The sequence below is a fragment of the Paenibacillus sp. NPDC058367 genome (assembly GCF_042723305.1).
Taxonomy (GTDB): domain Bacteria; phylum Bacillota; class Bacilli; order Paenibacillales; family Paenibacillaceae; genus Paenibacillus_AQ.
The window spans coordinates 1,131,078-1,246,420 of record NZ_JBHXIZ010000001.1; the positions used below are offsets into that span (position 1 = coordinate 1,131,078).

General features: G+C 44.8%; 79 protein-coding genes and 2 tRNA genes (1 of these 81 only partly in view). 16 read left to right on the top strand and 65 right to left on the bottom strand.

All coding sequences use genetic code 11. The features are described from left to right. The 9 genes from ACFWMP_RS05160 to ACFWMP_RS05200 form a co-directional block, all read right to left on the bottom strand. Window positions 1–3,981, bottom strand: a 3,981-nt coding sequence (locus ACFWMP_RS05160; RefSeq protein ID WP_379422344.1) for a cadherin-like beta sandwich domain-containing protein, incomplete at its 3' end; no start/stop codon positions are given. 244 nt (window positions 3,982–4,225) lie between these two features. Continuing rightward, window positions 4,226–6,706: a winged helix-turn-helix domain-containing protein gene (locus tag ACFWMP_RS05165; protein WP_379422346.1), complete on the bottom strand. Its 2,481-nt coding sequence runs from the start codon at window positions 6,704–6,706 to the stop codon at window positions 4,226–4,228. Between the two features lie 287 nt (window positions 6,707–6,993). Continuing rightward, window positions 6,994–8,232: an RICIN domain-containing protein gene (locus tag ACFWMP_RS05170; protein ID WP_379422348.1), complete on the bottom strand. Its 1,239-nt coding sequence runs from the start codon at window positions 8,230–8,232 to the stop codon at window positions 6,994–6,996. Window positions 8,233–8,496: 264 nt separating this feature from the next. Beyond that, window positions 8,497–9,306 carry an acyltransferase domain-containing protein gene (locus ACFWMP_RS05175; protein ID WP_379422350.1) on the bottom strand — a complete coding sequence of 270 codons (810 nt, stop codon included), beginning with the start codon at window positions 9,304–9,306 and terminating at the stop codon, window positions 8,497–8,499. Between the two features lie 123 nt (window positions 9,307–9,429). After that, window positions 9,430–10,077 carry a hypothetical protein gene (locus ACFWMP_RS05180; protein WP_042186601.1) on the bottom strand — a complete coding sequence of 216 codons (648 nt, stop codon included), beginning with the start codon at window positions 10,075–10,077 and terminating at the stop codon, window positions 9,430–9,432. Window positions 10,078–10,211: 134 nt separating this feature from the next. Then, window positions 10,212–10,733: a flavodoxin family protein gene (locus ACFWMP_RS05185; protein ID WP_340968533.1), complete on the bottom strand. Its 522-nt coding sequence runs from the start codon at window positions 10,731–10,733 to the stop codon at window positions 10,212–10,214. Window positions 10,734–10,753: 20 nt separating this feature from the next. After that, a complete protein-coding gene (locus ACFWMP_RS05190) occupies window positions 10,754–11,212 on the bottom strand; it encodes an FMN-binding protein (RefSeq protein ID WP_340968531.1) in 459 nt (152 codons plus the stop codon). An 82-nt stretch (window positions 11,213–11,294) separates the two neighbouring features. Further along, window positions 11,295–11,876, bottom strand: coding sequence for a TetR/AcrR family transcriptional regulator (locus ACFWMP_RS05195; RefSeq protein ID WP_340968529.1), 582 nt, complete (start codon window positions 11,874–11,876; stop codon window positions 11,295–11,297). A gap of 181 nt (window positions 11,877–12,057) precedes the next feature. Beyond that, on the bottom strand, window positions 12,058–14,148 hold the full coding sequence (locus tag ACFWMP_RS05200; RefSeq protein WP_379422354.1) for an alpha/beta hydrolase fold domain-containing protein: 2,091 nt from the start codon (window positions 14,146–14,148) through the stop codon (window positions 12,058–12,060). A gap of 204 nt (window positions 14,149–14,352) precedes the next feature. Between ACFWMP_RS05200 and ACFWMP_RS05205 the strand changes: the two genes are divergently transcribed. Beyond that, on the top strand, window positions 14,353–14,718 hold the full coding sequence (locus ACFWMP_RS05205) for a VOC family protein (RefSeq protein WP_052404224.1): 366 nt from the start codon (window positions 14,353–14,355) through the stop codon (window positions 14,716–14,718). Window positions 14,719–14,833: 115 nt separating this feature from the next. Here ACFWMP_RS05205 and ACFWMP_RS05210 read toward each other — a convergent pair whose 3' ends face one another. From ACFWMP_RS05210 to ACFWMP_RS05270, 13 genes are all read right to left on the bottom strand, one after another. After that, window positions 14,834–18,955, bottom strand: a complete 4,122-nt coding sequence (locus tag ACFWMP_RS05210) for a beta-N-acetylglucosaminidase domain-containing protein (RefSeq protein WP_379422356.1) — start codon at window positions 18,953–18,955, stop codon at window positions 14,834–14,836. A 20-nt stretch (window positions 18,956–18,975) separates the two neighbouring features. Continuing rightward, on the bottom strand, window positions 18,976–19,842 hold the full coding sequence (locus ACFWMP_RS05215; protein WP_339246646.1) for a carbohydrate ABC transporter permease: 867 nt from the start codon (window positions 19,840–19,842) through the stop codon (window positions 18,976–18,978). Between the two features lie 13 nt (window positions 19,843–19,855). Continuing rightward, the gene (locus ACFWMP_RS05220) at window positions 19,856–20,752 is read right to left on the bottom strand and encodes a carbohydrate ABC transporter permease (RefSeq protein WP_042186594.1); all 897 of its coding nucleotides are present in this window, start codon (window positions 20,750–20,752) and stop codon (window positions 19,856–19,858) included. Between the two features lie 86 nt (window positions 20,753–20,838). Then, on the bottom strand, window positions 20,839–22,212 hold the full coding sequence (locus ACFWMP_RS05225) for an extracellular solute-binding protein (protein ID WP_379422359.1): 1,374 nt from the start codon (window positions 22,210–22,212) through the stop codon (window positions 20,839–20,841). A 211-nt stretch (window positions 22,213–22,423) separates the two neighbouring features. Then, a complete protein-coding gene (locus tag ACFWMP_RS05230) occupies window positions 22,424–26,335 on the bottom strand; it encodes a glycosyl hydrolase family 95 catalytic domain-containing protein (RefSeq protein WP_379422361.1) in 3,912 nt (1,303 codons plus the stop codon). Between the two features lie 54 nt (window positions 26,336–26,389). Beyond that, window positions 26,390–27,109, bottom strand: a complete 720-nt coding sequence (locus ACFWMP_RS05235) for a cohesin domain-containing protein (RefSeq protein WP_379422363.1) — start codon at window positions 27,107–27,109, stop codon at window positions 26,390–26,392. A gap of 49 nt (window positions 27,110–27,158) precedes the next feature. After that, window positions 27,159–32,039 (bottom strand): discoidin domain-containing protein, encoded by a 4,881-nt coding sequence (locus ACFWMP_RS05240; RefSeq protein WP_379422365.1) that lies wholly within the window; start codon window positions 32,037–32,039, stop codon window positions 27,159–27,161. Window positions 32,040–32,135: 96 nt separating this feature from the next. Next, window positions 32,136–36,101, bottom strand: coding sequence for a family 20 glycosylhydrolase (locus tag ACFWMP_RS05245; protein ID WP_379422367.1), 3,966 nt, complete (start codon window positions 36,099–36,101; stop codon window positions 32,136–32,138). 94 nt (window positions 36,102–36,195) lie between these two features. Beyond that, complete coding sequence (locus ACFWMP_RS05250) at window positions 36,196–41,352, bottom strand: endo-alpha-N-acetylgalactosaminidase family protein (protein ID WP_340968508.1); 5,157 nt, start codon at window positions 41,350–41,352, stop codon at window positions 36,196–36,198. A gap of 143 nt (window positions 41,353–41,495) precedes the next feature. Continuing rightward, window positions 41,496–42,509: an S-layer homology domain-containing protein gene (locus ACFWMP_RS05255; protein ID WP_340968507.1), complete on the bottom strand. Its 1,014-nt coding sequence runs from the start codon at window positions 42,507–42,509 to the stop codon at window positions 41,496–41,498. A 99-nt stretch (window positions 42,510–42,608) separates the two neighbouring features. Further along, window positions 42,609–44,240, bottom strand: a complete 1,632-nt coding sequence (locus tag ACFWMP_RS05260; RefSeq protein WP_340968506.1) for a response regulator transcription factor — start codon at window positions 44,238–44,240, stop codon at window positions 42,609–42,611. A 27-nt stretch (window positions 44,241–44,267) separates the two neighbouring features. Then, a complete protein-coding gene (locus tag ACFWMP_RS05265) occupies window positions 44,268–45,563 on the bottom strand; it encodes an ABC transporter substrate-binding protein (RefSeq protein ID WP_340968505.1) in 1,296 nt (431 codons plus the stop codon). A gap of 118 nt (window positions 45,564–45,681) precedes the next feature. Then, window positions 45,682–47,481 carry a cache domain-containing sensor histidine kinase gene (locus ACFWMP_RS05270; protein ID WP_340968503.1) on the bottom strand — a complete coding sequence of 600 codons (1,800 nt, stop codon included), beginning with the start codon at window positions 47,479–47,481 and terminating at the stop codon, window positions 45,682–45,684. 399 nt (window positions 47,482–47,880) lie between these two features. On the opposite strand from ACFWMP_RS05270, the gene ACFWMP_RS05275 reads away from it, so the two are divergent. Together ACFWMP_RS05275 and ACFWMP_RS05280 are read left to right on the top strand one after the other, a co-directional pair. Then, entirely contained in the window at window positions 47,881–48,462 is a 582-nt protein-coding gene (locus ACFWMP_RS05275; RefSeq protein ID WP_042186580.1) for a TetR/AcrR family transcriptional regulator, read from the top strand. A gap of 24 nt (window positions 48,463–48,486) precedes the next feature. Next, window positions 48,487–49,689: an MFS transporter gene (locus tag ACFWMP_RS05280; RefSeq protein WP_379422371.1), complete on the top strand. Its 1,203-nt coding sequence runs from the start codon at window positions 48,487–48,489 to the stop codon at window positions 49,687–49,689. A gap of 144 nt (window positions 49,690–49,833) precedes the next feature. Here the strand turns inward: ACFWMP_RS05280 and ACFWMP_RS05285 are convergent, their stop codons facing one another. The 3 genes from ACFWMP_RS05285 to ACFWMP_RS05295 are packed head-to-tail and all read right to left on the bottom strand — an operon-like array spanning window position 49,834 to window position 53,239. Then, on the bottom strand, window positions 49,834–50,664 hold the full coding sequence (locus ACFWMP_RS05285; RefSeq protein ID WP_379422373.1) for a sugar ABC transporter permease: 831 nt from the start codon (window positions 50,662–50,664) through the stop codon (window positions 49,834–49,836). After that, complete coding sequence (locus ACFWMP_RS05290; protein WP_379422375.1) at window positions 50,665–51,987, bottom strand: carbohydrate ABC transporter permease; 1,323 nt, start codon at window positions 51,985–51,987, stop codon at window positions 50,665–50,667. 28 nt (window positions 51,988–52,015) lie between these two features. Continuing rightward, a complete protein-coding gene (locus ACFWMP_RS05295) occupies window positions 52,016–53,239 on the bottom strand; it encodes an extracellular solute-binding protein (protein ID WP_379422377.1) in 1,224 nt (407 codons plus the stop codon). A gap of 161 nt (window positions 53,240–53,400) precedes the next feature. Here ACFWMP_RS05295 and ACFWMP_RS05300 point away from each other — a divergent pair, with 161 nt between their 5' ends. Both ACFWMP_RS05300 and ACFWMP_RS05305 read left to right on the top strand, forming a co-directional pair. Continuing rightward, a complete protein-coding gene (locus ACFWMP_RS05300; RefSeq protein WP_379422379.1) occupies window positions 53,401–54,288 on the top strand; it encodes an AraC family transcriptional regulator in 888 nt (295 codons plus the stop codon). Window positions 54,289–54,379: 91 nt separating this feature from the next. Then, window positions 54,380–56,374: a glycoside hydrolase family 31 protein gene (locus ACFWMP_RS05305; RefSeq protein WP_379422381.1), complete on the top strand. Its 1,995-nt coding sequence runs from the start codon at window positions 54,380–54,382 to the stop codon at window positions 56,372–56,374. A gap of 155 nt (window positions 56,375–56,529) precedes the next feature. On the opposite strand, the gene ACFWMP_RS05310 is transcribed toward ACFWMP_RS05305, so the two are convergent. The 3 genes from ACFWMP_RS05310 to ACFWMP_RS05320 are packed head-to-tail and all read right to left on the bottom strand — an operon-like array spanning window position 56,530 to window position 59,571. Then, a complete protein-coding gene (locus ACFWMP_RS05310; RefSeq protein WP_379422383.1) occupies window positions 56,530–57,534 on the bottom strand; it encodes a FecCD family ABC transporter permease in 1,005 nt (334 codons plus the stop codon). Continuing rightward, on the bottom strand, window positions 57,521–58,537 hold the full coding sequence (locus ACFWMP_RS05315; RefSeq protein ID WP_379422385.1) for a FecCD family ABC transporter permease: 1,017 nt from the start codon (window positions 58,535–58,537) through the stop codon (window positions 57,521–57,523). Before ACFWMP_RS05315 ends, ACFWMP_RS05310 begins: the two co-directional genes overlap by 14 nt. A gap of 38 nt (window positions 58,538–58,575) precedes the next feature. Further along, window positions 58,576–59,571 carry an ABC transporter substrate-binding protein gene (locus tag ACFWMP_RS05320; protein ID WP_379422387.1) on the bottom strand — a complete coding sequence of 332 codons (996 nt, stop codon included), beginning with the start codon at window positions 59,569–59,571 and terminating at the stop codon, window positions 58,576–58,578. A gap of 156 nt (window positions 59,572–59,727) precedes the next feature. On the opposite strand from ACFWMP_RS05320, the gene ACFWMP_RS05325 reads away from it, so the two are divergent. Continuing rightward, window positions 59,728–60,354: a TetR/AcrR family transcriptional regulator gene (locus tag ACFWMP_RS05325; protein ID WP_379422389.1), complete on the top strand. Its 627-nt coding sequence runs from the start codon at window positions 59,728–59,730 to the stop codon at window positions 60,352–60,354. A gap of 79 nt (window positions 60,355–60,433) precedes the next feature. Here ACFWMP_RS05325 and ACFWMP_RS05330 read toward each other — a convergent pair whose 3' ends face one another. From ACFWMP_RS05330 to ACFWMP_RS05355, 6 genes are all read right to left on the bottom strand, one after another. Then, window positions 60,434–62,344, bottom strand: coding sequence for a beta-N-acetylhexosaminidase (locus ACFWMP_RS05330; protein WP_379422391.1), 1,911 nt, complete (start codon window positions 62,342–62,344; stop codon window positions 60,434–60,436). A gap of 62 nt (window positions 62,345–62,406) precedes the next feature. Further along, window positions 62,407–63,267, bottom strand: coding sequence for a carbohydrate ABC transporter permease (locus tag ACFWMP_RS05335; protein ID WP_042193549.1), 861 nt, complete (start codon window positions 63,265–63,267; stop codon window positions 62,407–62,409). Between the two features lie 56 nt (window positions 63,268–63,323). Then, on the bottom strand, window positions 63,324–64,196 hold the full coding sequence (locus tag ACFWMP_RS05340; protein WP_042186574.1) for a carbohydrate ABC transporter permease: 873 nt from the start codon (window positions 64,194–64,196) through the stop codon (window positions 63,324–63,326). A gap of 32 nt (window positions 64,197–64,228) precedes the next feature. Further along, window positions 64,229–65,560, bottom strand: coding sequence for an extracellular solute-binding protein (locus ACFWMP_RS05345; RefSeq protein ID WP_076283303.1), 1,332 nt, complete (start codon window positions 65,558–65,560; stop codon window positions 64,229–64,231). A 105-nt stretch (window positions 65,561–65,665) separates the two neighbouring features. Then, window positions 65,666–67,210 (bottom strand): response regulator transcription factor, encoded by a 1,545-nt coding sequence (locus ACFWMP_RS05350; RefSeq protein WP_379422394.1) that lies wholly within the window; start codon window positions 67,208–67,210, stop codon window positions 65,666–65,668. A gap of 36 nt (window positions 67,211–67,246) precedes the next feature. Then, complete coding sequence (locus tag ACFWMP_RS05355; RefSeq protein WP_379422396.1) at window positions 67,247–69,028, bottom strand: sensor histidine kinase; 1,782 nt, start codon at window positions 69,026–69,028, stop codon at window positions 67,247–67,249. 636 nt (window positions 69,029–69,664) lie between these two features. Between ACFWMP_RS05355 and ACFWMP_RS05360 the strand changes: the two genes are divergently transcribed. After that, complete coding sequence (locus ACFWMP_RS05360; RefSeq protein WP_379422398.1) at window positions 69,665–69,862, top strand: hypothetical protein; 198 nt, start codon at window positions 69,665–69,667, stop codon at window positions 69,860–69,862. On the opposite strand, the gene ACFWMP_RS05365 is transcribed toward ACFWMP_RS05360, so the two are convergent. Next, window positions 69,836–73,969, bottom strand: coding sequence for a DUF4855 domain-containing protein (locus ACFWMP_RS05365; protein WP_379422400.1), 4,134 nt, complete (start codon window positions 73,967–73,969; stop codon window positions 69,836–69,838). The genes ACFWMP_RS05360 and ACFWMP_RS05365 overlap by 27 nt on opposite strands. 29 nt (window positions 73,970–73,998) lie before the next feature. Next, entirely contained in the window at window positions 73,999–78,303 is a 4,305-nt protein-coding gene (locus ACFWMP_RS05370) for an S-layer homology domain-containing protein (RefSeq protein ID WP_379422402.1), read from the bottom strand. 436 nt (window positions 78,304–78,739) lie between these two features. Between ACFWMP_RS05370 and ACFWMP_RS05375 the strand changes: the two genes are divergently transcribed. Continuing rightward, window positions 78,740–79,570: a hypothetical protein gene (locus tag ACFWMP_RS05375; protein WP_379422404.1), complete on the top strand. Its 831-nt coding sequence runs from the start codon at window positions 78,740–78,742 to the stop codon at window positions 79,568–79,570. 183 nt (window positions 79,571–79,753) lie between these two features. Then, window positions 79,754–79,975: a hypothetical protein gene (locus ACFWMP_RS05380; RefSeq protein ID WP_231573411.1), complete on the top strand. Its 222-nt coding sequence runs from the start codon at window positions 79,754–79,756 to the stop codon at window positions 79,973–79,975. 517 nt (window positions 79,976–80,492) lie between these two features. Here the strand turns inward: ACFWMP_RS05380 and ACFWMP_RS05385 are convergent. From ACFWMP_RS05385 to nrdR, 3 genes are all read right to left on the bottom strand, one after another. After that, a tRNA-Lys gene (locus tag ACFWMP_RS05385) sits at window positions 80,493–80,565 on the bottom strand. Window positions 80,566–80,575: 10 nt separating this feature from the next. Next, window positions 80,576–80,651 (bottom strand) — tRNA-Ala (locus ACFWMP_RS05390). 159 nt (window positions 80,652–80,810) lie between these two features. After that, window positions 80,811–81,287, bottom strand: coding sequence for a transcriptional regulator NrdR (gene nrdR / locus ACFWMP_RS05395; protein ID WP_042126015.1), 477 nt, complete (start codon window positions 81,285–81,287; stop codon window positions 80,811–80,813). Between the two features lie 164 nt (window positions 81,288–81,451). On the opposite strand from nrdR, the gene ACFWMP_RS05400 reads away from it, so the two are divergent. After that, window positions 81,452–81,670 carry an alpha/beta-type small acid-soluble spore protein gene (locus ACFWMP_RS05400; RefSeq protein WP_042126012.1) on the top strand — a complete coding sequence of 73 codons (219 nt, stop codon included), beginning with the start codon at window positions 81,452–81,454 and terminating at the stop codon, window positions 81,668–81,670. Window positions 81,671–81,749: 79 nt separating this feature from the next. Here the strand turns inward: ACFWMP_RS05400 and ACFWMP_RS05405 are convergent, their stop codons facing one another. The 11 genes from ACFWMP_RS05405 to ACFWMP_RS05455 all read right to left on the bottom strand — a co-directional run bounded on the left by ACFWMP_RS05405 (window position 81,750) and on the right by ACFWMP_RS05455 (window position 94,371). Next, the gene (locus ACFWMP_RS05405; protein ID WP_076283312.1) at window positions 81,750–82,313 is read right to left on the bottom strand and encodes a lytic transglycosylase domain-containing protein; all 564 of its coding nucleotides are present in this window, start codon (window positions 82,311–82,313) and stop codon (window positions 81,750–81,752) included. Beyond that, window positions 82,310–82,906 (bottom strand): dephospho-CoA kinase, encoded by a 597-nt coding sequence (gene coaE / locus ACFWMP_RS05410; RefSeq protein WP_379422407.1) that lies wholly within the window; start codon window positions 82,904–82,906, stop codon window positions 82,310–82,312. Before coaE ends, ACFWMP_RS05405 begins: the two co-directional genes overlap by 4 nt. 9 nt (window positions 82,907–82,915) lie before the next feature. After that, entirely contained in the window at window positions 82,916–83,662 is a 747-nt protein-coding gene (locus ACFWMP_RS05415) for an MntP/YtaF family protein (protein ID WP_076283314.1), read from the bottom strand. A gap of 127 nt (window positions 83,663–83,789) precedes the next feature. Continuing rightward, window positions 83,790–84,626, bottom strand: coding sequence for a DNA-formamidopyrimidine glycosylase (gene mutM / locus ACFWMP_RS05420; RefSeq protein ID WP_042186551.1), 837 nt, complete (start codon window positions 84,624–84,626; stop codon window positions 83,790–83,792). 52 nt (window positions 84,627–84,678) lie between these two features. Beyond that, the gene (gene polA / locus ACFWMP_RS05425) at window positions 84,679–87,348 is read right to left on the bottom strand and encodes a DNA polymerase I (protein WP_339269981.1); all 2,670 of its coding nucleotides are present in this window, start codon (window positions 87,346–87,348) and stop codon (window positions 84,679–84,681) included. A gap of 375 nt (window positions 87,349–87,723) precedes the next feature. Then, window positions 87,724–88,383, bottom strand: a complete 660-nt coding sequence (phoU, locus tag ACFWMP_RS05430) for a phosphate signaling complex protein PhoU (RefSeq protein ID WP_042186547.1) — start codon at window positions 88,381–88,383, stop codon at window positions 87,724–87,726. Window positions 88,384–88,456: 73 nt separating this feature from the next. Beyond that, window positions 88,457–89,212, bottom strand: a complete 756-nt coding sequence (gene pstB / locus ACFWMP_RS05435; RefSeq protein WP_042186541.1) for a phosphate ABC transporter ATP-binding protein PstB — start codon at window positions 89,210–89,212, stop codon at window positions 88,457–88,459. A 199-nt stretch (window positions 89,213–89,411) separates the two neighbouring features. Then, entirely contained in the window at window positions 89,412–90,140 is a 729-nt protein-coding gene (locus ACFWMP_RS05440; RefSeq protein WP_042125998.1) for a response regulator transcription factor, read from the bottom strand. A 109-nt stretch (window positions 90,141–90,249) separates the two neighbouring features. After that, complete coding sequence (pnpS, locus tag ACFWMP_RS05445; protein WP_379422411.1) at window positions 90,250–92,046, bottom strand: two-component system histidine kinase PnpS; 1,797 nt, start codon at window positions 92,044–92,046, stop codon at window positions 90,250–90,252. A 180-nt stretch (window positions 92,047–92,226) separates the two neighbouring features. Further along, window positions 92,227–92,613 carry a VOC family protein gene (locus ACFWMP_RS05450; protein WP_042186537.1) on the bottom strand — a complete coding sequence of 129 codons (387 nt, stop codon included), beginning with the start codon at window positions 92,611–92,613 and terminating at the stop codon, window positions 92,227–92,229. Window positions 92,614–92,808: 195 nt separating this feature from the next. Then, window positions 92,809–94,371 carry a fumarate hydratase gene (locus ACFWMP_RS05455; RefSeq protein ID WP_042193545.1) on the bottom strand — a complete coding sequence of 521 codons (1,563 nt, stop codon included), beginning with the start codon at window positions 94,369–94,371 and terminating at the stop codon, window positions 92,809–92,811. 102 nt (window positions 94,372–94,473) lie between these two features. On the opposite strand from ACFWMP_RS05455, the gene yfbR reads away from it, so the two are divergent. After that, window positions 94,474–95,079, top strand: coding sequence for a 5'-deoxynucleotidase (gene yfbR / locus ACFWMP_RS05460; protein ID WP_143764010.1), 606 nt, complete (start codon window positions 94,474–94,476; stop codon window positions 95,077–95,079). An 88-nt stretch (window positions 95,080–95,167) separates the two neighbouring features. Here yfbR and ACFWMP_RS05465 read toward each other — a convergent pair whose 3' ends face one another. The 5 genes from ACFWMP_RS05465 to ACFWMP_RS05485 all read right to left on the bottom strand — a co-directional run bounded on the left by ACFWMP_RS05465 (window position 95,168) and on the right by ACFWMP_RS05485 (window position 100,517). Beyond that, window positions 95,168–96,037 (bottom strand): SDR family oxidoreductase, encoded by an 870-nt coding sequence (locus ACFWMP_RS05465; RefSeq protein WP_042186532.1) that lies wholly within the window; start codon window positions 96,035–96,037, stop codon window positions 95,168–95,170. Window positions 96,038–96,251: 214 nt separating this feature from the next. Beyond that, window positions 96,252–96,680 carry a hypothetical protein gene (locus ACFWMP_RS05470; protein ID WP_042125989.1) on the bottom strand — a complete coding sequence of 143 codons (429 nt, stop codon included), beginning with the start codon at window positions 96,678–96,680 and terminating at the stop codon, window positions 96,252–96,254. A 173-nt stretch (window positions 96,681–96,853) separates the two neighbouring features. After that, complete coding sequence (gene mdh, locus ACFWMP_RS05475) at window positions 96,854–97,795, bottom strand: malate dehydrogenase (protein WP_042186530.1); 942 nt, start codon at window positions 97,793–97,795, stop codon at window positions 96,854–96,856. Between the two features lie 62 nt (window positions 97,796–97,857). Continuing rightward, a complete protein-coding gene (gene icd / locus ACFWMP_RS05480; protein ID WP_042125986.1) occupies window positions 97,858–99,153 on the bottom strand; it encodes an NADP-dependent isocitrate dehydrogenase in 1,296 nt (431 codons plus the stop codon). 251 nt (window positions 99,154–99,404) lie between these two features. Continuing rightward, window positions 99,405–100,517, bottom strand: a complete 1,113-nt coding sequence (locus tag ACFWMP_RS05485) for a citrate/2-methylcitrate synthase (protein WP_042186527.1) — start codon at window positions 100,515–100,517, stop codon at window positions 99,405–99,407. Window positions 100,518–100,912: 395 nt separating this feature from the next. Between ACFWMP_RS05485 and ytvI the strand changes: the two genes are divergently transcribed. Then, the gene (gene ytvI / locus ACFWMP_RS05490; protein WP_042186525.1) at window positions 100,913–102,028 is read left to right on the top strand and encodes a sporulation integral membrane protein YtvI; all 1,116 of its coding nucleotides are present in this window, start codon (window positions 100,913–100,915) and stop codon (window positions 102,026–102,028) included. A 90-nt stretch (window positions 102,029–102,118) separates the two neighbouring features. Here the strand turns inward: ytvI and ACFWMP_RS05495 are convergent, their stop codons facing one another. Genes ACFWMP_RS05495 through ACFWMP_RS05505 form a run of 3 tightly spaced genes read right to left on the bottom strand, consistent with a single transcriptional unit; the run spans window position 102,119 to window position 104,260 of the window. Continuing rightward, window positions 102,119–102,517 (bottom strand): FxsA family protein, encoded by a 399-nt coding sequence (locus tag ACFWMP_RS05495; RefSeq protein ID WP_042186523.1) that lies wholly within the window; start codon window positions 102,515–102,517, stop codon window positions 102,119–102,121. Then, window positions 102,514–103,041, bottom strand: a complete 528-nt coding sequence (locus ACFWMP_RS05500; RefSeq protein ID WP_042186522.1) for an acyl-CoA thioesterase — start codon at window positions 103,039–103,041, stop codon at window positions 102,514–102,516. The genes ACFWMP_RS05495 and ACFWMP_RS05500 overlap by 4 nt, the downstream gene beginning before the upstream one ends. A 37-nt stretch (window positions 103,042–103,078) precedes the next feature. After that, a complete protein-coding gene (locus tag ACFWMP_RS05505) occupies window positions 103,079–104,260 on the bottom strand; it encodes an MFS transporter (protein ID WP_042186520.1) in 1,182 nt (393 codons plus the stop codon). 109 nt (window positions 104,261–104,369) lie between these two features. Here ACFWMP_RS05505 and ACFWMP_RS05510 point away from each other — a divergent pair, with 109 nt between their 5' ends. Then, window positions 104,370–105,065, top strand: coding sequence for a G1 family glutamic endopeptidase (locus tag ACFWMP_RS05510; RefSeq protein ID WP_231573410.1), 696 nt, complete (start codon window positions 104,370–104,372; stop codon window positions 105,063–105,065). 172 nt (window positions 105,066–105,237) lie between these two features. Here the strand turns inward: ACFWMP_RS05510 and pyk are convergent, their stop codons facing one another. From pyk to ACFWMP_RS05540, 6 genes are all read right to left on the bottom strand, one after another. Further along, window positions 105,238–106,656, bottom strand: a complete 1,419-nt coding sequence (gene pyk / locus ACFWMP_RS05515; protein ID WP_042186514.1) for a pyruvate kinase — start codon at window positions 106,654–106,656, stop codon at window positions 105,238–105,240. 332 nt (window positions 106,657–106,988) lie between these two features. Then, window positions 106,989–107,990: an acetyl-CoA carboxylase carboxyltransferase subunit alpha gene (locus tag ACFWMP_RS05520; RefSeq protein ID WP_042186511.1), complete on the bottom strand. Its 1,002-nt coding sequence runs from the start codon at window positions 107,988–107,990 to the stop codon at window positions 106,989–106,991. A gap of 1 nt (window position 107,991) precedes the next feature. Beyond that, a complete protein-coding gene (gene accD / locus ACFWMP_RS05525; RefSeq protein WP_042186509.1) occupies window positions 107,992–108,885 on the bottom strand; it encodes an acetyl-CoA carboxylase, carboxyltransferase subunit beta in 894 nt (297 codons plus the stop codon). Window positions 108,886–108,957: 72 nt separating this feature from the next. After that, window positions 108,958–109,146: a hypothetical protein gene (locus ACFWMP_RS05530; RefSeq protein WP_042125966.1), complete on the bottom strand. Its 189-nt coding sequence runs from the start codon at window positions 109,144–109,146 to the stop codon at window positions 108,958–108,960. A gap of 146 nt (window positions 109,147–109,292) precedes the next feature. After that, window positions 109,293–109,793 carry a phosphatidylglycerophosphatase A family protein gene (locus tag ACFWMP_RS05535; protein WP_042186505.1) on the bottom strand — a complete coding sequence of 167 codons (501 nt, stop codon included), beginning with the start codon at window positions 109,791–109,793 and terminating at the stop codon, window positions 109,293–109,295. A gap of 74 nt (window positions 109,794–109,867) precedes the next feature. Then, window positions 109,868–113,506 (bottom strand): DNA polymerase III subunit alpha, encoded by a 3,639-nt coding sequence (locus ACFWMP_RS05540; protein WP_379423518.1) that lies wholly within the window; start codon window positions 113,504–113,506, stop codon window positions 109,868–109,870. Window positions 113,507–113,831: 325 nt separating this feature from the next. Between ACFWMP_RS05540 and ACFWMP_RS05545 the strand changes: the two genes are divergently transcribed. The 3 genes from ACFWMP_RS05545 to ACFWMP_RS05555 all read left to right on the top strand — a co-directional run bounded on the left by ACFWMP_RS05545 (window position 113,832) and on the right by ACFWMP_RS05555 (window position 115,069). After that, on the top strand, window positions 113,832–114,155 hold the full coding sequence (locus ACFWMP_RS05545; RefSeq protein WP_042186502.1) for a YtrH family sporulation protein: 324 nt from the start codon (window positions 113,832–113,834) through the stop codon (window positions 114,153–114,155). 5 nt (window positions 114,156–114,160) lie between these two features. Then, complete coding sequence (locus ACFWMP_RS05550) at window positions 114,161–114,661, top strand: sporulation membrane protein YtrI (RefSeq protein ID WP_042186499.1); 501 nt, start codon at window positions 114,161–114,163, stop codon at window positions 114,659–114,661. A gap of 87 nt (window positions 114,662–114,748) precedes the next feature. Continuing rightward, window positions 114,749–115,069 (top strand): YtpI family protein, encoded by a 321-nt coding sequence (locus ACFWMP_RS05555; protein WP_234541033.1) that lies wholly within the window; start codon window positions 114,749–114,751, stop codon window positions 115,067–115,069. A gap of 95 nt (window positions 115,070–115,164) precedes the next feature. On the opposite strand, the gene ACFWMP_RS05560 is transcribed toward ACFWMP_RS05555, so the two are convergent. Next, window positions 115,165–115,343, bottom strand: the end of a protein-coding gene (locus ACFWMP_RS05560) for a DRTGG domain-containing protein (protein WP_076300903.1). It continues 1,156 nt past the right edge of the window; only the last 179 of its 1,335 coding nucleotides appear in the window; its start codon lies beyond the right edge, outside the window; the stop codon is at window positions 115,165–115,167.

Consider the following 115,343-nt stretch of genomic DNA (forward strand, 5'->3'; position numbering starts at 1 on the left):
GGCTGTGTAAGCCAGTGCACCACTTGTAAAGGTTGGACTCAGTGTTACTCCGCTTAAGGATAAGTCGCTTAATGTGGCATCCGAACTTGCCGCTCGGGTTACTTCAACGGTGTATTCCTTCTTCGTGATCCCATCTTCCGCTGTTACGGTTACCGTAATTATGTTTTTTCCAACGGACAGAGATTTCGAACCAAGATCATCTGCTGAGATCGTAGCAGTTTCATCATTCGTAGCTGCTGCCACGATGGTGCTCTTCACATCATTAGCTACATTGGCTGTGTAAGCCAGTGCACCACTTGTAAAGGTTGGACTCAGTGTTACTCCGCTTAAGGATAAGTCGCTTAATGTGGCATCCGAACTTGCCGCTCCGGTTACCGTCACGGTATAGTCCTTCTTTGTTCCATCTTCTGCAGTGACGTGAACGGTGAGTATATTCGCTCCTACCGATAACGTCTTCGTGCCTAGATCACCTGCTGAGATCGTAGCAGTTTCATCATTCGTAGCTGCTGCCACGATGGTGCTCTTCACATCATTCGTTACACTGGATACGTAAGTGAAAGTATCCTCATCAAAGGTTGGACTCAGTGTCACTCCACTTAAGGACAAGTCGCTTAACGTGGCATTTGAACTTGCCGCTCGGGTTACCGTCACGGTATAGTCCTTCTTTGTTCCATCTTCTGCAGTGACGTGAACGGTGAATATATTCGCTCCTACCGATAACGTCTTCGAGCCTAGATCACCTGCTGAAACCGTTGCGGTTCCGTCATTCTTAGTTGCTCCAACGGTCGTGCTTGTCACATCATTCGCTACATTAGCTGTGTACGTTAATGTTCCACTAGCAAATGCTGGACTTAGTGTTATTCCGCTTAACGTAAAGGCACGGAGTGTGGCATCTGAACTCTTCGCTCTTGTTACCGTAACGCTATAATCTTTCTTTGTAATACCATCCTCTGCGGTGACGTGGACAGTGAATGTATTCGCTCCTACCGATAGCAGCTTCAAACCTAGATCTGCTACGGGAACCATAGCAGCCCCACTATTCGTGCTTGCTCCAATAGTTGTACTAGTCACATTGTTTGCTACATTAGCAGTGTACGACAAAGTGCCGCTAGCAAACACAGGACTGAGTGTCACTCCACTTAACGTCAGCGCACTCAAAGAGGCGTCTGAACTTGTCGCACGAGTTATCGTCACGGTATATTCCTTCTTCGTGACACCATCCTCAGCTGTAACATGAACAATAAAGGTATTTACTCCAACGGACAGCGACTTCGAACCTAAATCTATCACTAGGATCACAGAATCCTTATTCCCTTTGGTTGCTGTGATTGTCGTATTCGTTACGCTATTAGCAACAGCTGCTGTATACGTCAATGTATCCTTAGAAAATGTAGGGCTGAGCGTCACATCGGTAAAGGTCAGTCCGCTTAGGGTCGCGTCTGCACTTTTTGGGTTTATTACATCTGATTCAACGGTCAGCTCTTGTACTTCAGACGCAGGTAGTTTAGCTGTTTCCGCTATACGAACTGAGATCGTATCGTTTTCATTAACAATGAGGTTATCAACACTCGTACCGGAAATCCCTTTATACGGGTTCTCATTGATCTTATATTCCATCTTTTCCGAAACATCACTTAGCTTTGTCGTGCCACCAATCGTTCCTGGCGCCAATAATCCAGTTGGCGCTCCTGCTGATTTGATATGCGCTAAACCAACTTTTAATTTTTGGTCGAAGGACGCTGGTTCTGAGGAAGTTGCCGCAAGACGAACAAAAATCGTATCGCCCGCATAGACAGAAATATTATCCTCACTTGTATCGGTAATTTCCTCATACAAGCCCGAATTGACTCTATATTCCATAGCTCCACTTACATTGATTAGCTTCGTAGTTCCCGCGGTGGTTCCCACCGTTAAGCTGCCTAAAGTGGGTCCGGCCTTAATATCTGCTACACCTACTGTCAATGTTTTGGTGCTTGTTATATCTCCTGCTACTCGGACTTTAATTTGATCTCCCGCATCTACAACAATGTTATCTGCATCAATGTCTGTTATTGGAATATAATTGCTATCGTTAAGCGAATATTCCATCCCGTTAGATACATTATTAATCTTTGTTGTCCAGCCTTTAGTCCCTGGAGATAAATCCGTAAATGCCCACAATCTAGGATACTGATCCGGGGTGATATACCATGTGGAATCGAAGTTCCAACCGCTGAAATTAGCCTTAGTATGCATCTCTGCAGTTGTTCTTCGTTCACCTTTTCCTGTATCCTCTTGCTGTGCTGTATCTTTGTCATAGAAGCTATTCGCTAATGGTCCATACATGAAATAGCTACCAATCAAACCACCAACCTCACCAGTCCCAGGACCAGGCTTCACAGTTCCAGTCGCGTAGCTGTTGCTAATGTTTGTATAGAGAGAATAACCAATCAAGCCGCCAACGCCGTTTATTCCATAAATACCAGTCCCGGTTACCGATCCTGACGCATAGCTATTACTTACCACTCCAAAGTAAGCACTCCCCACCAAGCCGCCTACATAATAACCTCCATTCAATGCTCCATTCGCATAACTATTAGTGATGGATCCATTTTCGCTATATCCTACCACTCCTCCAACATATCCACTACCTTTTAGAGATAACCCAGTAACATAACTATTGTTAATGGTTCCACTACTAACTCCAGTAATAGCACCAACAAAAGTACTACCACCTGTGATGTTGATGTTTTCCAATCTCATATTTGTAACTGTACTTCCAAAATCTATATACCCGAATAGTCCCACATAATAATTGTAATTATTATGAATACTCAGGTTCGTAATTTTATATCCGTTGCCGTCTATATTTGCTTTAAATCTTTCACTACTATCACCGATCGGCGTCCAGCTTGTATAACTTCCTAGATCGATGTCTGCTATAAGTTTGAAATAAGTACCACTTTCCATATGGTTTCTAACTTCACTCAGTTGATCGGCAGTCTGAATCAGATAGGGCTCACTTTCTGTACCTGACCCATTACCCGTATACTTTTTGATCATCTGTTGACTTACAACCACATCTGGATAACCAAGCGCTGCCACTCTAATGTCATGACTGCCTTTTGTCATCAGTACACCGGCTTTTATCGTGAGCATACCGGCATCAACAGCGTATTGTGTCTCTTTACTTAATACTGCCTCTCCATCTGACACCGCCGTGATCGCTTCACGCCACAGAGAATCGTCAGGAAAAGTAATCGTTATATCTTTATCGGTGTAGTTATTATCCGTATCCCCTGTTAGAACAGGCGGAGTAAATTGAATATTTGTAATCTCAATGGGCTGACTATATGCGTTATCTGAGATATCAACAAATGCTCCCGCATCGATTTTCAGTGCATTTGAATCCCCTAATAAAGTGTCTTTAAAATGAATTTCTAGCGTACTACTTGTATCTGTATAGGTTACGTTTGTAACGGTGTCCTCTACGTCAAGAGGTGCATAAGCGCCGCCGCTTGTTTTCTTCACTGTAATCTTTTCTCGCAAATCCTCTATTGTGCCTGCCTGTCTAGCATACACATTAAATGTAACCGTTAACGTCTTGTTCTGCTCACTAACGACTTTAGTCAATTCGCCGCTATCAAGCTGAAGGTCACGATAATAACATGCCTTTCTTACTCCGCCTTGAGGGTCTCCCATTACGTCATTTGAACATATCGTACTATCGGTAACAATTTTCGAATAATAGTTATAATTCCCCCCAGTAGCCCAATAACGGACTTCTTTCCTCCCTGGAACTATGCAAGTATTATCCTCTCCTTCGTCGGCACAATAGGTCCATCCGGGGCTTCCATCAGGTCCTGTATTCCCATCTTGCGCAGAAACAACGCCTGTAAATATAAAGGAGAACGATGAAAATATCATCAATCCTACTAATAAACGAATCGTAAATCCTTTCAGCCATCTTTCAGTAGAACCAAATATTTTTCTTATTAACATAGCTATATTTACTCTCCTCCAATGTACCTAACAAACAGGTAAAAATAATTCCAAAGTGCGATAAAACTGCCAACCTTTACAGCCATTTTTCGTTTTTCTACACCTTCTTTTCATAAAATTTCTTGTTGCAAAATATCTTTGTATGTCGAATACTCAGCAATTACCTAACTATAAGACTAACTTTTCCAAAAAAAAACTCCCCAAAAGGGGAGGATAGTCTTACTTATAGGGGGCTTCATACCTATTATATGAATGTATTGAAACATTGGAGCGCTTGTACACGATTGTTTACTCCAAGCTTTCTATACATATTTTTAATATGAAATTTCACTGTTTCACCTGTAACAAATAGCTTGTCGGCGATTTCTTTATTCGACAGCCCACTTGCGATTAAATGTAGAACTTTCATTTCCTGTTCCGTTAGTATTTCTTTGAGAGATGGCTTGCCTTCCATGGTTACATTAAAAGCCTGGATCAACTGCTTCACATAGAACAATGAAACCTTTGGATTGCGAATTAGACTACCTATCTGTATCTTCAGATAAGTAGATAGCAGTTCCTCCATCTTAGAACCTTCATCCATAAAGCTCCGAATATAACCTTCTGGCTCTGCTAGATGTAGTGCGGTCTCCAAGTGCAGATGAGCTTCCGCTGTGCGGCCGATGGACTCAAACGTCATACTTTGCGCAATACATACCTTAATTTGATCTCGGAGACGATTTTCCTTAGATAATAACAGATTCAGTTGATCCAATACTTGTAAGGCTTCCGCTGAACGTTCGCATGCTGCCAACACTTTTGCCAGAGCAAGATACTCCGCGATTCGATTCATAGGAATTTTATCCGTAGGTGTTAACCCACATTTCCTTAGCCATGTCAGAGCTGTTTGAATCGAACCCTGCTGCAGAGATAAACAAGCTTGCTCCGCTTCAACACCTAACATAAACAAATCATAGTCAGGAGAGTCAATTTGCAGTTTCAACTGTGTAAGCAGCTGTGATGCACGCGCTGGATCTCCTTTGGCTTGCTGAATCCTTGAAGCGCTAGTGTAATTGTGAATCAATATTCGAGCGAAAGGCTGCATGTCCTTACGTTCAAGGACTTTACTTGCATACCGTTCAGCTTCGTCCAATCGATTCCATTCATAGAGCAATTTGCTATAAGAAGCATACAAATAACCAACAAAAGGATACTCCTGTTTGTTCTCCCAAACTGTAATCCATTTTAATAGGAAGGCTTCCGCTGCGTGAAGATCATTAATAAGTGCCAAGTGATCATCAAACACATCATTCCCTTGATAACGATTACGCCCCATTGTTTGAAACAAACTACCTTCTGGCACGAATTGCTCTACGAGCTCAAAGTATGCCGACGTTCGCTCAAGGTCCTTTTGCAGATAAGTGGTGACTGAACAGAAAAAGTAAAGATTGCCCATAATCTGATTCCACTGGGTATCATCCATTTTCCCCTGCAACGCTAGAAACCGTATTTCAGCCTGCTCTACTCTCTTAAATGCCGTCTTCCATTCTCCAACTCCCAGCAATACAGAGATATAAAACAATTCAATCATAGGCTTCTCTGCAAAAGAGTTCTCCGGCAAACCAGACACCCAGCGAATCAAAACAACGCTTTTCGATTGCACCAACGTATGAAGATTCTTCTCGATTAAACGAACAGCATCTGCAAACTTCTTCCCTTCTATATGATGCTCCACTGCTTCTCCAGCAAAGCCATGCTCCTCCAGCCAATTTGCCGCTCGAGTGTGTACTTGCATCCACTTATTCGGATCTGTTCTGAACAATATTTGCTGCAAGAAGTCAGAAAGCAAATGATGATACCTGTACCAATTCCTTTGATCATCTAAGGGAATAACAAATAAATTCAAATGGACTAACCTCTCCAATTGCTCTTGGCAGTTCATTTGACCGGTTACAGCTTGACATAAGGAATGATTCATCCGATTTAAAATAGAAGTTTCCAGTAAGAAAGTGCGTACGGAATCCGGAAGATGATGAAATACTTCTTCTAGCAAATAATCGGATATATGCTGCTGTTGACCTCTAAATTGCTGAATGGATACAGCTATATTGTCACTTCGCTTGAGACTGATCGCCGCCAGCTGCAGGCCGCTGATCCACCCTTCGGTCTGATCATACAGCTCGGTAATTTGATCTGTGGTTAATTGCAAATCGGTTGTATCCCGAAAAAATTCAAATCCCTCATCCAGTTGAAAACGCAGATCCTGCATGATGATTCGATGTAACTCACCTTTTGCCAAAAGCCTGGTAGTAGGTATGGTCAAATCAGTTCGACTAACTACATATAGATGAATATGGGGAGGTAAATGCTCAAGTAGATAAGCCATAGACTGATGTATTGTGGGGGTTTCGATGACATGATAATCATCAAGAATAATAATTAGTTCATTTGTTAAGTTATTTAACTCATTCAATAGCGCTACTATCGCTGGCTCCAAAGTCATAGAAGGCCCATTGATCAGAAGGGGTTGAACCGTTGATCCAAACTTAGGGCAACTCTCCTGGATAGAGGCTGTTACATAACTCCAAAACTGAGCCCAATCGTTATCCTGCATATCTAATGAAACCCAAGCCACTTGCATATCACAATGTCTAATCCATTCACTTAATGCTGTGGTTTTGCCATAACCGGCTTGAGCAGAAATAAGCGTCAACTTGTAGTCCATTCCTTCATTAAGTTTACGCATCAGCCTTGGGCGAGAGACCAAAGATTTACGAACACGAGGGATATGGAGTTTCGTTCCAACAATCAATGATAACCCCTCCGAATATGTATAATGCTATGGGTAATGCAATAAATTCAATCTATTTTAGTAGCATTTTTTAGAATTCAAGTCTATTAATCACAGTATATCAGATAGAGGAATATTAAAATATGAAATGATGCCTTCTGATAAGTGTATCTATATTCTGCGAAAAAATAAAAAACGGCATCTCTGCCGTTTTCTTGAACATAATCGTATAATAGATCCTTTTAGTTCACTTTAGTAAAAAACCATTTCTGAGCATCGCTTCCGTTATCCGTCCACTGCTGAACCGCTGCGCCATCTGCCGTTGAGGCTCCGTTTACATCCATAGCTAATCCACTCACTTTAGAAATTAGTTTGTAGTAGCCACCCCCTACATCTACAATGCTCCACCGCTGAGCGTTGGTACCATTGTCATCCCATTGTTGCAACTGTACGCCGCTGGCGGTTGATGAATTTGGCACATCCAACACTTTTCCACTATGCACTGCTGTCAGCTTATAGTAGCCATCTCCTGTACTTTCCACCTTAAATTTCTGATTATTAGCTGTGTAATTAGTCCATTGCTGCATCTTTGCCCCACTTGCTGTGGATACATCCACTACGTCCAGAACCTTGCCACTAGCCTTGTCTGCTAAAGTATAAATCCCACCACTAACGATGCTTGAGGTAGGCGCGGATTGATACACACGTACATAATCAACCAGCATTTGCGCCGGGAAAGCAGTTGAAGCGTTTGGACTTCCAGGCCAATTCCCACCAACGGCAAGGTTTAGCAGGATAAAGAAGGGTTTTTGGAACTCCTCCGTATTGCCTGTTCCATTCTCAATATAAAAAGCATTAAATTGGTTGTCATCTACAAACCACTTGATATAATTCGCATCCCATTCAACGCTATACACATGGTATTGAGAGAAATCCAGATTTCCGGATACCTGCCCATACTCGGCATGCCCATTGGCATCCCAGTGTACCGTCCCATTAACAAAAGCATTATTGTTCACTCGTTCCATAATGTCCGTTTCACCGGATTTAGGCCAACCTACTGTATCAATATTTGATCCAAGCATCCAAAATGCTGGCCAGAGACCTTGGCCTGAAGGCACCTTGATTCTAGCTTCGATTTTCCCATAGGTAAAGCTTTTAAGTCCTTGTGTTTTGATCCGTGCAGAGGTGTAACTCATTCCATTGTAGGATTCTTTTTGCGCTGTAATAACCAGATTTCCACCCGTAACTTTCAGGTTCTGCGGACGACTAGTATAGTACTGAAGTTCATTGTTACCCCAGCCACCGCTCCCTGTGCCGATTTCGGCGGACCAATTACCAGTATTCAGAGAATTCCCGTCAAATTCATCGCTCCATACCAGATTCCAGTTCGAGGCTGCACTTGAATTGCCAGTAGGCACTAGAGCAATCATGAGTGTGAACAGCAGAAATAGACTTAGCATTTTTCCTTTTCTCAACATCGTCGTCTCCTCCTAATAAATGAAAAAATTATAGGACACAGGAATGCTTAAGACGATATCTGCTCGGAGTCAGCCCAATGGAATCACCTCTTTGATCTTATTGATTTCATTGCACGGCGCGCTCGCACATTTGAAACCGGTTTCGTTTTTAGATAAAACAAAACGTTATCCCCAATACCAGCTATTACAGCCAGAGTCAGGTTAACGCATCACTTCATTTGCAGTGTACGTCTTCTCTAACCGTAATATGCCAAGATTTCAACCTTACTTATGTACTTTAATCCCATAACCACTTCCTAGCTTACCTCCTGCCATTAAAAAGGCTTTTGCGCTCCGTTGCAGTTGGGTGTTCTCTTCATACTCTTGAGGGTTCACGCTTAGCTTATTAAATATTCTTTGCTCTGCTTCCTTCGAACTCTTATCAACCTCATAAATATTGAACTGACTTTGAAACTGAATAATGTTCGATTCCGGGTTCAAGATCTCACTTAATTCCGGATCAAGCAGCCATGAATGACAAATAAATACCGGCGATATACCTCTGAAAAAAGCTCTGGCTAACTGAAAGGATTCCTCTACACCTTGAACTGATAAAGGCGCTCCAGCTGGAATATGCACATTAAGCACGATTTGATTAGTAAAGATTTTACAACCATCAACGACTAAATCCCTGTCCATCGCAAAAGGTTGAAATTGCATTCTTCCTAAACGAAATAAACGAAGCTGAACATGCTCTTGCAGCCAGTTATATTCTTCAATACCATATTCACCGTAATCACGCATACACTGCATGCACCAGATCTGAATATCCGAGAATGTATCATAATAAATCTCATCCTCAATGTTACGGATACGATACTCTTCATAAGCATCTACTGCGAATCTCACAAATAAATATAATAGCAGCTTTCGATAGCCAACCGATTGTTTCACGGATTCAAAAAAAGAAAATCTGTCAAAATAAAAATGTTGTTTATAAACTAGATATTCATCCTCTTTCATCTGAAACTCATAAACCTGCTGTCTGGCAGCAGGATCAAGCTTAATCCCTTCACACAATGCTCTGATGTTCACTAGAAAACCTCCTTAGTTCCTATGGATACAGCGAGCCACTTGTAAAAACTCATAAAATATAACAAAGAAACGACACTTCTGCCGTTTCTTTGTTGTATGGATGGCCAAGGCTCAGAGCCTGCTTTACTCCAACCCATGTTCCTTGCGGATGTTATACATACCTTGAACAAGCAGCTCGGAAGGATCCCGATTTAATTGCAAGTGCGTTAACAATAAATGCAGTGGGAACGCACACACGTTATTTCCATCGCTTATCGCTGGAAAACCAGCCTCGAAGACCGGACCTAGTTTTTCGTTCCAAGCTAGACCTACATGTACATCCTCTGGCGCAAATTCTTCAGTTATTTCTTTAATACATTGCGGAACTAATACATTGTCTATGATCGCTTTAGCTTCCTCTTCACTTGAAGGCGGTTTTGGAAGCGTTTTGCCTCCCTCAATCTTCATCAGATCAACAAAGAATGAAGCCATCCATGCTGCAGGATCCTTACCCGATTGGAATCTTGCAATCAATTCACGCAGAAAAAAGCCGCAAGAATAGACATGGTCTAACTCAGACTTTACGTGAAAAACAAAAACCGGGCCGTAGGCCTCCATATTCAACACTTGTCCTTCAACGTCTTGAAAGTGCACTCTCAAAGCTACGAGACCGTTATGATGAACAGCCATCACCAGCTTATTCATATCCTCCTCAGACATTTCTGGATCATTGGTTATTTCCTCGTTCTCGTTTAATGTTTCTTCGTTCTCATTGGTTATCTCATTGGTCATTTTAAATTCCCTCCCGCTCCTATCATACCATCTAGTGAATTGAACTGACACTTTAATAATAGACAAATTCCTACCAGTTGAGGAGAAAATAAATAAACGGCATCTCTGCCGTTTATTTATGGGTCAACTCTTACTTAAGTCACATCCATTATTTTCTTCACTACTATACTGGTTAATTGTTTGATATCCCCAGGATCTAACTTGTAAGCAGAAGTAGCTTTTCGTGTCGGTTTAGGATTTGTCGATATTAAGTCGGCGATATACAGATCTATAAATACAACGGGATCAGCCCCAGTTCTTTTCCTGAGTTCGCCTGGTACCTTCGAGTTGGGTCCGTCCGCTCCGCCACTGATTGAAATAAAACCATACTTGTTCGGGTTTGTTTTCAAATGCTTTAAATAGGGTCGGAGTGGTGTGGCCACTTGCCCCATCCAGATCGGCCCGAAAAAGAGGATCAAATCATACTTTACTAATACATTAGGTGATGGCTGTACCAACGGTATCCTGCTGAAAATCATATCCATTGTAATGGAACTCAATGTCCGCTGCTTGGATTCAGAAATCTGAAAATATTCAGATGACAGTTCTTTAGCCACACTGCCAGCTAATGCATCATTGTTGCCTGTGAATGAATACGATATGACTGCAATGTTCATCTTAGCCCTCCTGAAACGAATTATTTCGTCTTTGCTTGCTCCAGTGCATTTTCTAGTGCCTTAAGATGTGCTTTAGAGGTAAGCGTTGCCCCACTAATAACGTCTACCTGAAGGGATTGTGATTCAATCACATGTCTAAACAAATCACCAATGCTTATCCCCCCCTTCATTTTAAGCAGATTTCCATTTTTATCTATAGCGCCTTTGAGTATTTTAATATCTAAAATTTGACCCTCAGATATTGATGCCTGAACCTTAGTATCTCTGGAATGATCCTTTGTGCCGATATATTCTCCCACATAGGTTCCATCACGCAGCTTTTGGAAATCAATGACGTCGATAGTAAGCTTCTGAACTTCACGCCTCCCTGGAGCACTTAAGAGAATCCCTCCCCATACGATGACTACAATCACGACGAAGATGATCAGTATAACCATCCACATTGAGATCTTCCTTTTACTACTTACAACAATGTTCATTCGCATGCCCCTCTTCTCAGTTTTTGAATGAATATTATAATATTCATTCATTTTAAGGGATAAAAAAACTGCCTCATTCGTTCTATTTGGGGCAGTCTGTAAGACCCTTCATGATTAGTTCCATCATATGGTCCAGTAATTGTGGAAAGAACTCCAGTCCTATTTCTTCCTTGTGGGTCTCCACATTGATCATGGCGGCGAAGACCATCATAATCATTTTGCTGTCCATATCGCTTCGCATCTTGCCTTCGGTTTGCCATTGCTGCACAATTTCATGGAAGCTATCATATAAGAAATCGTTCACCTGAATGCCGGTTTCTTCTCGATAAAGCTGTTCGATTTTCCCAAAAACACTTTTGTTATACCATTCCTTTAAAATGGGGTTGGATAATATGCCTTCCATATTGAGTGCCATCATCTGCCGAATTACAATCACCGGGCTTTGGGTCATGTCAAGGGATTCCATACAGTTTTTTTTGAGTTTCGCATTTTCTTCAAGAAAGATATCCATAAAAAGCTTTTCCTTAGAAGGATAATAATTGTAAAAGGTTCCTATAGCTATTCCAGCTTTTTTTGTAATGTCCGAGACATTCGTATCCTTAAAACCTTTATTGCTAAATATCTCTTTCCCACAATCATAAATCTTTGTTTTTTTATCTTCCACTTTCCGCATCTCCATGAATGAATAATTATTTTTTCATTCATATTATAATGTAAAAATCTGGATGTGTCAATGCAAAACTTATTTGTTATCTTTTCGTTCATTGAGCGATAATAAAATAAAAAAACGGCATCTCTGCCGTTTTCCCGATAGTTACAGAAACTTATAGTTTCATGAGATCTTCTTAATCCATCAGGTACAGATCCCCGAAGGCATTAACATCCTTCGAAGAACCTATGCCACTATTGTATTCCAGCCAGCCTCTACGCCCCTCGCCTTCATTATCATTGACCAACAGCGAAAACTTAAGCTTCATTCCTTGCTTCACCTGCGTAATGTCATGGCTCAGTTCACGCCAGGGTATGGCTAATTCATAGCTGGTTGTTGAATCTGAACGACTCACCGCATACTTTAGCTCTAGGGCATCATTTATATTGAATCCCCTTGGGGTTAGCCAGCGCCACTTGAGTAAATTCCCTGCATTTCCCCGAGCCACACCTAGTTCATGATACTCCGAGGGTACCGTTCCGTCTGAGTTTGCAATACCAATCCCAATCTGAATGCTGTCCCCACTCCAAATAGCATCACCTGATGCCGACTGTTCATGCTTGTCATCTATAACTTCTACCCCTAGATAAAGGTTATCCGCGTCCCAAGCTAAGGAACCGGTCGCACTGATATCCTGCTCACCTCGCCAACCATTGATTTTGATATCCTTCACATCAAAGCGAGCCAGATCACTCCAATCTGATAGGTTACCATTGATTTCAACGGGCTTACTGAGTTTTGGCAACAACAGTGCGTTAAAGGAATCTAACGTCGTCTGCAATAGATTACCTATGTCATTATAAGATTTAAGCGTCCGTTGTCCTCTAGCAAGCTCAGGAATCTCTAACCGCACACTCTTTCCTGATTCCAGATTCTCCACAGTGGCGTTGTAGGTCCCCTGAGTAGAACGTCCTGTTTCATAATCGGCTTCCACTGAACCATTGAAATTGTTCGTAGACTGATTAGTAACATCCATATGAGTTTTTAATTCCTTGGCAGCTTCATCATAATATGTCTCATATTTCACCGTCAGCGGGTCGATTACGTTAACATTGACAGCGAAGCTCATTGCCGTTTTAGGATCTTCGCCTCGTGAGACAAACAGTGTATCATTTCCTCGCACCAAGCCTTCCGGAACCTGTATCCGAAGTCTGTCTTCTTTCTCCTCCTGCTCACGAAGTATCCAGCCCTCAGGCAAATCGATGTTCATCGACTCCTTCGCAGGAATGCGATAGACCTCAGGCAGCTTAATATCAAAGGCATCGCCGGAAGCAATCGAAATTCCGGAATTCTCTGGCAGCTTTGCAAGATCAGAACTATTCATGACATTCCATAGAAAATGTGTTGTCGTCTCCATAATTTCATCGATGTATTTATCATTCTTGTAGTCATGTCCGACACCTTCCATGGTGAGTAGATTATGATACACCCCCTTCTCTTTCAGCTGTTCGGCCAAGTCAACACTTTGCTGGTACGGCACCAGTTTGTCTATCGTTCCATGAATGATGAGGACCGGCGGCAGCTTGCTGTCCGCACTTTTCGTCAGATCACCACCATAAATATCAACAATAGAAAATACAGATTTAATGATGGAAGGATCCTGTGATACATATTGATTGACAAAGTTTATGGCTAGATGTCCCCCCGCCGAATCACCACCGATAACAATACGGCTTGCATCCATCCCGTAAATCTCTGCGTTATCGTTGATCCATTTAATCACATCGGTTATATCTTCATAAGCGTCATTAAGTGTGCGGCTGAAATTAGTAAATGGATCTTTTTTCAGCCTATAATCAACGGACAATACAGCATATCCTCGCTTCGCCAATCCCGTAGAAAAATCTGCTGCATCGTTCTTATTCCCTTCTGTATAACCACCACCGTGAATGAAAATAAATACAGGCCTCTTCTCGTTATTATCGCCAGACGGCTCGTACAGATCGAGTTTCAGCGTTTCTACAGCATCTGTCTCATTCTTCTTGCTCGCATACAAAATATCTCCTTTCACTGTAACCTTATAAGCGGGAGTCAAGTACTGAACCGAAATTTGTCCGTTATTGACAGTAACTTTAGCCGCTGATGTACTACTGTCAGTAGTAATCACGTTAGTCACTTCTTTTCCTTCCTTTTCTAAAGCGCTCTTATTCTCTTGGTTATGCAGTAACAACCAGGAACCTAGAACGATTACTAGGATCGTAAGAACGTAAATAAGCCTACGCATCATTATGACAACCTCCCAGAATGATTTTGGATTTGAAAAAGTAATATAATTCCAATATTATCATTCTAGAATTCAAGGCATCGTTTAACAATTATGTATTCCTTCGTGAATTAGGTTTAATATTACGAACTTTTAGTGAACAAGAAAGCGTATAATTAGGTAGAATCGGCTTTGTCATAGAAATAGATAGAGGAGGACATTACAATCATGAAGTTGAGCATGAATTGGGTAACGCTTAGGGTGCGCGATCTGGAGGCTTCCCTTGATTTTTATAACCGGATTCTGGGGCTTCCCATTGACCGCAGATTTGAGAGTAGAGGAAAACAAATTGTTATGTTAGGCACGGTGGATCAGCCCAAAATCGAGCTTATTCAGGGTAGTGATCCGGCACTGAAGCCGGAATGCGGCGTTTCTGTTGGTTTCGAAGTGGAATCGCTCGACGATGCCATAGCGTATTTGAAAAGCCAAGGTATCCCCGTCGCACGCGGACCGATCACACCAAATCCCCATCTGCGATTCTTATATATACTGGACCCGGACGGCTTCGAGGTACAGTTAGCGGAGCATAGCTAGGCTAGCACTCTTCAAGCAAAAAAAGGAAGTGTCCCAAAAGCCATGAAATGGCTGCGGTGACACTTCCTTTTTTTTGATTATATCTGCTAATTTGTTATGGGTTGAAGGCTACTACTCATTCTGTTATCTTACGAGCTACCAGCGCTAAGTCTTTCAAATCAATCACACCATCTTTATTGATATCGGCACGTTTAGCCTCAGCCCAATCCGGACTGCTGGTATCCTTGCCATAATTAGCAGCGACAATCGCTAAGTCACCGATGGACACTTTGCCATCTTTATTGATGTCACCAGTCATACCAGGCTCCGGCTCTTCTGCTGTTATCTTGAGCTTATGGCTCGACGTGACAGTTTCGCTCTCCTTGCCTTCCGCATCGGCTACGATCACTTTTTCAATCTGAATAGTACTCTCTGTAGCTTCCGCTACTGTCTTAGTACCAAAATCCAAGGATAACAGCTGCAGATTGCCAGTCACAGCATTTCCCGCACCTTCACTCACCACCAGCAGTCGTAGTTTTCCAGGCGTGTGATTAGCAGTTTCAAGCACCTGGATTCCACTACGCAAGGAAGTAGCAGCCTTGAATTCCAACAGCTTAGGATCATAGTTCATGGTTATATCCATCGCATATACAGCATCTGTTACACTTTTTACCCCAAACGCCAGTTGAAAGTCATTACCTCCAGCTACAGTGTCTACCCCAGACAGAACAGAAGTCATCTTACCCGATGGATCAACTTCACCATTCCCGTCTTTTTTAACGGTAATGATCTCGTGGATTTTGGGTTTAATCGAACCCTCCCACTGAATCTTCACTTCAAACACATAACTATACTTGGAGGTATCAAATGTATTATAAGATGAGGACAGGTTACCAACCTTATGCCATCCAATCGCATCTCGAACGGACACCACAGCGTTTGAATTATCCGATGGATTTTGCAAAACTATCACTTCTTTTACCTTCGTATCCTTCGACAACTTATAATTTAAGGAACCCGTATTCCCAGCACCCGGCATATAGAAGGTGGAGAGCTTTTTGTCAACGGACAGCAATGCTTCATTTCCTATGTTTCCAGCAGGTTCAGCCTGGATAGCCGGATTGGAAGTTCCCGGTCTTTCAATCCCTTCATTAACCAAAATTTCATTAAGCGCGAGCCATGCATCATAGGTTTCAGTTGAAATCAATCTTACATAGCGGGCTTGCTTGCCGCCGTCAACTTGAACACGCTTATAACGGTAAGGCACCTCATGCTCAGGGAAATTCAAACTCCGATCATTTGGATTAGTAAACGTATGGATCGTATCCCATGTCTGTCCGTCTAGTGACAGCTGTAAATCTCCCTTACGGAAGAAATCTCCTTCACCGTCTCCAATCACGACAGCTACATTCTGGACATTCACCACACCGCCCATGTCGATCTGAATATACTTCCCTTTCGATTGAATCGAGCCGAACCAAACCTTGTTCTCTAAAGAAGCATTGTACACGTTGTTGATAGAACCTTCATAAATGCTTCCGTAATTATGAGTAATCATTGGTGGAGAGAATTTGTTCAGCTTGATCATGAGCCTTGTCAGATCTACAGTGATATTCTCAGTTCCCTTGTTTATGATCCGGAAATAGGCAGCACTAGCAAACGCCCCATTCCCCTCATTAACCTGTTCCCATTCCACACCGTTCTTTGATGATTCTAACCGGACTTCTCCGTTTGAAGCTTCCAACACCACTTGCGTGATCTCTTCAATGGATTTCAAATTAATCCCAACATATTGGGATGGCTTTAATGTGATTCCGTTCATATTCGATAATTGCACAGAATTATCTGCTACCATAACAGGAGTATCCTTCAACTCTGTCACATCGGTGTAAATGGCTACCTTATCTTTACCTGCATTTACGGAAAACTCGCGAACTGCCGTCCATAAATCAGGCTTACCTCCAGGTATTCCAGCATGAGTCAATCGATATCGAACCATCCTTGCCTCCACATTGAGCCCGGAAGCAGAAATTTTATACCCGGAACGCTCTTCTCCGATTGCAGTCCATTCTTGACCGTTCACGGAATACTCTAGAATCCCCCTTTGGAAAATATCGAAATCCGTGTCATTTCTACCTTGTGTGATCGCTATTTCTTCCACTTTAATGGTTTTGCCAAAATCAATGCCATACCAGTCCCCATTCTGTTGAAGCGTCTGAATATAGACGTTCGTTGCTAAATCTCCGTCTACCATCAGGTTTAATCCTGAAGGAGAACCATAAGAGCTTACAGCTAGAGGTTTAACATATTCCTGGTCTACCAAAGTATAAATCTGAGCATCCAGTTTATTGATGAGCTGCTCAGCAAAAGGAACCAGCCGCTTTGCTCCTGCCTCGACCGTCACATCTGGAGAATTAAGCTTCTCAATTTTGAATGTTTTGGATAAGCTTAATGCGCTTGTGGCCTTAGCCAGTGCTTCCCATGCCTGATCAACATTCTCTTTCTGGATTGCTATCGCAGAGAGAACTGCCGATTTATCGGCAAGAACGACATTTTGCAAGCTATTTAGCCATGGATCAATTTCTTCTTCCATATTTTCATTCGTGTTATTTACTCTAAACGACGCGATGGCATCCAATACTAGATCAAATTCTTGAATCAATGTATTCCCCGTTGTTTCTATCGGCTGACCACTTGAGTATTGACTTAAGAATTGCGCTAGCTCAGCTTTAATATTTTCCGATTCACCTACTACAAGTCCATGGCCGCTAGGCGATGGGTCACTCATATGATAGGCGATCGTATTAAGCTCAGAGGCAACTTCAGGAGCAATATGCTTAAATGAATCGAGCCAGCTCTCCTCTTGATCAAAATCATCTACATTCCAAGTGTAATCCGCAACCGCGAAGATACCGATCTTAGATAATTCCGCATGCTTCATAGGATTTGACACTACACCTGAAATATTATGTGTACCTGGAATGAGCACTTCTGCTTTACCAAGCAGCAGTCTTGCATCCTTATAGTCATTCACTGGCCAGTTTAACCACATATAAGGGTCTCTTCCATGTGCATCTTTGGGCCACTGCATATCTGCTGCATTAACAGAGGCAACAACACCGTTTCCGGTCCACATTATATCTACATTCTCTGGCACATTTCTCAAGGCTTCAAGATAGGGTCTGCCAGTCGTTCCTGTCCAGCTTTTATTATAATATGGAGGACAATAAATTAATGATTTGACGTCTTTCTTGGACGTTACCCAATTCGCAACATCCGTAATAAGCCTAACATGTTTGTCCTTATCCACTAACGATTGTGATGTGCTGATATCATCCATAAATAGTCCAAATTGACGTACGCCGACACTGTACAATTGTTCAAGCTTCGCAAGTAAGGTTTGGAGTTCAGCATCATAATTGTTCCAATTGATCATATTGAACCCTGGATGAATCGCCCATACAAACTGCGTCTTGGATTCATGACCGACATCCACCAGTTCTTTGATCTTGGCAAGCTCAGCTGCAGGATAAGGTGTTCTCCATTGCGCGTTATGGTACTTATCATCTTTAGGTGCAAAAATATAAGTGTTCATCTTCAACTCTCCACCGAAACGCATCAAGCTCATTCGATCTTCATGTGACCAAGGTGTGCCGTAAAAGCCTTCGATAAATCCCCGTGAGCGAGTATCAGAGAAATCTTCGATGGTGAGATTACGAACCTGCAGATCAGGAATTTGATCAAAAATCATCTTCAGCGATGCCAGGCCATAATAAGCCGCATCCGTATTTTTACCTAATATCGCAATAACACCTTTATTCTGTTGCTTGGTGCTAACGTTAAGAACATAAGCGTCCAGCTCATTGAAGTGATCCGCCTCATAGGGAATATTCTGAGTGAAGTAGTTGTCTACATAGCCTGATGAATTTCTAGTTCCCAAAAAGATATTTGTTTTCCCTGCTACTACAGCTCCTGACTCAGTGACCTGAAGTGATTTGGAATCCAGTATCCTTTGAAGCAGCTTTCTTGTCGGCTGGTCAATCGTATCTTCAATAACAACGTTTACATTTTGTGTGATGGTTAAGGTTGTTGCTTCTTCGGTTTGTTGCTGCGGTAATGGATAGATTTCATAGGATTCCGTTATTTTCGCATCATTTTGCGGAAGATCAGAAGCTACATCCGCTGCAGCTGCAAAACTGGAGAACAAGCCGGCCACCATTATAAGTGTAATGAAGATACTGAGAATCTTCTTCGGCATTTCCTTAACACCTCCTATAATTAACCTTTCAACGCACCTGCTGTTAACCCACCCGTAATTTGACGTTGATACAACACATACATCACAATGACGGGAATCATAGAAATGGAAAGACCCGCAAACAATGGCCCCCATTCCGTTCTGTACTGCATTTCCCCTTGCATAATGGCTATTCCGACAGGAATGGTGTATTTCGCTGGATCGTTGATCAATACCGTGGCCATGATGTACTCATTCCACACCGTTAAAGCATTCATAATTCCTACTGTGATTAATCCTGGCTTCGATAATGGCAACATGATCTTGAAGAAAACGCCGTAAAGTGAAGATCCATCAATTGTTGCGGCTTCTTCAAGCTCACGGGGAAGTGCCTTGAAAAATCCAACCAGAAAGAAGATACCGAATGGAAGGATGCCAATCGTTCCGACAGAATAAACAAGCGTGAGCCCTACTAAGGAGTTGGACAAATTCATATCTCCGAGAAGAAAGAACAACGGTATCAATCCGAGTGTGGTTGGAATCATCATTGAAGCAACGTATACAAAATAAAACAGGCCTCTAGATTTAAAGGTAAACCGAGCTAATATATATGCTGTTGTAGCAGCCATAATAAGCGATAACAGTGTACTAGCCACGGTTACTATAATGGAGTTCAGGAAGTAATCGCCAAAGTTTGCTCTGCTCCACACATTTGAATAGTTTTCAAAACGAAAAATAGATGGGAAATCCCACGGTTTCCCGAGCATAACCTGCTGATTATCCTTTAAGGATGTCAGGAATGTCCAAAGAACAGGATATAAGACTACCAAGCTCCACAAGATGAGGAAAAAACGAACTGCAATTTTTGATATCAGCAGAAGTGGTTTTTTGGCGGGATTATCGTTCAAAGTATTTTCCTCCTTACATTTCAATGGACTCTCGGTGAAGAATGCGCTGCAAAATTAGAGTAGTGATTAAAGATAACAGTAAGATCAGCACCCCGATGGTTGCCCCGTAGCTTAAATGGAACTGTTTGAAGCCCATCTGATACAAATAATAACCGAGCACTTGTGTCTGATTATCCGGGCCACCATCCGTCATCAGCTTAACGATAATAAAGGAGCCGTTCAGTGTTGTGATTACGATGTGAATGATAGAGGTTTTGAATTGCTCCCAAATCAGGGGTAAAGTAATTCGAGTAAACTGTTGCCATTGCCCCGCACCGTCAATACTGGCTGCTTCATATAGCGAGGAAGGAATACCTAGAATAGAAGCGATAATGAGCAGCATATAGAATCCGATACCAGCCCATACACTAGGAGGAAGAAGTGACCACATTGCGAGGTTTGAATCACCTAACCAGTTCGTTTCCACTGGTTTTCCTGTAAATAACGAGATGAATGCATTCAGGAATCCAAGACGGGGATTGTATATAAAACTCCACAATACACCGATAACGGCTACGGAAATGATATTCGGAAAGAAAAACACCACTCGGTAAAAACCGTATTCTTTCAATTTTAAACGGGTCAATGAAACTGCGAAAAACGTTGCAAATAACATGATTAAGATGACCTTCCAAAAAATCAAGAAATAATCATTCGAAATGGCTTTTGGTATGATCTCATCCGAGAATAATTGTCTATAATTATCAATACCGATAAAATTCATCGATTCGGAACCGCCTGACCAATCGAAGAAGCTTAAGTACAAGCCTCGAAACAACGGATAAATAGTGAATAAACAAAAGATAGCAAACGTAGGCAGCAAGAAACTCGCAATAAACAAATTACGTTTCCACAATTTATTGTTCTTCATGGGCGTAAGCCATCCTCCCCTTAAATTTGAAAGAACAATCAGAGGCACGTATGTCCTCTGATTGTTTAGAAAGAAGAGTCATGAATTTACTTCCGGATTTTGGCTGCCGCCTTCTCCATACGGTCCATCCATTCTTCTGGTGTAATGGAACCTTGCAGCAATGCAATGGTTGCATCATTCTCAGCCTGCTCAATGTCCGCGGCCAATTTAAATACAGGAGCAACGATCGTGTCACTACCGTTGAAATATTTCATTGCCGTTTTAACAACATCACTTGCGCCTGAAGATTCCAGATCTGCCTTGACGTTCATCAAAGCGCCAGTCAGCTCAGCCCAACGAACTGCGGCTTGTTTCGTAAAGATAAATTCAATAAATGCTTTTGCTGCATCTGGATTTTTAGCCTTCTTTGCAATTGCAATGTTACTAGTGTAAGGAATAGCTACAAATTTACCGCCTGGCTTTTGCATAACGGAAGGAATGAATCCAAATTTGAAGCCTTCTGGAACATCTTTTTTCATTTCATTTTCGAGCCACAAGCCATTAGGAATCATTGCATCTTTATGCTGTAAGAAGAGCATTTGGGAGTCTGTATGACTCATACCGAACGATGCGTTATCGAAATACCCTTTGTCCCTCATATCAACGATCTTTTTCAAGGTATTCGCTACAGCATCATTTTTGAAAGAACCTTCTTTTGCTGCTTCTTGATCCTTCAAGATTTGCGGATTGTCTCCATTCTCAGATACAAAACCTGTATTTAAGAGACCTCCCACGATGTAGTATGGGTATTTACCGGTATGGATGTAAGGATATACGCCATCCGCTTTGATTTTTTCACTTGTGGCGAGGAAGCTATCCCAATCTTTCGGAACATCCCATCCCTTTTCAGTAAACAGGGTTTCATCATAGAAGGTTCCCCATGATCCGAATACGAGTGGAATCGTATAGTTTTTGCCACTGTAGTCTTGTGGAGGTGCGATCAAGTTGCTCGTAAGCTGCTCGCCGTCCACATTGCTCGCATCTTTAACCCAATCTGTAATATCCATCAATTGGTCGTCGAGCACCATTTGCGTTTCGTTCGAGCCTGCTCCATCGATGTATACAACATCTGGCGGATTACCTTGGATCCAGCGGGGCTTCATTTGCTCGTTGATTTGTGAACCTGCGGATTCTTTAATGTTGACATCTGGGTACTTCTTCTTGAATTCACCAATGACTTCTTTCCACCAACCGTCTCCATAACCACCGACAAAGTATTGGATTTCGAGGTCTCCCGCTACTTTCGGCTCTTCAGGCTTGGGCTCGTCTGTCTTCGCTGGCTCAGTCTGCGTCGCAGCTGTTGTTTTCTCGGGAGCTGGAGCTTCAGCCCCATTTGTCCCCCCGCCACATCCTGCCAGAGACAATACAATGGACATCATAACTAGACTTAATGCCGCTTTCTTTTTACCCTTGCTTTTCATTGGCTATCCCCCTCGAATAAACTTGCTCGACTTCTGTAAGCACTTGATTTTACAATTCTGACTGTAATTCCATTAACACTTTTCCATTATATAGGCTATAAAAACGTAACCACATGATCTCTTTTGATGTGGAGTTGATACTTTTTGTCCTATAGAACCTTTTTTGTTTACAAAAGAAGGACACCTGAGTAAAAACTCAGGTGTCCTTCTCTCAATTCAATATTTTTTGAGCAATTGCTGCTAAATCCATAATGTCGATCTTTCCGTCATTATTAAGATCTGCACGCTTAGCCGTCTGCCAATCTACACTGTTCTGATCTTTACCATAGTGCGAAGCTGCAATCGCCAAGTCACCGATGCTCACTTTACCATCCTCATTTAAGTCTCCGGATTTTATCGGCGGCTGCTCATCTGCCTTAATCTCGACTTCGATATTTGAAAGATCGGCTTCTGTCTCCAGTCCATTCGCGTCACCAAATACAGCACTGCTTACCTTTATGCTCGCTAACTCAGACTTCGTCACTGGCTTTGCTTTGAAGTTTAGTTCAAGCACCTTGGCATCACCGGTTAGACCAGTTCCCGTACTAGCCGTGATTAGGCGAATGGTTCCGATTGGATCATTCTTTGATTCTAACACCTGTATCCCATCGTTCATCGATTCGCCCGAGATGTACTCTAGAAGATTCTCGTCGTACTTCAATCTAATGTCTTGCGCATAGGTCGCATCCGTGACATTGCTAACGCCCATGTCAACTGTAAAGGTCTGACCTTGATTTATCGACTTAGGTCCACTTAAAGTTATTGCAGTAGGTTCATTCCGTTCAACAGGAACATATTCGAAAGCATCAATCATCGCAATGGTATTCGAAGAGGCGTTGTTCTTCGCCCCTTTCACGACAATCTTAATTGTATGTTCCCCTTTAGAGAGATCGGATTGTTGGAATAATACCTGCTGCTTCATCGTCGATGGACCATATCCATCAACACCCTCAGCGACTAGCCCTCCATCGAGATACACATCGAAATGTCCGTGGTTTGCCTGCAAAGCGCTGATAAATTTAATTGATGTTCCTGTAAACGTGAACGACGCTGAAGCCCCTTGCTGATTACTATAGCTTTCTGTGCCCTTGTAATCGCCTGCGTCACTGTAAGGACTCCACTTTCCGGTATATACAATCGACGGATCTTTATCATCTACTTTTATTGGAAGCACTGGTGGCTTTACACTGGATACAATCTTATATTGCTGTCCTTTCACTGTTGGGAATTCAATCAAGTTCCCATTCACCGTGAAGTTGATGGATTCCCCGCTTCCTGCGCGAACGACCTTGAATTTATTGGATTGGACAAATCCAGGGTATTTAACAGAAGCCTTATTACCCTGCTTAGAAGTAAGCAAGGCTTCTTTCAAGATCGTACCTTCCCAGCGCATATCCACTTCAAATCCGCCTCTTGCCACAAGTCCTTTAACGTTTCCGGTAGCCCATGCATCTGGTAAAGCAGCTAATAAATCGATACTTCCAGTTTGGCTTTGTAGAAGCATTTCTGCGATTCCTGAAGTTGCTCCGAAGTTACCGTCAATTTGGAACGGTGGATGTGTATCGAACAAATTGTCGAGCGTGCTGCCTCTAAGCTGCTCACCTAACAGTTTATGCGCTCGGTTACCATCAAGCAGACGTGCCCATAAATTGATCTTATTCGCTTTACTCCACCCCGTTCCACCATCGCCACGAGAATTCAAGGTGACTCTTGCTGCTGCAAATAACTCCGGATTATTCACTTCATTAATAAGCGTACCTGGATACAAGCCGATCAGATGCGAGATATGGCGGTGCTGATCTGTTGGACTATCGATATCATTCTTCCACTCCTGCACCTGCCCCCAGCTTCCGACCTGCGGCATCCATAGCTTGCTTCGTTTCTCCATGACCTCGTTACGCAGCTGTTCATCCACACCCAATATTTCACTAGCCTTGATGAACTGTGTGAACAACTCCCAGACTAATTCCTGATCATAAGACACACCGACGGATATATCCCCTTGCTCTGGAGAGTAGGAAGGAGATGATACTAGACTTCCGTCTGAATCTTCGACCAGGTATTTAATCCAGAATTGTGTTGTTTCCTTGATAATGTCATACACTTGGCCTCTTAAAAGATCTTTATCTCCACTAAAAGCATAGTGATCCCACACCTGCTGCACCATGAAGGCGTTAGCAGCCGGTGACCAGCCCCAATAAAAATCAGAGCCTGGCGCAGTATAACCAAATGGGTTGTTGACGGTATGAATCGCCCAGCCTTCCCCTTCAATTCCATGATGTCTTTGGGCTGATTCCCTACCCGGCTCGCGCAGGGAATCAATATAATCAATGTACGGAATATCGGTTTCCGCTAAGTTAACAACCTCGGAAGGCCAATAATTCATCTGCACATTGATATTCGTATGATAGTCACTGTTCCATGGTGGATTATTTACTTGGTTCCATACCCCTTGTAGGTTAGCAGGCAGTGAGCCTTCCCGGGAGGATGCGATAAGCAAATAACGACCATATTGGAAAAATAATGCCTCCAAGCTTCTTTTCTCTTCGTCACTAGCATTCGTTTTATAACCATTCAAAAGCTCATTCGTAGGAAGATTTGTAGCAACCCCACCAAGTTCAAGTGAGACTCTATCGAACAGTTCCTTATAATCTGTCAAATGGGATGCACGCAACTGATTGAATGATTTAGCGGATGCTGCGTTTAGGTTCGCTTCTACAATTTCTTTTGGCGTCTTGTCACTCTTATACGTAGGATAATTATTGGCATAATCTGTTGCAGCGGTCATCAGGATCGTGACAACACTCGCACCGTTCACAGTAAGTTTCCCATCCTTCGCTGTTACAGTTCCTCCTTCATGCTGTACTTGAAGCTGCGCTTCGTATGCCATCTTATTACTGGGTACCTTTCCACTTAACGTCAGTTTATTTCCTTCCCCCTTCACCGTATTGGACGGCTGAGCTCCAGTAAGGCGAACATCGAAGGTCATCGGCTGATGCTCATCCGTTGTCAGTCTCAACACCATGACCTTATCCGGATAACTGATGAAATACTCACGCTTGAATTTTACATTGCCCGAAGTATAGGACACTCTTGCCATGGCATCATTAAGATTCAATTCACGCCGATAATCAGAGTACGTCTGAGCACCGCTGTTACCCGATGCGCTTGTCATCTCCATCTCGGACAATTGAATTTTCGTTCCGCCCTTGCTTACAAGATCGAATTTATAGAATTTATAAGCTGTAGCATTGGAAAAAGTATATGATTTCTTCTGTTTGCGGCTTGCAAACTCTTCATTGGATCTGTTATCTAGCGCGGTCCACTGCTGCCCGTCATTCGAGCCTTTCAGCGTCCAGCTCTTCGGATCCCGATCAGGCACATCATTCCCTGAAGTGAACGAATAGCCGGTAATTACCTTAGCCTCTTCATATGCCCACTGCACCCAAAAAGGTGGTGCTCCATCACCTGAATACCATTTCGTATTTACCGAACCATCGGTTAAATTGGAAATAGGCTCGCCGTATTGTGGATTATCCGAGCTCGCTGTTACCGTATACGCTGACTGACGGTTAAAATCTAAGAACACGTCACCAAATGCTTGATACGCCCCGAAAGAACTATCACCAGCACCCATAACACCAGTAATCTTCCCTACAAGAGCCTTAGCTTCATTAATTTTCCCTTCTTTTAGAAGCTGTCTTATGGTCTCAACATGTTGCTGAGCACCGTCTTTAATACCATATTGATAATTTGAATCTGCTCCAGGCCCACCGCTCCACAGTGTCTTTTCATTAAATTGAATTCGCTCCTGCTCAACACCACCAAATACCATGCCACCCATATAACCATTTCCGATAGGGAGCGCCTGCGTCTCCCAGTTCGTGGCCGGTGCTTGATACCATAATGACAAATCCTGATCTGCCGTAGGCGCAGTTTCAGCTGCCGACTGAACATCTGCATACACTTTTGGACCCAAAACACCATTAGACGGAAGTATGCTGATAAGTAGCTGCGAGCAAGCGATCCATACAGATAGTAGAATTGCAGTCTTTCTGACTAATCTACTTTTACCGATTGGCATGCGTTGATCCCCTCTCATAATAACAACCACTGATTGTAAAAATGAGGCAACCTACTACTCCACAATCTTTTTCGCAAGTGCAGCAAGATCAGCAATATCTATTTTGCCGTCCTTGTTCAGATCTGCGTGATTAATCTTACTCCAATCTGGACTGGAGGAATCCTTACCGTAATGCGCGGCCATGATTCCTAAATCGCCGATACTCACTTTGCCGTCGCCGTTAAGATCTCCAGGTAATCCTGTATTTACTGTGATCTGAATGGTTAAGGATGCCGGTTGGAGCACGGATTCTTCCCCTTGACTGTCACTTATTATCGCTTGAGTAAGCCGGATAACTCCCTCTGTGTCTTGTATTACATCTGCTGCTTTGAAACCAAGTTCAACAATTTCAGCATCGCTAGTAATCGGATACTGACTACCCAAACTTGCCAAGAGAACCCTTAGCTTACCGGGAGTACTTGTAGATGGTTCATTGATAATAATTACGCCTTCCTGCAAAGAGCGAATTGAATCTGGAAGGTATTCCATGACAGCCGGATCAAATTCAAAGATAATGTCCTGTGCATACACATCACTGGAGACACTGGTGATCCCATACTTCACGGTAAAAGACTCCCCCGGCGCAACAACCTTCTTACTCCCTACTAAAGTAGCAGAAGGTGTAGGATCAGATGCATCTGCGTTCACTACAGGGTTCGTAAAAGATACACAGCTTAAAACCACGGCGATAATGGTCATCATTACCGCCTTTTTGTACCATCGACTACTGTTCAAATTCTTCTCACCTTCATCTTTTAAATTTTGTTCAGGATGTTAGTGTGTGTTATTGAGTTACGATTTGTTTCGCTAATTGAGCAAGATCTGTAATATCGATCTTACCGTCACCATTCATATCCGCACGCTTCGCTTGCTGCCAATCAGGACTTGATGAGTCTTTGCCGTAGTGTGCAGCAACGATACCCAGGTCACCAATGCTGACTTTTCCGTCGCCGTTAAGATCGCCTGATATTCCTGTTTGTTCTGGTTTCACTTTTACAGAGATTGTAGCTGGGGCAGTTGCGGTCTCTGCTCCGTCTTCATCACCTAGCAGTACCTCTGACACGCTGATATTAACGGTAACCGTCTCAGATACTTCTTTTGCCTGGAATGTCAGTTCGGCAATTTGTTGATTTCCGCTTAATCCGTATTCCGCACCTTCACTCGCCATAATCAAACGAAGCTTTCCAGGTGTTTTAATTGTCTCTTCAACAATCGCAACACCTTGGATCAGTGATTTAGCGGACACATAATCCATGCGATCAGCATCGTACTGAATGGTGATGTCCTGTGCAAATACCTTCCCGGAGATATTGTTCACATCATACCGGACAACAAAAGGCTTGCCGGAAGTAACGGATGCATCAGCACTCAATACGGCTTGCACATGAGCCGTTTCCTGCTGCACTTGATACACTGTAATCTCGGCTGCGGATGCGAATTCACCCACGCCTTTTACAGCTTCCAGCTTAATGTGAGTCGCTTCCACCGGAGCGAAATTCACTTCCTTGAGCTGTTTGCTTCGCAGCCAGTTCCCGCTTGTCATGAGCGTGTAATTCACACCATCGGTGCTTGTGTACACGTTATAAGCAGTAATTGTGCCATTGCCTTCATCCGGCCGAGGTAAGTATCCTAGCTTGCTGATGGTATACTTTCCACCCAGATTCACCATAATTGATTGCGGAAGTGGATCAACGTTAAACCACTTCGTATGCCAATGTGTATCCGGATCGCCGTCCAATGCCAAATTCGGATCGTTTTCGCCTGCTTCATAGCTCGTAGCTTCTGCACTCATTTGACTTTGCGGAATTTCGGTTAGGTTGCTCTGTCCAGTAACCGTCACCACACTTGTTGCTGTAAATCCGCCTTCTTCCGTCGTCGCGGTAATCGATGTCGTGCCCTGCCCTTTTGGTGTGACCATTCCTTTACTGTCCACACTGGCAATACCAGGATCACCGCTTACCCACTTCACAGTCTTATTACCGGCATTCTCAGGCTCAATGCTCGCTTTCAATTGAACCGGTGCGTCCAACGCCTTAAGTGAGAGTGTCTCACGGTCAAGCTTTATGCCAGTAACCTTCTGTCCGTCTTCCAGCGGGATGCCGAACAGCTTGAATTCACGAATAGCAGCCTTTGATTGAGCATCAGGCAGTCCGGTGATCGTAATTCTAGCGAATCTACCCTGGCTTCCAAATGTATCCTGAATGGTGCCAGTTTCCTGATTATTCGTTCGATTCGTTACTGTAATCCAATTGGAGTTCGCGGTTTCCCGAACTTCAATTTTGTACTGATAAGCCTTGTTACTGTGTTCAAAAGAAACTTCGGAGGATTTAATGGAATGCATCATACCGAGATCAACCGTCCAGCTATGGCTATTGTTCTTATCCGCTGCTGACCAGAATGTGTCCACATTCCCATCATTAGCGAGGCCAGCCGGATGCGCTTGATCCTCACTGTCCGCTGTAGCAGGTTTACCTTCTGAAATCAATCGAACTTCAGGAGCTGCCTTCGGCGCCTCATAGACATCGACCTCCGAAGCCGAAGCGAACCCTCCAAGTGCAACAGCTGCTTCAAGCTTCACATAGCGGGCGGAAACACTATCGAAAAGGATGTATTTTTTCAAGTTGTTTCTGAGCCAGGTACCACTGGATACCTTCGTATATGCTTCTCCATCTGTGCTGACGTAAAGGTTGTATGAGGTAATGGTTCCGTTCCCAGCATCCAGACGTGGTGCATACCGGAATTGGCTAACATTGCGAACCTTACCTAAATCGAGAATGATGGATTGCGGGAGCTTATCGGATCCATCCCATTTCGTATGCCATGCGGAATTCCGGTCCCCATCAATCGCTTTAGCTGCTTCCGCACCAGGCTGAAAGCTTTTCGCTGAGGCTGTCATCTCATTTTTAGGTATCACTGTCGGTGAAGGCTGTGATAGATCACGATACAGATTGATCTCTGCAGCAGATACGACACCCCCAACAGCTTCTGTCGCTTCAAGTTTCACAAAAACAGCTTCAACTGTATCAAAATTCACCGTCTTCTCTAGTTTGTCATCATTCCATTGTCCACTGCTTACGAGCGTATAGTTGGTTCCATCCATACTCGTATACAGCTTGTAACCTGTAATTGTGCCGTCTTTGCCACCGTACTGTCTTGGCAAGTATTTCATTTTATTCACATACTGTTTAATCCCCAGGTCTAAAGTGATGCTCTGCTTACTTCCAGCATTTGCTGAAGAAAGCCATATCGATTCATAGCTGCCATCCAGCACATTAGCTGCCGGCGTATCCGAAGCCGCATTCGTTGCAGTTGCAATCATATCTTCCTGCGGAATACGACTTGGGTCTGTGTCCACCTGAGGCAGCTCAATTTTGACAGCATCTACAAGTGGAGTCGTATCTGCTGTAAAGCCTGCGACTTTCACAACAAATTCCTTATCAGTGGATATGGATGGTGTTTTAATGTACAGGATGCCGCCTTTATCTTGCTTAGCATAGTACCAGCCACTTGTTGCGCCATCCCATGCTGCTTTGGACTGCAATTCAGGATAGGATGTTCCATCTACAGAAACAGCCTCCGGGTGATCTGGCATGTGGATTGTAAACTGATTCTTACGTGACTCCAATTTGCCTTTATAGTCACCTACGCTTGCTCCAACCTTTATAATCAAGTCTCCACTCCCTTGCTCAGGAGCGGTGGAGGTTATTAATGTTTTGGCAAATTTGCCTGTACGATGCTCCTTCGATATACCATCATCTTCATACATCGTAAAGCTTGACGATTTATAAGGATAAATATCATAAGTAATTGGATCAGGAGGAACCTGACCGTCGTATAACGATTCAGGATACATCGGGATGATAGCCCCGCCCTTTACTAGAAGCGGCAAGCGATCCAGTGGAGCATTGTATTCGTCTAACATTTTTGAACCGTAATGTTCTTCTCCTGTCCAGTAATCGATCCATTTTCCTTTCGGAAGATATATTCCGTTTCGCATAGTCGTGTCGGTATATACTGGCGCAACCAGGAACGATTCCCCAGACATGAATTGATACTGTGTTAAAGTTCCTTTGGAGTTCGGATCATTCGGATAAGAATAGATCATTCCCCGCATGATCGGAGCCCCGGACTCGTAAGACTCATTGAGATAGGTATACAAGTATGGTGTCAATTGCTGTCTTAGCTTCAATGCATCCCTGTTATAGCTCGTATAAGGTTCTCCCCATACCCAAGGCTGCTTATCTTTGGCTGCCCAACCAGACATGTTCATCAGGATTGGAGTGAAGATCTTCCACTGTAAGTCTCGAACGTAGGTTTTAGCGCTTCCTCCGAAAATCCCATCAATATCTCCGGTTGAGTACGGCATCCCAGATAGCCCTGCTCCGATCATCGACGGGATATGGAATCGAATGTATTCCCAGTTGCCCGACTGATCTCCGGACCAGACGGTAGAATATCGCTGGGTACCTGCCCAGCCACCAACGGACCAGACATAACCTCTGTCGTCAGAGTTATCTTCAATTCCTGTAAACGCCTGTTTGCTGGCACCCAGGGCGAAATCGTATCCAGGTCCCACCCAGGCAACGTCGAGTTTAGCGAGCCTTGTACCCTCTACGCCAACTTCTTGCGCGATTTTATCAACACCATTTTGAGTCCATAGTCCGGTATAGAAACCTTCCTTGTGTAGTTCGTCAACGGTGTTGCCTAGATCCGTATAACCGCAACCATATCCGTCATTCGGTAAAATCCAGGCTCCAGGCATATCATTTTCCCGATATTTTTTAGCAATAAGGTTAACGACATCGGAGGTCTTTTCTGGATCTCTGTTGTAACAATCCGCATCACCAAGTCCCATACCCCAACGAGGAATCAAGGATGGTTTACCTGTAAGATCTGTATAAGCGTTCAAAATATCTTTCATTGTCTCACCGTAGAAATAATAAGCATCAAACCGATTTTCGTTATGCGTCAGCTTGACGGTCGAATCAAAATCATAAGTACCGCTTTGAAAAGTGTTACGAAGCACTCCATATCCTGCAGTACTCAAGTAGAATGGTGCAGGATTCGAAACCGTGCCGCTTCCCCAATCCCCATAGTTGTTAGCGATAGTAATTTTGCGATCACGATGATTGAAGAATCCATTCTGCATACCGCCGCCGTAGAAATATTCATCCTCACCCCGGATAAGCTGTTGTGAGGCTGTCTGTCCGTTATAGTTCAAGCTAGCAGATTCTTCCCACACCACCGTTTGGTTGTCACTTTTGTACATGGCGAACTTCAACGGATTTTTGTAGGCTCTCAGCACGAATTTTCCTGTTTCCATCTTGTAATACGTACCTTCATCAGACCACTTTACATTAACAGGTCCGAAATCATCCTTGATGACGATTGGCTCGATCGGCTTTTCCACGCTTTTTCCTGTCAATTCCTTGAATTGCCCGTTCACACCAAGCCAAATCCGGAACATATCCTCCCGCTGAAAAATCACTTTAATCTTGTCAGAGCCTGACGTAATCTCAAACATGTTATTATCTTTCTTTACGAAGTCAGAAATGTTACCAACGGAAGCACCATGGGCGGTTTCCGGGCGAATCATGAGCCCTGTAACCATAAGGATCATCAATGCCAGCATCCACATACCAAAGCGATTATAAATTGATCTCAATCCATTCCCTCCATTCAAATGAAGCGGCAAGACAGGATACAGCCTCCACTGTAGTTTGAATTCCTTGTCTTGCCGCTTGGATTCAAGCTGCTATTGTTATTCAATCACAATGTCTTTAGCTATAAGCACCAGGTCCGTCAGATCGACCTTGCCGTCACTATTGATGTCTGCCCGTTTCGCCTTATCCCAATCTGGGTCTGCAGAACTCTTTCCGTAGTTAGCTGCGACAATAGCCAGATCGCCGATGCTGACTTTGCCATCACCATTCAAATCCTTAGAAGGTTCTGGCACTGTTGTTGTAAACTCCACCTGAGCCGAGGAAGTAGCTGCGCTTGTTTCCTGTCCTTCGCTATCCCCAAGCGTTGCACGCTTTACAGTAATACGTCCGGTTTGGGGTTCTGTCAGATCCTTAGCCTTAAAGGTAATCTTAGCTACATCAACATCCCCTTTAATCGCACTCCTTGAACCTTGGCTAGCCAGAATCAGACGTACAGTGCCTTCTGTATTCTTCGTCTCAAGGATACTCACGCCGTCCACCAACGCATTAGCGGATACATAATCCATTAGTGAAGCATCGAATTCAATCGTGATATCTTGGGCGTACACCGCCTTTGTAACATTGTGGAGACCTATCGTTATGTCGAAATTCTGACCATAAGGAACGCTTTTCGGAGCAGCTAAACTTGTTGCCACTTCACCTGGAACCTCCCTAGCCACTGTAATCTTACTCACTGCTTTATGTCCTCCGGATACGGTAGTTGCAGTAATATCAGCGGTTCCTGCCTTTAACGCAGTCACGACAGCTTTCCCGCCTTGAACTTGAACAGTCGCAATAGCTTCATCGCTGCTATTCCAGGTCACCTGTTTATTCGTTGCATTCCCCGGTTGAAGGGAGGCACTCAGCGTTTGTGTTTCTCCGGCCTTCATCGAAATTTCAGCTTTATCCAGCTTGATACCGGTTACCGGAACTTCAGGAACGTTATTGCTGTATATAAAATTATCAAACACGGTAACTGAAGGACCGAATACTCTAGCCCCCATTTTCCCAGCGTCTGGTGGGATCTGTGCAATAGCATCATCAAAATAAGTCGTTCCATTGATAATCAGCGCTACATGTTTCCCTTCAAACTTCACTTTTACGGTCGATGTTGTGCCTTTTTTCAATTTGGCGGCCTGAGCATTGCTCAATAAACCGTACGAATCCTGAGCGTTCACCCAGTACCAAGCACCTTGATCAAAGCCTATAGAAGCCCAAGCATCATTATTGACATAGCGCAAAATAACACCCGTTCGTATAACATCACTCTGCGGCGTAATCTTAAACTCGATCTCACCATCTCCAATGCTCGGAGATTGCTGATCGATAAACAGATTATTTACACTGTTCGAGGTGAACTTAACGGCATGCTCACCCGCTTGATCAGGTGCTTCTACAAGCTCCATACGTCCGACACCTTTACCGATGACATGCTCCCAGCCTTCGAGCGAGTTATTCTCAAAGCTCGCTGAATATCTCACAGGCGCTGGAACTTCTACAGGATCCTCTGGGTTAGGAGCGTAGACTTCAAATTCATACATGGAGTAACCATAGGTTCCCACTCGCTTCGTACCTAACATTCGGACATATCTCGCTTGTTCAGTTGGGAATTTGACAATCTCTACTCCGCCAACGCCAGCGTTAGTCGTGTAAACGTCCCGCCAGTTCTCCGCATTATCGGATACTTGAACTTTATAGCCTTTGGCATAAGCACTTTCCCATTTGAAAATAACCTTGCTAATGTCAGTACTTTGGCCTAAATCAACATAGATCCACTCGTTGTCGGTATATTTAGAGGACCAGCGAGAAGCACCCGTATCAACCTCATCCACTACAAGACTAGCCGGAAATTGAGGTACTTCGACGGAAGAAGCTACTGCTGTTTTGTGAGCAGCTAAATTGATGGTCCAAGCGGGTGATCCTGCTTCCTCCGCAATTTCTTTTCCTGATAGCACCCGATTAAAAATCTTGAATTCATCCAGTAGTCCAGTGATTGCTTTGGATGAACTGCCGATGATAGCCGCAGGTAGCATTGTCGTTACAGTAACAGAACCTTTTAGATCCCCATCAATATACAGAGAAGTTCCATTTAGATCTCCTCTGAAGGCAACATGTACCCAGCGCCCAACTGGAATCGCTGCATTAAAGCTGTAATCATAGCCCTCTCGGGTGAATCCGGCATTTGGTGTCCCTTTCTGCTTCAGCTTTATTGCACCATATTCGGATTCCATCAGTATTTTTTCATCCGCTTCTTGTTGATCATTAAGCTTAACCCACGTGGAAACCGTCCAAGGGAAGCCCTTTATTTGCAGCGGTGTTTGAATATGATCTGAAGTCCCTGCAAACCGTACGCCTTTTCCTGTTTTTCCATCATCCACGCGAGTAACGCCAGCTCCTAATGTAGCATCATAGGAATTTCCGGACTGATCAGAGACTCTCTGCGCGCCTTCTTCAAATGGATAATGAACAACAAGATCAGTGGCCGTATTCACTTCATGTAATAAATTCGTTCCAGGACCTTCGCCTAGCTTCGCTGACAACTGCTGGAACTCGGTGAATGTGCTGTCTGTGGACTGGCCTCTCCACATCTTTTCTGCAAGGACAGGCATCGCTTTCTTCACACGATCGTGGACGTCCGCCTCACTTACTTTCTTGCCCATCATATCGTTCCAAGCCCCAAACATCGCACCGAGCAGGTTCGGCTCACCTTCCTGCAGCTTCGTATTTCCACCAAAGTTCGTTGGGTCCCAGTTATTAAACAACCACTGAGAATCCAGATAATCATGGTAATATCCAGCTTTCGGTACAATGTAGAGCGTGGAATCCACCGTATTGATAATTTTGAATCCATCTCTCACCGATGCTACCGGATCTTGCCAACCGTTATTCCAGGCGTTTACGGCTATATCCTTATCTACTACCGTGGTACCCGGGAATGCATTCAAGCTGCCCCACATTCTTGATTTCTTTCCCTTGCTCTTTAAGTGTTCGTTCATCGTGTTCAAAAACTCGCGATACTTCTCAAAAGTAGTCCGATCATTAGGTGCGAATTCATCGCCTCCAAAATGAACCGTTTCTGAATCAAACCATTCCCCATCTAAATATTCGTCCCACACATCCTTGATGAAATCGACCGTTTCCTGACGTGTAATATCCAGATGATCGACAGGCAAATTATCCTTAACCAGATCTGGTCTAACCTTTGTAAATGAAAGAGCATGGCTGGGGGTATCAATTTCCGGCGTGATGTTAAGCCCCCGTATTTTGGCGATGTCCTGCAATTCACGCATATCCTGTTTCGTGTAGTGTCCATCCTTTGCCGTTAATTCCGGATACTTGGTACTTTCTAAACGGAAAGCCGTATATTTGTTCCAATGCTCCCTGCTGTTATCCTTAAAAATCTCGTTATCGTTCAGATGGAGCTGGAAATCATTCATTTTGTAATAGGACATAAATTTGGCGTAATCCTTCAGGAAGTCTATCGTGAAAAACTTGCGTCCTACATCAAGCATAAAACCGCGTTCTCCATACTTAGGGAAATCCTTCGCTACCCCTTTTACAATGCTTGCCTTCTCAGGATCTTGCTCCAAAATTTGTAGTGCCGTTCTTGTTCCATAGAACACACCGGTCTCGGTGTTTGCATGTATTTCCACGTAATCGCCAACTTCAAAGTAGTAGCCTTCTTTACCAATTGATTCATCAGCTGACTTATCGAGCCTAAGCAGGAAGTCACCTTTTGAAGCAGGCTTATTTGGGACAATCGGTAAATCGTACCCTGTTAATTCTTTAAGATCCTCTTGAAAGACCTCTGCCGTAGCTGGTAGTTCGCATAAACATTCACTCGTGGGAATTACGATTTTGGAACTGTCCGTCATCTTGAAAGAACCACTACCGCCAGTCCACTCTTGTAAACTTGGTATCACTTTTGGTTTAGCATTCTCTGCTTCAGCTGCTGCTGCAACTGGTAGTGGAGTAGAGTAAAGCACTAGACAAAAAACTGTAAAGCCGTACAACCATTTTTTCATCTGTCATCCTCCTACTAGTCAAATCATCAATTTTGAAAAAAACCAGGTACATCATGTTTAGTTACTCACACATGTACCTGGCCTATGACTTTGATTACTCTACAATTTTGCGTGCTACAATAACCAAATCTTCCAATCCGACTTTGCCGTCACCGTCAATATCTGCTTTCTTCGCTTTCTCCCAATCAGGGCTTGCTGAAGTCTTGCCATACTGCGCTGCAACCATCGCCAGATCCCCGATCGTTATTTTACCGTCACCGTTGATGTCGCCTTGCGTTCCTTTCTTACCAATCTCGATATTTACGGAAGAGATCGCTGCCGAAATTTCTTTACCCTGATCATCTGAAATGATTGAACTCTTAACGGCGATTGCCCCATTTACCGTTTGGTTAACTTCCTTCGCTTTAAAGGTTAATTCGAGGACATCTGCACTGTTACTAATTCCATGGGTCGCACCTTCACTTGCTACAATAAAGCGAAGTTTACCTGGGGTGCTGTTGATTGAATCAATAACGCTTACCCCACTAATTAACGAACGCGCCTCAACGAATTCCATAACATCCGCGGCATACTCTAGGGCGATGTCCTGCGCAAAAATCTTATCAGACAGATTCCGTAGTCCATATTGAACTTTGAACACTTCTCCTGGCTGAACTTGACTTGGCGCTGTCAAAGTAGAGGAAGATTTTAACTCACCGTCTGTTTCTGTTACGATGACACGGCTGGTCGCAGCGAAGCCCCCATCCATTGTCGTTGCCGTAATTACGGTTTCGCCTACCTTCAATCCCTTAACTAGAGCATGACCTTCTTGCTGTTCAACGGTTGCTACAGCTTCATCACTGCTGCTCCAAAGTACTTTTTTATTCGAAGCATTCAGAGGCTCTATCACAGCGTTCAATTCGCCCGTGCTGCCTACTTTAATCTCTAGCCGTTCTCTATCCATAACGACGCCTGTAACTTTTACTGCTTCTGCCTCATCCTCCGTCTTGAACACATTGAGTTCTGCAGCAGATGCGAAGGTACCCACGCCTTCTATAGCCTCAAGTCTCAAATATGTTGCTTCTACAGCTGTAAAGCGAACAATTTTTGTGGTCTGATCGAGGGGCCATGATCCATCTGCAATTTTTGTGAAATTCGTTCCGTCAACACTCGTGTACAGGTTATAGCTTGTAATCGTTCCATTGGTTCCAGATACTCTAGGTGAATAATTGAATTGGTTAATGTTATATTTGCCTCCGAGGTCCAAAGTAATGGATTCCGGTAAGTGTGCCGGGGTCCATTTCGTATGCCAGATTGTAGACATATCTCCATCGAGTGCAAGACTCGCTTCACCTCCAGGCTGGAAGCTACTCGCCGTTGCAGTCATTTGCGATTGTGGAATTTGCGTGTTAGGCATATACACATTAATCGTCGAGGTTGCACTTTTTTTACTTCCATCCTTTGCGGTAGCAGTAATGATGGCTGTTCCCGCTTGAAGTGCAGTAACTTTTCCCGCCTGATCCACCGATACAATTTCCGGATGGTCAGAAGTCCAGAGCAGTGTCCGGTCCTGAGCATTTGCTGGTTTTACCTGAGCGCTAACAGAGCTTGACTGTCCTTTGTTCAGATCCAGCTTATTTGGCGTTAGCGTAATAGTCGAGACAAGTACACCTTCCTCCGGAACGATCGCACCCTCATCATCGACGCGAATGTTATCGACCACCAGCGTACCGGTTAACTCCTTCTGACTGTTCAGCTTGTTTTTGATAATGGCCAGATAGGCATCTTTCACCCCTTCGGTTGTAAAAGACAGATCCAGCGTACTGCGTCCTTCTTTCAAATTCTCACTAACCAGATCACGAACTACCCCATTCTCCTTCACTCGAATAGCCACTGTGTACATATCCGTCTCATCCGAGTTGTAGTCCATCGTCAGATGGTAGCGGTTATCCTCCTTCATTCGGAGCGTGTGAGGCAATGTACGCAGCCATTCACCGGTTGCATCTTCATTCGTTTTAAGCGACCAATTACCATCCAGAACATAATTCATGATCTGATTGTCGCCTTTTTCAACTAAATGCGTACGAACTGGACCTATTTTAGAATAAACAAAGGGGCCCCAGCCCTCATCAACGTTCTCGAAATCCTCGAATAATACAGAATTACCAACGTCGGTTTTGGTTGGATTCTCCCATACCCTTACATCATCAAAGGTTACCGTCGAATTTCCATCTTCTACCTTCATATAGAGATTGGCCGTCTCACTAACCGCATCAAAGGTAACCTTAATCCGCTGGAAGTTCGTGCTCACATATTTATGCTGCTGGGCTAAAAAGCCATGCTCTGTGTTATCCAGTGTATTGACAACCTTGTCAGCCCCTTGCTTCACACCGATTTCCACGGTGCGTTTCCCATCTACTTTCACCCATACTGATGCAGAATACGTCTTGCCCGGTGTAAGTCCGGTAATCTCCTGCTGAATTACTGCATCACCAGGACCCTTCACTTGAAGCTGGTCATCGGCGTTACTGTTCTTCACAAATTTAATGTGATCATCACTTGCAGCTGTGGAAGATTTCTTCCAGCTACCGAATGTTTGGCTGTCAAAGCCCGGGTCCTTTACCGAACTCCCTTCGCCCCATACCATTTCCGGCTCTTCAGCAGCTGTTGTCTTATACAGGGCATAACCAATCCCCGGCTGCGCGGTAAGTGTGACTTTACCTCCAGTTACTTCTACACTGCCAACATGCTCACGTCCTAAATCTGTCAGCTTATATAACTGTGCCGTCGTTACGTTACTCCATGAGTCTGGAAGACTCCAAGTCGTTTGGCCACCCGCTGGATTCCAGTGATAGATTTTATCTTCTGTCTCAGGACTCCATGGAATAAAGACCGTACTGTCACTAATGTTGCTGCTATCTGTCATGATAGCGATTTCACGACCATCCTTACTTAAATGGATCTTACCGTCCTGCTTACGTTCAACTACAACCTTCTTTTCAAAATCGATACGGTTATCGGTCATCTTGATGATCGGGAAATGCTGCATATATTTTGTTGGTAGATTGTGATTGAAGAATGCCGCACTAGTTGATTGGTAGCTGTAGAATGGAGCACTGTTCTGCCAATAACCCACGCCTACCTGCTTATTCCCTTTCAGTAAAGGGGTTGTTAAGAAGCCATCCAGCGATTGATTCCGTAGGAAACGGGTAACCTTGCTATCGTCACCTTGGTTCGGGTACCCCGGATCTGTTCCCCAATGAATCCAAGCTGCCTGCTCAAACAGAGGTCCTGCAAATTCTGTACCGAGCATCCAGCCGTTACCGTTGATATAATCTGCGAGTTTCTTCGCATTGTAATCGGCACCATCATATACATCTACATATACAAAGGATAGGTTGTCGCCTGTGTCGCTTTTCAGCATATCCAGACGTCTTTTTAATTCACCGGATTCCACATCTTTGGTTTTGTTAACATAGAATGTTTGATCCAGCCAGCCCCAACCTTTACTCAATGGCTGATTCATATTTTCCATTTTGGTGCCGAAAGCATCCAGCGCGTATTCTGTTGCGTTAATGTGTACACCGCCGCGGATATTGTATTTCTTTCCTTCACTCAAAATATAATTAAAATCCTTCTCTCCACCCTGACGAATACCGATATGGCCGCCGTAATCTGGGTGAGAGTCATCATGACCTTCCGCTTGATATCCTTTGAATAGAATCAGCTGTCCAAAGCCATCCGTGAGATTAGAGATCTTCTTCGCATTATCAAAAGCACGCAAGAACGGAGAGGTTGTAGTAGATCCGATGTTCATGCTGATATAAGAGATATTGTCCCTTATCATTTCACTGCCGGTTGGAGCATCCGTATTCTGACGATATACAATAGCTCCATCTTGCCAGTCAACAACTTTGTCTCCATTCGCATCTGGGGTCAGTACAACCTTAGCCCAAGGCAGTGGCTCCGGATCAAGCACAGTACTTCCACGATAAACCCATGAGCCTCCTGATAACGCTGCTTTCTTCGTATGGAGTGCTGTATCATCGCCTACCTTAATACGTACCTTATCAAAGCCATTTACTACATTAGTGATTACACTCGCAGCTAAGACGTCGGAGTTAACGAATGCATACGCACGTCCCCCACTCACGTCTGCTACTCCCGTCTTAAGGTCGTTAAATTCGTCCTGTACAACGTTCCAGCCCCCAGTTATCCGGACAGCCGTTTCCTGCGCTGTAGGCTGGGTTCCAATTACAGAGACAAGGTCATGATCAGGGAATTCGATCGTTCTTACTTTTTCAGTACCATTCTCTTCAATGCTGGCCACTTTGAACTGAAGAATGTTATCCTGAACCTCCATTTCAACTTTGAGATTCACTTTAATTTCTGGAATCTGAAGCGTGTAGGCTGCAGTCTCACCATGAGTGGCATCTGCTGCTTTTTTACTAAAATCAGAAGCGACTATGAAATAGGACTTCTCGTTGATTTTTATCTCATTAAATCCATTTAACTGTCCATACATTTCCGCGCCGCTGTCTAACCATGTGTATTGTTTAACCCGAGGGAACTCTTTATCGATTTCAACCTTCATGGTGTCAGAGCTTAGAGTTTCAGTAATCGTAATCGGCCTCGGTACTGGATCAGTGGATACAATTGGAGTTACCTTCACATCGTCAATCCATAGGGTCTTGTTATTAAACCAGCTGCGTAGTCCAATCTTCCCTGCACTTGTCGATAATGAGGGAAGACTCGTCGTAAGCACGTTATTGCCATCGATCGATAAAGCTACGCTACCTTTCTCATAGCGCAATTTGAGGGTATACTGTTGGTCAGCAGCAAAGGTAAAACTAGGAGCCGTAATATTTCCATACGATTCCGTCCCTCCTTTCATTGCATCCCAGCCCCAAGAACCCGCATCATATTGGATAACATTGTAGTTATTGCTATCGACGAATCGGTAGACCAGTCCAAATCGTGTGGCAGGCTGACTAAATTTTAACTTCACCTCATATTCAGCATTGGCAACCTGAGGTGAATCTTGGTCTGCTAAAATAACAACCCCTTGTGTCACCGCCTTAACAGCACCTTGATCCGCCGAAAAAGTAGTGGTCCCCTTAGCTGCAGCCCATCCGTCGATGTTGCCATCATTGTAATCTCTGAAATACACGTCCGATTCTTGAGCCGCGAATACGGCTGCCGATGGCAAGCCAAGCTGTACCCCTAGCAACAACGTCAATAGCAAGCTAACCGCTTTGTAACGTTTTCTCATCTCTACGACCTCTTTTCACTTAAATATAAGTAGAATGAACATTATCAATTCACATATTTCCTTTAATTGTATGTTTTTGACATCACAAGGACATAATGAGCCCTCCTTCCATAAGAAGGTGCGTCATTATATGTTTTTTTGTATTACTTGGAATTTAACAATCGCTTGATAACAGCGGCTGATTCCGCTCTTGTAGCAGATTCTTTTGGTGCAAATGTAGTCTGAGTTCTACCTTTCATTAATCCAGATTTCAAGGCAAAGCCCACCGACGCTTTAGCCCACGGGCTTATTTTACTATCATCTTTAAACGCAGTGGTGGAATCTGAGGCCATACTATCGACCTTTACACCGGAAGCATAAGCTTTCGCTCGCATCAGCATCGTTGTCATTTCTTCACGAGTAATGCTTTTTTCCGGAGCAAATTTCGTCTTGGACAAACCACTAATAATTCCGGCTGCATAAGCTTTCTTTACCGTATCTTCGTACCAAACTCCTGATTTCACATCCGTAAACGGATTACCTCCAGAACCTTCTTTAAGATCTAATGCTCTGGCTATAAGAGCTGCGAATTGTGCGCGAGTGATGTTATTATTCGGGGCAAAGCTGTCGGCATCCATGCCTTCAACAATTCCTTTAGTGACCATTTCCATGATATCTTGCTTCGCCCAATGTGAGACGATATCGCTGAAAATCTTGGTGAATGTTGAGGATTGATTCGGGGTGAATTCCTGATCTTTCAGATTACGATCAAGAACCTTTAATGCGGTCCATTTTACTGCAGTTGTACCAGCCCTTTTAGCTTTAAAGGTAATCGTGGCAATGTCCAAATTACCCTTTTCACCATTCACATTTCCGATCTTGGTATGGGCTATCGTAATTTCATTGTTTTTAACGATTGGAGATACAGAAAAGCCTTTGATCTTCGTTTCTGCTTTTACAATCTCAAGCACTTTCGGGTCAAAATTAAATTTAGCTTCATATGCGTATAAGTCTTGAATATCTTTACCCTTTAATGTAACGGTGAACGTAGAATTAGCAGATTCAGTAGCTGATGTCTGCATCTCGAAGTCAGAGACTTTTTCAGCATGGACTGTACTCAACCACATGGAAGAACATAACGTACAGATTAGTGCGAATGTGAATCGTTTGCGTCTCATAAGAACATCCCTTCACCCGTGAATTTTAACTCCCCCCTATCATATGGATTTTGAAATCGGATACACATGATTTATTTTGTTCAACATTGATTATTTTTGTTATTCATTCTCTCTTCGATAAGCTAAGGGACTAATTCCTGTGATTTTTTTAAAAATACGACTGAAATGTTCTGGATTCACGTATCCTACTTGCTCAGAAACCTCGTATATTTTCATTCCGCTCTCCAGCGCCTTTTTAGCCTTCTCGATTCGCAGATTCGTCAGAAACTGAATGAAATTAACACCTATTTCTTTGGAAAACTGTTTGCTTAAATAGCTCTCGCTTACACCGACAATCTGACTAATATTCGACAAATGGACATCTTCGTTAAAGTTTTTCTCTATGAGCTCTTTCGTTTTAGCAACAACAGGGCTAAGAAAGCATTCTTTGGGTTGATCTTTCGGATGCAGCTTTTGATGCAGATGTTCCAAGAACAGTCTGCACCAATGCACCGTATTCTCCCAGGTTTCCTGCTTATAAATATGATCCGTGATGGGATAAGGCAGCTTATCATGAAGCTTTTCCCAAGAAACGCCTTTTTGATAAATTAATGCACTTGCCTCCCAAGTCATATCGACTACATCTGATTTGATAAGCTCAGGTGAACAAGGGTATCGCTGAATCAACAAGTTACAGCAGTGTTCATAGACCTCCTGCCATTTCATTAAATCCGGATCACTTAATGACTTCAGCATTTCGGTTCTAGCCAAATACCATGCTTCTTTCCAGTCACTTTCCTTAATAGCTGGACGCCTTTCAGCTTCCGGATAATATAATCGATTGTACCCCTGGTAAAAACTCAACCCTGCTAATCGTTCAGCTTGGCGGAATAATCGGTTCCACTGCTGATGACCATCCACAATATCACTGATGCCCATAGAAAGCTTCAAATTAATAAATTGCTTTAATCTCATGCTCACCTCAGACAAGATTATGTCTGTCAATCTACGAATGGCGATGATGCTGCATTGCTCTGGAAAAGAGAAGAACAAAACATAATGCCTGTCATCATATCTGCATACTTTGCAGATTCCTTCACTTCTACTTCGATTCGTTACCGTTCGTATCGTCTGCATAATCATACGGTGTGAATCTTCAAATTGAACGGTATCTGATAGCCTAAGAAGCGCAACCTCCAGATTTTTTTCCCCCATATGCTTTCGAACAAGCTCCAACGAAGGCGTTATATCATCATCTGTCACTTCTAAAGAATCCGATAGACAAAGTCGATGCAGAACAGAACAGATCGAAGCTTCAACGTCCTCTAAGGTTGATACTGTCTTTGAGGAGCTTTGCCGCCGCTTCAATTCATCCACAGTCTTAGTCAGTACCGGTGCAATATAAGTTTCATCTAACTTGGCTTTAACAATGTAATCAAAGGCGCCGAGCACAAAGGAATCTCTTACAAAAGAATAATCTCCGTATGCGCTAAGCATGATGGTTAACGGTTGATTCGAAAAAGTAGTGTTATTCAGTGCTTCGAGTAGCTCTACTCCATTCATATTTGGCATTTGAATATCCGCCAGAACTAGATCCACATCTGGATGAATTTTCAGCATATTTAATGCCTCCTTACCATCTCCTGCTTCCCCTGCAATCTCAAAATCGGTCGAAGCAATGGATATATACTCCCGGAGGGCTAACCTAGCTAATGGTTCATCATCAACAATGAGAGCTTTAAATTTCATCATAAATCCCTCCATAATTGATCTATAGGATTACCTCAAAGCCTCAACCGCTATCTCCCAATCATCATTCAATTTTTCTTGAATATCGGCCACCTCAGCACCTGAAAAAATTTCTTGTGCAGCCTTCTTTTCATCAAACTGTATGGCATTTTTTACTTTTTCAAACTTCTCATCGATCCCCAGGTACATAAACGGCTCAAAGGGGTGCTTCTCTTGAACATTGTTGAAGAACGGCAGGAATGATTCAATATTGATCACTGTCGATGAATTTTGCGAATAATTAATATACACTTGGTAAACATCCCGGCTAAATACCCACTCCAAAAATGCTTTAACTTCTTCCGTATTCTTGGAATTTTTATTGATCGCCATATATTGATCTGGCATAGTGATTGCCTGCAAACGCTCTGAAGTTGTCTCTCTCCAGGGCAATGTGAACGCATCTAAATCTTTATCATCCTTCATTTTGGATAAATGATCTCTAAGATACCACTGACCGAGTGCAAGCATAGCCGCTTTATTATTTTGAAACAGCAGTGTTGCCTGATCCACACCAATATTGAGTGCATCGGGCCCTGCTAGTTCATTCTCTGCTATTTTCTTAATCATCACTGCTGCTTTCTCGAAAGGAGAACCTTTTCCGAAAGGGCGTTTTGTCTGTGCGATTGAAGATAAATAATTTTCATCCTTGGATAGTAGAGGCGGTCCGAACTCAGTGAAAGGATAAAACGTCCAATTCTCTTTCCCACCAATCGCAATCGGAATATATTTGCCATGCGCTTTAATCTTCATCATCACATCCATAAATTCATCCATCGTTTGCGGAATCTCTACGCCGGCCTCTTGAAAGATGCTTGGATGGTAATAGACATATTCAGAGAAGGATACAAGTGGTAGACCAAGAATGGAATGATCTAATCTAGCGGGATATTTATTGTTTTTTGCTGCGGTTAATCCATCCAGTGGAAGAAGTACTGCTTTGTAAGTGAGTAGGTCATCTGGCTTCAGGTAAAAAATATCCGGCAAATCATTGGCTGCTAATCGAACCTTTAAATACTGACCGCTATTATCGGGAATTGTCTCTACTTCAACCGTTACATTAGGCTTAATTTTAGAGTAGTCTCTTACTTTTTCCGTCCAAAATTTGATATCTGTCTTCGCTTCCCACATGCCGAATTTTATTTTAATCGGTTGATCCAGATTCACCTTTCCCTGTTGTTGCTCTATTGCCCCTCCTTTGGGACTGAACTTACTTAAAGAGAAGAAGCCACCTACAAAAATAAGAGAAATGATCCCTATTAGAGACACACGGAGTATTATTTTCACTTCTATTAATCACAGCCTTCGAAAAAAGTTTATACCATCATACCTCCTCTGAAGTTACACATGAATGATGTTTTCCCTCTGGACTATGATCTTTTATGATCCTCCGCAGCATTTTGCTTCATCCTCCCTCCCCTAACAACTGATCCTGCATCTCTTCCTCCGGCGTGTCGATCAACGGTAGTCTTATCGATACTATCGTCCCCTGAGGTTTATTCTTCTCGTACTTTAAACCGTAACGCCTCCCGTAATGTAGCTGAATTCGCTTATTAACGTTACTGTTTCCCATACCACTGAAAGAATGCTGATGGCGTATACCATCGCTGTCATATTCCTGAGCATCCATATCCAACATGCCTACACCATTATCAGCTATAGTTATAAGAAGATCTTCCGCTTGTTTGCTCACTATGATTTCGATGATACCAGGATAGTCAACATTCTTTAGTCCATGAATAATACTGTTTTCTAAAATAGGTTGTAGTAGCAATTTCAATATATAATAACCTGCTAAATCCTCATCTACTTCCCATCTCGTTTGAATGGGTCTACCAAAACGAATCTCCATGATATACAAATAATTCTTTAAATGATCTATTTCCTCATCAATCGTAGTCAGAATTCCACCTCGATTAAAAGAAGAAGCCAGTAGACGAGTTAGCGCATGTGTCATATTCCGTATGTTATCTGCTTTACTGATTAAAGCCATAAACTTGATTGAATTGAGTGTATTTATTAAAAAGTGTGGATTGATCTGCGACTGAAGTGCTGCAAACTCCGCCTTTCGCTTCTCCACCTCTTGCCTTTCATGATGGTAGAGCAGATCCTGAATACGCTCCGTCATGTGATTAAAAGAATGCCCAAGCTTAATTAGCTCCAGGCTGCCGGTTCTCATAAATTTAGCGTTTAAATCACCTTCAGTAACCAGATCCATTTGCCGGAGAAGCTCATTTAACGGCTTAGTAACATTAGATACAAAGTAAAATGAAACAAGAATAAATGCTAAGATGATCATCAATGCAAACACCCAGACGATATAATTCACACTAAGGTAATTGGCTGTTAGATCAGCATATGGAATAGACTGTACAAGCCACCATCCGGTCTGATCAATCTTGGCGTAGGTTATCAAATTTCTATATTCACCATTAACATCCACAACGTACCCTTTTTCCTGCGGCCCACGATTTGCGAACCAGTGCATTTGGAATTCCGCCCCTCTAGAGGCAAGGGTATTGGATGAGATAATTTGACCTTCCTCTGTGACGATAAAAAGGCTGGATTCCGTATTATCACGTGACTGCAAAATATGATCAAAGGCACTACTCTCAAACGTAAAAAGAATCATTTCTAGCTGGGATAAAGGATTGATTACACTTGGAGATAGGGCAGCAACCATATTGTAAGGATTGTAGTTACCATATAAAATATTGGGCATCATCCCCAGAAAATGAACGCTATCGGGATTATTTAGCACCTGCCCATACCACGTTTTTTGGCGAAAATAAGAATCATCCAAATTCAAGTTCTTTAAGTACGAATAGGATTGATGATCTTTAAATAGGAAGTTCACCGACAGTACTCGTCCTGAGATGGATGCCGTGTACTTCTCTATTAAGACCTTTAGCTCATAGTAAGCCTGCTGTTTCTCGACTCCACTCTTACGATTAATTTCATAAAGCTTTGCCATCACATCCCTGTCCATACCGATAGAAGCAAATAGTCCCGTCAACCTCCTTATTTCCTGACTAACGGAATAGGAGATCGCTTGAGCCGTTTGCTGAGATCGTGATGTATTTTGCTGAAGAATATCTCGCTTATAAATATTTAGAATAATGATGGAGAATAAGATGATCGGCAGAATGACTACCAGTATAAAAAAAAGCCTTAATGTGCTAGACATCCGCCAATTTTTTCTCATAAGTTCCCTCCCCTTTAAAAGATAACTTATAAACGCTTACTTCTACCTCACCATGAATATTGAACAACATATTCCCTTAAATTTGTGCTACTTCCTGCATGGCGACAAAAGTACTCAGAATATTACACATTCAAATTTACTTCACAAATAAATCCGAGTTTATTTTCATCTTTCGACATCGCTTACGAGCTGATTCAAAATGAAAAAGAGCCGACACTATTGTAGAAAGTTCTACTTTAGGATCAGCTCTTTTAGTTCGGTCAATCGTCTTTTCAAACCGCTTGAGAATTAAGGATATGTTAAAAGGGAAGACTCACTTCAAACAATATTCATTTGCATAAAATAATTTAATTTGATAGTATAACTGACGAACGTTCGTTAATATCGAGGTGATTTTTTTTGAAAAGTAAAGAAATTAAAGACATTGCTTTGAAATGTTTCACAACTCATGGATATGAGGGGGCTTCTTTGTCTCAAATTGCTGAGCAAGTCGGGATGAAAAAACAATCTCTTTATGCCCATTTCAAAGGGAAGGATGATCTTTTTCTGCAAGTTCTACAAGATGCCAAAGAGACAGAAATCTCATCCAAACTACAATATTTGAGTAAGGTAGGGACTCATAATCCTAAAACAGATTTATTAGGATATCTGCAATTGGTCATTGATATGTTTCAAAAGAACGAGCAGTTAAAGTTTTGGCTGCGTATCTCTTTTTTTCCACCGCCCCATCTTGCTACAGCGATTGATGAAGAAGTAATCGACACAGAGAAAAAGATTCAACCCGTACTTGAAAGTAAATTCCAAGCTTGGATCGATGCCAAAGTCATCATGGAAGATGCAGCCTCCATCCCAACGCTTGCCTTTTTAGGTGTAGTTGATTCGATCATGCTAGAGCTTGTGTATGGCAATAATGAAATCCGTTTAAATGAAAAACTAAATGCCTCATGGACCGTATTTTGGAGAGGTATTTCACAGCTGTGATTCTACAAAGAGAGGTATTACTTCATGAAGAAACCATTGAAAGAACAAAAAACAGTCTTACTCATTCTACTAAGTAACATATTCATTGTTTTTCTAGGCGTTGGGCTGATCGTCCCTGTTATGCCTTCCTTTATGAACATTATGCATTTGTCAGGTAAAACGATGGGGTATCTTGTAGCAGCATTTGCATTCGCGCAATTACTCATGTCTCCTCTGGCAGGGCGTTGGATTGACACTTACGGCAGAAAAAAAATGATAGTTATCGGCTTAGTGCTCTTCAGTGCATCGGAATTAATCTTTGGTTTAGGCACACATGTATCCGTTCTTTATATCGCCAGAATTCTTGGTGGGATTGCTGGTGCATTCATTATGCCTGCCGTCACAGCCTATGTTGCGGACATCACCTCAGTAGAGGAAAGACCTAAGGCAATGGGTTATGTTTCTGCCGCCATTAGTATTGGTTTTATTATTGGCCCAGGAATCGGAGGATTTATTACTGAACTAGGTATACGTGCTCCATTCTATTTTGCTGCTGGCTTCGCCTTAATCACTTGTATTTCGTCGATATTTATTCTGAAAGAGCCACTATCCAAAGAGCAGCTTTTGGAAATCAGTAAACTTAAAAAAGACACCAACTTTATCAGTGATCTGAAACGCTCGTTTCATCCAGCATATATTATTGCGTTTATTATAGTGTTTGTCCTCGCCTTTGGCTTATCGGCATATGAAACTGTGTTTAGCCTGTTTTCTGATCATAAATTTGGCTTCACTCCACGGGATATTGCAACCATCATTACAATAAGCTCAATCTTCGGGGTGGTTGTGCAGGTCTTTTTATTCGGTAAAATGGTAGATAAGCTCGGTGAAAAAAAGCTCATTCAACTCTGCTTAATTGCTGGCGTAGCCTTAGCTGTAGCCTCCACCATAATCAATAACTATTTAACTGTTCTGCTAGTAACCTGCTTCATCTTTCTCGCATTTGACCTACTCCGTCCAGCACTAACGACCTATTTATCAAAAACGGCTGAAAAAGAGCAAGGCTTTGTCGCTGGCATGAACTCAACCTATACTAGCCTTGGTAATATCATCGGACCTGCATTAGGCGGAGTATTATTTGATGTAAACATCAACTATCCATATCTCTTTGCGGCTGTCATTATGTTTATTGGTCTTGTAATTACGATGGTATGGAAAGAAAAACAAGCTACTAGTGGGTTGGTAAACTAAGCGGTGGAACATTCACAAGAACATATAAATATGTGACAAAATATTTTTTTGAATATTTTAAATCAGCAAAAAGACACCCGATCAAACAAAACCGGGTGTCTTTCATTTTGAAAAATCTCTATCGAATAATCCTCGCAACGAGTTTTATCCTTTTACAGAACCACTTGTGATTCCTTCAACATAATATTGCTGCAATTTCATAAACAGGATTGAAATCGGAAGCGCAATCAAGACGCAACCCGCAGCAAAAGCCATATAATTGGAATTGGAGCTGGACCGGGTCATCATAGAATATAAACCAATCGCAACGGTATACTTCTCAATATTATCTCCCATAATCACTTTTGCAAAGATAAAGTCCATCCAAGGCCCGGTAAACGACATCAGAATAGTGTAGACGATAATCGGTTTAGACAACGGCAATGTAATGCGTGTAAAAATATTGAATTTCGTCGCCCCATCAATCATCGCCGATTCATCCACGGAATGAGGTATGGTATCAAAAAAACCTTTGGCGATATAAAAACTCAAAGCCGCGCCGGAAGAATATACGAAAGTTAGCGCCCATAGGCTTTGCGTTAGGTCCATCGATTTTAAAATATAATAGATTGCGATCATACTCATAAAACCGGGAAACATATTAAGGACCAAGGCTATTTTTAAAATCTTCTTCCGAAATTTAAATCTTAACCGGGATAAAGTATAGGCCATGGAAACTGTAATAATGGTGCTTAAAATACAAGTAGCGATGGAGACAAATAATGTATTCAAAAACCACTGTAAAAACGGATAATTATCGTTCGTAAACAGATATTTATAATTATTTAATGTATACGTTTTCGGGAAAATATACGATACAAAACGTCCGCCTTCTTCCCGAAAAGAGGTTAACACAATCCAAATGATCGGAAACAGCCATAATAGAGCGATTAAGCTTAATATGACTTGTCCTACAATGCCTTTTCCCTTTTGCATTTAGAATTCCCCCTCTGACTTGAAGGCTTTGGATCGCGTATACATAATCATCGAAAAGGTTGCACTTAAGACAAAAGTTAATATACCGATGACGGACGCTAGGTTATAATCCGCTTTCTCCACCGTAAGTTTGTAGAGCCATGTCACGAGCAAATCGGTGCTTCCCGCCCCATAATAATTGCTGTTCGCCGGTCCACCGTCCGTCAGTAGATAGATCACATTGAAGTTATTGATATTTCCAATAAACTGTTGAATTAAATTAGGCGTCATTACGAAGATTAGAGTGGGCATCGTAATTTTCTTAAAAATTTGAAAGACAGAAGCACCATCGATTCGGGCCGCTTCGATTTGATCTTCCGGCAGATTCATAATCACCCCGGTAGCAATCAACATGTACACAGGGATTCCGATCCACATATTAATCAAAATAACAAAGACTTTAGCTAACAAAGGATCGATCAGGAATGGAATCGGCGAATGAATAAGTCCAATGTTTAGCAGCCATTCGTTAACCGGTCCGGAGGTGTGAAACAGATTTCTCATGATTAATAATGACACGAATTGCGGTACCGCTATGGTTAATACGAAGACGGAACGGTATAGCTTTTTCCAACGAATCGTCTTTTTCTGAATAAACATTGCCAATAATATTCCGAATATAAAACAAGTTAAGGTGGCCAAAACAGCCCAGACAATCGTCCATGTTAGAACAGGTAGAAAAGTCTCGGACATTCGACCGGTCAGGATATTTTCAAAGTTTTTAAACCCTACCCAGGTAAACAGATTTTTCGGTGGAAGATTCGTATGATCAAAGCTAGTAAAAGCGATAGAGATCATATATACCAAAGGCATGATTGTAAACAAGAGCACCCCGATACCCGGAATACTTAACAAGGTAATATGAAAACGGCTGTCCAATAAGCTTCTTAAATCCTCTTTGAGATTGGGAATGGGCTGTTGCTTTAACACCAGTTGAGCAAGAGATTTCATACTCCGGATATAGCTGATGAAAAAGCAGATAAACACGATTATCGTTATTAATGCGACAATCCCGTAAATCAGCAGCAGCATGGAGTTATCCCCTTGAACCAACCGTTCAATACCTAGCTCCTTATCGAATATCCAGCCTTGTTGCTCAGTACCCAAGTGATTTAAGCCCAGAAGATTCTGAACACCAGCTGTTCCCATAAAGAAAATGACCAGAATTTCAAGGAGAAAAAAGAGCAGGCCTTTCATAACCTGCCCATGGATGACGTGGTAAAGCCCCATTATCGCAAATGAAAGTTTATACATGATGTTTTTTTCTACATTAGGTTTTGGCATAGTTCTCTAAGCCCTCCACATGCGCATGTTATTTGGAAACATCCGTAACTAAATCATCAAGTTTTTGCTGCATCTCGTTTTCCTTGATCTTCCCCGCATATGCATCGTTGATCAGTGGGCTAGCTTGAGTCCAGAACGCTGCGACTTCCGGGATTTTCGGCATCACGACGGAATGGTCTTCTTGTGACATGATGGCCACAGCTTGACCCACAGCATCATTTTTAACATCTTCCGTTTCTTGCGCGTTACTGTTACTAGGAATAATCCCCGTTAATTTGAATCGCTTCAGTTGATTTTCTTCGCTAATTAAATAATTGGCTAAAGCCATTGCTTCCAGTGGAGCCTTCGTCGCAGCCTTTACAGCAAATAACTTCACACCTTGGAATGCATACATTTGTTTGGATCCACTTCCAAAATCAGCTGTCGGGTATGGAGCGACTCCCAGATTTTCTCCTAAACTGGCCAAGTCCTTTTTGTTCCAAGGACCTCCAATGGCGGCCGCAATTTTGCCATCCAGCATACTGCTCACCATGTCGTCCTTAACATGTACCACATTAGGGTTAGCCTTCAAATTACGAATCCACTTTAGAACTTCCAGACCATGCTCGTCGTTAAAGGTAGTGCCTTGTGGATCCTCCCCATTTTCCCCATAAAGATAGGAGCCGTTGGCTACAAAAAAGGGAGCAATTTGATAATCCGCAATAGATTCCGAGAGGTTCATCCCGATTTTTCCTTTTTGTGTCAAGCCTTCAAACGTTCGGATGTCCTCTTCCGTAAGGATGGACTTGTTATAATAAAGAACGCCGGTTTCTACCCCGTATGGGTAGGCATATAGATCTCCGTTGTAAATAGCGCCCTCTATGGAGGCAGGTGTCATGGCTGCCTTTATTTCGTCTGCATACTTGGTGTTTTTATAAATGGAGCCTGACTCCACCAACTGCCCCAAGTGGTCATGAGGAAGCATAAATATATCGGCAGCGGCTTCCGGATCGTTTTTGACATATTCTTGAGCTTTCATCGAATCCGAAACGACAACTTCAATTTCATATTTTTTATCACTGTTTTCTTTGGCGAAGGCTTCGGCCATCTCTCTCGTTTGGGAAACGGATTCTTCATCCACCCACACTTTTAACACGACAGGTACGCTCTCAGCATCCTTTGAAGCACCCGAATTTGAGGTGTCTCCACAACCAGCTAACAGCAAAATAAGACCGATAACTCCCACATAGAACAATCCGTTTTTCATTTTCATTATTTTCCCCCCTTGAAGAATGAGCCTCGATAAAAGATTATCTAAGCGTTTTCAAAAATAAAAAACTAATTTATAGTATTTAGTATAGTGTCTATAATTGATAACCTTTTTAATATATTGTCTTGAATCTATTCAAATATTGTCATCGGAGGTAGCAACGCATGAGGGGTCATCCGATAATCAGTGAGGAATTTAAGGAACAGGTTCAGCATGGAAACGAAGATTTCCAATTACAGCTTTATAGAGAAGTAGAATATTACGAAAATGGCTTGATTTTTTATAATCATTGGCATGAAGAAGCGGAGATCCTTTATGTGATCGATGGGGAATTGGAACTGGTGGTTGACGGGAGATCCATTTTTGCTAAGAAAAATACGGTAATTTTAATTCCACCGAATCTCTTGCATGTTGCCTATCAATATCAGGGGGAAAAATGCCGCTTTTCATCCATCGTGTTTCATTCGGATTTTATCTCCAGTAAAATCGAGGATAGGATTCAAATAACACAATTGAACCCATTTTTTGAAAATACGTTTATCTCCTCTTATGTCATAACTCACAGCGACCGAAATGGTGAGATCGTCAAGCAGTTGTTGAGTGAGTTCGAGCGATGCTATCTGGGGGATCAACCTTATAGGGAGCTTTTATTAAAAGGGTATCTGTGCCAGATTCTATTTCATCTTCTTCAAAAAGAGGAGATCCACAATGTAAAGTCCGCTACGGATTATCTGAACGAGGTACGAAAGAAGAAAATCATTACCTTTATCGAGGACAACTATCAGAATTCGCTTAGCTTAAACGATCTAGCTAACGTAGTTTCCTTAAGTAAAGAACAATTTTGCCGTTTTTTTAAACAATCCTTTCGCTCAACACCCATTCATTACTTAAATCGGCATCGTATAAATCGCGCCATGGATTTGTTAAAGCGAACCCATTTATCGATTATAGATATCGCTATGGAGGTGGGCTTTGACAGCGGCAACCATTTCGCCATCGCTTTTAAAAAGACAACGGACATGACGCCGAGCCAATTTCGAAAAATGACATGATATTAATGAAAATTGACATGAATGTAAACGTCCCCTTCCCAAATAAAAACTACAATGATCTTAATTCGATCGTTAGGAGGACTAGAACATCATGTCATTTTTTTCGATAGGCGAGAACTATTTGGAATATCGTAACGGAGGAGAAACCCTTCGGATCATGGGATGGGGAGTAAATAGCCTAAGGGTGATCTCCGTACCGAGCGGACCGCTGGACCTTACAAGCAGCGCATTGCTTCCCCAATCCACAAAGGCTACGATCACGGTGGGTGAGGAAATTGCTCAGATAGTGAATGGAAATATTTCTGCCGTTATTGATTCGAGAGGTTGGAATAGTGCGGCGGTTATCACTTTCTTCAATGACAAACAAGAAGTCATTTTAAAAGAAATCGACGGCGGTGGTGCTTTGATTCGTAAAGCTCGCCATTTCAAACCCCATATTGGTGGCGACTTTCGTTTAAAGGCAACCTTTGAAGCCAGCTCAGAGGAAAAGATCTATGGGATGGGGCAATATCAGCAAGATATTTTGGATCTAAAAGGCTGTAATATCGAACTTGCCCACCGAAATTCTCAGGCCTCCATCCCCTTTTACGTGTCCAGTCTCGGTTACGGTTTCTTTTGGCATAACCCTGCCATAGGCAGTGTTTCCTTTGGAAAGAACACAACCGAATGGCGGGCCGATAGTACGAAAAGATTGGACTACTGGATTACGGTCGGTGATACGCCAGCCATGATTGAAGAACAATATAGCGCAGTAACAGGTCGTTCCCCGATGATGCCGGAATACGGACTGGGCTTTTGGCAATGCAAATTACGGTATTATAACCAGGAGCAAGTGCTTGATGTTGCACGGGAATACCATCGTCTTCAAATTCCGGTCGATGTGTTTGTAATTGACTATTATCATTGGCCACGCTGCGGAGATTTCCGCTTTGATGAATATTTGTTTCCTGATCCCCAGTCCATGGTGGATGAGCTGCGTTCTTACGGAATGGAAGTTATGGTTTCTGTATGGCCCCAAGTGGATTGGCGTAGTGAAAACTTCGAAGAAATGTACAGAAAAGGATTGCTGGTTCAAACGGAACACGGCTTAAATGTACAAATGAGCTTTCAAGGGAACAATGTCTTTTTTGATGCCACAAACCCTAAAGCCCGGGAATATGTCTGGCAAAAGTGCCAGGAGAACTATGGGAAATACGGCATTAAGCTGTTTTGGCTAGATGAAGCGGAACCGGAATTCAGCACCTATGACTATGACAATTATCGTTATTATGCCGGCAGCGTCCTTCAACAAGGGAACTTATATCCTAGGGAATTTGCCAAAGGGTTCTATGAAGGTCAACAAGCTAACGGGCAAAGGGATGTCTTAAATCTGGTAAGGTGCGCTTGGGCAGGAAGCCAGAGATTCGGAGCGTTAATCTGGTCTGGAGATATTCATTCTACGTATCAGGATTTCCGGAATCAAATTGTAGCGGGTTTACAAATGGGGTTATCGGGGATTCCTTGGTGGACAACCGATATTGGTGGATTTCATGGCGGAAATATTCATGACAAAGATTTTCAAGAATTGCTTATTCGGTGGTTCCAATTCGGCGCCTTTTGTCCCGTGATGAGACTCCATGGTAATCGTCTTCCAAGGGAGCCATTGTACAAAGCTGGTGGAGAGGTAACGGAAGGCACTGGAGCCTCTAATGAAATATGGAGTTATGGGGAAGAGAATTATTCGATCATGAAGAAGTTTATTATGATTCGTGAATTGATGCGAAATTACACGCGCGAGCTTATGGAACAAGCACATATAACAGGAGCGCCAGTGATGCGTACGATGTTCTACGAGTTTCCTGAAGATAATGAAACATGGGATTTGAATTCACAATATATGTATGGCTCGGATCTTTTAGTTGCTCCAATCGTTAAAGCTCATGCGACATCTCGCCAAGTCTACTTGCCACATGGAGCAGTCTGGACCGATGCGCGTACAGGAGAAACATTCAATGGTGGTCAATGGCTAGAAGTATTAGCTTCTATCGAAACGCTCCCTTTATTTTTACGTGATCAGAAACAATCGTATTTAATTGGGAAAGTTTAAAATTGACGAAATAAAAATACGTTTTAGTGGCTTAAAGTATAGGACTGAGCCCCAGCGTAGTGGTGCGTACTCGGCTCTAAAGTGGCATTTCCACTCCCTTAGAGCCGGCACCAAAAGCCTATGAAGCAAAAGCATGTCATTCACAGAATCTTATTTTATCCTCGTTTCCCCTGCCTGTACATTAAATATACAAAGAATGGAGCCCCTAGTATCGCTGTAAATATCCCCGCTGGTATATCCATTGGAACAAACACGGTTCTACCTATAAGATCAGCCAACAATAGCAATAAAGCGCCTATTATCGCCGAAGCAACCAAGACTACACCATTATTATTTGCTACAATTTTACGAGCGATATGAGGGGCCATTAACCCTACAAAACTAATTCCCCCTGCAATTCCTACAGCTGAACTGGCTAGAATGACGCTTAAGGCTATGAACAGGAATCTCTTCCTCTCCACACTCACTCCAACACCCGTAGCAATCTGATCACCAACTTCTAAGATGTTCAGCGTTCTAGATTGAAATAATGCGATAAGCCCGCATAAGATTACCCATGGTGCCAATACAATGACATGATTCCAAGAGGTACCATATACTGTTCCTGCCATCCAGCCTAAAGCCTGTGATACCAAATAAGTAGGTCCAGCAATGGTAAAATAAATCGTTAATGCCCCAAAAGCGGCGGAAATCGATACTCCGATCATTGCTATTCTCAGTGGTGAACTTCCATCCTTCCACGCAAGCATATACGTTAAGGCTGAAGCTGCACAGCCTCCTACCAATGCAGCCAATGGAAGCCATGCAACACTAATTTGTCCATTCATAATCGTTATGAAAGCAACTACCGCTGCTGTAGCCCCAGAAGTAGTCCCCATCAAATCAGGAGAAGCCAGTGGATTTCTTACCAACGCTTGCATAATTGTACCGGAAATAGCCATAGCTGCACCTACTAATATAGCGGCAGTTATTCGTGGTAAACGCAATTCAAATAGAATAAGCTGATATTTTGCCTCTCCCATCCTTACCAACGCTTTTATAACATCTAATACAGGCACATGTAAACTTCCGAGCCCGATGCTTAGTATAAGCGCAACAAATAAGAGAAGAGCAAGAGCTGAAATTTTTAAGGAAATGAATCGTTTACTAGATCTGGCCAAGTGTCTTCCTCCTTACGAGCACCACTACAAAAAAGACACCTAATATGGCTGTAGTAACACCTACAGGCACTTCTTTGGAATCAAGCAAAAATCGGGATAACAAATCAGCCAGCAGCAAAAAAGTTGCACCTAAGACTGCACTGTAAGGTAATACCCACCGATGATCATTTCCAATGATCCAACGTGAAATATGTGGAATCATAATGCCAACGAAACTAATGGGACCTGCTAGAGCAACACTTCCTCCCGCCAATATGACCACCACCAATATCGTTACCACTCTAATCCATGCCATACGTTGTCCAAGCCCTGTTGCCACATCATCTCCCATCGCCATAATATTGAGAGAACGGCACATGAAGAGAGCAATCACCCATGCAATGAAAAAATACGGCAACATTTGTAGCGTGTGATTCATATTGCTATTGGACAAAGAGCCTGTTAACCAATACAGCGCATTTTCTAATGTTTCATTACTAATCAGCATAAATAAAGAATTCAAGGAAGAAGCAAAAGACGCCAAAGCTGATCCTGTTAATATCAGCTTTAATGGCGTCATGCCTCCCTTACCTATCATTGCAATTATGTAGATAAGACATGCTGTTATTCCCGCTCCTATAAACCCGAACCACATTAACTGAGAAAAGGAAAACACAGCACCGTACCAATATAGCATCGCCACAATTGACAACGCAGCACCTGCATTAACTCCTAATATAGAAGGAGAGGCTAACGGATTCCTTGTCATTGCTTGTAACAGGACCCCGCTGATTGCAAGGCTACAGCCTATCACAGCAGCAGTTAATGCACGAGGCACTCTCGATGTTCGGATAATAAGCTGCTCATCGCTGCCTGTAAATGATGAATACGACCCAATCACTGTAGCAAAATCAAAGCTTTTCAATCCAAACAAAACACTTGCAGCAGCTGCTAAGATAAGCAGAAACACTGCTGCAACGAATCCTAAAGCTTTTCTTTTGTCACTCGACAAAAGAGAGTTCATTGCTTGCCTCCCCCTCTTTTTATAAGAAATAGTCCATTTTAAATTTGAATATTTTCAAAGTATTTTTCAATGTCTGCAATTAATAGTTTAGCAGCAATTATTCCACCAGCTGAATTCCAGATCGCCTCATCTACTTGATAGCTCTGTCCATTTTTATTAATATTCATATTTTGTGCTATAGGATCAGCGAGCCATTCTTTTGCCGTATCAGAAGCAGCGGTTTCACCACTACGATCTGATGCAAAATAGAACAATACATCACCATCTAGAACACTAATTTGTTCCTTCGTAATTTCTTCAGCGAATTCTTCTTTATTTTGAGCTTCTGTTCTCGCAAATCCCAACTGGTCAAGAACAATACCAGCAAAATTTTGCTTGTAGTATACTCTAGCTTTACCTGCTTGGAAGCGAGCAAGTGATACTTCTAATTTCGTTTTGTCTCCAAGTCTAGCAGAAGCCTCAGCAATCAAATTGTCGTAATCAGCAAGAACCTTTTGACCTTCTGCTTCTAAATTCAATGCTTTAGCGTATAAAGTGAAATTCTCAATCATGCTATCCCCAAGATTTTCAGTCATTACTGTTGGTGCAATTGCCTTTAATTGCTCGTAAATCGCCTCTTGTCTGACCTTCGTGCCTAGAATCAAATCCGGCTGTAAGCTAGCGATCAGCTCGAGATTCGGTTGCGTCTCATCCCCTAAAATTTCTACGCCCTCCATTTGATCTTTAATATGATCATACCAAGGATCTCCAATCCAGGATTGAACAGCTCCTATTGGTTTGATTCCTAATTCTAATAATGTCTCAGTACCTTGTGTCGTTAATACAACAACTCTTTTAGGTGTGCCAGTAATCTCTGTCTCTCCCATGGCATGGATAATCTTTCTTATTTCCGTAGCCGCAGTGGGTTCCAGCGTTGGCGCATTTGCAGTTTCATCTGAATTAGCTGCATTGCTTCCACAAGCTGTTAATATCGTTAAGATCATAATCATTAAGGCCGATGCAAGCATTTTTGGTGATACTTTAAACTTTTTCACAATCTCACTCCTAATTTTCAATTCTAATAATGAATATCATTATCAATACCATATCAAAAAAATTTATCACTTTCCCGATGCGCATACGGTTCTGCAAATGTTACAATTGTAACATTATTATAGTTTGCACCTCATAGCAATAGATGGCTTACGAAAATGGACAGAATGAAGGAAGTGTTACATATAGATAATTTCATCGAAGGACAAGTGAAATCAAAAGAATGGATTACCCTCTCATTGCTCTATCTTATGGAAACTAAAGCTTATTCTGAGATCAAAATTACGGAGATTGCCAAAAAGTCTGGTTTGGCCAGACAAACGATTTATCGCAATTATCCAGATAAAGATGATATTTTATATGAGTATTTATGTCATCAATATAATTTCTTTGATAACGAGCTTAGCGAAGAGGAGTTGACTGAAGAAGCTGTATTTATTTCGTTTTTTCAAAAGTGGAAAGAATACACAACATACCCGCTATTTCTAAATATTCAACTGTCCGATCGTAAAATTAGACAAATCATTTATCGAAGTCTAGAGTATTTAATTCAAAATAAATATGTGAAGTATTTCATGTCTCCGCAATCGTCAACGAATGAACTATATGTCTATGCCTTTCGTTCCTTTGCCTCTATTTTGCATAGCATATTAATTGAATGGACTCTTCAACGCTATAAGCAATCTCCTGAGGAGATTGGCTTGCTTACCTATCAACTGACCAATTCCATACGAGAATACTGCAATCAAATTCCTGTAACCTCTCCTTCCAGGAGAGAGGAATAGATCTTACCTCAGCGTAAAAAAATAGGACAGCCACGATCAGCTGTCCTCTATCTATCTTCTTATTCTATAATTCTTCAACCTAGAATGGATTGATCACATGGTAAAAGACGTTAGGCGACGCCATGCGGTAATAATAGCTGCACCAGCCTGCACCTTTGTCGGTGAAACGGTTCGTCGTGCTATACAGCAATCGTTCCTGCTCCAGCTCCTCGATCCGTTCGAGCTTTCCGTCCGCATATTCTAACAGTCTCATGCTCGCTGTATCCAGCCGGCTTACGACGCCGCCGTAACGAATATCGAGCACCTCCCAGCCAAACGGTTTGAACATCGATAGCCATTGCTTCCGGTGTGCGGCGCGAAGATTTTGCACACCCAGCGAAATTTCGGGCAAAACATCCTCTGCAATCCGCCTAAGTACTGCCTTGTCTCCACTGTCATAAGCTCGCTTCAGCTCAAGACCGATTTCGCTCTTCTGCTTCAACACCGCACATAGCTTTTGTGGCACCTCAAACAAGTAATCTAGCTCTGCCTCAGCTTTTCTGCGGCTTGCAATTTCGCCTTCCGCCCATGCATAATGAGCCGCCATATCTAGCCCATCAATCTGTTTGTCGAACAGCCCCAGCAGTACATCCTGATACAACAGAAACTTAGACGGATTGCTCTGCTTCTGATTATTTGGTGCAGCTCCCGGTGTCTCGTCCAAATACTTCAGCCCCATGTAAGCATCCGCCTCGATGCCGGTGCAGAACCGAACGCGCTCGGCCAGCGCCTTGTCAGTCGGCGTCGACGAAGAATAAGCATGCTCCGCATAAAACTGCAAGCCGAGCAAAGCGATGTACGGATTGCTCTCCATTCCGTCATCACCCCACATCGTCGCATAAACTTCCCTGATGCCTTCCTTCTTACATACCGTCAGCGCTGCATCAGTCGCCGGCAAGGATAGCCCGTAATTGACGCCGAACGTATTGAATACCCACACAGCACCCGCAAAAATAAGATTATTACCGAGCGGCCGGTGTTTGGCGATCAATGTTTCGTAGTCCTTCTCCTCGACATGGTTATAGTCCCAGTAAACCATATCTATGTCCTTAGGAATGCGGCTCGACATGTCCTCTGATATTTGCGTCTCATGGCCATAATAATCTTCACCGTTAGCTGAAGCCAGCTTCAGGAACATATCGCTCCACATCATCGGTTTCAACCCTAAGCGTCGAGTTACTGCGAGCACCCGCTCCAGATGGCCTGTCATAATATCAAAACGGTTCATATGTCCATTGCGATCCAAAAATTTACCGCGTCCAAGCTCTTCCGCTTCATCCATGCCGATGTGGATTTTCCGGCTGCGGAACGGCGCGCTAATGCTGACAATCATATTTTCGACCAGACGATCGGTCTTCTCCGCTCCAACTAGCAACGCGCCTTTTGTATCTTTATATTCCTTTACCGGCTCCCATTTCAGAAACTCCTCCAAATGAGCCAGTGTCTGAATGCTCGGGAACGCTTCAATGCCGAATTGATCGGCGTAATCGTCGATTTCCTTCAACTCCGCCGCCGAGTAGCGGCCGCGCATATAACCGAAATAAGGCTCGCCTTCTATCTCGTAAGTGTCTTCCAAATAGAGCATGACGCTATTCAAGCCCATCAGCGCCATTTTGCGCAGCATAAACTTGAAGCTTTCAACGGTTAGCACTCCATTGCGCGATAAATCAAACATCGGACCGATTGCATCGAATTGTTGTTGCTCTGTAATTTGAAATTGCTCTCCGCCACTAATATTCTGAATCAACAGTCCCAAGCCGCGGAAGAACTGATGTTTAGCACTATAACGAATATAAGCGCTTTTACCATCATAACCCACTTCCAGTTCTCCTGAAGACGGTTCTATTAAAACGGGAATTCCATCCTCCGACCATTCTGTCTTAAGTTCGGCAAGCAGCAACTGAAGCCCTGATTGAAGCTCGCTCAATTCTCCTATAAAATGTAACTTCACTATCAATCCCTCCACAAAAATGAAATATATATAAAATTACACCAAAAACTCGATCAAGGGTGTTAACCTTTGACCGAGCCTGCTACCATGCCTTTCATAATTTGCTCTTGGAAGATCAAAAAGATGAGAATGGTTGGTATTGCAGCAATAAACATCGCGCCCATCGTTAAGCTGTAGTCCGTTCCGAATCCGTCGGAGAAGAGCGACAAACTGAGGGGCAGCGTCTTCAGCGCTTGAGAATTAATAAAGACGAGCGCGAAGGAGAAATCATTCCAAAACCTCAAAAATGCAAGAATTGTAATCGTAGCGACGATCGGCAGGGACAATGGGAAAATGATGCGTCCGAAGATTCCCCACCAGCCGTTGCCGTCGATCATCGCCGCTTCCTCTACTTCTCTCGGAATGGATACGATGTAGGACATTCCAAGGAAGATCGCAATTGGTAATTCAAATGCCGTATACGGTAGGATGAGTGACCAGTACGTATTCAGCATCCCGAGCTTGTTCATGAAAATAAACAATGGAACGAGTGTGCTATGAATTGGAATGAGCATGCCTAGCAAGAACAATCCTTTTATAACGCCACTCAACTTGAATGGGAACCGGGCAAGCACATAAGCTGCAAGCATGCCGAGCACAATGGTCAGCAGCAGTGCTGAGAGGGTAACAATTGTGGAGTTGAGCACCGCCCGGCCCATATTTCCGAGATCCCATGCCCGGGTTATATTGTCGAACTGCCAATGCTGCGGCCAGGAATAGGGACGATTGAAAAATTCCTGATTCGACTTGAATGCACTTATTCCTAACCAGTATAGCGGATACAATGTAATTATGGCATAAAATAACAGGATGATTTTCGCAATTCCGGAAATCGGCTTACGCCACAGAGAGCCTCTCATCTTCTCCGACCGAGCGTCTATCATTGCTTGCATAGCGATTCACTCCTTCATCGGCCGGGCTAACATTAGCCGACCGCCCATTAGCCGCGTCTCTTCGTGATGATATGATTTAGGCCAATGAGAACGGCGCTAATCAGAATAATCATTGTGGATACCGCAGAGCCGTAGCCGTAACGGTATACCGTAAAGGTGTTATTGTACATATATGTGGCGAGCAATTCTGTCGATTGTGCAGGACCGCCGCGCGTCATGACGATAACATGGTCGAATGCCTTCAAACTTCCAGATATGCACAGTACGATGGTTACAACAACTGTTCCCCAAATTATCGGGAGCGTCACGAAAAACAGCTTTCTCCAGGCTACCGCCCCGTCGATCTTCGCAGCATCTTCAATTTCTGAAGAGATATTTTGGAGTGCAGCGATAAAAATGATAAGATACGGGCCGATATTCGCCCAGTTAATCGGGATCGATACGGCAAACATATTGATTTTAGGGTCGTCTAGCCAAGGCCGGCGCCAAGATTCCAGTCCCAGCGTCTCCAATAATTGATTCAGCAAACCGATTTGCGGGTGATAAATATAGCCCCAGATGAGACCGACGACGACTGTAGACAGCACCATCGGGAGAAATACAGCGGAGCGCATCAACCGATTGAACATCGTGTTCTTGAGCAAGAACAATGACAGCAGCAATGCAACCGATACTTGACCTATTACTGCCGAGACAACAAGGATCAGGTTGTTTTTCAGTGCTCTCCAGAATACTGGATCCTCTAGTATCATTCGATAATTATCCAACCCGATAAGCTTAGCAGCACCGAGTCCCTTCCACTCAAAGAAACCGTAGTAAGCTGACCAAAAAATCGGGACGATCGCAAAGATGATAAAGATGAGTAGTGCAGGAAGCAGCGCCATGATGACGAAGCTTCTGCTGCGCAATGATGCAGGCATGGCGACAGCCTCCTTTACGTACTTTTGTCTGATTACTTTTTAGTCGAACGCGCTTGCGCATCCTGCAGTTTTTTAGCTACATCCTCCGGCTTACCGCCCATCATAAGCTCTTGAAGACCGTTGTTGATCACTTCGCCTGCTTCAGCAGATAAATAGGCGTCATATACCGGCGTAATTTCAGAATTCACAGCCAATTCATAAGCTTTGAAGTAAAGCGGGCTTACTTTCGACTTATCCAGTTCTACTTTGTACATAACCATTGAGTTGCTTTCTGCGATCGCCTTTTGGCCATCTGGTCCGCTTACTGCGTAGATCAGATCAAGCGCTGCCTGCTTCTGTGCGCCTTTTGTATTTTTGTTAAGCGCGAAGCCTGCGCCTGCGCCACCGGAAATCGTATTCGGTTTGCCTGCTCCACCTTCTATGCCAGGCATTGTTGTGACTTCGATAGGTGCCAACTGCTCAGGAGTTGCAGATGCTGCAAGATTCGTAAGCGACCATGCGCCGTTAATCATCATAGCTGCCTTACCTTGAATGAAGTATTGCTCTGCTTGCGTGTTGTCGATGCTGTTTGCGCCATCTTGAAACGCTTTATTGTCAACGAGCTCTTTGTACTTGCCCAAAGCGTCAATGAACACAGGATCTGTAAAAGATGCTCCATCTTGAGCTGCAGCTTTCAAGAACCATTCCGTGCCCGTCACGCGGTCAGCCAACGAACCGATAATCGTCGATTGTGCAACCCATGGCGCTTTATTGCCGAGGGCAATCGGCGTAATGCCGTTGTCGTTGAACGTTTTAATTGCAGTCATCATCTCTTCCCAAGTCGTCGGCACTTTTACACTATGCTTCTCGAAAAGATCTTTGTTATAATACATGAACGAAGTTGCTGACATACCGAGCGGCGCTGTGAAAATTTGTCCTTTTTCAAACTCATAGCGGTCGAATGCACCTGCCAAGAAACTGTTCTTCCATTCTGGGTATTTATCCATCAACTCTGTAATCGGTTGAAGCTTACCGGCATCATAGAACTCTTGGGATTGGCTGCCCGCATATACGAAAAATACGTCTGGCATTTCATTTGCCGCAGCCACCGTGCTTAGGCGTTGACGATAACCGTCAACCGGGATCGCTTGCGCGTCTACCTCAACGTCTGGATGCTCCTCTTTATACTTGTCGATCAGGTCTCTAACCGCTTTGGCACGAAGGTCGTCACCCGCGAAGTTATGCCATATTGAAATTTTCGTTTTTTCTTCAGAGCTTTTGTTGTCTCCATTGCTCTGCTCTTTTTTTCCGCTATTGTTGCAAGCGGTTGCCAAAAGGGCAATCATCAAGATAATTGTCGTTACAAACGCAAGTCTCTTCTTCATTCAAATATTCCCCCTTTAGTGATAACCCTAGTATAGATAAGACAGACGAGAAGTCGTAGGGGGGAAAGTTAAGCCCATACGGGGGATATTTTCACCTTCGTCTATTCATTTTGAACGATATTGCGAAGGGGTTTCGCCACTGTAACGCTTAAACAGCTGGTTAAAATGCTTCATATCCTCGTAACCTACCCGCTTAGCGATCTCACTTACCTTCGCTGGCGTTTCCTTCAACAAACGGCTAGCCCATTCCATTCTCGCCTCAGTTACATACTCAATATAGTTCTTACCTGTTTCCTGTTTAAACAGCTTGCTAAAATAGTTCGGATTCATATGTACGCATGCCGCTACCTGCGCCAAAGACAAGCTGTCTGCAAGATGCTCGCGGATATAGGCTACAGTTCGGTCAATGGCTTCATTCCGGCTGCCATTTAATCGTTCATACTGCGCATGGATTGCAAGCAGCATCTGCTGCAAAGTTTCTTCTGGATTCGCAGTAAGCAGCTTTATGTCCAGCTGTTCAATCTGTGGAAGCTTTGGCATCGATTGACCAACGGATGCTGCTGCACGCTCTAGCCAGCGGTACCCCCCAACAATCAAGGAATGCAAATACGCTTGAACGGAACAAGGCGTCGCTTCCGCATCCTGTCTAATGCTCTCCAGTTCACCTTTAATCCACTGCTGTACGACTTCTCGGCTCCCGCTTCTCAGAACGGCGGTTAGCTTACTCTCCACTTCTTCCGTACAAACGGTCCGCATTCCTTTCCGGTCTTTAATATCCTCATAGGCCAGCATTCTTGCTTCCTCTGCCAACCAGCGGTACGAGGCGGTATGTTCGGCGGTGCGAAGTGACTCCCTAAGTTCTGCCAAATTGCTGGCCCATACACCGCATGCTGCAAAAAAAGGCTGGCTATAAACGCGCTCCGCCCGCTCCATCGACGCCTTAACCAATCGCTTCGCGCCCGGCTGCCCCCTGCGGAAAATAAGCAGCCATCCATAGTCCCAATCCAGAATGACACAGCCAAGTGAATCCCTAATCATCGCAGCCGCCTCATTCATTTCACTTTCCGTCTCCTCCTTCATTGTCAGTGGATAAGCAGATGTCACTAGCCATAGCTCTAGCTTCTCCATATCCGATCCGAGCCTCAGCTCAGGATAATAGATCAACAGTTCCTCACTTTCACGCTCCGTCAGGAGATTGTCCCCGCGAAGAAACCGATCCAGTTGCTTCCAACGGTATGCCGTTTGATGGATGGCGCCTTGATGATCAGCCTCCCGTCTATTGACGATACGCTGCTTCACGCGCATAACCGCAGTCATAATATCGCCAGGACGGCTATTTTTAAGCAAATAATCACTTATTCCTTCCCGCATCGCTTGCTGTGCATATGCAAAATCATCGAATCCAGACAATATAACAATTTCAATGTAAGGACAATTCCGCTTAACCTCGCGAGACAATTCCAATCCCGTCATTCCCGTCATCCGAATATCGGTTAGAATGATGTCAGGACACTCTATCGGAATGCGCATCAGCGCTTCCTCCGCGGAAGCAGCCGGCGCGAGCAGCTCAATGCCATTCTCTTCCCATTTAATAACCGTGCTAAGGCCGGTCCTAATAATGACTTCGTCATCTACAATTAACAGCTTCATGTACAGATTCTCCTTCCTTCCCACAAAGGTTGCAGCCTATTTGATTTCTGATTGGAGCGGTATAATCGTAAAACTAACTTTAGTGCCGCATCCTTCTACGCTTTCGATCCGTAAACCGGCTTCATGCCCATAATGAAGCTGCAGCCGATTATGAACGTTGCGCAATCCGTAGCTGCTGCCTGCCGAGTCATTATTCTTCAGCGGATCAATGCCCAAGTTTGCGCTTACCTTCTCCCTCAACAGCTCCAATCTTTCCCTGCTCATGCCTACACCGTCATCTTGAACAATAAAGGTTATATGCTCTCCCGCTGACGCCGCTTTAACGATAATGCTTCCTTTACCCTCTCTTTTCAAAATGCCATGAATCATCGCATTTTCAATTAGCGGCTGAAGCAGCAGCTTCAGCATTCTCATATCGAGCAGCTCCGCCGGAATATTCGCCTCGTAATCAAATTTATCCGGATATCGAATGGACTGGATCTTCACATAATGATCTACATGCAAAATTTCTTGGCTGATTGCACAATATTCCTGTCCTTTATTTAAGCTGAAACGAAGAAAATCACTCAATGAGCCGACCATATCTGCAATTTTTTCGTCTCCCTTCATTAGTGCCATCCAGTGGACTGACGATAACGTATTGTATAGAAAATGCGGATTGATCTGCGCTTGAAGCGCCGACATATCCGCTTCCTTCTTCAACGCTTCGTTTTGCTTCACCTCATCGGTTAAATTAATAATTCGCGAGCTCATCCGATTATAGCTAATAATCAGTTGTCCAACCTCATCGATCGATGTGACGGGCAGCGTCGGCAGCGGTTCGTCCGGGCTGGAATTTCTAAGAAAATTCGTTAATGCTGACAACGGTTTCGTCACCTTTTGAATAAGTACAAGTACAAAAGCGATGACAAAAAGCATGGAAATGCTGACTGCAATTGCAGTTAACGTTAAAAAATACTGGTTCTGCGCTCTGTAAGCTTTTGCCGGAATGATGCCTACGAGCCTCCAGTTAACATTAGGCATCTGATAGTACAGTACGGTACTCCGCTCCTCCGCTTCTCCGTAATCGAACGAACCCGACTTACTCTTGAAATCAACTATTCCGGGAAAATAATCGTTCAAGTTCTTGTTAGTCGAGTACCCTTCCGGCCCAGCCAATATCCGATTTTGTTCGTCCAACAGCAAGGCGACGCCTTCACCCTCTAGTCCAGCTTGCTTTAAATGGCTAGAGATAACCGATTGTGTCAAGCTAATTTTAAGCATGCCGATATCGTAATATTTTGATGTGCTGCGAATCGGCCGTGACATCGTAATGACATCCTCTTTGCCGTCCGACGTAACGAAGTGATGCACCGGAGACCACCATTTAGGATGTTTCTCATAATAACTGGGATATTCGCTCTGAATATCGGCCCATTCTGATTCGAGGACGGATCTGAAGGAAACCGACGGCTTATTATCTTCATTCGATTCGATCATGACATTGGCGATATATGGTTTGGAAATCGATAATGTTGTAAGTAAATTAACGATCGAGGTTTGCTTTAGCAAATCGTGTTCCGGTGTTTTCAAATAGCTTTGGACATCAGGGTGGCCGATGAGGAATAGAGATAGATTCTCAACATCGCTCACCATATTTTCCAAATAGGCCCCAATTTGCCTAAGCGTGTTCATGCCTGAACTTTTCGCTTTCTCTTCCGTTAAGCTTTCAGCAATATAATAGGAGAACAGTCCCAGAGACAACACCGGTACCAATACCGAAATAATAATCAACAAGCTCAGCTTCTGCTTTAACGATTTACCCAACCAGTTTTCCATCTTATCCTCCGTTCAGATTACCTTTATGCTCTGTTGCTAAATTGTAGCTTTCAAGACTTCCAGAAAACATGTTTGCGCTTTCATATTAACCTAAGTCGCTCGTCCCGACTAGAGTCTATTGTTGACTTGATGAAGCATTGCCTGGTCTTGAGGTCGTCGATGTACCGGGAGCGAGCACCGGATCTTACCTCAGCACAAAAAAATAGACCGCCCTCTCGCAAAGGAATACGCTCTATTTCCTGTTTGATCCTTCGAAAAGCGGCTATTGCACCGGCAGTCGTGTTTCCACACGGCTCTGCTTGCATTAGAGTCCATATGATGTTTGGTGGAGCCAAGGGGGATCGAATCCCTGACCTCATCGCTGCCAGCGATGCGCTCTCCCGCCATTGTTGGTTTCACTACCAAAGACACCCCGAAGCAATCAAAAATTTTCCAAAAAAACAAGATGCAATCCATTCTATGCATTTCGTCGGGACGACGTTATCCGGCTATACGCCGCATGCCCCTCGGTCCGAAGGCCCCAACCTGGAGCTCGTCCGGTGAATGAGCGAAGCGCAGTGCGTTACCGTTCGTCGCGGAAGGCGCATCAGGACACCCGAGGAAGCGGCGTCGGCCATGCGCGCCGGGGCGGCTTACGTGGGGGGGTCGGAGGCGCCATCACGCGCCCGCAGTTCATCGCGGAAGCGCGGGACGGCTTACCGGCTTCATCCGTCCATTCAGGAAGTTTTATTCTGTATCGTCGAAAAAGCACATTCCGGTCGCGTTGCCGCACTAATCGGAATGTGCTTTAATCAATTGTTTCCGCGTCTACTCCTGCTGCTGCCCCTCGATTAATTGAAGAACGCGATACAAGAACGTCGCCGCTTCCGCTCTGCTGGTCGTACTCTTCGGCTTCATATAACCGCCCGAGCCCGTAACCAGCCCATGCTCGAACAGAGTTGCCACGCTGTCCGCAGCATATGGCGCAATCTGGCTCGCATCACGGAAGCGCTCAAGTGTTGAACCGGATGTGGACGGCTTGATTGCCCCCGTCGTTTGAAGCGCTCGGGTTAGCATAACCATAGCGTCCTGGCGGCTGATTGAGTCACGAGGAGCAAAGTTAACTTCGTTCACTCCCGAAACGATTCCCAATTGCTTGACGATGGACACCGCATCGTAGTAATAATCATTCGGTTTCACATCGGTGAACGTCGAGGTAATCTCGGCGCGCAGGTCAAGCATGTTCACCAGCATAAGGATAAAATCAGCTCGCGTTACTTGATTTGCGGGGCTGAAAGTGCCATTTTCGATCGAAGTGCCTTTGACGATGCCTCTTTCGGCCAGCTTCTCTATTGCCTCGCGCGCCCATTCATACTTGCCAAGGTCAGTGAACGCAACTGGTTTCTTGCCGCCGACAGCATAGACGCCGACTTGGTCGATGGAGAATCGCAGTACGCCCTTGTCTTTGTCATAAGACGTGCCATCAATTACTGCCGCGCTGTCGCCCGTCAGCTCGAAAGCTTGCAGATCAGCAGCTTGCTCGCCCGCTTGAATCGAATACGGAATCGCAATGGAAATCGGTGCCTTCGCATTATTCCAAGACAGAACTTCACCGTCCAGTTGCAATGCAACTTCAACGATTGGTCTGTTGCCGATCCGGCCAGCCGTTTCGTTGCCGCGATACTCGCCTGCATGGTCGCTTACGATAACGAGCAGCTTTCCGGCATTCTCCTTGACTCCAGCCAGCATGTCGCCAGTCAATGCAAGCTGGGCATACGGCGTGGAGATATGCAGAATCAGATTAGACTGGTTCGTCAGATTAGCTGCGGGAAGCTCCAAAGCATAGCTGCCAGCTGCGTTCGACAGCTTCAATTCAAGACGAATATGCTTGTTGCCGTTGCTGTCGGCTGTTGCCTTGAGAATCGCGGCATTCAGATCCGCTGCTCCGACCGAAGCCACAGCCTGATTGCCTTTCAATATCGGGACAAGCACGACTTTGACTGAACCGTACGTTTGCAACGTATACGGATCTTGCGCCGAACCGCCTCCAATGCTGCCCTCATTGCCTCCGCCAGTGGAAGGCGGCTTGCGATATTCGAAGGCGGCCTTCGCTGGAGTCGTCATGTCATCCGTTTCTAGCTCGACCGTATACAGTCCTTGCTCTTCTCCGGTCAATGTGAAGGCGATGCGGAAGCTTCCGTCATCCTCAGTGCCCGTCTGGCCGGTATATTGAATGTTGCCTTTTGGGTCAAGCACTTTGACATACAAATGTTCTTTCTTGCCGTTCATGACTAACCCATTGATCGTAACTTTCTTCGTGGAGGCGTCCACGGCGGCTTGTATGCCGTCCAATGTCTTCAGCTCTTGCCGCTGGGAAAGATTGTACACGCCGAATTCATAGAAGGAATAACCGTAGAACGTAGCCCGATTCAGTCCCTCAAACTTGATGTATCTCGCCGTCGTTGCCGGGAATACCAGCGTATTCTTGCCGTCGGACGCTTTAACCACGCCATTGTTGCCGACTTTCAAGGGCTCCCACGTCTGCTTATCATCCGAGACGCTCAGACGGTATTGGTCCGCGCGCGCATATTCCCAATCGATGCGGACCGTATCGAAGGTTTGCTTGCTGTCCAGATCGATCTGGAACCAAGCCGTATCGCGCACTTGGCTCGCCCAGCGCGTACCCGGTGCGCCATCCAGAGCCTTAGAAGGCTCTAGACCTGCGGCTTCCGTCGAGGATGCCTCTGCTTCTTTGTCTTGTGCGATGCTGCCAATCTCATAATACACGCCTTCCTTCAGGGCCGTATAAGCGCCTTCCGTTACAAATTCAAGGCCTTTAGCCCCATCCAGCTTCGCATTGAATGCCAGCAAATAGCCTATGGCTTCCTCAGGATCGCTCTCTTGCGTACGCTCCATCATAATCAGAGCGTTGCACATAGCGCGTACCGTATCGGCATTGCTAAGCTGCTTGTTGTCTGCGTATTTATCAACAAGAGCCAATAGACCTTCAGCGCCCAAACGAGCTTCTATTACGAACTTAACCGTCTTGGATTTGGCAGCCGCCACCGTCAGCTCCAGCACATGCTTGCCCGGCTTGCCCGTCAGATCTACTATAGTTCCTTGCGTATAAGGTTTGCCGTCATACTTGGCCGTTACTTTGACGATACCGCTGTCATCATCTCCCGGAATGGCCCAGGTGAAGGCGGCCTGTGTCGTATCAGGCACAATCGTATGCTCCGAGATCGGCTCCCCGTTCATGAGCGCTACAACATCAGGCGCAGCGGCGTCTTGCTTCTGATAAGTGCCCTTCACGAATTGGTACAGCCAATCGTAGAGGACGCGGATAGCAGGATCCTCGCTTTTCGCCGCGCTGAAAATGGCGTTGTTGCCTTGATAATACGCTCTATACCCTTGCTGCATTAGCCCTGTATCCACGCCGCTGTTCAAGTAATCGATGAACCGCTCGCGGAAGACGGCGTCATTGATCATCCGGTCATCGAACTCCAGCTCCAGCGACATGCCGTACCGTTTCGCCATATCCGCTGTATCTTCCAGACGCGAGAACTCCATTTTCTCGAAGAAATAGTTCGGCTGCAGAGATACGGCATCGATGCCGACATCCTTCCACATGAATTTCTTATAAGCCAAAGAATGAGGGATCCAGAACATCTTCAGGTCAGCGTTATGAACGATGTCGCTCGCTTTCTTGACCATCTCCGGGCCAGTCGAATGCGTGCTTATTTGTTCCTCCAGCCAATACATGCCGACGAGCTCCAGATTCGAGTAGCCCGCAGCCGCCCATCTTGCTTGCACTTCATCGGTCCACCACTGAATCGCTTTGGCCCGGTTGTTCAGCGATGCGGCATTACCGACCACACTTAGGTTGAAGTCCAGATTTTCATCGTTAATGCTGCCAAAATCGGACTGATATTCGCCCGGATCGGGTATCATCATAACAACCTTCGTCTTACGGTCAGGCTCGCCAAGCTTCGCGCCTACCTCGGCCGTCGCCTCGTTCAGCGCGCTCATATCGCCGCCGGCGTTAAACGTTTTATTCAAATACCATTCCCATTCCACTCTTCTGGCTTTGCCGGCCGCTTCAACCGCGCCGAAGCCTCTGCCGTTTTCCGACGTCAAACCCAGATACAGCACGCCGTCGAACAGCCAATCGACAGGCTCTCCCTGCTTGTTCACATAGCTGATATTAGGGATAACCCGTTCCTTCGTCCAGGTTCCTGTACCATCCGGGTAATGCCCGTTATACAGCAAGCCCAAATTTTCAATCCCGCCAGTAGCCTCCCCAGGTTGCTGGAGACCATAAGGTTCGGGCTGCACTGGCTGGGCTCCGTCGATCAAGCCGTCCGCACCGGTTATCGTCACCTCGTCGATCATAGTCCACGCCCTCGGATGCACGGAGAACACCACTTTCACATACTGAGCGTAAACCAATCCTTCGGTATAATCGCCACGCTTGACGACTCCGGTCTCTGGGCTGCCGTCCCATTTATACGTCTCGGTGTTGGTCTGATCGCCCCATAACAATTTAGTCGCATTATGAGACAATACGCCCCAGTTCACCCCATCGTCAGACGCGTAGAATGAAACGGTGAGCGGTACAAGCGTTTCGTTGTTCGGCCAATCTTGCAAGAAACGCGCGCTCACATCCTTGATCGTTTTTTGCTCGCCTAGATCAAACACAACCGAACGAGATTTCTTGTAGCGGTGGCCCACCCAGTTGCCGCTGTCACGGGATGTGTCTACGGCATTGCCGTCCGTCAGCTTCGTCCCGTCATCCGGGAAAGCGTCCTCCGGCTGATCCAACCATGTGTACGTTTTCCCTTGAACCAAATTATAAAAGCTGGTACTCTCTCCGCCCGGCTCCTCCGCATACACGGAGGATATCAACGAGAACAGCATGACCGGGACAAGCAGCAAAGCAGTCAAACTTCGTCTAGTTTTCACTTAAGCTCACGCTCTCTTTCTATACATAATTAGTTCTGCTCCTGCGCTTGCAATTCTGCAAGCGCATCGAGCATGTTCAGAATGACGACCACAGCTTCAGCACGCGTCGCCGAGGCGGCCGGGGCAAACCGGTTGTCCCCCCGACCGTTCATTACTCCCGCCTCCTGGGCTACTGCCACATACGGCTTCGCCCAATCCGGGATTTGATCCGCGTCCGCATAAGAGAGCTCATGCCCTTCCGAAGTCTTCAGGCCCAAGCTGCGAACAATCATCGCTGCCAGTTCTGCTCGGCTAATCGAAGCCTTCGGACGGAAGGTCCCATCCGCATAGCCATTGATCAGGCCGGATTCCAAGGCTTGCGCAATATAAGGTTTCGCCCAAGCTTGAATTGAGCTTGCGTCCGCGAAGTCCAGCGAACTGTTCGTACCTTGCAGCTTCAACGCTTTGACCAACATGACGACGAATTCGTCCCTGCTGACCGTCTTATTCGGCTTGAACGTCTCGTCGGTATAGCCCGCTACGAATCCAAGCTCGACGGCCCGTTTGATGGACGCTTTTGCCCAATGGCTCGCAATATCGTTCAGTCGAACCGTTGTCGATCCGCCAGACTCCCCGCCATTGCCGTTGCCGTTCTCATTGCCATTGCCTGGATCTCCGCCTCCCGGATTCGAACCGCCGTTTTGGCCTTCTTCCGGATCTGGAGTTATTGGAGTCGGAACCCATCCTCCGCCACCAGAGCTAGGCAACGCTTTGATTTTGATCTTGAACGTTTTTTTCGCGGATGCATCTCCCTTGCTGATCGTCGCGGTCAGCACGACCTCCATGTCGCTGCCTGACGGACGTTGCAACAATTGTCCGTTGGCATTCAGATAGTCGGGCTTCGAGCTGCTCCAGACGATACGCGTGCCGAGCTGTCCTTTCTGCGGTAGATAGAGATTCGCGGCAATGCTTTCATTCACATTAAGCTCGATCAGACCCATTACGTCTTCGATCGTTAGACGATCGCGCGCAATGCTCAGCCCGGCATACGCCTGCTCGGCCTCAGGACGAGTCAGCTGGGCGGTTTGAATCGCCGCAGTCGCTTGTACCATCGCCTGTTGAAGCTGTGCCCAGCCCTCAGGAGAATAATTGTCCTCCACGAGCTTGTAGGCCTCGATAGCCGTCAACAGGTCGATAATCGGCCGTATATTGCCGAGCTTATATTCCTCGCCGTACACTTCAAATTCCTCAAAGGAATAGCCGAACATGGTAGCTCTGGATACGCCTTCGAACTTCACGTATCTGGCCGGCGTGCTTTGGAAGGTAGTCACGACGCGTCCCGGCTTTCCGTTAATCTCGCCGTTGTTGTCTTTCACGACATTCGTCCAGTTCTCCTTGTCCTCGGACACGAGAATGCGGTACTTCGAACCGTAAGCCGTTTGCCACAAAATAGATACAGCATCAATGTTCTTCACTTCACCCAGATCCACCATGAACCAGGTATCGTCCACCCAATTGCTGGACCATCTGGTGTCCCCTCTGCCGTCCACCGCTTTGTCCGCCGTGTAGGACGAGGATTCCGGCAGTGAGGATTCGGCTTGCTTATGCAAAGCCAGATTTCCATGCAGGTCCACGTAGGTGTTCCTCACGATGAGTTCGTCAATCAAGCCTTTAAAAGCATTCGTTTCACTGCCTATTTTGGCTACTGGCAATACGAACGTTTCCAACTTGGAGCCGTCTTTTAGAGTAGCCGTATACTCACTGCCGTTAATAAAGATGGAGGTCCCCGTGTCGTCGCCGATCATAATGACATGGGTCCAGCGGTCGGTCGGCAGCTTATAATTGAATTCGCTGACGTAGTTTTCTTTCGTGATGGCCAGTTTGCCACTGCCCCCGATGTTATATCTCAGCTGTCCATCCGGAGATTCCAGCAGCACAGCTCCTTGCGGGTTGTCAGCGTCCGGTTTGATCCACATGGACATCGTCCATCCGAAACCGAGCGTGCGAAGCGGCGTTTCCACGTAGCTGGCTCCGCCTTTGAGCCTTACTGCTTGCCCGAAGATTCCCTTTTCCGTGCCTGCATTCACCGCGTTGCCGTCAAAGCCGTTGCCCGAACGATCCGCGAAGCCCTCGTCGAAAGTATAATCGAGAACGATATTGCGCTCATTGTCGACTTGAAGCTTGTGCGACTGATGAACATCCGGCGGGTCCACGTACTTTGCGGCATCCGCCTGGAAGCTTGCAAAGTTCCGGTCGACACGGTTGCCTCTCCACAGCTTCTCCGCCAACACTTGCATGGAAGGCAAGATACGCTGATGCGAGTCCGCCATGGAGACGCCCTTCTCTACAGACACGTCGTTCCAGAGCGCGAACATGCCGCCTTTTACCTGCGGGTGCCCATAAGGAAGCTTCGTCTCCAGCCAATCGTTAGGCTCCCACTCATTGTAAATAAAATCGTAATTCAAATAGCTGCGGTACAGTTGCGGAACGATATAGAGCAAGTTCGTGTTGGTATTGACAACGTCGTAGCCAAGCTTAATGGCCTGCAAGACACTTCCGTACGGCTCATACCAGATGTCCATCGTCGCATTGTTGCTGACTGGCGTCGTGCCGTCATATGCGGACAGACTGCCCCACAGACGAGCGCGCTTGCCTTTGCTGTTAATGTGGTTAAGGAGCATATCCGCGTACCTGCGGAACGCCTCCTTGTCGTCGCCGAAATATTCATCCGTGCCGACGTGCACGTCCGGGCCGACGAAGGTCGGATTGCTGCCGTCGAGATACTCGTCAAAGAGTTCTTTAATGAAGTCGAGCGTCTCCGGACGATTGATATCCAGCTGATTGTTGCTGCCCAACCTAGGGTCGTAAGCGATGAACGCGCCGGAATGGCCCGGTGTATCGATTTCCGGCACGACGTTTACGCCGTATTCCATCCCAAGCAGCTGCAGGTCTCTGAATTGCTGCTTCGTATAGAAGCCGTCCTTGCTCGTCACTCCCGGGAATTTCTCGCTCTCCAGACGGAAGTAACCGACATCGCCGACATCATCGTTCAGATGAATCTGGAACCGGTTCATCTTATAGTAGGACATCAACTTCACATAATCCCGCAAAAATTCGATCGTATAAAACTTGCGGCCCACATCGAGCATGAAGCCTCGATCCGCGTATTTCGGATAATCGCGCGATTGCCCCTTGGGCATCGTCTTATGATCGGCATCGTGGCCGAGCAGTTGAAGGATCGTTTTTGTGCCGAACATGACGCCCGTTTGATCGGAGCCAGCGACGGAAGTATATTCGCCGATATTCAGCTCATAGCCCTCTGTCCCCAATCCCGTTTGCGCGGCATCCAGCACCAAATAGATGTCCCCCTCTTGAGGTGAACCAACCGTAACCGTCAGCGGAAGCTTCGTTAAATCAAGCAAGTCCTTCCGCAAAATATTGGCCGTCCCCTGCAGAGCCGCTTCATCCTCCGCGCGAATGACGATATTGGATTTATCCGTCAAGCGGAACTCGCCGGTTGTGCCCAGCCACTCACGCAAAGAAGGAATGACTCGCGGCTCCGGGTTCCGATCGCTCGTCTGCTCGTAGAGACCGGGTACGGTGACTAGCGCATTATCCGCTAACAGATATGTCGGATCGCTGTCGCTCTCGATTTGCAGCAGCAGCTGAACCTGAGTATCCACAAGCGGCGCATGAATATTGCCCTGCTCGTCGATCACCGGCAAGCTGTCCGTGTTCACCAGCGTCAGCGTATAACCATCCGGTACAGCGGGCAGGTTCAGCTGAGTGTCTCCCTCGGAGACGATGATGCTGTTTTTGACCGCATCCATCATAGGCGGCAACAGCGGTTTGCCCTTGTATACCTCGAATTCCCAGAAGGAGTATCCGTAATAGATATCCTCAATTGGACGTCGCGTTACTCCTTGGAACTTAACGTATTGCGCCAGTGTCGGCTCAAAATCGATCGTATCCTCGACTGGTCCGCGGGCGACGAGCACGCGGTTGTCCGCGAATACGTTCCTCCAGGTTACCGCATCGTCAGACACAAGAACTTGATATTGTTCCGCCGGAGTCTGCCAGTTGATGATTACTCTTCCAATTTCTACAGGCTCGCCTAGATCAACGTAGAACCACTGGTCATCCGTTCTTTCCGAAGACCATCGGCTTGCATCCCGATTGCCACCGTCGACCGCTTTCTCAGGCCCGAAAAAGTCTACTTCGTTCGACGACGAATAAGCCGTCTTTCCTAAAGCCAGATTACCTGTTGCGGCGTCGGACTTCTCCGATGAAATGGCAACTAAAATGAAAGCGGTAACAAAAAACACTAAAAAAATATTCCTATACCGTAAACGCACTACGATCCCCCCCGTTGTTTATTAGCTCGAATTTTACTCCAGCTTACCGCATGACTCTCCATGCTCAACTGCTGCAGCAATTTTATTATAAGTAGGGGCATTCGTTTCATCGATATACTTATCTTTACAATACATATACAAATGTGGACATTCGGCCTTCTATAGTGAATCAAGCATGCCAACATTTCTGTCATATCTCATGCTAATTAATAGTACAAAATCGTGATCCTTTCGAAGAGTAGTGAAAAATAAAAAAGCCATTTCAGTAGAATTGGCTTTTCTTCATGTTATGGAAATAGAGCCTAGGGGGAATCGTCCTAGGCTTTAAGCCCTATTCTCGAGGGGGAGTATATCCGTTGCCCTATTCAGGACCCGCCGATCTTATAGGATAATATAGAAAATGCATCCACTTGAATAGGGATGGGAGTGATTCCTCTTGTTACAATTAAACAGCGAACTGTGGGGCAAGCTAACCGGTCCTTACGAGTCGGGCGAAATGGTACCTGAACTGTTGGAGCGTCTGATGCTTGATTTCGATAAAGAAGTTTTCGACGAACTATTCCAGGAGCACTTATATCACCAAAATACGATCTATACCGTCACTTACGCGGCAATACCTTATCTGGCCAAACTTGCTCTCGCATCAAAAAATATGGAAGTGCGCCATGAAATCTACATCACTTGCGGGATTATCGAGTCGTGTCATGACAAAACAAGATCTGAGCCGTATCCCTCGGATTGGAACGAACTCGCTGCTGAAACGGGAAACGAGGTTTGTACGGAGATGTACCAATCTTACTTAAAAGCGATAGCGGAGCTTGCTTCGCTGGTTCCAGAGATGTTGGCCTACGCCAAACAAGAAATAAGCAGCGATACCGAAAAAAGATATGTTCTCATTGCCGACGCGGCTTATCGGGAATCCCAGAGCGTGGCAAACATGTTTCTGAATTTTACGGCTGGCGACGAATATGTGGCCGTTTGCGGAGTATGTAATCAAGAGGCTTACTTGTGGCCGAGCGGAGTAGGCGGTCGTATACAAGCATTCGCGGAAGATCCGGTATTCGAACCCCTTCAGGCAGCACATGAGGTTACTCCCGTTGAGGCATTCGTTGAAGCGGAACATCAAATACTGGCGGAGCGAGCCGATCAGCTGGGCGATTCCTCTTTTTTGAACCAATTGCCGTATTTGGCCGGGGAAATGAATTGTCCTTCATGCGGCGCCAGAATGCAGGTTTGGCCTAGTTTGCTTTCGACTTTTGGAGGGTAATAAACAGGAACTGGATATCGCATCCATTTCTATGTTTGGGGGGAATGACTTATCAGTGTTTCTATTTATTACACATGCACGAGGGAATACGTCCTAACAGAAAGCGAACAACAAGCAATCACAGCCATTGTCCAACGTTATGATCAGGATTTTGAAGGGAAAGACCGGGCGGAGTCTTTCACAGTGTACAAATTCGATTCGTCCAGATCAACGGAGATCTTCGCTGGCGCTACCAAGCTGTCCATGACGGATCAAATTGAAGATTTGCTGAACGATTTATTTCATTGGTTGAAATGTTTGACCGAGATACGTAGAAAAGTAGACGGTGGTGAATGGCATGTTCACCTGGATGATATCGATGCCGTGTGGGATGATGAATTAGGCTGGAAAATGCCTGAAAACTGATTTCCATAATGAATGCCATGCACTTGCTTGCCAGCCTTCAAATCATAATCATTACCTTTTAGACTACTTACACTTGAAGTCGCTAAAAACGAGCTAATGTTCAATTTTAACGTCAGTTCTACTGAATCTCGGTAAACCCTAACACACTCAATGATCGTACTAAGCATCATTTTCTTTTTAGCAGTAGAAGCTTTCTTAAATACCTCGCTCCAAACAGGAATATAGGTCTGGTGAGCCTGCATTTCAACTTGTTCTACCTTTTTAGCATTGAGCTTCTAAATTACCTCAAAAAGAAATAGACCGCCCTAGTCCAAAGGATGCGGTCTATTTCTGCCCGTAATACCTGAAATCAGCCGCCCTTAAAAGCGGCTATTGCACTGGGAGCCGTGTTTCCGCACGGCACTCTTTGCATTGTACGATTTATCTACCCAAACTATACCACGATCAAAACCAAATAAAAAGTCACTCCGCTTCCTGAACAACAAAAAAAAACGGCATTTCTGCCGTTTCTTTAGGATGGACTCTCAGGGGCTCGAACCCTGGACAAATAGATTAAGAGTCTACTGCTCTACCAACTGAGCTAAGAGTCCATATGAAGTTTGGTGGAGCCAAGGGGGATCGAACCCCTGACCTCATCGCTGCCAGCGATGCGCTCTCCCAGCTGAGCTATGGCCCCAAACGTAATTTTCAGATGTATGTAATCACACATTCTAAAATTCAGTTCGGTGTATTTAAGTCATTCTGACAAATCCAAGCGCCGTAGGCGACTCCTATATAATATAAAAAATCGCCTTCGCTGTCAACACTTATTTTAGTCATTAGACTAGCCACAACTCTACAATCTGTCCAGATCCCCAGTGCTCTTAGATAGCAGACCCTTCAGTTCCTTCATAAACATGTTAATGTCCTTAAACTGACGGTATACAGAAGCAAAGCGAACGTAGGCGACTTCATCTACTGGATAGAGCTGTTCCATAACCAACTCACCGATCTGTTGGCTCTCTACCTCAGCTACGGCGATGCCGCGTAGGGATTTCTCCACCTCAGAGACGATCTTCTCTAGACGTTCTACAGAGACGGGGCGTTTTTCGCAAGCCCGAATTAAACCACGCAGAATTTTATCACGGCTGAATTCCTCACGGCTGCCGTCTTTTTTGATCACGATTAACGGTGTTTCCTCGATCATTTCAAAGGTTGTAAACCGTTTGCTGCAACGCTCACATTCACGCCTGCGGCGGATGGACTTATTCTCATTCGCTGGTCGAGAGTCGAGCACTTTAGTATTTGTGTGATCGCAGTAAGGGCATTTCATAAGCTTCATCACTTCCTATTACATAATGTTTTTAGTCCCGGTATGTTAAACATCCGGCTTTTAAAGGGCTATTTCATTTTTTCCAGAAATCACCGTTTTTTTATTGTAATGATTATGGCAAGTCCGGCACATAATACAGTTACCAACAGAGGAGGTGAACAGCAATGAGCCAAAACAACAGCTCCAATAACCTTGTAGCTCCAAATTCCCGTGGTGCTTTGGAACAACTTAAATATGAAGTTGCCCAAGAACTCGGAATCACGCTTTCCCCAGATGGTTACCAAGGCAATAAAACTTCTTATGAAAATGGTTCGATCGGTGGTTACATCACTAAACGTCTTGTAACCCTGGCAGAACAACAATTGGCAGGTCAATACAAATAACCTGTCCACATAAGCTTACTGAAGAAGTATTAAACGATCGCAAGATCGTTTAATGCTTCTTTTTATACATAACACGGTTTTAGAATTCGTTGTAAATATCCGTGTACTGATCATAGTAATAGTTGACGCGCTGTACATAATGTCGGGTTTCACCAAATGGAATATCCTTAATCGTAGCATCCGTTCCATCCCAGATCCCCTCATCCAGCCATTTTTGAACTTTACCCGGTCCAGCATTATATGCAGCGATAACCGCTGTACGTTTACCTTCGAATTGACGGGATAATGTTGAAAGATACCAGGTACCTAGTTCAATATTTGCTGATGGTTCATGCTTTAGCTCCTCCATAGAAACATCAGGAAGCTTGGCCTTTTCAAGGGCCCATTTGGCGGTATCCGGCATAAGCTGCATTAAACCTATAGCACCTTTTCTGGATTCTCGTCCAGTTTTGAAGTTCGTTTCCACTCGGATAATCGAAGCCACTAGAAATGGGTCAATATCGTACGTAACGCTGTGCTTACGGATCTCATCTTTATAATGGATCGGATAAAACCAGGACATCCAGTTCGTACTCAGAAACAATATCGCAGTAAAACCAATGAATAACAGAAGAAGGACTCTTTTTTTACGTAACCATTTCATGATAAGCCCAGCCTGTCCCAAAGAACAGCAACCTGTTGCTCAGTGTGCGCAAGTTCGCCACTGTTGTCAATGATATAGTCCGCTTTGTTTCGCTTCGTCTCAATATCCAGCTGTGCATTTAAGCGTGCTTCTGCTTGTTCTAAAGAAAGTCCGTTACGTTCCATTAATCGCGCGATTTGCACTTCACGAGGCACGTAGACCACCAGTATTTCATGGAACATGTTCTCGAGTCCTGATTCGAAAAGAAGAGGGATATCCACAATTGTTAACTTCTTTGGATCTTCTTCCTCCATGCTGTTCATACGTTCTTTAATTTCCCGCCGGATTGCGGGATGCGTCAGATTGTTCAGGGCTTGCAGGGCCGCCGGGTCTTGAAATACAATATCCCCCAGCTTGCCCCTATTCAGTGTGCCATCCGGAGAGAGGATCTTACTTCCGAATTGTTTCACAGCCGCAGCCAACACCTCATGACCGGGGAGCATAACTTCTCTGGCGATCACATCCGCGTCAACCAGCCTCGCTCCCTTGCTCACAAGCAGTGCGGACACCGTGCTTTTTCCGGATGCAATGCCTCCGGTTAAGCCAATAATCATGTACTCACCTCATAATAGCTTCAGTATTCCCATTGTAATTAATAATAACGCGGGTAGTGCAGCAGCATGCTTCATCCAGTAGTTCCCAGCGAATCTTAATCCAGTCTTCATGCCCAGCAATAGAAATGTACCACTAAACAGAGCAATTGTAAGTGATGTCCATATCGGATTGAACCCCAGCAATGCTGCGCCAAGTCCAGCTCCAAAAGCATCTAGAGAGAGGGCAATCCCGAGCAGCATAGCCTCCATCGAAGAAATACTCCCGGAATCATCCATATCTGCAGAAGACGGAGTACGTAAGATCTGTACAACAATCCCCAATCTTCGTAACTCAAGGGAAAAGACAGCCGACTTTGCCTGCTCAGGAGCCATGGTAACCTGTTCTACAACATCTTCAGTATCAACAGCTACCTCTGCCCGAGCTTCTGTGGATAGCACATTTTCTTCACTACCTACTTTACGCTCACCTGTCTGTTCCTTCTCTTTCTGCATTAACATCTGGACGAGCGACCAGCACCCCATTAGCACGAGTATAACAGCGCCAACCTCAGAAGCTGCATGTGGAGACACTACCTTGGCAAGCAGAACACCCACTTGCATAGATACACAGATAACTACCCCCGAACAAAGCGAGATAATCAGAATGGAGAGCAATGGTATTTTCATTTTACGCAGTCCATATGTAATACCAACGCCAAAACCATCCAAACTCAAAGCAAAAGCTAGTAATATTAGTGAAAAAAATGGGCTGAGCACCCGCAATCCCTCCTGTGAAGAACCGGAACACTGAAGAATACACTTCATTCAGCTTCCGTTCTCTATTAAGCATTCTTCACACAGTATATGGGCGGGACAAGTAGTGGGTGCCAACCTAATTACTTCTTCAGTTTTCAACCTTACGCTGACAGCTTGGACAATAATGCGTTCCGCGGCCACCTACAACCGTTTTCTCAATCATCGTTCCACAGTGGTTACACGGCTGATCTTTACGACCGTAAATCAACAGCTGTTGCTGATAAGTGCCGCTCTCACCTTGACCATTCACATATGATTTTACAGACGAACCACCAGCGTTTACCGCTTCCGTCAGCGTACTGACAATAGCGTGATGCAGCTGATCAAGTTGCTCATCCGAAAGATCTTTGGCGCTGACTTCAGGATGTATCCCTGCACGATGTAACGACTCATCTACATAAATATTACCTATGCCGACGATATATTCCTGATTCAGCAGCAGCGATTTAATTTTTGTGCTTTTGCCTGATACAATCTGCTTAAACCTCTCCGGCGTAAAGGATGGCTCCAGCGGCTCCTGTCCTAGCTTATTAAGAGGAGGCAGCTGGAGGTCTTCACCAATCTGAAAAAGATGCATTGTACCAAACTGACGAACATCCGTGTAACGCAGCTCAGTGCCATCGGTAAAATGGAATATCACATGCGTATGCTTGTCCAGTGGATCTTCGTTCGAAAAAAGTCCGTAACGGCCCTCCATCCGTAAATGAGATACCAGCACCAGACCGTCTAACACGATGCGCAAAAATTTCCCTCTCCGTTCAACATTAACAATGCTATGACCTGCGAGCAGGTTGGCAAAAGCCTGAATATCATCCGGCCGCTGAATAATCCGGGCCAACCGGACGGTTACACTCTCTATCTGCTTTCCATTAACTAAATCATTCAGTGTTCTCTTGACTGTCTCTACTTCCGGTAATTCCGGCATGATGTCTTCACCTCAACTACATTATAGCTGATATGCACACCTTAAAGGGAGCCTATTTCGCTTCGTACCAGTTGCTACCAAAACTTACCTCTGCTTTAAGCGGCACCGATAACTGCAATGCTCCACCCATTACTTCCGGCAAAAGCGTCTTCATGAGCTCCATTTCATCCTCTGGCACCTCGAATACAAGCTCATCGTGTACCTGAAGCAACATACGGCTCTTTAGCCCACGCTCAAATAGCGCCTTGTCCATATGCACCATCGCCAGCTTAATAATATCAGCGGCAGTTCCTTGTATAGGTGTGTTCATTGCTGTACGTTCCGCAAAAGAACGTAGATTAAAGTTCTTCGCATTAATCTCAGGCAAGTAACGACGGCGTTCCAGCAGCGTGGTTACATAACCATGTTTCCTTGCATCAACTACGATATCATCCATATATCGACGTACACCTTGGTATACCTCGAAATACTGCTCAATAAATTGAGCGGCTTCTTTGCGAGGAATATTCAAGTTCTGCGACAGACCATAATCACTGATTCCGTACACGATACCAAAGTTAACGGCTTTAGCAGCACGACGCATATTGCTATCAACCTGATCGGCGGTAACTCCAAATACATCCATCGCTGTCTTCGTGTGAATATCCATATCATGGAGAAAAGCTTCCTTCATCCGCTCATCACCGGAGATGTGCGCAAGTACCCGTAGTTCAATCTGCGAATAGTCCGCCGCCAGAATGGACCAGCCCGGTTCGGATGGAACAAACACTTTACGGATTTTACGTCCTTCTTCTAAGCGGATTGGAATGTTCTGCAGGTTCGGAAATTGGCTGCTAAGCCGTCCTGTCGCAGCAATCGTCTGCCGATAGAATGTATGCACCTTCCCTGTTTTCGGAGAAATTTCCTTGAGCAGCCCCTCTACATAGGTGGATTGCAATTTGGCAATCGTGCGATATTGTAGAATCAAACGTACCACATCGTGATACGGTGCTAACTTTTCCAGCACCTCTGCGTCTGTTGAATATCCGGTCTTCGTCTTCTTGACGACAGGAAGACCCAGTTTTACAAATAAGATCTCGCCCAACTGCTTAGGTGAATTCAAATTAAACTCTGTGCCACAAATTTCATAAATTTCGGTGACCAGCTTGGAAATCTGAGCTTCGAATTCTTTTCCTAATTCTTTAAGATCCCCTTCGTTGACTGCAATCCCCTGTTTCTCCATATCCGCAAGAATACGTGATAATGGCATTTCGAGATCCTCGAACAGTCCGGTCATCGCCGTTTCGATCAATTCCTGCTGTTGTTTCTGGGCGATGCCAAGTACCGCAGCACTCTTACGTGCGACATGATTTCCTAAGATTTCAAGCTCAGGAATCTTATATTTGGCGCCTTTACCAAATACATCTTCATCAGGTGACAATCTTGGCAAGCCGTATTTCGTAGCGAGATCGTTTAGGTTCTGATTAGCTTCTGTCGGATCCAGCAAATAAGCCGCCAGCTGCACATCATGGGCTGCACCTGCAAAAGCAATTCCCTGCCAATGCAGTGCCAAATCAGCACGGTGAAGATCATATCCGCTCTTCGGAGCCTTCTCATCTCCTAACCAGTCGCGTAGCTTCGCAGCCGCTGGTTTCTGTAGTAATTCAAACGGCACATAATAATGTCGCTCCAGAGTAGATAGCCCTACCCCGATCACCTCGGCACGATGCGGATTATCCCCATTGGATTCTACATGCAGTGCCGAAATACTAGGGAGCGCTTCATTTAGCGCCTCAAGTTCATCTTCACTCACGATCGAAATATCGAGTGTAGCAGCTTCTACTTCCGCTGCACTCTCTTCTCCATCAGCTACTGGAGCATAGGCACTAAGTGACAACCTTTCCAGAAGTGATTTGAATTCTAATTTTGCGAGTGCGGGTCCTGCTGTATCCGCAGAAATTCCGTTAAAGATCATATCTTCCCACGAATGCTCAAGAGGCACTTCACGATAGATGGTTGCCAGTTTCTTACTCATGACAGCGTCTTCCGCGTGAGCTTCCAGCTTTTCTTTCATTTTACCTTTAAGCTCACCGGTGCCAGCTAATACACCTTCAACCGATCCGAATTGATGCAGCAGCTTGAGCGCTGTTTTCTCACCAACACCCGGAACGCCCGGAATGTTATCACTCGCATCACCCATCAGTCCCTTAAGGTCGATGATCTGCTCGGGTGTTAAATCATATTTTTCTCGAATTTGTTCTGGTCCATAAAGCTCAACCTCAGTAACTCCTTTGCGGATCAACGCAACGGTCGTATGTTCGGAAGCCAATTGAAGCATATCCTTGTCTCCCGACACGATCATAACCTTCCGGCCTGCTTCATCTGCTTGGCGAGAAATGGTTCCAATAATATCATCGGCCTCATAATTGCCAATTTCAAACTGCGGTACACCCAGATTTCTGAGCAAATCTTTCAGCAGTGGAAACTGCTCGGAGAGCTCGGGAGGTGTCTTTTGCCGACCGCCTTTATAATCCTCATAACCTTCATGCCGGAATGTGACTTTCCCTGCATCGAAGGCAACAATCATATGTGTCGGCTTGTGTTCTTCAATTAAACGGAGCAGCATCGTTGTGAAACCGTACACCGCGTTCGTCTGTTGCCCTGCTGTATTCGTTAGCGGAGGCATCGCGAAAAAAGCGCGGTAAATAATATTATTTCCATCTATAAGTATCAACTTGTCCATAGTGCACCTCGCCTTTTTCATGCTTACTTCTTACATCTTAACATATGGCCTGTCCAAGTAGAAACGGCTATACCAACTTAAACAATGGGATTAGCTGAAATGTTAGTAACATTAAGAGCAAATATGGGGGAATACAACAAGTAGCCGCCCTTATAAAAGGACGGCTACTTTAATTTACCTAAAAACACAAAAGATGTGAAGGTACGATAGTAATGGAGGAGAAGTTTGGAACTGTAGGAGCGAAGCGCCCGCCTTTGTCTCCGGATTTCAACCATAAAAAGCGGTATAAAATCAAGAAATCTGGAGACAACAGCGGCCGGAAGTCCAAACATTCTCCGCAGTTACGACAAGTACCAAACATCTTTTGAATCAAAACTATTCATTCAAATCTGGACGACTACCGGTAACCAGGTAAACTACGCTTTCACCAATGTTAGTAGCGTGATCGCCAATCCGTTCGATATATCGGCCTACCAGTGTCAATAACATAGCTTGGGATACTGTCTCCGGCTTTGTTACCATATAAGAATACAACTCATTGATCATCGCACCATACAATTGATCGACCTGATCATCATCCTGTGCCATTTTATAAGCCAGATCAGTGTTCTCATCCAGGTAAGACTGGATCGCCTCATCGATCATAATTGTCACGATTTCAGCCATACGAGGAATGTCTACAAGGGGCTTAATCAGCTGTTGGCCTTGAAGACGCATGGTCGCCTTAGCTACATCAATCGCCAGATCCCCCATGCGTTCCAAATCGCTTGATATTTTGAAGGCAACGATAATGCGGCGCAAATCTTTAGCTACGGGCTGCTGCGTAATAATTAAGCGTGAGCCAATTTCCATGATTTTATCTTCCATGGCATTCAGCTGTAAATCCGCTTCAACGACTTCCTGTGCGAGCGTTGTATCTAGATTTTGTAATGCATTAATTGCACCTTCAAGAGCATCCTTAACATGCTCACCCATCTGCTGCAGCAGACTGCGCAGCTCTTCCAAGTCTTTATCAAATTCTTTTCTGCGAATCATAATAAGAGCGATCCTCCTCATTAACGTATGGTCAGCTTGCCATTTCCAGGGACGAACACCCTTTTAAATCTGATCAGCCGAAACGTCCGGAAATATAATCTTCAGTGCGGGAATCTTTAGGGTTCGAGAAAAGCACCTCTGTGTCCGCCGCCTCTACAATTACACCATTTAAGAAAAACACGGTTCGACCGGATACACGTGCGGCCTGATGCATGTTATGAGTTACCATAACAATGGTATACTCACTTCTTAATTCCTGAACAAGCTCTTCTATCTTGAGAGTGGATACAGGGTCGAGCGCAGAGGTTGCCTCATCCATTAGCAGAATATCCGGCTGTACCGCTAACGCTCTAGCAATACAAAGCCGCTGCTGCTGTCCACCAGACAAGCTAAGGGCAGATTTCTTCAGAAAATCTTTCACTTCCTCCCATAGGGCGGAGTGACGCAAGCTTTTTTCTACGATCTCATCCAGTTCACTTTTGGAACGGATGCCGTGTAAACGGGGCCCGTAAGCTACATTGTCGTAAATCGACTTAGGAAAAGGATTCGGCTGTTGAAACACCATACCGACCTGCTTACGCAGGCTTTCCACCTCTACCTCATCACTATAAATATTTTTGCCACCGATGTTTACAGTTCCTTCTATACGTGTGCCAGGAATCATATCATTCATACGATTCAATGTGCGAAGCAACGTGGATTTCCCGCAACCGGAAGGTCCAATAAAAGCGGTAACCTGTTTCTCCGGGATTTGCAGATTCACATTCTTCAGTGCGTGGAACGACTCATAGTAGAGATCAAGATTCTCTATGTCAATGATGGATTTCATTAGTGTTTACGTCTCCTTCTCATCATCTTCGATCTCCATGATAAGCTTTTAGTGTAAATACAGTTGGAGAGAAATGTTAACGCAATGTAAAATCAGTGAGATGAATGGGTCCACATCACAGTATTTCCCCAGAAGCCAACTAGTACTCCGAGCATTTCTTATTTATGAAAAGTATAGAAAAAATAGAACTCCAGTCACTCTAAATGACCGGAGCTCTTTTTTTATTAACCACTAATTTATAGCCTACGCCTCGAATCGAATCGATATGAACGGATTCTGGATCCAGCTCAAGCTTTTTACGAAGTGAACTCACATGCACGTCCACCGTACGCTGCCCACCAATATAATCAAAGCCCCATACAGCATTCATGAGATCATCTCTCGTCAACACAACCCCTGGCTTACGAGCCAAATATAATAGCACTTCGAACTCTTTAGGCCGTAAATTAATACTATGACCACCGAGGGAGACTTCATATCTCTCAGGGTAAATCTCTAATTGACCTAAGATAATGGTAGAAGCAGAGATAGGTGTTTCTGTCGGTGCTTCCTCAGCAAGTCCAGAAATCCTCCGAAGTACAGCACTTACTCTAGCGAGCAGTTCAGAGACGCCGAATGGTTTGGTTATATAATCATCAGCACCTGATTTCAGCCCTCTAACTACATCTTCTTCCGCATTTTTAGCGGTCAACACAATAATAGGTGTTCGGATACCTTGTCCACGCAATTTATCAAGGATGTCAATGCCATTCATACCTGGCAACATCAGATCTAATACGATCAAGTCAAAAGGTTCCCTCGTCGCACGATCATATCCTGCCGTACCATGATCCTCTACTGTTACCTCGTAACCTTCCTGCGTTAAGTTATAGGACAGCAGCCGGGCCAGTGTCGGTTCGTCTTCAATGACAAGCAATCGTTGAGCCATAGGTTCCCCCGTCTTCCATATAGTTTGATTTTTACAAAGCAACAACAAAACAATCATATCACCACAATGTTAACTTGGTGTAAAATCGATAAGGTGAATTTACAAAAATCTAATCCACCTTTTCTTCCTGCAAGAGCGGCAACTCAATAATAAATGAACTTCCGATCCCCAGATCACTTTTAACCGAAATCACACCATGGTGCAGATCTATCAAGTGCTTCACAATAGACAGTCCCAGCCCCGTTCCACCGGAACTTCTTGATCTTGCTTTATCCACTCGATAAAAACGTTCGAAAATGCGCGGCAGATCCTTTTTGGGAATTCCCATCCCTGTATCGGTAACGGTAAATTGGACATTCTCAGAACCATCTGGCTTCAGTATATTCTTAACGTAGACTTTTACGCTACCCCCTTCATGCGTGTAATTAATCGCATTGGAGAGCAGATTCATAAAAATTTGACGTAGTTTATCTTCATCGGCCTCAATGAACAGCTCCTCAGGAACCTCTACGTTAAGACTAATACTTTTCTTCTCAGCCACTTTGCTAATGGTTCCCAGCACGGAATCAAAGAATTCAATGATATGAACAGGTGAGCAATCGAGCTGCACACGTTTAGATTCGATTTTAGATAATTCCAGAATATCTCCAATCAATCGATTTAAGCGTTCGTTCTCATCATAAATAATTTGCAAGAAGGAACGGGCTGTCTTCTCATCCTTAACCCCACCACCCAGCAAGGTCTCGGCAAATCCTTTAACAGCGGCAACCGGCGTCTTCAATTCATGGGATACGTTAGCGACAAATTCACTTCGCATCCGCTCCAGGCGACGAATCTCTGTTACTTCCTGCAGCAGGAAGAGCATGCCTCTATACGTCCCGTCCTGGATCATAGGTACTGCGTCCATACGTACAATCCGCTCTCTCGGATTGTAAATACTTCGTTCTTCATGGAGCGGTTCTTTATTCGATACCCCTTCTTCAAGCAGACGTGTTAACTCATAATGACGCTTTAGCTCCTTGTACGAATGACCCGCCATTTCACTGTTGCTAACATCCAGCATCCGCTCTGAGGCTCGGTTCAGCAGGGCAATTTCTTCGTCCGCATTGATCATTATGATGCCGCCAGTCATATTGTCCAGTACGCTCTGCAGCAGATCCTCATTATCACGAATGGTCTTAAGCTGAGCTTGAAGACTGTCAGCCATGGCATTTATCGCTGTCGCCAGCTGCCCAACCTCATCTTTACGCTTCAAATGGACTCTTGCATCATAATCAAGATCTGTAATACGCCGCGCGACTCTCGTGATTTGTTCAAGCGGTGAAGTCATGCTCGATGCCACTTTGTAGCTGACAATAGTTGCTGCCAGGAACAAAACAACTAACCCCCCAGCCATAATCATCCAAGCACGGTTAAGCCCTTCCGTTACTGCATCCAGTCCCATCGAGACCCGAATGTAACCGTCAAAACCATGATCTGAGGTCACCCGCTCAGCTACATATAACATCTCGCGATCTAAAGTTTCGCTGTAACGAATGGCTCGTCCAGTCCCCTCTTTAGCCGCAACAATCTCCTCTTCACGATTGGCGTGATTGTCCATCTCCAGAGGATTTTTCTCTGAATCCCCTAAAACTTTGCCTGACTTACTAATAAAAGTAATCCGGGAATCTAGAAGCTCGGCAACATGCTCTGCCTGCTCCGTGTAATACGGAATGGCATTGGTGGCGTTCATATCTACAAATTCCAATGTGCCTGCGAGTAGATTTATTTCCCGGGACATGTTCTCTTCGAGAGCAGCTATATGGGAGCTCTTAAACAGATGAGCCATCGTAAATCCAGTGCCAATCATGGAAATACCGATTAAGGCCATAAGTATAAACGTAAGACGAGCGCGAAACGGTTTCATCTGAAGTGTGCCTCTCCCTTTTTCATTGTATCTTTTATCCTAACTTCATTTTCATCAAAAAACCAGTGCTACTATTTTCGTGACATAAATCCCTACTATAATAGATTATATAAAAATAACAGCCCAAGTTGATTATCTCTGGACTGTTACTTTGTATTACTTTTGTAAAATATCATGATTTCATTCTATACAGGTTGCAAGAAACCACTGATTGCCCTGAGTATCTCTAATACCCGCTCCTCTTTCCCCATAAGGCTTATCTAATGGTTCTTCTATGATGGATGCCCCGGCATCCAAGCACTTACGAAAGGTCTCATCCACATTTCTTACATATAGATGAATAGCGAGCTGTACTGGTGAATATTTCTCATTAGCCTCGGAAACCTCGATGATCGAATCTCCTATTCTAAGTTCTGCATGTCTAATCTTGCCTTCATCATTCCGCAGCATATCATTAATTCTTGCATCAAAGCAGTTCACAACAAAATCAATCAATTGATCTGCACCAGCCACGATAAAATACGGAGTAACGTTAAGAAGACCATTTCTAATATAATGTGGTACCATTCGTAAACCTCCTTTAGACAAGCATAAACACCTTCGGCGTCCCTATCTATATAGACGCTAAGTGATTACACGAGGAATATAAGGATAAATTATAGCGTGGAACATATAAATTCTTATATTTTCGATAAAACCGGAGAAAAAGCCATAGCAGCGGATGTCCCCACTATATGACTATTTCACCGGACTGTACCCGACTTATTTAAATACAGGTTCTTTAAACTGAGTTAATTTTGCTGCGGAATCTTTCTCTACATCTGCGTGCAGACTGTTGCCATGGGCATCCATCGTTACAATAGCAGCGAAACCATCCACATCCAAATGCCACATTGCTTCAGGAATGCCAAATTCCATAAAATCAACAGCATTTACCTTCTTGATGCATTCCGCATAATACTGTGCAGCGCCACCAATCGCATTGAGATATACGCCCCCGTGCTCCTGAAGAGCTTTTAACGTTTTAGGACCCATTCCACCTTTTCCGATGACGGCACGAATTCCAAATTTTTTGATAATATCGCCTTGATAGGGCTCTTCACGGATACTAGTAGTCGGACCCGCTGCTTTAACATGCCAGCCTTCCTCGTCCTTCATCATTACAGGACCACAGTGATAGATAACTGCACCGTTCAAATCCACCGGAGCCTCATGATCCATTAGATATTTATGAAGTGCGTCGCGGCCCGTATGCATTTCACCGGATAAAATCACTACATCCCCAACTCGTAAACTACGGATATCCTCTTCACTAATCGGTGTAGTCAGGTGGACTTCGCGAGATCCAGTAGCTGCATTGTCTTCACCTGCATCCGCCACTTCCGTTTCCGACGCCTGGTCCCGTCCATCATCAACCGAAATCCCTGTACCACTCTCGTACAACCAGTCCTCTATATTTCCTGTTGACGGATCAACCAGCACACCTTGGCGACGGAAAGCCCAACAGTTGTAGGCAACAGATACGAAAAAGCTGGCTGGCAAACGATTCATTACGCCGACCTTACAACCAAGCAGCGAAACTTCCCCACCAAAGCCCATCGTTCCAATACCCAACTTATTGGCATTCTCCATGATATAGTCTTCCAGCTTGCTGAGATCCTCTATTGGATTAACATCCTCCACTTTGCGGAACAGCTGCTTCTTAGCCAGCTCATAGCCAGTTGTGCGGTCGCCGCCGATACCAACACCAATAAAACCAGCGCTACAGCCTTGCCCTTGTGCCTGATAAACAGCATGTAAAATACATTTACGAATTCCGTCCAGATCACGGCCTGCCTTGCCCAATCCTTCTAATTCTGCTGGAAGGCTGTATTGAATATTCTTATTCTCGCAGCCGCCACCCTTCAGAATCAGTCTGACATCTATTTTTTCCTCTTCCCATTGTTCAAAATGAATGACCGGTGTACCTGCTCCCAAATTATCTCCGCTGTTCTCACCTGTCAATGAATCTACAGAATTTGGGCGAAGCTTACCATTCTTGGTCGCCCGTACAATGGCGTTGTGAATATCTTTTTTCATCTCAATCTGATTGATTCCCACAGGTGTGTGAATGATAAATGTAGGCATTCCCGTATCCTGACAGATCGGTGATACTTGCTGCTCAGCCATTCCGATATTTTGAGCAATCGTAGTTAACGCAAGACCTGACCGGGTAGCTCTGTCCTCTAGTGCGCGACCCTTGGCGACCGCCCGGCGTACATCACCCGGCAAGTTCGTGGACGTTTCAACAATTAGATTATAAATGCTGTCTTCAAAATGCTGCATATTCATTCAAGCTCCTCTCAGCAGATCCAGATTATCAAAAGTCTGATACAATTAGTATAATAATATCATACCTAGCAGCTCATGAAAGGGGTTACTTTAAAATTGAACTACCATTTTTCCGCCTATTTATATCGGCTTCAATATATTCAGCGCTGGAGCCTAATGCGCAGCACCGCACCTGAGAACGTTGCTGAGCATTCTTTCCATGTAGCTCTGCTCACACATATGCTCTGTTCCATTGGTAATATTCATTATGGACGTTCATTAAACGCCGAAAGAGCAGCAACTATGGCCCTGTTCCATGATGCCAGCGAAGTGTTCACGGGTGACATTGCCACACCAGTGAAATACAATAATCCTCGGCTACTAACCAGCTTCCGCGAAATGGAAAGAATTGCTGCGGAACGCTTGACCGGTATGATTCCTCCCGAGCTTCAGGGCATTTACACGCAGCTCATGCAGCCAGAAGACAGTTCTCCCGATTCGGAGGACGTTCTCCTGCACAGCTACGTTAAAGCAGCCGATCGACTGGATGCTTACCTAAAGTGTGTCTGGGAGGTTGCTGCGGGCAACCGTGAATTCGCAGCGGCGAAAGAGCAGACAGGTGCGAAGCTACGCGGACTCGGCTTACAGGAAGTAGATTATTTCCTCACTCATATGGCTCCGAGCTTTGAAATGTCGCTCGATGAGCTGTCTGCTGGAAACTAAATCCCAAGATCAATACAAAAAGCTCTAATTCGAATAACCCTGAATTAGAGCTTTTTATATAAGTATCTAGGTTTGGTTGGCTGAGCATCTACCCGTTTACGACCTCGCCACCATTTACATGGATAACTTGTCCGGTCACATAACTCGAATCGTCGGAGGCTAGATATACATAAGCTGGGGCCAGCTCCTCCGGTTGTCCCGGTCGCTTCATAGGCTGCGTACCGCCGAACTCACTAACCTGTTTTGCATCAAAAGTAGATGGAATAAGCGGTGTCCAAATTGGACCCGGAGCAACGCCATTTACCCGAATGCCTTTCTCTGCCAGATTCGTAGATAAGGAACGCGTGAAGCTCAGAATGGCTCCTTTCGTTGACGAATAGTCCAGTAATTGTGGACTACCACGATAAGCGGTAATCGAAGTCGTATTAATGATAGCTGATCCTGCTTTTAGATGAGGCATAGCCGCTTTGGTCAAATAAAACATTGCAAAAATATTCGTACGGAATGTACGCTCTAGCTGCTCGGACGTAATATCCTCGATCTTAGCTTGTGGATGTTGCTCCGCCGCGTTATTGATGAGAATATCCAGTTTCCCGAGGCCCTCTACCGTCTGTTTAATGAGATCTTTACAGAAGGTTTCCACACCAATATCTCCTGGAATCAGAATGCATTTGCGACCTTCCTGCTCCACCTGGCGTTTCGTTTCCTCTGCATCAGAGTGTTCATTCAGATATGAAATAACTACATCAGCGCCTTCTTTTGCAAAAAGAACAGCCACTGCCCGTCCGATCCCGCTGTCTCCTCCAGTAATAAGTGCTGCCTTGCCCTGCAATTTACCTGCCGCCTTATAATTAGCCGGCTCATATTTCGGCAACGGCTTCATTTCGCTCTCAATTCCTGGCTGATGATGCTGTTCTTGCGGGGGTAAGGTTTTCGTAGCTTGCTTGTCGTTTGACATAATCCTAGCTCCTCTCGTTAAGTAATTGATAGTTAACTGATCGTCTTAGGATGGCTCAAGCGTATACGTTTATACGCCGGCTTTATCATTTTTTTTAAAATTGCTGTATGAAAAGTTACTTACCACAATGCAGGTAGAATCAAACAATCCGAAGTTCATTTGAACACAAAAAAACCCGCTCTCCTTTACGGAAGCGGGCTCATAGTGCTACAGATTAAATAATATCGTTAAATACCATGAAGAATACCATCAGCAGCAATGACACGGACAGCAGCGCACTAAGCGTACGCAATTTGCCTGTTTCTGCTTTGACATCACGGTTCTCACGAATTCCAGCAGCAGCAAGACGCAAAGGCTTGCTCATAATACCACCAAGTGCAAACATTGCTAGCAACAATACAACGATAATGATCATCCATGCTACAGAATAATCACCCTTGGTCATCATGTAACCACCTGTAAGTAGTTGAATCACTAAACCGTACTGTGCAAAGCGGTTAAATCCAGTAACTGCACTTAACGTACCTTCTTTTGCTGCAGGCGACAATTTTTCAGCACGACCGATGATGAAAGGCAGTACAAGGTAAAATCCTAGTGCCAGCGTCCCGATCATATGTAAGAAAAACAAAACGTTCCAATCCATATCATATCTCCTCCAATTTAACTGTGATAATAGTTACATATAATTATACCCATAATATTAGAATAAGAAAAGCAACTTAGGTGTCCATTCTTTGAAGTTGTTGATATAAAAAAAGAGAGCGCCCTTAAGCCATTTCACGGCCTTCGGGACCCTCCCCTTTCATCTGACACAATCTACACAGATAATATTGCTGTTACACTACGTACGGACTCTGCGGACTTATCTAAAGCCGCTTTCTCCTCAGCCGTAAGCTCCAGTTCAAAGATCTTCTCAATCCCATTCGCACCAAGAAGAGCTGGAACGCCCAGAAACAGATTGTCATAACCATATTCGCCTTCAAGCAAGGCAATAACCGGAATGATCCGTTTCTTATCCTTCAAGATCGCTTCCGTCATCTGAACTAAAGAGGCTGCAGGAGCATAATACGCACTACCATTTCCTAAAAGGTCAACGATTTCCCCGCCACCCACACGTGTACGCTTCACAATCTCCTCAATACGATCCGTAGGAATCAATGTATCGATCGGAATGCCTCCGACACTAGAATAACGAACGAGCGGTACCATATCATTGCCGTGTCCGCCTATTACGAAACCACGTACATCTTCAACGGATACGTTCAGCTCTTGTGCAATAAAAGTGCAGTAACGCGCTGTATCCAGCACGCCGGATTGTCCAATTACGCGGTTTTTCGGAAAGCCTAACGCTTCAAATGCAGCATAAGTCATCGCATCTACCGGATTACTCAAAATAATTACGATGGATTCCGGTGCTACATCTCTTACGTTCTCGCATACCGACTTTACAATCCCTGCATTGATATTCACAAGATCGTCGCGGCTCATCCCAGGTTTACGGGCAATCCCTGCAGTGATAATTACAATATCAGAATCTACAGCATCTTCATAACTTGAGGTTCCAATAATATGACTGTCGAATCTCTGCACAGGACCTGCTTCTTGCATGTCAAGCGCCTTACCCTTGGTTGGGTTCTCCATTTGTGGAATATCGAGCAGCACAACGTCTCCAAGTTCCTTTTGAGCTAACATAAGAGCTGTAGTAGCGCCGGTAAAACCGGCACCTACCACTGTAATTTTATAACGCTTGATCGCCACAGATTCGCCTCCTAGAAATGATAAAGGTAAGGCTAATGTTATCTGGCTAAGGCTAATCTAACCTATAGGTGGTTAATAATTTCGTCTGCAAATGCGGAGCATTTCAGCTCAGTTGCACCTTCCATCAGACGGGCAAAGTCATAAGTCACGGTCTTATTGTTGATAGCAGTTTCCATACCTTTATAAATCAGGTCCGCTGCTTCCTGCCAGCCCAAGTGCTCCAAGAGCATTACGCCGGACAGAATAACAGAACCAGGATTCACAACGTCTTTGTCTGCATATTTAGGAGCTGTACCATGGGTAGCTTCAAAGATGGCGTGGCCAGTAATGTAGTTAATGTTCGCTCCAGGAGCGATCCCGATGCCGCCGATTTGTGCAGCCAGTGCGTCGGACAGGTAATCCCCGTTCAGGTTCAACGTAGCAATAACATCGAAATCAGTTGGACGAGTCAGAACTTGTTGCAGCGCGATATCCGCAATTGCATCCTTGATAATGATTTTGCCAGCAGCTTCAGCATCCTTCTGAGCAGCATTAGCGGCAGCCTCACCGTCACGTTCCTTAATCACATCATATTGACTCCAAGTGAAGACCTTATCTCCGAACTCTTGCTCAGCTACTTCATAACCCCAGTTTTTGAAGGCACCTTCAGTGAACTTCATTATGTTTCCTTTGTGAACAAGCGTTACACTCTTACGTCCGTGCTTGATCGCATATTCAATTGCAGCGCGCACCAAGCGCTTCGAACCTTCGGAGGATACCGGTTTGATACCAATACCAGAAGTTTCAGGGAAACGGATTTTGTTAACTCCCATTTCTTTTTGCAGGAATTCGATGACTTTCTTCACTTCAGCAGAGCCTTCTTGATATTCAATCCCTGCATAGATATCCTCTGTATTCTCACGGAAAATAACCATATCCACCAGCTCAGGACGTTTAACAGGAGAAGGTACACCTTGGAAATAACGAACTGGACGCAGACATACATACAAATCCAATTCTTGACGCAAAGCTACATTCAATGAACGAATACCGCCTCCGATTGGAGTAGTAAGTGGTCCCTTGATCGCCACAAAATATTCGCGGATTGCTTCCAACGTATCATTTGGCAACCATTCACCATATGTATTGAAAGCTTTTTCGCCAGCAAATACTTCGTACCAAGCGATTTGCTTAGTGCCACCATAAGCTTTAGTTACTGCTGCATCAAGTACGCGCTTGGAAGCTTTCCAAATATCACGGCCTGTGCCGTCACCCTCGATAAAAGGAATGATTGGATTATTCGGAACTTGTAGTTTTCCTTCTTTAATCGTGATTTGTTCGCCTTCTGTAGGTAGATCGAATTTTTCTAGTTTCAACATTTGAGTGTATTCCTCCTAAAGTTTTGTGGGATTTAAATAGCATTGACAAGCATCCAAGCATAAACGCCTTCGGCGTCCTTATAAGGACGGTAAGTGTTTAAGCGAGAAATATAAGACATAAAGTATCGTGTGAAACTTATACTTTCTTATATTTGAACAAAACTCTCATCATCATTAAAATCAAAAATTTAAAACACTATTGCTAGGGTTCATTCTACTAAACTTTAGGAGCAGCCCGCAAGGCTGCTCTTCTATCTTTCGTCTACTGGAACGTATTTCTGTTCAACCATACCCGTATATTCTGCACGTGGACGAATAATGCGGTTATCTGTATATTGCTCCAGAATATGCGCAGTCCAACCTGAAGTCCGGCTAATTGCAAAAATAGGAGTGAACAGTTCACGATCTATGCCTAGCTGTGTATAAACAGAAGCCGAATAGAAATCAACATTCGGTCTTAATCCCTTTTGCCCGGTAATCAATTGTTCAATATTTACGGACATGTCGTAAAGGGTGGTGTCATTTTTCATCGTGCCAAGCTCCAGCGACATTTTCATCAAATGTTTTGCACGTGGATCACCGTTCTTATATACTCGATGACCGAAGCCCATGATTTTCTCACGGTTATCCAGTTTCTTACGGATAAACGGTTCAACCGCTTCCAAACTTCCGATCTCCTCTAGCATCTTCATAACAGCTTCATTCGCCCCACCGTGAAGCGGGCCTTTGAGCGCACCAATAGCGGAGGTGACCCCAGAATAAATATCGGATAATGTCGCAACTGTAACCCGGCCAGCAAAAGTTGAAGCATTCAGCTCATGGTCCGCATGAAGTACAAGTGCGGTATCAAGCGCTTTGACAGATACGCTGTCCGGCTCTTTTCCCCACAGCATATACAGGAAGTTCTCAGCAATAGAAACGCCTTCTTTCGGAGCCACTGGTTCAAGCCCCTTGCGAATACGCGACAGTGCCGCCACAATTGTTGGGAGTTGTGCCTGCAGTTTTACCGCCTTAATTTCGTTCGCTTCTCTGCTCATATCGTCAGCCGCTTCATCATAGAGAGCAAGGCTTGATACAGCCGACCGCAATGCTGCCATGGTGTTGGCGTCTTTTGGATAGAGCTTCATCTGCTCGATTACCTGTTCAGGAATCTGTGCGAAGGCACTAAGATCCCGCTTGAGCGCTTCCAGCTCTGGCACCGTCGGCAGACTGCCGAACCATAACAAATAAGCTGTTTCTTCGAAGGTAGCATGTTCTGCAAGTTCATCAATATCATAACCGCGGTAAGTGAGTACACCATCCACAATAGAACTAATGGATGAAGTTGTTGCAACGATACCTTCCAAGCCTTTGGTAGCTGTCATAGCATATCTCTCCTTTGCCAACAAGGTATAAAAACAATCTTAGTTCCATGAAAACATTTCCAATTCAAAGCATTAAAAAATCTAATAAGTGCGTGTAAGAACATTTCCGTCAGGAATGCTGTATGACCAACATGCTTCGTATCTTTATTCATCATACTGGATTTTGTCGGTTATGTGAACAATGTGGAAGCTTTGGAGCGCATCAAATGATTTTATCAGAGAGATAGAAAAAAACTTCTAATCCTCTGATTCAATTTTTTCATTTCAGTTTACAGATTCCGGCCCATTCTAATATTTATCCCGCATTCTAGTCTTTAAATCGATCCTATGAATATATATGAAGACGAGCTCTTATTCCCCTGTCTATGCAGGAATGAAGAAGGTGTGGTCTCGGTATGGATCGTTTGGTATTAAAAAGACTGCTGCGCGGCCTGTGGGTCGTTCTGGCAACTTCCATCCTCCTGCTCGCAATCTATTTATTACTTCCGCTGTTATACCCCCTGTTGCTCGCTTGGCTGCTCGCATATATCATGCATCCATTAGTACTTATTCTTAAAGGCTTTAAATTACCAAGCTGGCTTGCGGTATCACTTGCACTGCTATTTTATATAGGCGGAATCACACTAGTCTTAACCGCGATGATTACAAGACTCGTAAAAGAATTAATCGTCTTGCTGCAAACCTTTAATCTCCACACCGACCAATGGAAGGATCTTCTGATGTCCTTAAGCCAGAATGCAAGCATTCAGAACATCATCAACCAGATTAATCAATTCTACCGAGACAATCCTGACTATCATGCTACGATTGACAGCAACATCAGCAGAACAACGGAAACTGTAGGTTACGCAGTCACGCAAGTGGTCACGGGATTTTTTAATGTAATATTGAAACTGATCTCCGCACTTCCTAGTTTGGGTACGATTCTTATCGTGGTTGTCCTTGCTGCCTTCTTCATAAGTACGAGTTGGGAGCGTCATAATGATAAACTTACAGGCTGGCTGCCGACAGTATTCCTAAAGCCTGTGTCAGATATCTGGAGAGATTTACGCAGAGCGCTCTTCGGTTATCTACGCGCCCAGGTCATCCTCATCTCAATCACAGCGATCATTGTAGTAATCGGGCTGCTGCTGCTGGGTGTGAAGTCTGCATTTGCTATCGGCTTAATGATTGGCTTTGTGGATCTACTACCTTATCTCGGTGTGGGAATTGTGATGCTGCCTTGGGCGTTATATTCTTATATGACGGACAATCTGGCACTAGGGATAGGACTATCCATACTTTACGCTGTTATTCTTATTACCCGGCAGGTGCTTGAGCCGAAAGTGCTCGCCAGCAGCATAGGACTCGATCCCCTTGCCATGTTAATTGGCATGTTCGCCGGTCTGCAGTTGTTCGGTATGCTAGGGCTGATCATCGGCCCCGTTGTCCTAGTAGTCCTTGTTGCCTTTAACCGAGCGGGCGTATTCCGAGCTTTGCACAGCTACATTGTTAGCGGCAGATTAAGATAGGAACCGATAATCATCAATTCGTAAAATAGCAAACAGAGCGGTCCCTTCAGCAATGACAGGGTCCGCTCTGTTATTGTTGTAAAAAGTATACTACCGACGGTAAAAGGTGAAGGTGCCATTCTTCATCTTCTTCTCAATCCACTTCAGCAAAAATATACGGTACAAAGGCCGAGTCAATGGAAATACTAGCGTGAAACCGACAATATCGGTTACGAAACCCGGCAATATCAGTAGCAATCCTCCGAAAAAAATACATAAACCATCCAGCATCGTCCGACCAGGAACGCGGCCCTCCTGCATATGTGTTCTGCTGTCCTGCAGCACCTTCTTACCTTCAAATCGCATCATTAGTAGACCGATTACTGAAGTGGTCAGCATAAGCAGCAACGTTTTAAATGCTCCAAGTTGATCTGCTACGTAGATAAAACCGAATAATTCCACAGCAGGAATAATAAATAGTCCAGCCCATAACCATTTGCTTCTAATCATACTGAACCCCCTTCTTCCCGCAGCGCCTCTTTTATTGCGTGAAAGAGCTCTGGAAGGGCTCTATCCAGCCTAGCAGGCCTCCATTCCTGGTTCACCCAAACATGACTTGTCGTGCCGGTAACCAGCAGCTCCCCAGGTGGATCCATCGACCGCAACTCCCCTAGAGTAGCCAATAAATCTTCTGAATTTCCACCTTCTTCTTCCGAAAGCCTCCGCACTTGATACTCAAATACGACTCGTAACGCTGAGAAGGTAGTCATTCGCGCATACACGGAGATAAGATCATCATATCGCGCCGGACTTTTAAATTGCAAATCTGCTGAGGTGACAGGAAGTAGGACGCCTTGTTTCTCAAGTTCGCGATAAGTAAAACCAACCTGACGAAACATCTCCGTACGACCAGACTCAAACCAGTTCAAATAATTCGCATGATACACGACACCCATCTGATCACTTTCCTGATAGCGAACACGCAGGGTCGACTTATACCATCGGCTGGGCAAGCCAGCTCGTTCTAATTCCATCTATAAATACTCCTTTCAGCATAGCAGCAGGGAAGCGTTAAGCCTGGGCCCCGCCTGAAGATAGCGTGGTCGATAATTTGCGCCGAGAGTTTCTGGCAACATAGAACAGCAGCATTGCTCCTGCGATAGAGCTCAACATACAAGACAGATTCATTACTTCTACCCCGCCTTGATTGAGCAAGAATCCATTCAGTAAATTACCGACAATGCCAGAAAAACCTGCAAACACCATATTAAATACACTTTGGCCAGTGGCCTGCATCTCGTTAGACGTGATCTGAGATACATATTCGACTGCAGCAATATAAAAGAACCCAAATGAAAGACCATGCAGCACTTGCACTCCGATCATTACCGATGGATAAGGAAAAGCAACCTGAATACCCCACCGCAAAACATAAATAAGAGCCCCAAGGAGCAAGGTCCGCTCACGACCCAACCTCTTAATCACCTTAGAAGCAAACAGCATGGAAGGCACATTCGTCACCGATGCGAGAAAGAGCGCAATCCCTGCATAGCGCGTAGACCCTCCTACCGATTGAAAAGCGATTACAAAGTATGTACCAAAAGCAGCCATCGTCTGGTTCACAAGAAAGCTGCCACCCAAAAACGCAAGGAAGACCCGATTCCCCAGCAGTTGTCTTACCCCCTGAGTAAACGATTGCCTCATCATATGATTCTCTTCCGCCTGCTTCGGCAATGTAAACGCAATAAGGACTGCAATCAGATTAAAAAAGAGAAAAGGTAGCCATATCGTGGATACAGAGAAGGTAGATACGTACACCCCTCCTGCATAAGCTCCCAGAGCCGCTCCAATGCTCATCATAAGCCGGATGCTACCGTAAGTGGCTCCGGCTCTATTCGCCGCCGAGATCGCGTAAGAATCGGCTATAGGAGCCTGTGTAGAGGAGAAGATCGTTGAGCACGTATACACCAGAAGAAGTACAATGAAATATTCCGAACGATAAAAGACGGCTAGTAAGGCCGGAACCGCCACACTTAGGATTAGTACTAAACGCGTCTGATTATACCGATCAGAGATAATCCCCCACATCGGCTGAATGGTGATTGCAACTAGCGTGCCTGTTGCCATTAGTATACCTATCTGTCCACTGTTAAGTCCATTATGGACCAGCAGCAGCGAAAGATAAGAGCCAAATGAACCGCCGGCCAATCCTAAAAATAGATAAAAGCCGCGCAGCTTCGATAATTTTTCCATTTGTACTATGAGTCCTCCAGCTTTATATTTTTATATTTTAACAGAATACCCGTACTTCATATGTAATCATCGCATTTAATATAGCAGTACTATAAAGGCGGTGGACAAGTTGAGCATAAAATATAACTCTCTCATGGTAAATCATCCTTGTCTAACAGACAAATCTAATGCGAGCAATAGACAAAGCTCTGCTTTTGGCTGGTCATCTAAGAACTGGAGTGGCTACACTGTTACTGGTAGAAAAGGTGCCTTCAATCGCATTTCCGGTGAATGGACCGTCCCATACGTAAAACCAACCCACAAATCCACCTATTCCTCCGCATGGATTGGCATCGACGGCTTCAAGAACAGTAACCTTATTCAGACGGGAACAGGTCATGAATTCGTAAATGGGATTGCCCGTTATTACGCCTGGTGGGAAATACTACCTGACGTCGAGACCGTAATCCCTTTTCCAGTATACCCTGGAGATCATATGAAGGGTACTATCACAAAAATAAACCACACGAAGTGGTCTATCACACTCCGGAATTTAAGCCGAAATTGGACCTTCCGAACGCTTCAGCGATATACTGGTCCGCAGACCTCCGGCGAATGGATTATGGAGGCTCCTGAGGTCGATGGTTCCATCGCAAAGCTGGCCCGCGTTGGTACTACCTATTTCAACTGTTGTCGAATCAATGGAAAACGACCTAGGTTAACTCTTTCTAATGGAGGGATCATGGTCCAGAATAACACCACCGTTGCGGTTCCTTCCAGTCCAAGCCCTCGAGGGGACTCTTTTAGCGTCAAACGTATATACTAACAGCATAAATGGATTCAGCACAAAAAAAAGAGCTGCCTCATTTGTAGATTTTCACTACATCTGAGACAGCTCTTTTATTTCTCGCCTAAACGCTTACCGTCCTTTAGGGACGCCAACCGCGTTTAGGCTTGGCTAACTAAAAACTATGAATCAGGCAAAGCACAGTCGAGTACTACTCGATTGTGCTTACTTTTACCAAGTTAGTGGAACCGGAACGTCCAAGTGGAATTCCTGCAGTAATCACAACTAGGTCGCCAGCTTGAACCAGACCGGAATCCTTACCACCTTGGATTGCTGTTTCAAGCAATTCATCTGTGGAAGTAGCTACTTTACCGAATACTGGCGTTACGCCCCAAACGAGGGACAATTGACGCATAGTTCTTTCTTGTGTCGTAACAGCAATGATTGGTGCTTTAGGACGGTATTTGGAAACAACGCGTGCAGTATGACCTGTAACAGTCGAAGAAAGAATAGCCTTAGCGTTCAGATCCAAAGCGGAAATTGCAACGGATTGGCTGATAGCTTCTGTAACTGTAGTTTCTTGTAAAGTTTGTTGTTTCGAGAAAATTTCACGGTGATCCAGAGCGGACTCCGCTTTCTCAGCAATACGGGACATTGTAAGAACGGATTCTACTGGATATTTACCAGCAGCAGTTTCTCCGGAAAGCATGATTGCATCTGTTCCGTCGAAAATAGCGTTTGCTACGTCACTTGCTTCAGCGCGAGTAGGACGTGGGTTACGTTGCATAGAATCCAGCATTTGTGTAGCTGTGATTACTGGTTTGCCAGCAACGTTACATTTTTGAATCATCAATTTTTGAGCCAAAGGTACATCTTCAGCTGGAATTTCAACACCAAGGTCACCACGAGCAACCATCAGGCCATCGGAAGCTTCTAAAATTTCATCAAGGTTGTCAACACCTTGTTGGTTTTCGATTTTGGAAATGATTTGAATGTGAGAAGCGTTGTTTTTCGAAAGCAGCTCACGAATTTCCTGAACGTCGCTAGCTTTGCGAACGAAGGAAGCGGCGATAAAATCGATGTCCTGTTCGATACCAAAAAGAATATCGTTGGTGTCTTTTTCCGTAATACCCGGCAAGGAGATGTTTACTCCTGGTACGTTAACGCCCTTCTTGCTCTTGATCGTACCACCGTTTACAATACGGGTCTTGATTTCAGTTCCTTGAATGTCGACAACTGTCAAACCAATCAGACCGTCATCAATAAGGATGGTGGAGCCTACTTGAACATCATTAGGAAGCTCGCTGTACGTGATGGAAATACGTTCTTGGGTGCCAAGGATTTCTTCCGTAGTTAGTGTCAGGTACTCGTCCTGAACTAGTTCAATCGGTTCTACTTCCAACTTGCCTGTGCGAATCTCCGGTCCTTTTGTATCGAGCAGGATAGCAACAGTTTTGTTCAGTTCCTTAGATGCTTGACGGATCGTTTTAATCCGAGCACCATGCTCTTCAAAATCGCCGTGGGAGAAATTCAAACGGGCCACATTCATACCAGCCAAAATCAATTTTTTGATATTCTCCAACGATTCACTCGCAGGTCCGATCGTACATACAATTTTACTTTTCCGCATTAGGTTTTCCTCCGTTTTTTCGTTCTCTCTGTCTCACTTTTTCCAACTACAAAATCTACTACAAGGCTAACTAATTAAATAGGAACTTTGTCACATGTGCCTTTAACTACGCCCTTATGAATATTACTGCAACTTAGACACAAAATCAATGTTGTAGGCTCTTTTAGATGTAATTTGAGCTCGAATTATCTGAACGCACAAAAAAAATTAAAATAATCCCGGCATTGCGTCGAGATTATTTTAATTCCAATAAAATGTATAATTTACACTTAATTCAATATGGTCCACTAAGTATGGTTATATGTCTTAAAGTGCAAATGGAAAGGCACTATTCACACTTCAGATTCCACTTCTTCTTCAAGGAAAATCTGCTCCTGCTGGACTTCAGCAAACTCACCAATTTTACGGAATTTACGATAACGATCTTCTTTCAATTCCGCTCTATCCAGAGGAATTAGCTCCTGCAAGTGACGCCATAATGCATCCTTAATTGCAGCTGCCGTAGCTTCGTAATCACGATGTGCGCCGCCTTTTGGCTCAGGAACAATCTCTTCGATGACTTCCATTTCAAGCAGATCAGATGCCGTTATCTTCATAGCTTCTGCCGCTTGATCAGCCTTCGAAGCATCCTTCCATAGAATTGATGCAGCACCGTTAGGAGATATCGCTGAATAAATGGCATGTTCCAGCATAAGCACTCTATTACCAACTGCCAGTGCTAATGCGCCCCCACTTCCGCCTTCACCGATAACCACACAGATTACAGGAACACCAAACTGAGACATCTCGCGTAAATTACGGGCAATTGCTTCAGATTGTCCTCTTTCCTCAGCTGTATTGCCTGGATATGCACCTTTAGTATCTACAAAGGTTATAATGGGACGATTGAACTTGTCCGCTTGCTGCATCAGACGCAGTGACTTACGGAAGCCCTCAGGGTGTGCACTGCCGAAAAAGCGTAAAATATTCTCCTTCGTATCTTTACCACGCTGCTGGCCAATGACCGTAACCGGGACGCCGTTAAGTTTAGCGATACCGCCTACAATTGCAAGATCATCCCCAAACATTCGATCCCCGTGAAGCTCGATAAAATCTGTGAAGATCTGCCCCATAAGATCAAGAGAAGTCGGACGTCCTTGATGTCTAGCTAGATGCATTTTTTGGGAAGGCGAGATATTAGAATAAACTTCCTCCTCAAGCACACGGTACCGTTCTTCCAGTCTTGCTACCTCATCCGTAAAATCAATACTTTTCTCTTCGCCAAACTGCTTTAGCTCGGCAATTTTCTTGCGCATTTCAACCAGAGGCATTTCAAAAGGCAACTCTCCTGCCAACCTAAAATCCCCCTTTCACATCATGCAATTCCAAAATTTTGGTCAGTGTGGCGCGCATTTCTTTACGGTGCACAACCATATCAATCAAGCCATGCTGCAGATTAAATTCAGCCGTCTGGAAATCATCCGGAAGCTTTTGGCGAATTGTCTGTTCAATGACTATACGTCCTGCGAAACCGAATACCGCCCCAGGCTCAGCAATAATAATATCGCCAAGACTAGCAAAACTCGCAGATACTCCGCCAGTTGTCGGATCCGTAATTATAGAAATATAAAGGCCTCCCACTTCGTTGAAACGAGCAAGCGCTGCACTGGTCTTCGCCATTTGCATGAGACTTAGAATACTTTCCTGCATTCTCGCTCCGCCAGAAGTAGAGAAAATAAGGAGTGGAAGCTGCTTCTCCGTGGCTTCTTCAATCGCCCGGGTAATCTTCTCACCAACTACAGATCCCATACTGCCGGAGAAAAATTCGAAATTCATCACAGCTACGATCACTGGATGTCCGCCAATAGATCCCTGCCCCGTAATCACGGCATCAGTTTGTCCCGATTTTAGTTGCTGTTGCTCCAGTTTAGAGGCATAACCCGGGAATTTCAGCGGATCTATAGAATACATTTCACTATCAAACTCAATAAAGCCCTCTGGGTCTAACGTCATAGCAATACGCTCTACGGCGTTCAAGCGCAAATGATGACCACAAGTAGGACATACTTTTAGATTCTTTTCCAATTCCTTGCTATACTGGATCGTTCCGCATTTATTACATTTACTCATTAATCCTTCTGGAATTTCCCGTTTGGGGCGTTCGCCTTCTGCAGGCACGCCGCTTCGCTCCAGACGTTCTGAAGGAATAGTCGCGTACTTCCGTTTCTTCTGAAATAAATCTTTGAACACACCCGCACCTCTTCAGCCGTTTATTTGCGTTATGCAGCTTGCCGCTGTCATGACTTTTCTCTTGATAGAAATTCAGGGATGCAGAATAAGATTAAGGACTTCCTGTACTTCCTCCAGTTCACCTGAAGGAACCAATATCTCAAACTGCTGCTTGGACATATTGATTGGACGGCATTTTACTAAAAAACCTTCTTCAGTCAGCTTACTCTTAATCATATCCGCCACTTTGGCGGTCGGCGCGATATATATTACCGTCCACATGCCTTGCAAGGCCTCCCCAATCTTAATTCCCAGCCGTATCCCGTATAATGGAATTATGATAACACAGTTTTCTTTTTTCCCGCAACAGGCGTAGGGCAAAGGAAGCAAGACTGAGGAACTCGTTCAAACGAAATGAATCGGGTCATTTATTCCGTATCCGTGACCAGAGGATATACTTTTGCCCCTTCCTGCCGATGAGCGATTCTAGCAGAAGCAGCTGCAGCGATACCCGCTACTAAGTCATCCAAGAACACGTGAATCCTCCCCTTATCATCGTTCAATTCACCAATGATTCCAAGCTTTATTTTGTCCAAGTACCCAAATCCTGTAAGTCCGATCATCCCATATACCCCTGTGATGCCAAGGGCTAGAGTCTCGTCCGCTCCATAAAGTGATTCATCCGCTTCCATTACTGCCTGGAGCGGCTGCGGAAGCAGTCTTTTCTCTGCCAGCTCATCAAGTGCGATCCCCGTCATTAACGTGTACTGCACTTCTCTTTTTCCCAATACAGATTTCACACTGGAAAGGCATTCTTCCTTGGATAAACCGGGATAATAGACCGATTGTAAAATATATACGATTTCAGCAATGGAAGAAAGTGATACGCCTCTTCGTTCCAACAGATCAACTGCCATTTGATAGGACATGATGTGATTCCCCTTTCCGCCCAGGGATTCGCCCTGTGGTTTCCTAATGTATGCGGAAAAGGGTGGAATTGTTCTTATTTTATTCTTACGGTACCTGCCCCCAGCATAGACTCGATAGCCGCGATTAGCTCCTCGGTAGGCTTAATCCGATAATTATCGCTAAGGGCCAGGAGCTTCTGATCCCGTTCGTAGAACAGAATCGTCGCTACTGGGCCTGGATGATTCTGCAGCAGCTCCTTCAGGCGCGACAGCTGCGCAGCATTCTCGGCGGCCGGCGTGATCTTGATAAAGACACGCTGGCCTGAGCCCGGCGCTGGCGCAGCGGCCGGTGCAGGTGTTGCAGGCGCAGCTGCGCCGCCTGCAGGTCTGCCAGCGGGGCCAGTGGCGGCCCCGCTAGCCCGCGAAGCAGGAGCCGCACCACGCGGCTGCGCTCCTGCTGAGGCCGAGCGTCCCGCGCTATACGGACGGGACGCGGCGGCACTACGGCGCTGCAGCAGGCCGCGGAGTGTCTCCGCGGATAGCAGCGCCACTTCCTCGGCCAGCAGCTTGAAGCCTTCGTCCTCCTGCTGCACCTTGGCGCGCAAGGCCAGCAGCGCGCCCTTGGCAATCAAGCCGCGGCTTCGCTTCCACACCTCGGGGAAGAGCACGACTTCGCAGCGCTCGATCTGATCTTCCCATTCGATGAAGGCCATCGATTTTCCTTGCTTCGTCGTAATTTCCTTAACGGATACGACCATGCCGGCCGTAACCGTCTGGCTCTCATCTGCGGCTTCACCGAGATCCATCAGCCGCTGTATGCCCGGCTCCTCAAGCAGCTCAGCGCTATCGTCGAGCGGATGACCTGATAGATACAGCCCCAGCAGCTCACGTTCCATCTCCAGCTGCTGTCCTACTGTGAACTTAGGGATATCCGGATAGCGAATCTCCCAATTCGGCGTCTCCACCAAATCGTCGAACAACTGGATTTGCAGTTCATCCCGCTCCTTGCGCCATTTCGTCGCGGCGTCAACGGTCTCGTCCAGCATAGCCAGCAGCTGGGCCCTATGACCCGGCAGACAGTCAAAGGCTCCTGCCTGCAGCAAAGACTCCACTACCCGCTTGTTGCAGACCCGCAGATCCACACGTCGACAGAAATCGAGCAGGCTGTCGAACGGCCGCTCCTTGCGGACCGACATAATATTCTCCACTGCTAACGTGCCGACGTTCTTAATCGCTGCGAGCCCAAAGCGGATATGCCCTGTTCCCGTTTCCTCTCCTGGAACAGGGGTAAACAGTACGCCGCTCTCATTCACATCCGGCGGTAATACGCCGATGCCCGTACGGCGGCAGTCCAGTACATATTCCGCCACCTTACGGTGGGTTCCCATCACAGCGGTCAGCATAGATGCCATAAACTGTACCGGATAATGCGCCTTTAGATAAGCCGTCTGAAAAGCCAGCACACCATAAGCCGCCGCATGCGCACGCGGGAAGCCGTAATCGGCAAACCTTACGATCATATCATAAACGGCATTCGCATCCGTTTCGTTATATCCTTGCTGCAAGCTCCCCTGTACAAAATGACTGCGTTCCTTATCCAACGTCTCGCGCTTCTTCTTAGAAACCGCTCGGCGGAGCAGATCCGCTTCACCAAGCGAGAATCCAGCCATAAGCGAAGCAATCTGCATGATCTGTTCCTGATACACAATTATCCCATAGGTATCCGCTAATATAGATTTCAAATCAGGGTGCGGATACTCTACTTCGATCTGACCGTGCTTACCTGCTATATATTTCGGGATAAACTCCATCGGACCCGGACGATACAAGGCTAGAACCGATACGATATCTTCAAAGCCATTAGGCTTCAAATCCTTAAGCACACGTCTTACACCCGCCGACTCCAGCTGGAAGACCCCAGTCGTCTCACCAGCACCTAACATTTCATACGTGAGCGGATCATGATCTGGTATGATTTTAAAATCTGGAACACTGCCACTCATTTCTTTAATCGAATTCATACAGCGTTCGATAATCGACAAAGTACGCAGGCCCAGAAAATCCATCTTCAGCAGCCCAACACTTTCCAAATGCTCCATAGAGTACTGAGTTAACGCTGTACTTTCGTTGCCCTCTTGAAGGGGTACAGCATCAGTCAGTGGACCTTTGGAAATAACAACCCCGGCAGCATGTGTCGAAGCATGACGAGGCATACCTTCCACTTTCATTGCCATATCCAGCAAGCCTTTGATCTTCGGATTACTGTCATACAGCGCTTTTAGGTCTGGAGTAGTCTCCAGCGCTCTAGCAAGGCTGATGCCTAGTTGTCCTGGGATGAGCTTGGCAGCCTTATCTACCTCGTTATAAGGTAAATTCAGTACCCTGCCCACATCACGAACTGCAGCCCGTGCAGCCATGGTTCCGAACGTAATGATCTGTGCCACATGTTCTTTGCCGTATTTCTCCACCACATAAGCGATAACCTCATCACGACGCTCATCACTAAAATCGATATCAATATCCGGCATCGTGATCCGTTCTGGATTTAAGAAACGTTCAAAGAGCAAGTTATACTTAAGCGGATCTACATCCGTGATTCGTAGGGAATAAGCGGTAAGACTCCCCGCGGAAGAACCCCGGCCCGGACCAGTAGCAATCCCCTGACGATGACAATAAGCGATAAAATCCCACACAATTAGAAAATAATCGCTAAAACCCATATTCTCGATGACGCCAAGCTCATAGGCAAGACGCTTTTCAGCGGTTTCTCTTTGCTCAGGCGATGCCCAAAGCGGTGTGTCTATATACCGTTCTTCAAGCCCTTTAAAGCACAACTCTCGCAAATATGCAGCGGAGTCCTTACCTTCTGGAATTGGTGAATAGGCAGGCAGAATATGTTGACCGAAGGTAAGCTCCAAATTACATTTTTCTGCGATCAATAGCGTGTTACTGATAGCTTCAGGCACATGCGGGAACAACGCCGCCATCTGATCACTGCTTTTGAGAAACAGCTGATCTGTTCCGATTTGGAGCCGTTCCTCATCATCCACAGTTTTACCTGTTCCAATACAGATCAGAACATCCTGTACCTCTGCATCTTCCTTGGCCAAATAATGGACGTCATTCGTAGCTACAAGTGGGATCTCACAGGCCTTGGCAAGTGCGATCAGCTTCGGATTTACTCGTTTTTGCTCGGAAATTCCGTGATCTTGAAGCTCCAGGTAGAAGTCTTCGCCAAAAATCTCCTTATATCGCAGCGCAGCCTTTCGCGCCTCGTCATCTCTTCCATGCAACAGATGCTGCGGCACTTCGCCGCCAAGACAGGCACTGAGGCATATGATCCCCTCCGAATGAGCGGCCAGAGCCTCCATATCAATACGAGGTTTATAGTGATGACCTTCCAGATGGCCGATAGAGATCAGCTTCATCAGGTTCTTGTAGCCGGTTTCATTCTTGACGAGCAGAATCAGGTGATAAATCGGTTGATCTTTACGACTGCCTCGCTCACGGCGAGAGCCCGCGGTTAAATAGGCTTCACAGCCGATAATCGGCTTGATTCCATTCTCTTTACACGCTTTATAAAAGGGGATCGCCCCATACATCACTCCATGATCCGTAAGCGCCAGCGACTTCATGCCGTATTCGCCGGCCCGGCGCACGAGATCGGTAATGCGCGCCGCCCCGTCCAGTAAACTGTATTCGCTGTGCACATGCAAATGCACGAAAGGGCTCATCATCCCACTTCCTTCCTACTACAAAAATCAAACATAAATAGTTGTTCAAAAAGTCCGCTTTTGATCACGAAGTAACCCAAGAAGCTTACTCGACATCGAAGATTGAATTCAGGCGAAACTTCCGGTGCTCACGTAGCTCCCACTACGCTCCGCTCCTCATTTTCTACCTTCTTTCAATCTTCTCGGTGCTGAAAACCGTACTTTTTGAACTCGCACTATAAGATGAAACTATTTTATCATATTAAAGGGGGACCCGCCCATAGAATGGATTAAGAGCACATGGACAGGCAACGTTTATAGATGCCTCGTCCGGGAAGGGGCCTTTATGAGCATATTTATGAGCAAAGCCATCCTCGATTTCTTTATCGCCTTCGGCATCGTACTTGGCGGAGCTATGGTCGGCGGAATCGGCGCCGTAGTATCCCTGCAACCACCGACGCAAACAATGCTAGATGTAGCAGACCGGATTAAAATATGGGCACTTGCCGCCGCTGTAGGGGGTACTATGGACCCTTTACGGGTCATTGAAAGCAATGTGATTGGAGGTAACCTCTCCCCCGCCATCAAGCAAATCATGTATATTGCCTTCGCTTTTCTCGGAGCTCATATGGGCAGCGAGCTAGTAAAATGGGTGTGCGGCAGGGGGTAACACCAGTGAGAGTTCCACCATTCAGTCGTTTTCGTAGATTCACCCAAATTTCCGCTATATTCATGCTGGGAATCGTCGTAGGAGCCGTCATATACAACGGTATATACCATGTTGGATATAACGTGTTATGGCTGCAAAATCAAGACTTACGCGTAGACATTGAGCAATATCAGGAAGATATTAAAACGCTCAAAAAATACAATAATACCTCTACCGTAATCAGAGAAATCAAAATCCGTTCGGAAGAGAGCAAGTCCAAAGAAGATAACCCCCTTGACCCCGTAACTGTAAAATTAATTATAAGCCAAATGGGCTCAGATCTGGAGCCCATGCGTGGCCGCAGCATGTTCGATATTGACACAGACAGTAAACTGGTTAGGCTGCTGCTGGATGGCAAGCTTTACATTGTGCGTGATAAGGAATACTCTGTCAAAATCCGGACGATGCTCGTCATGGAAGGTGTTCTGCAAATCTGGGTGGAAATCAGTCCTTTTAAGCGCAACTAACAACAATCGTGTGATACAATAATGGACAGACAAAAGTGGAAATTACTTCAAGGCTTTTGCAAGACATGATAAAGGAGCTGGCTGTCCATGGTTTTATTTATCAAGTACTTATTGTTTATCCTGCTGGTGATCTTTGTAATCGGCGCCGCTGTGTACAGCTTATCCTCTCGCCGTGCCTTAAATCCCCAAGATAAGGGGCTAAAACGCTCCGTCATGAATGTGATGCTGGGCTGTATGCTCGTAACGCTTTCCCTGATTTCCATGTTTCTATTTCGCGGCTCCACCGTTAATATCATTGTTGAAGCTGCCTTTCTTCTAATCGGTGTGTTTAACATCTTCTCAGGAATACGCAGCTATAGTTATTACAGCCGTAGCCGTAGCCAGGAACAACACCAGTCGAAAGCCTAGACTATCCCTCTGATAGGATTACAAGAATAAAATAGACTACCCTCACTATCATCGTTGAGGGCAGTCTATTTAGCATGTTTGTGATTCATTATCTATTAGCCGTGATCAATGGATTGCAGCATCAGGACAGCTTTCGCTACCAGGGTATCCGAATAGCTGATCTCTATTTCCAGCTTACATGTACGGCGACTAATCTCGAGCAGTCTCGGCATTACAATAATCGCGTGTTCGATCTGTACCGGCCGGATAAAATAGGTGGACATATTATCTAATA

Bases quoted from the DNA above. Each gene is read 5' to 3' on its own strand.
- ACFWMP_RS05165 (WP_379422346.1), bottom strand. From the start codon at position 6,706: ATGCGTAAACTTAATGAAGGAATGGACTACAAGTTGACGCTTATTTCT.
- ACFWMP_RS05170 (WP_379422348.1), bottom strand. From the start codon at position 8,232: ATGTTGAGAAAAGGAAAAATGCTAAGTCTATTTCTGCTGTTCACACTC.
- ACFWMP_RS05180 (WP_042186601.1), bottom strand. From the start codon at position 10,077: ATGACCAATGAGATAACCAATGAGAACGAAGAAACATTAAACGAGAAC.
- ACFWMP_RS05185 (WP_340968533.1), bottom strand. From the start codon at position 10,733: ATGAACATTGCAGTCATATCGTATTCATTCACAGGCAACAATGATGCA.
- ACFWMP_RS05190 (WP_340968531.1), bottom strand. From the start codon at position 11,212: ATGAACATTGTTGTAAGTAGTAAAAGGAAGATCTCAATGTGGATGGTT.
- ACFWMP_RS05200 (WP_379422354.1), bottom strand. From the start codon at position 14,148: ATGATGCGTAGGCTTATTTACGTTCTTACGATCCTAGTAATCGTTCTA.
- ACFWMP_RS05205 (WP_052404224.1), top strand. From the start codon at position 14,353: ATGAAGTTGAGCATGAATTGGGTAACGCTTAGGGTGCGCGATCTGGAG.
- ACFWMP_RS05210 (WP_379422356.1), bottom strand. From the start codon at position 18,955: ATGCCGAAGAAGATTCTCAGTATCTTCATTACACTTATAATGGTGGCC.
- ACFWMP_RS05220 (WP_042186594.1), bottom strand. From the start codon at position 20,752: ATGAAGAACAATAAATTGTGGAAACGTAATTTGTTTATTGCGAGTTTC.
- ACFWMP_RS05225 (WP_379422359.1), bottom strand. From the start codon at position 22,212: ATGAAAAGCAAGGGTAAAAAGAAAGCGGCATTAAGTCTAGTTATGATG.
- ACFWMP_RS05230 (WP_379422361.1), bottom strand. From the start codon at position 26,335: ATGCCAATCGGTAAAAGTAGATTAGTCAGAAAGACTGCAATTCTACTA.
- ACFWMP_RS05245 (WP_379422367.1), bottom strand. From the start codon at position 36,101: ATGAAAAAATGGTTGTACGGCTTTACAGTTTTTTGTCTAGTGCTTTAC.
- ACFWMP_RS05250 (WP_340968508.1), bottom strand. From the start codon at position 41,352: ATGAGAAAACGTTACAAAGCGGTTAGCTTGCTATTGACGTTGTTGCTA.
- ACFWMP_RS05255 (WP_340968507.1), bottom strand. From the start codon at position 42,509: ATGAGACGCAAACGATTCACATTCGCACTAATCTGTACGTTATGTTCT.
- ACFWMP_RS05260 (WP_340968506.1), bottom strand. From the start codon at position 44,240: ATGATGAAATTTAAAGCTCTCATTGTTGATGATGAACCATTAGCTAGG.
- ACFWMP_RS05270 (WP_340968503.1), bottom strand. From the start codon at position 47,481: ATGAGAAAAAATTGGCGGATGTCTAGCACATTAAGGCTTTTTTTTATA.
- ACFWMP_RS05280 (WP_379422371.1), top strand. From the start codon at position 48,487: ATGAAGAAACCATTGAAAGAACAAAAAACAGTCTTACTCATTCTACTA.
- ACFWMP_RS05285 (WP_379422373.1), bottom strand. From the start codon at position 50,664: ATGCAAAAGGGAAAAGGCATTGTAGGACAAGTCATATTAAGCTTAATC.
- ACFWMP_RS05290 (WP_379422375.1), bottom strand. From the start codon at position 51,987: ATGCCAAAACCTAATGTAGAAAAAAACATCATGTATAAACTTTCATTT.
- ACFWMP_RS05295 (WP_379422377.1), bottom strand. From the start codon at position 53,239: ATGAAAATGAAAAACGGATTGTTCTATGTGGGAGTTATCGGTCTTATT.
- ACFWMP_RS05300 (WP_379422379.1), top strand. From the start codon at position 53,401: ATGAGGGGTCATCCGATAATCAGTGAGGAATTTAAGGAACAGGTTCAG.
- ACFWMP_RS05305 (WP_379422381.1), top strand. From the start codon at position 54,380: ATGTCATTTTTTTCGATAGGCGAGAACTATTTGGAATATCGTAACGGA.
- ACFWMP_RS05315 (WP_379422385.1), bottom strand. From the start codon at position 58,537: ATGAACTCTCTTTTGTCGAGTGACAAAAGAAAAGCTTTAGGATTCGTT.
- ACFWMP_RS05325 (WP_379422389.1), top strand. From the start codon at position 59,728: ATGGACAGAATGAAGGAAGTGTTACATATAGATAATTTCATCGAAGGA.
- ACFWMP_RS05335 (WP_042193549.1), bottom strand. From the start codon at position 63,267: ATGATAGACGCTCGGTCGGAGAAGATGAGAGGCTCTCTGTGGCGTAAG.
- ACFWMP_RS05340 (WP_042186574.1), bottom strand. From the start codon at position 64,196: ATGCCTGCATCATTGCGCAGCAGAAGCTTCGTCATCATGGCGCTGCTT.
- ACFWMP_RS05345 (WP_076283303.1), bottom strand. From the start codon at position 65,560: ATGAAGAAGAGACTTGCGTTTGTAACGACAATTATCTTGATGATTGCC.
- ACFWMP_RS05350 (WP_379422394.1), bottom strand. From the start codon at position 67,210: ATGAAGCTGTTAATTGTAGATGACGAAGTCATTATTAGGACCGGCCTT.
- ACFWMP_RS05355 (WP_379422396.1), bottom strand. From the start codon at position 69,028: ATGGAAAACTGGTTGGGTAAATCGTTAAAGCAGAAGCTGAGCTTGTTG.
- nrdR (WP_042126015.1), bottom strand. From the start codon at position 81,287: ATGAAATGCCCTTACTGCGATCACACAAATACTAAAGTGCTCGACTCT.
- ACFWMP_RS05400 (WP_042126012.1), top strand. From the start codon at position 81,452: ATGAGCCAAAACAACAGCTCCAATAACCTTGTAGCTCCAAATTCCCGT.
- ACFWMP_RS05405 (WP_076283312.1), bottom strand. From the start codon at position 82,313: ATGAAATGGTTACGTAAAAAAAGAGTCCTTCTTCTGTTATTCATTGGT.
- coaE (WP_379422407.1), bottom strand. From the start codon at position 82,906: ATGATTATTGGCTTAACCGGAGGCATTGCATCCGGAAAAAGCACGGTG.
- mutM (WP_042186551.1), bottom strand. From the start codon at position 84,626: ATGCCGGAATTACCGGAAGTAGAGACAGTCAAGAGAACACTGAATGAT.
- polA (WP_339269981.1), bottom strand. From the start codon at position 87,348: ATGGACAAGTTGATACTTATAGATGGAAATAATATTATTTACCGCGCT.
- phoU (WP_042186547.1), bottom strand. From the start codon at position 88,383: ATGATTCGCAGAAAAGAATTTGATAAAGACTTGGAAGAGCTGCGCAGT.
- pstB (WP_042186541.1), bottom strand. From the start codon at position 89,212: ATGAAATCCATCATTGACATAGAGAATCTTGATCTCTACTATGAGTCG.
- ACFWMP_RS05440 (WP_042125998.1), bottom strand. From the start codon at position 90,140: ATGGCTCAACGATTGCTTGTCATTGAAGACGAACCGACACTGGCCCGG.
- pnpS (WP_379422411.1), bottom strand. From the start codon at position 92,046: ATGAAACCGTTTCGCGCTCGTCTTACGTTTATACTTATGGCCTTAATC.
- ACFWMP_RS05450 (WP_042186537.1), bottom strand. From the start codon at position 92,613: ATGGTACCACATTATATTAGAAATGGTCTTCTTAACGTTACTCCGTAT.
- ACFWMP_RS05455 (WP_042193545.1), bottom strand. From the start codon at position 94,371: ATGCAGCATTTTGAAGACAGCATTTATAATCTAATTGTTGAAACGTCC.
- ACFWMP_RS05465 (WP_042186532.1), bottom strand. From the start codon at position 96,037: ATGTCAAACGACAAGCAAGCTACGAAAACCTTACCCCCGCAAGAACAG.
- ACFWMP_RS05470 (WP_042125989.1), bottom strand. From the start codon at position 96,680: ATGGATTGGAACGTTTTGTTTTTCTTACATATGATCGGGACGCTGGCA.
- icd (WP_042125986.1), bottom strand. From the start codon at position 99,153: ATGTTGAAACTAGAAAAATTCGATCTACCTACAGAAGGCGAACAAATC.
- ACFWMP_RS05485 (WP_042186527.1), bottom strand. From the start codon at position 100,517: ATGACAGCTACCAAAGGCTTGGAAGGTATCGTTGCAACAACTTCATCC.
- ytvI (WP_042186525.1), top strand. From the start codon at position 100,913: ATGGATCGTTTGGTATTAAAAAGACTGCTGCGCGGCCTGTGGGTCGTT.
- ACFWMP_RS05495 (WP_042186523.1), bottom strand. From the start codon at position 102,517: ATGATTAGAAGCAAATGGTTATGGGCTGGACTATTTATTATTCCTGCT.
- ACFWMP_RS05500 (WP_042186522.1), bottom strand. From the start codon at position 103,041: ATGGAATTAGAACGAGCTGGCTTGCCCAGCCGATGGTATAAGTCGACC.
- ACFWMP_RS05505 (WP_042186520.1), bottom strand. From the start codon at position 104,260: ATGGAAAAATTATCGAAGCTGCGCGGCTTTTATCTATTTTTAGGATTG.
- pyk (WP_042186514.1), bottom strand. From the start codon at position 106,656: ATGCGGAAAAGTAAAATTGTATGTACGATCGGACCTGCGAGTGAATCG.
- ACFWMP_RS05530 (WP_042125966.1), bottom strand. From the start codon at position 109,146: ATGTGGACGGTAATATATATCGCGCCGACCGCCAAAGTGGCGGATATG.
- ACFWMP_RS05535 (WP_042186505.1), bottom strand. From the start codon at position 109,793: ATGTCCTATCAAATGGCAGTTGATCTGTTGGAACGAAGAGGCGTATCA.
- ACFWMP_RS05540 (WP_379423518.1), bottom strand. From the start codon at position 113,506: ATGAGCCCTTTCGTGCATTTGCATGTGCACAGCGAATACAGTTTACTG.
- ACFWMP_RS05545 (WP_042186502.1), top strand. From the start codon at position 113,832: ATGAGCATATTTATGAGCAAAGCCATCCTCGATTTCTTTATCGCCTTC.
- ACFWMP_RS05555 (WP_234541033.1), top strand. From the start codon at position 114,749: ATGGTTTTATTTATCAAGTACTTATTGTTTATCCTGCTGGTGATCTTT.